The 115,343-nt window shown below is 59.3% G+C and carries 107 protein-coding genes and 1 tRNA gene; 51 read left to right on the top strand and 57 right to left on the bottom strand.

The window, feature by feature from the left end; translation table 11 throughout:
• Positions 1-132: 132 nt before the first annotated feature.
• From K3728_00830 to ptsN, 9 genes are all read left to right on the top strand, one after another.
• The gene (locus K3728_00830; GenBank protein ID UWQ95822.1) at positions 133-1,938 is read left to right on the top strand and encodes an autotransporter assembly complex protein TamA; all 1,806 of its coding nucleotides are present in this window, start codon (positions 133-135) and stop codon (positions 1,936-1,938) included.
• Positions 1,935-5,555, top strand: coding sequence for a translocation/assembly module TamB domain-containing protein (locus K3728_00825; GenBank protein ID UWQ95821.1), 3,621 nt, complete (start codon positions 1,935-1,937; stop codon positions 5,553-5,555). The genes K3728_00830 and K3728_00825 overlap by 4 nt, the downstream gene beginning before the upstream one ends.
• Positions 5,556-5,597: 42 nt before the next feature.
• Positions 5,598-5,684: transfer RNA gene (locus K3728_00820), tRNA-Leu, on the top strand.
• 422 nt (positions 5,685-6,106) lie between these two features.
• Positions 6,107-6,718, top strand: coding sequence for a ribonuclease D (locus K3728_00815; protein UWQ95820.1), 612 nt, complete (start codon positions 6,107-6,109; stop codon positions 6,716-6,718).
• 35 nt (positions 6,719-6,753) lie between these two features.
• Positions 6,754-7,350: an LPS export ABC transporter periplasmic protein LptC gene (gene lptC, locus K3728_00810; GenBank protein UWQ95819.1), complete on the top strand. Its 597-nt coding sequence runs from the start codon at positions 6,754-6,756 to the stop codon at positions 7,348-7,350.
• 10 nt (positions 7,351-7,360) lie between these two features.
• Complete coding sequence (locus K3728_00805; GenBank protein UWQ95818.1) at positions 7,361-7,843, top strand: lipopolysaccharide transport periplasmic protein LptA; 483 nt, start codon at positions 7,361-7,363, stop codon at positions 7,841-7,843.
• Positions 7,843-8,592, top strand: a complete 750-nt coding sequence (lptB, locus tag K3728_00800; GenBank protein UWQ95817.1) for an LPS export ABC transporter ATP-binding protein — start codon at positions 7,843-7,845, stop codon at positions 8,590-8,592. Before K3728_00805 ends, lptB begins: the two co-directional genes overlap by 1 nt.
• A gap of 188 nt (positions 8,593-8,780) precedes the next feature.
• Positions 8,781-9,356 carry a ribosome-associated translation inhibitor RaiA gene (gene raiA, locus K3728_00795; protein ID UWQ97400.1) on the top strand — a complete coding sequence of 192 codons (576 nt, stop codon included), beginning with the start codon at positions 8,781-8,783 and terminating at the stop codon, positions 9,354-9,356.
• Positions 9,357-9,431: 75 nt separating this feature from the next.
• Positions 9,432-9,896 (top strand): PTS IIA-like nitrogen regulatory protein PtsN, encoded by a 465-nt coding sequence (ptsN, locus tag K3728_00790; protein ID UWQ95816.1) that lies wholly within the window; start codon positions 9,432-9,434, stop codon positions 9,894-9,896.
• On the opposite strand, the gene K3728_00785 is transcribed toward ptsN, so the two are convergent.
• The 8 genes from K3728_00785 to cysQ all read right to left on the bottom strand — a co-directional run bounded on the left by K3728_00785 (position 9,893) and on the right by cysQ (position 19,137).
• On the bottom strand, positions 9,893-11,332 hold the full coding sequence (locus K3728_00785; GenBank protein ID UWQ95815.1) for a sulfotransferase family 2 domain-containing protein: 1,440 nt from the start codon (positions 11,330-11,332) through the stop codon (positions 9,893-9,895). The genes ptsN and K3728_00785 overlap by 4 nt on opposite strands.
• A gap of 3 nt (positions 11,333-11,335) precedes the next feature.
• Positions 11,336-13,036 carry a beta-1,6-N-acetylglucosaminyltransferase gene (locus K3728_00780; GenBank protein UWQ95814.1) on the bottom strand — a complete coding sequence of 567 codons (1,701 nt, stop codon included), beginning with the start codon at positions 13,034-13,036 and terminating at the stop codon, positions 11,336-11,338.
• Positions 13,033-14,043 carry a glycosyltransferase family 2 protein gene (locus tag K3728_00775; protein ID UWQ95813.1) on the bottom strand — a complete coding sequence of 337 codons (1,011 nt, stop codon included), beginning with the start codon at positions 14,041-14,043 and terminating at the stop codon, positions 13,033-13,035. The genes K3728_00780 and K3728_00775 overlap by 4 nt, the downstream gene beginning before the upstream one ends.
• 23 nt (positions 14,044-14,066) lie before the next feature.
• Complete coding sequence (locus K3728_00770) at positions 14,067-15,293, bottom strand: glycosyltransferase (GenBank protein ID UWQ95812.1); 1,227 nt, start codon at positions 15,291-15,293, stop codon at positions 14,067-14,069.
• 13 nt (positions 15,294-15,306) lie between these two features.
• Entirely contained in the window at positions 15,307-16,200 is an 894-nt protein-coding gene (galU, locus tag K3728_00765) for a UTP--glucose-1-phosphate uridylyltransferase GalU (protein UWQ95811.1), read from the bottom strand.
• A gap of 95 nt (positions 16,201-16,295) precedes the next feature.
• Positions 16,296-17,522, bottom strand: coding sequence for a glycosyltransferase (locus K3728_00760; protein UWQ95810.1), 1,227 nt, complete (start codon positions 17,520-17,522; stop codon positions 16,296-16,298).
• Positions 17,519-18,343: a 3-deoxy-manno-octulosonate cytidylyltransferase gene (locus K3728_00755; GenBank protein UWQ95809.1), complete on the bottom strand. Its 825-nt coding sequence runs from the start codon at positions 18,341-18,343 to the stop codon at positions 17,519-17,521. Before K3728_00755 ends, K3728_00760 begins: the two co-directional genes overlap by 4 nt.
• Positions 18,340-19,137, bottom strand: coding sequence for a 3'(2'),5'-bisphosphate nucleotidase CysQ (cysQ, locus tag K3728_00750; protein UWQ95808.1), 798 nt, complete (start codon positions 19,135-19,137; stop codon positions 18,340-18,342). Before cysQ ends, K3728_00755 begins: the two co-directional genes overlap by 4 nt.
• 135 nt (positions 19,138-19,272) lie before the next feature.
• Between cysQ and K3728_00745 the strand changes: the two genes are divergently transcribed.
• Complete coding sequence (locus K3728_00745) at positions 19,273-20,094, top strand: ABC transporter permease (GenBank protein ID UWQ95807.1); 822 nt, start codon at positions 19,273-19,275, stop codon at positions 20,092-20,094.
• A 7-nt stretch (positions 20,095-20,101) separates the two neighbouring features.
• On the opposite strand, the gene K3728_00740 is transcribed toward K3728_00745, so the two are convergent.
• Positions 20,102-20,722: an alpha-ketoglutarate-dependent dioxygenase AlkB gene (locus K3728_00740; protein ID UWQ95806.1), complete on the bottom strand. Its 621-nt coding sequence runs from the start codon at positions 20,720-20,722 to the stop codon at positions 20,102-20,104.
• Positions 20,723-20,877: 155 nt separating this feature from the next.
• On the opposite strand from K3728_00740, the gene dnaK reads away from it, so the two are divergent.
• Together dnaK and dnaJ are read left to right on the top strand one after the other, a co-directional pair.
• On the top strand, positions 20,878-22,797 hold the full coding sequence (dnaK, locus tag K3728_00735; GenBank protein ID UWQ95805.1) for a molecular chaperone DnaK: 1,920 nt from the start codon (positions 20,878-20,880) through the stop codon (positions 22,795-22,797).
• 69 nt (positions 22,798-22,866) lie between these two features.
• Positions 22,867-24,021, top strand: coding sequence for a molecular chaperone DnaJ (dnaJ, locus tag K3728_00730; protein ID UWQ95804.1), 1,155 nt, complete (start codon positions 22,867-22,869; stop codon positions 24,019-24,021).
• Between the two features lie 99 nt (positions 24,022-24,120).
• On the opposite strand, the gene K3728_00725 is transcribed toward dnaJ, so the two are convergent.
• Entirely contained in the window at positions 24,121-26,385 is a 2,265-nt protein-coding gene (locus tag K3728_00725; protein ID UWQ95803.1) for an NADP-dependent malic enzyme, read from the bottom strand.
• A gap of 111 nt (positions 26,386-26,496) precedes the next feature.
• On the opposite strand from K3728_00725, the gene mutS reads away from it, so the two are divergent.
• Positions 26,497-29,133, top strand: a complete 2,637-nt coding sequence (mutS, locus tag K3728_00720) for a DNA mismatch repair protein MutS (GenBank protein UWQ95802.1) — start codon at positions 26,497-26,499, stop codon at positions 29,131-29,133.
• Positions 29,134-29,136: 3 nt separating this feature from the next.
• Here the strand turns inward: mutS and K3728_00715 are convergent, their stop codons facing one another.
• Together K3728_00715 and hrcA are read right to left on the bottom strand one after the other, a co-directional pair.
• A complete protein-coding gene (locus K3728_00715) occupies positions 29,137-29,703 on the bottom strand; it encodes a nucleotide exchange factor GrpE (GenBank protein ID UWQ95801.1) in 567 nt (188 codons plus the stop codon).
• Positions 29,704-29,726: 23 nt separating this feature from the next.
• On the bottom strand, positions 29,727-30,791 hold the full coding sequence (hrcA, locus tag K3728_00710) for a heat-inducible transcriptional repressor HrcA (protein ID UWQ95800.1): 1,065 nt from the start codon (positions 30,789-30,791) through the stop codon (positions 29,727-29,729).
• Between the two features lie 100 nt (positions 30,792-30,891).
• Between hrcA and rph the strand changes: the two genes are divergently transcribed.
• From rph to hemW, 3 genes are read left to right on the top strand one after another with little or no spacing between them, the layout of a single operon-like run.
• Positions 30,892-31,605, top strand: coding sequence for a ribonuclease PH (gene rph, locus K3728_00705; GenBank protein UWQ95799.1), 714 nt, complete (start codon positions 30,892-30,894; stop codon positions 31,603-31,605).
• Complete coding sequence (rdgB, locus tag K3728_00700; GenBank protein UWQ97399.1) at positions 31,602-32,216, top strand: RdgB/HAM1 family non-canonical purine NTP pyrophosphatase; 615 nt, start codon at positions 31,602-31,604, stop codon at positions 32,214-32,216. The genes rph and rdgB overlap by 4 nt, the downstream gene beginning before the upstream one ends.
• The gene (hemW, locus tag K3728_00695) at positions 32,203-33,363 is read left to right on the top strand and encodes a radical SAM family heme chaperone HemW (GenBank protein UWQ95798.1); all 1,161 of its coding nucleotides are present in this window, start codon (positions 32,203-32,205) and stop codon (positions 33,361-33,363) included. The genes rdgB and hemW overlap by 14 nt, the downstream gene beginning before the upstream one ends.
• Positions 33,364-33,366: 3 nt before the next feature.
• Here hemW and K3728_00690 read toward each other — a convergent pair whose 3' ends face one another.
• The 6 genes from K3728_00690 to rho are packed head-to-tail and all read right to left on the bottom strand — an operon-like array spanning position 33,367 to position 40,118.
• Positions 33,367-34,269, bottom strand: a complete 903-nt coding sequence (locus tag K3728_00690) for a ParB/RepB/Spo0J family partition protein (GenBank protein UWQ97398.1) — start codon at positions 34,267-34,269, stop codon at positions 33,367-33,369.
• Positions 34,269-35,048, bottom strand: a complete 780-nt coding sequence (locus K3728_00685; GenBank protein ID UWQ95797.1) for an AAA family ATPase — start codon at positions 35,046-35,048, stop codon at positions 34,269-34,271. The genes K3728_00690 and K3728_00685 overlap by 1 nt, the downstream gene beginning before the upstream one ends.
• The gene (gene rsmG, locus K3728_00680; protein UWQ95796.1) at positions 35,039-35,683 is read right to left on the bottom strand and encodes a 16S rRNA (guanine(527)-N(7))-methyltransferase RsmG; all 645 of its coding nucleotides are present in this window, start codon (positions 35,681-35,683) and stop codon (positions 35,039-35,041) included. The genes K3728_00685 and rsmG overlap by 10 nt, the downstream gene beginning before the upstream one ends.
• On the bottom strand, positions 35,680-37,554 hold the full coding sequence (gene mnmG / locus K3728_00675; protein ID UWQ95795.1) for a tRNA uridine-5-carboxymethylaminomethyl(34) synthesis enzyme MnmG: 1,875 nt from the start codon (positions 37,552-37,554) through the stop codon (positions 35,680-35,682). The genes rsmG and mnmG overlap by 4 nt, the downstream gene beginning before the upstream one ends.
• Before the next feature lie 2 nt (positions 37,555-37,556).
• Positions 37,557-38,837 (bottom strand): tRNA uridine-5-carboxymethylaminomethyl(34) synthesis GTPase MnmE, encoded by a 1,281-nt coding sequence (gene mnmE, locus K3728_00670; GenBank protein ID UWQ95794.1) that lies wholly within the window; start codon positions 38,835-38,837, stop codon positions 37,557-37,559.
• A 9-nt stretch (positions 38,838-38,846) separates the two neighbouring features.
• Positions 38,847-40,118, bottom strand: coding sequence for a transcription termination factor Rho (rho, locus tag K3728_00665; protein ID UWQ95793.1), 1,272 nt, complete (start codon positions 40,116-40,118; stop codon positions 38,847-38,849).
• A 538-nt stretch (positions 40,119-40,656) separates the two neighbouring features.
• Here rho and K3728_00660 point away from each other — a divergent pair.
• Genes K3728_00660 through dnaQ form a run of 4 tightly spaced genes read left to right on the top strand, consistent with a single transcriptional unit; the run spans position 40,657 to position 43,369 of the window.
• Entirely contained in the window at positions 40,657-41,253 is a 597-nt protein-coding gene (locus K3728_00660) for a Maf family protein (GenBank protein ID UWQ95792.1), read from the top strand.
• Positions 41,250-42,086, top strand: coding sequence for a shikimate dehydrogenase (locus tag K3728_00655; protein ID UWQ95791.1), 837 nt, complete (start codon positions 41,250-41,252; stop codon positions 42,084-42,086). Before K3728_00660 ends, K3728_00655 begins: the two co-directional genes overlap by 4 nt.
• Positions 42,083-42,667 (top strand): dephospho-CoA kinase, encoded by a 585-nt coding sequence (coaE, locus tag K3728_00650; GenBank protein UWQ95790.1) that lies wholly within the window; start codon positions 42,083-42,085, stop codon positions 42,665-42,667. Before K3728_00655 ends, coaE begins: the two co-directional genes overlap by 4 nt.
• A gap of 3 nt (positions 42,668-42,670) precedes the next feature.
• Positions 42,671-43,369: a DNA polymerase III subunit epsilon gene (gene dnaQ, locus K3728_00645; protein ID UWQ95789.1), complete on the top strand. Its 699-nt coding sequence runs from the start codon at positions 42,671-42,673 to the stop codon at positions 43,367-43,369.
• 13 nt (positions 43,370-43,382) lie between these two features.
• Here the strand turns inward: dnaQ and secB are convergent, their stop codons facing one another.
• A complete protein-coding gene (gene secB, locus K3728_00640) occupies positions 43,383-43,898 on the bottom strand; it encodes a protein-export chaperone SecB (protein ID UWQ95788.1) in 516 nt (171 codons plus the stop codon).
• 55 nt (positions 43,899-43,953) lie between these two features.
• On the bottom strand, positions 43,954-44,418 hold the full coding sequence (locus K3728_00635; protein ID UWQ95787.1) for an FxsA family protein: 465 nt from the start codon (positions 44,416-44,418) through the stop codon (positions 43,954-43,956).
• Between the two features lie 154 nt (positions 44,419-44,572).
• On the opposite strand from K3728_00635, the gene K3728_00630 reads away from it, so the two are divergent.
• Genes K3728_00630 through K3728_00620 form a run of 3 tightly spaced genes read left to right on the top strand, consistent with a single transcriptional unit; the run spans position 44,573 to position 46,858 of the window.
• A complete protein-coding gene (locus tag K3728_00630) occupies positions 44,573-45,223 on the top strand; it encodes a Tim44/TimA family putative adaptor protein (GenBank protein UWQ95786.1) in 651 nt (216 codons plus the stop codon).
• A 3-nt stretch (positions 45,224-45,226) separates the two neighbouring features.
• Positions 45,227-46,243: an MltA domain-containing protein gene (locus K3728_00625; GenBank protein UWQ95785.1), complete on the top strand. Its 1,017-nt coding sequence runs from the start codon at positions 45,227-45,229 to the stop codon at positions 46,241-46,243.
• Between the two features lie 3 nt (positions 46,244-46,246).
• Entirely contained in the window at positions 46,247-46,858 is a 612-nt protein-coding gene (locus tag K3728_00620) for a Smr/MutS family protein (protein UWQ95784.1), read from the top strand.
• Here K3728_00620 and K3728_00615 read toward each other — a convergent pair.
• The 5 genes from K3728_00615 to idi all read right to left on the bottom strand — a co-directional run bounded on the left by K3728_00615 (position 46,855) and on the right by idi (position 51,560).
• Complete coding sequence (locus tag K3728_00615) at positions 46,855-47,976, bottom strand: alpha/beta fold hydrolase (protein UWQ95783.1); 1,122 nt, start codon at positions 47,974-47,976, stop codon at positions 46,855-46,857. The two genes, K3728_00620 and K3728_00615, sit on opposite strands and share 4 nt — an antisense overlap.
• A gap of 22 nt (positions 47,977-47,998) precedes the next feature.
• Positions 47,999-49,315, bottom strand: a complete 1,317-nt coding sequence (hslU, locus tag K3728_00610; GenBank protein UWQ95782.1) for an ATP-dependent protease ATPase subunit HslU — start codon at positions 49,313-49,315, stop codon at positions 47,999-48,001.
• Positions 49,312-50,388 carry a hypothetical protein gene (locus K3728_00605; GenBank protein UWQ95781.1) on the bottom strand — a complete coding sequence of 359 codons (1,077 nt, stop codon included), beginning with the start codon at positions 50,386-50,388 and terminating at the stop codon, positions 49,312-49,314. The genes hslU and K3728_00605 overlap by 4 nt, the downstream gene beginning before the upstream one ends.
• The gene (gene hslV, locus K3728_00600; protein UWQ95780.1) at positions 50,385-50,942 is read right to left on the bottom strand and encodes an ATP-dependent protease subunit HslV; all 558 of its coding nucleotides are present in this window, start codon (positions 50,940-50,942) and stop codon (positions 50,385-50,387) included. The genes K3728_00605 and hslV overlap by 4 nt, the downstream gene beginning before the upstream one ends.
• Before the next feature lie 96 nt (positions 50,943-51,038).
• Positions 51,039-51,560 (bottom strand): isopentenyl-diphosphate Delta-isomerase, encoded by a 522-nt coding sequence (idi, locus tag K3728_00595; GenBank protein UWQ95779.1) that lies wholly within the window; start codon positions 51,558-51,560, stop codon positions 51,039-51,041.
• A 259-nt stretch (positions 51,561-51,819) separates the two neighbouring features.
• Here idi and K3728_00590 point away from each other — a divergent pair, with 259 nt between their 5' ends.
• On the top strand, positions 51,820-52,263 hold the full coding sequence (locus K3728_00590) for a cytochrome C (protein UWQ95778.1): 444 nt from the start codon (positions 51,820-51,822) through the stop codon (positions 52,261-52,263).
• Between the two features lie 72 nt (positions 52,264-52,335).
• Here the strand turns inward: K3728_00590 and K3728_00585 are convergent, their stop codons facing one another.
• Positions 52,336-53,205 carry a DMT family transporter gene (locus K3728_00585; protein ID UWQ95777.1) on the bottom strand — a complete coding sequence of 290 codons (870 nt, stop codon included), beginning with the start codon at positions 53,203-53,205 and terminating at the stop codon, positions 52,336-52,338.
• Positions 53,202-53,858 carry a tRNA (5-methylaminomethyl-2-thiouridine)(34)-methyltransferase MnmD gene (gene mnmD / locus K3728_00580; protein ID UWQ95776.1) on the bottom strand — a complete coding sequence of 219 codons (657 nt, stop codon included), beginning with the start codon at positions 53,856-53,858 and terminating at the stop codon, positions 53,202-53,204. Before mnmD ends, K3728_00585 begins: the two co-directional genes overlap by 4 nt.
• Positions 53,859-53,912: 54 nt before the next feature.
• Here mnmD and K3728_00575 point away from each other — a divergent pair, with 54 nt between their 5' ends.
• Both K3728_00575 and K3728_00570 read left to right on the top strand, forming a co-directional pair.
• The gene (locus K3728_00575) at positions 53,913-54,944 is read left to right on the top strand and encodes an FAD-binding oxidoreductase (GenBank protein UWQ95775.1); all 1,032 of its coding nucleotides are present in this window, start codon (positions 53,913-53,915) and stop codon (positions 54,942-54,944) included.
• A 51-nt stretch (positions 54,945-54,995) separates the two neighbouring features.
• Positions 54,996-56,612, top strand: a complete 1,617-nt coding sequence (locus tag K3728_00570) for a thiamine pyrophosphate-binding protein (protein UWQ95774.1) — start codon at positions 54,996-54,998, stop codon at positions 56,610-56,612.
• A 9-nt stretch (positions 56,613-56,621) separates the two neighbouring features.
• Here K3728_00570 and K3728_00565 read toward each other — a convergent pair whose 3' ends face one another.
• Complete coding sequence (locus K3728_00565) at positions 56,622-57,965, bottom strand: mechanosensitive ion channel (protein ID UWQ95773.1); 1,344 nt, start codon at positions 57,963-57,965, stop codon at positions 56,622-56,624.
• Between the two features lie 243 nt (positions 57,966-58,208).
• On the opposite strand from K3728_00565, the gene leuC reads away from it, so the two are divergent.
• Positions 58,209-59,615, top strand: a complete 1,407-nt coding sequence (gene leuC / locus K3728_00560) for a 3-isopropylmalate dehydratase large subunit (GenBank protein ID UWQ95772.1) — start codon at positions 58,209-58,211, stop codon at positions 59,613-59,615.
• A 50-nt stretch (positions 59,616-59,665) separates the two neighbouring features.
• Here leuC and K3728_00555 read toward each other — a convergent pair whose 3' ends face one another.
• The 5 genes from K3728_00555 to K3728_00535 all read right to left on the bottom strand — a co-directional run bounded on the left by K3728_00555 (position 59,666) and on the right by K3728_00535 (position 64,986).
• Positions 59,666-61,342, bottom strand: a complete 1,677-nt coding sequence (locus K3728_00555; protein ID UWQ95771.1) for an iron ABC transporter permease — start codon at positions 61,340-61,342, stop codon at positions 59,666-59,668.
• An 87-nt stretch (positions 61,343-61,429) separates the two neighbouring features.
• Positions 61,430-62,407, bottom strand: a complete 978-nt coding sequence (locus K3728_00550) for a DMT family transporter (protein ID UWQ95770.1) — start codon at positions 62,405-62,407, stop codon at positions 61,430-61,432.
• Between the two features lie 108 nt (positions 62,408-62,515).
• Entirely contained in the window at positions 62,516-62,875 is a 360-nt protein-coding gene (locus K3728_00545) for a hypothetical protein (GenBank protein UWQ95769.1), read from the bottom strand.
• 65 nt (positions 62,876-62,940) lie between these two features.
• Positions 62,941-64,041 carry a 3-isopropylmalate dehydrogenase gene (gene leuB, locus K3728_00540; protein UWQ95768.1) on the bottom strand — a complete coding sequence of 367 codons (1,101 nt, stop codon included), beginning with the start codon at positions 64,039-64,041 and terminating at the stop codon, positions 62,941-62,943.
• Positions 64,042-64,098: 57 nt separating this feature from the next.
• Positions 64,099-64,986, bottom strand: a complete 888-nt coding sequence (locus K3728_00535; GenBank protein UWQ95767.1) for a LysR family transcriptional regulator — start codon at positions 64,984-64,986, stop codon at positions 64,099-64,101.
• 91 nt (positions 64,987-65,077) lie between these two features.
• Between K3728_00535 and K3728_00530 the strand changes: the two genes are divergently transcribed.
• Positions 65,078-65,944 carry an epimerase gene (locus K3728_00530; protein ID UWQ95766.1) on the top strand — a complete coding sequence of 289 codons (867 nt, stop codon included), beginning with the start codon at positions 65,078-65,080 and terminating at the stop codon, positions 65,942-65,944.
• Here K3728_00530 and K3728_00525 read toward each other — a convergent pair.
• The 3 genes from K3728_00525 to K3728_00515 all read right to left on the bottom strand — a co-directional run bounded on the left by K3728_00525 (position 65,938) and on the right by K3728_00515 (position 69,498).
• On the bottom strand, positions 65,938-67,020 hold the full coding sequence (locus K3728_00525) for an endonuclease/exonuclease/phosphatase family protein (GenBank protein ID UWQ95765.1): 1,083 nt from the start codon (positions 67,018-67,020) through the stop codon (positions 65,938-65,940). The genes K3728_00530 and K3728_00525 overlap by 7 nt on opposite strands.
• Before the next feature lie 966 nt (positions 67,021-67,986).
• Positions 67,987-68,592: a 3-isopropylmalate dehydratase small subunit gene (gene leuD / locus K3728_00520; GenBank protein UWQ95764.1), complete on the bottom strand. Its 606-nt coding sequence runs from the start codon at positions 68,590-68,592 to the stop codon at positions 67,987-67,989.
• A gap of 99 nt (positions 68,593-68,691) precedes the next feature.
• Entirely contained in the window at positions 68,692-69,498 is an 807-nt protein-coding gene (locus K3728_00515; GenBank protein UWQ95763.1) for a DUF4198 domain-containing protein, read from the bottom strand.
• A 17-nt stretch (positions 69,499-69,515) separates the two neighbouring features.
• Here K3728_00515 and K3728_00510 point away from each other — a divergent pair, with 17 nt between their 5' ends.
• Together K3728_00510 and K3728_00505 are read left to right on the top strand one after the other, a co-directional pair.
• Positions 69,516-70,643, top strand: coding sequence for a HupE/UreJ family protein (locus K3728_00510; protein ID UWQ95762.1), 1,128 nt, complete (start codon positions 69,516-69,518; stop codon positions 70,641-70,643).
• A complete protein-coding gene (locus K3728_00505) occupies positions 70,640-71,863 on the top strand; it encodes an MFS transporter (protein UWQ95761.1) in 1,224 nt (407 codons plus the stop codon). Before K3728_00510 ends, K3728_00505 begins: the two co-directional genes overlap by 4 nt.
• A 41-nt stretch (positions 71,864-71,904) precedes the next feature.
• Here K3728_00505 and K3728_00500 read toward each other — a convergent pair whose 3' ends face one another.
• Entirely contained in the window at positions 71,905-72,924 is a 1,020-nt protein-coding gene (locus K3728_00500; GenBank protein UWQ95760.1) for an extracellular solute-binding protein, read from the bottom strand.
• 165 nt (positions 72,925-73,089) lie between these two features.
• Here K3728_00500 and K3728_00495 point away from each other — a divergent pair, with 165 nt between their 5' ends.
• Positions 73,090-74,265 carry an MFS transporter gene (locus tag K3728_00495; protein ID UWQ95759.1) on the top strand — a complete coding sequence of 392 codons (1,176 nt, stop codon included), beginning with the start codon at positions 73,090-73,092 and terminating at the stop codon, positions 74,263-74,265.
• Between the two features lie 24 nt (positions 74,266-74,289).
• Here K3728_00495 and K3728_00490 read toward each other — a convergent pair whose 3' ends face one another.
• Positions 74,290-75,606, bottom strand: a complete 1,317-nt coding sequence (locus K3728_00490; protein ID UWQ95758.1) for a DEAD/DEAH box helicase — start codon at positions 75,604-75,606, stop codon at positions 74,290-74,292.
• Between the two features lie 364 nt (positions 75,607-75,970).
• Here K3728_00490 and K3728_00485 point away from each other — a divergent pair, with 364 nt between their 5' ends.
• Both K3728_00485 and K3728_00480 read left to right on the top strand, forming a co-directional pair.
• Positions 75,971-76,993 (top strand): aspartate-semialdehyde dehydrogenase, encoded by a 1,023-nt coding sequence (locus K3728_00485; protein UWQ95757.1) that lies wholly within the window; start codon positions 75,971-75,973, stop codon positions 76,991-76,993.
• Positions 76,994-77,239: 246 nt separating this feature from the next.
• Complete coding sequence (locus tag K3728_00480; GenBank protein ID UWQ95756.1) at positions 77,240-78,913, top strand: DUF4139 domain-containing protein; 1,674 nt, start codon at positions 77,240-77,242, stop codon at positions 78,911-78,913.
• On the opposite strand, the gene K3728_00475 is transcribed toward K3728_00480, so the two are convergent.
• From K3728_00475 to K3728_00465, 3 genes are all read right to left on the bottom strand, one after another.
• Positions 78,914-79,441: a hypothetical protein gene (locus K3728_00475; GenBank protein UWQ95755.1), complete on the bottom strand. Its 528-nt coding sequence runs from the start codon at positions 79,439-79,441 to the stop codon at positions 78,914-78,916.
• A gap of 45 nt (positions 79,442-79,486) precedes the next feature.
• Entirely contained in the window at positions 79,487-80,017 is a 531-nt protein-coding gene (locus tag K3728_00470; protein ID UWQ95754.1) for an SRPBCC family protein, read from the bottom strand.
• A 131-nt stretch (positions 80,018-80,148) separates the two neighbouring features.
• Entirely contained in the window at positions 80,149-80,799 is a 651-nt protein-coding gene (locus K3728_00465) for a carbonic anhydrase (protein UWQ95753.1), read from the bottom strand.
• Positions 80,800-80,969: 170 nt separating this feature from the next.
• Here K3728_00465 and K3728_00460 point away from each other — a divergent pair, with 170 nt between their 5' ends.
• From K3728_00460 to K3728_00450, 3 genes are all read left to right on the top strand, one after another.
• Positions 80,970-81,374, top strand: a complete 405-nt coding sequence (locus K3728_00460; protein ID UWQ95752.1) for a hypothetical protein — start codon at positions 80,970-80,972, stop codon at positions 81,372-81,374.
• Positions 81,375-81,437: 63 nt separating this feature from the next.
• Positions 81,438-82,811, top strand: coding sequence for a leucyl aminopeptidase family protein (locus tag K3728_00455; protein UWQ95751.1), 1,374 nt, complete (start codon positions 81,438-81,440; stop codon positions 82,809-82,811).
• Positions 82,808-83,644, top strand: a complete 837-nt coding sequence (locus tag K3728_00450) for a C40 family peptidase (GenBank protein ID UWQ95750.1) — start codon at positions 82,808-82,810, stop codon at positions 83,642-83,644. Before K3728_00455 ends, K3728_00450 begins: the two co-directional genes overlap by 4 nt.
• Before the next feature lie 81 nt (positions 83,645-83,725).
• Here the strand turns inward: K3728_00450 and K3728_00445 are convergent, their stop codons facing one another.
• From K3728_00445 to K3728_00435, 3 genes are all read right to left on the bottom strand, one after another.
• A complete protein-coding gene (locus K3728_00445) occupies positions 83,726-84,067 on the bottom strand; it encodes a DUF2794 domain-containing protein (protein ID UWQ95749.1) in 342 nt (113 codons plus the stop codon).
• A 90-nt stretch (positions 84,068-84,157) separates the two neighbouring features.
• Positions 84,158-84,559: a GFA family protein gene (locus K3728_00440; GenBank protein UWQ95748.1), complete on the bottom strand. Its 402-nt coding sequence runs from the start codon at positions 84,557-84,559 to the stop codon at positions 84,158-84,160.
• A 121-nt stretch (positions 84,560-84,680) separates the two neighbouring features.
• Positions 84,681-85,547, bottom strand: a complete 867-nt coding sequence (locus tag K3728_00435; GenBank protein UWQ95747.1) for a branched-chain amino acid aminotransferase — start codon at positions 85,545-85,547, stop codon at positions 84,681-84,683.
• 169 nt (positions 85,548-85,716) lie between these two features.
• Here K3728_00435 and K3728_00430 point away from each other — a divergent pair, with 169 nt between their 5' ends.
• The 6 genes from K3728_00430 (at position 85,717) to dxs (ending at position 91,016) form a co-directional block, all read left to right on the top strand.
• Positions 85,717-86,226: a MarR family transcriptional regulator gene (locus tag K3728_00430; GenBank protein ID UWQ95746.1), complete on the top strand. Its 510-nt coding sequence runs from the start codon at positions 85,717-85,719 to the stop codon at positions 86,224-86,226.
• A complete protein-coding gene (locus K3728_00425; protein UWQ95745.1) occupies positions 86,223-86,933 on the top strand; it encodes a response regulator in 711 nt (236 codons plus the stop codon). Before K3728_00430 ends, K3728_00425 begins: the two co-directional genes overlap by 4 nt.
• 120 nt (positions 86,934-87,053) lie before the next feature.
• On the top strand, positions 87,054-87,977 hold the full coding sequence (locus tag K3728_00420; protein UWQ95744.1) for a histone deacetylase family protein: 924 nt from the start codon (positions 87,054-87,056) through the stop codon (positions 87,975-87,977).
• Entirely contained in the window at positions 87,967-88,209 is a 243-nt protein-coding gene (locus tag K3728_00415) for an exodeoxyribonuclease VII small subunit (GenBank protein UWQ95743.1), read from the top strand. Before K3728_00420 ends, K3728_00415 begins: the two co-directional genes overlap by 11 nt.
• 63 nt (positions 88,210-88,272) lie before the next feature.
• Entirely contained in the window at positions 88,273-89,079 is an 807-nt protein-coding gene (locus K3728_00410) for a polyprenyl synthetase family protein (GenBank protein ID UWQ97397.1), read from the top strand.
• A 17-nt stretch (positions 89,080-89,096) separates the two neighbouring features.
• Entirely contained in the window at positions 89,097-91,016 is a 1,920-nt protein-coding gene (dxs, locus tag K3728_00405; GenBank protein UWQ95742.1) for a 1-deoxy-D-xylulose-5-phosphate synthase, read from the top strand.
• 30 nt (positions 91,017-91,046) lie between these two features.
• Here dxs and K3728_00400 read toward each other — a convergent pair whose 3' ends face one another.
• The 7 genes from K3728_00400 to K3728_00370 form a co-directional block, all read right to left on the bottom strand.
• A complete protein-coding gene (locus K3728_00400; GenBank protein ID UWQ95741.1) occupies positions 91,047-91,835 on the bottom strand; it encodes an ion transporter in 789 nt (262 codons plus the stop codon).
• A gap of 17 nt (positions 91,836-91,852) precedes the next feature.
• Positions 91,853-93,079, bottom strand: a complete 1,227-nt coding sequence (locus K3728_00395) for a methyltransferase (GenBank protein UWQ95740.1) — start codon at positions 93,077-93,079, stop codon at positions 91,853-91,855.
• A 140-nt stretch (positions 93,080-93,219) separates the two neighbouring features.
• The gene (locus tag K3728_00390; GenBank protein UWQ97396.1) at positions 93,220-95,046 is read right to left on the bottom strand and encodes an ABC transporter ATP-binding protein/permease; all 1,827 of its coding nucleotides are present in this window, start codon (positions 95,044-95,046) and stop codon (positions 93,220-93,222) included.
• Positions 95,047-95,072: 26 nt separating this feature from the next.
• The gene (locus K3728_00385; protein UWQ95739.1) at positions 95,073-96,929 is read right to left on the bottom strand and encodes an ABC transporter ATP-binding protein/permease; all 1,857 of its coding nucleotides are present in this window, start codon (positions 96,927-96,929) and stop codon (positions 95,073-95,075) included.
• Positions 96,930-97,010: 81 nt separating this feature from the next.
• Positions 97,011-98,144, bottom strand: coding sequence for a CCA tRNA nucleotidyltransferase (locus K3728_00380; protein UWQ95738.1), 1,134 nt, complete (start codon positions 98,142-98,144; stop codon positions 97,011-97,013).
• Positions 98,144-98,743 carry a CoA pyrophosphatase gene (locus K3728_00375; protein ID UWQ95737.1) on the bottom strand — a complete coding sequence of 200 codons (600 nt, stop codon included), beginning with the start codon at positions 98,741-98,743 and terminating at the stop codon, positions 98,144-98,146. Before K3728_00375 ends, K3728_00380 begins: the two co-directional genes overlap by 1 nt.
• The gene (locus tag K3728_00370) at positions 98,727-99,728 is read right to left on the bottom strand and encodes an Hsp33 family molecular chaperone HslO (protein UWQ95736.1); all 1,002 of its coding nucleotides are present in this window, start codon (positions 99,726-99,728) and stop codon (positions 98,727-98,729) included. The genes K3728_00375 and K3728_00370 overlap by 17 nt, the downstream gene beginning before the upstream one ends.
• A 172-nt stretch (positions 99,729-99,900) precedes the next feature.
• On the opposite strand from K3728_00370, the gene K3728_00365 reads away from it, so the two are divergent.
• Positions 99,901-101,151 carry a glycosyltransferase family 4 protein gene (locus K3728_00365; GenBank protein ID UWQ95735.1) on the top strand — a complete coding sequence of 417 codons (1,251 nt, stop codon included), beginning with the start codon at positions 99,901-99,903 and terminating at the stop codon, positions 101,149-101,151.
• A 61-nt stretch (positions 101,152-101,212) separates the two neighbouring features.
• Here the strand turns inward: K3728_00365 and K3728_00360 are convergent, their stop codons facing one another.
• The gene (locus K3728_00360) at positions 101,213-102,334 is read right to left on the bottom strand and encodes a polysaccharide export protein (protein UWQ95734.1); all 1,122 of its coding nucleotides are present in this window, start codon (positions 102,332-102,334) and stop codon (positions 101,213-101,215) included.
• Between the two features lie 218 nt (positions 102,335-102,552).
• On the opposite strand from K3728_00360, the gene galE reads away from it, so the two are divergent.
• Together galE and K3728_00350 are read left to right on the top strand one after the other, a co-directional pair.
• On the top strand, positions 102,553-103,578 hold the full coding sequence (galE, locus tag K3728_00355) for a UDP-glucose 4-epimerase GalE (GenBank protein UWQ95733.1): 1,026 nt from the start codon (positions 102,553-102,555) through the stop codon (positions 103,576-103,578).
• Positions 103,575-104,573 carry a GDP-mannose 4,6-dehydratase gene (locus K3728_00350; protein UWQ95732.1) on the top strand — a complete coding sequence of 333 codons (999 nt, stop codon included), beginning with the start codon at positions 103,575-103,577 and terminating at the stop codon, positions 104,571-104,573. The genes galE and K3728_00350 overlap by 4 nt, the downstream gene beginning before the upstream one ends.
• Here the strand turns inward: K3728_00350 and K3728_00345 are convergent.
• A complete protein-coding gene (locus K3728_00345) occupies positions 104,570-105,508 on the bottom strand; it encodes a hypothetical protein (GenBank protein UWQ95731.1) in 939 nt (312 codons plus the stop codon). The two genes, K3728_00350 and K3728_00345, sit on opposite strands and share 4 nt — an antisense overlap.
• Positions 105,509-105,663: 155 nt before the next feature.
• On the opposite strand from K3728_00345, the gene K3728_00340 reads away from it, so the two are divergent.
• The 3 genes from K3728_00340 to K3728_00330 all read left to right on the top strand — a co-directional run bounded on the left by K3728_00340 (position 105,664) and on the right by K3728_00330 (position 108,471).
• A complete protein-coding gene (locus tag K3728_00340) occupies positions 105,664-106,638 on the top strand; it encodes an SDR family oxidoreductase (GenBank protein UWQ95730.1) in 975 nt (324 codons plus the stop codon).
• Between the two features lie 30 nt (positions 106,639-106,668).
• The gene (locus tag K3728_00335; protein ID UWQ95729.1) at positions 106,669-107,973 is read left to right on the top strand and encodes a UDP-glucose/GDP-mannose dehydrogenase family protein; all 1,305 of its coding nucleotides are present in this window, start codon (positions 106,669-106,671) and stop codon (positions 107,971-107,973) included.
• A gap of 195 nt (positions 107,974-108,168) precedes the next feature.
• The gene (locus K3728_00330) at positions 108,169-108,471 is read left to right on the top strand and encodes a hypothetical protein (GenBank protein ID UWQ95728.1); all 303 of its coding nucleotides are present in this window, start codon (positions 108,169-108,171) and stop codon (positions 108,469-108,471) included.
• Between the two features lie 67 nt (positions 108,472-108,538).
• Here the strand turns inward: K3728_00330 and K3728_00325 are convergent, their stop codons facing one another.
• Positions 108,539-109,504 carry a KpsF/GutQ family sugar-phosphate isomerase gene (locus tag K3728_00325; GenBank protein ID UWQ95727.1) on the bottom strand — a complete coding sequence of 322 codons (966 nt, stop codon included), beginning with the start codon at positions 109,502-109,504 and terminating at the stop codon, positions 108,539-108,541.
• Between the two features lie 80 nt (positions 109,505-109,584).
• Between K3728_00325 and K3728_00320 the strand changes: the two genes are divergently transcribed.
• A complete protein-coding gene (locus K3728_00320; protein UWQ95726.1) occupies positions 109,585-110,028 on the top strand; it encodes an NUDIX hydrolase in 444 nt (147 codons plus the stop codon).
• Here K3728_00320 and K3728_00315 read toward each other — a convergent pair.
• Positions 110,025-111,314, bottom strand: a complete 1,290-nt coding sequence (locus K3728_00315) for a fused response regulator/phosphatase (protein UWQ95725.1) — start codon at positions 111,312-111,314, stop codon at positions 110,025-110,027. The two genes, K3728_00320 and K3728_00315, sit on opposite strands and share 4 nt — an antisense overlap.
• A gap of 150 nt (positions 111,315-111,464) precedes the next feature.
• Between K3728_00315 and K3728_00310 the strand changes: the two genes are divergently transcribed.
• Entirely contained in the window at positions 111,465-111,791 is a 327-nt protein-coding gene (locus K3728_00310; GenBank protein UWQ95724.1) for an Hpt domain-containing protein, read from the top strand.
• 7 nt (positions 111,792-111,798) lie between these two features.
• On the opposite strand, the gene ilvA is transcribed toward K3728_00310, so the two are convergent.
• Complete coding sequence (ilvA, locus tag K3728_00305; protein ID UWQ95723.1) at positions 111,799-113,046, bottom strand: threonine ammonia-lyase IlvA; 1,248 nt, start codon at positions 113,044-113,046, stop codon at positions 111,799-111,801.
• 51 nt (positions 113,047-113,097) lie between these two features.
• Positions 113,098-113,913 carry a hypothetical protein gene (locus tag K3728_00300; protein UWQ95722.1) on the bottom strand — a complete coding sequence of 272 codons (816 nt, stop codon included), beginning with the start codon at positions 113,911-113,913 and terminating at the stop codon, positions 113,098-113,100.
• A gap of 80 nt (positions 113,914-113,993) precedes the next feature.
• On the opposite strand from K3728_00300, the gene K3728_00295 reads away from it, so the two are divergent.
• The gene (locus tag K3728_00295) at positions 113,994-115,214 is read left to right on the top strand and encodes an argininosuccinate synthase (protein UWQ95721.1); all 1,221 of its coding nucleotides are present in this window, start codon (positions 113,994-113,996) and stop codon (positions 115,212-115,214) included.
• The last annotated feature ends 129 nt before the right edge of the window (positions 115,215-115,343 follow it).

Genomic DNA, 115,343 nt, shown 5'->3' with positions numbered 1-115,343 from the left:
GCGTCTCAGAAGTGGTGATACGTGGCTGCCCGATATGCGGCAAGGCGCAAAAGGTCTCAACTTTCCGCCGACGGAGGTGGAACTATTGCTTAACGGCTGGCGTTATCTTGAGAAGGATCGTACGAGAATCTTATGGGCAGCCGAATTTCCACCGCGTTTCTATGTGCAGCTTTCGCGTTATCTGGCGCGGCGCAAGCGCAGGATATTCAGCTAAATGCCCCCGGATTGGACGAGGATTTGCAGGATCGTCTGCGGGCCTCATCACTGTTGCTTCAAGAAACGGAAGAGCCCCGCACCGCCCAAGACCTGATCGCTGCCGCTCGGGCAGATTACGGGCGCATCGTGGCTGCGCTTTATGATGTGGGTTACTTCACCCCGGTCGTGCGCATTGATGCCGATGGCCGGGAAGTGGCACGCATTTCGCCGTTTGGCGCACCAAGGTCGATCAACCAGATCACCATCCGCGTTGACCCCGGCCCGGCGTTTCAGCTTGGCACAGCCGAAATTGGCCCTCTTGCCCGCGATACTGAACTACCTGACGAATTCCGCCCCGGCGGCGCTGCTTCAACCGGATTGCTGCAAGATACGGCGACCGCTGCTATCGGCGGTTGGCGCGCGGTTGGCTATGCCACGGCCGAGGTTGCAGGTCAGCAAATCACCGCCCGCAGCGCCGAGGCGATCTTGGATGTCCGCGTGCGCATCGCGCCCGGTCAGGTCGTGCAATTCGGCACGCTGCAACCCCAAGGCCAGGACCGGATGCGCGACGAACGTATCCTTGCTATCGCGGGCCTGCCCGAGGGTGAAACATTCTCTCCAGAAACACTCGAACGCGTGGAAGAACGCTTGCAGGACACTGGCGTCTTTTCGGCCATTGCTTTGCAGGAGGGTGAGGTCGGACCCGATGGCGTGATGAACATCGAGGCAACGCTGGTGGAAAATGAGCCGCGCCGTTTCGGTTTCGGAGCCGAGATTTCCACCGATGATGGTGCCTCGTTGAGTGCCTACTGGTTGCACCGCAACCTATTTGGCGGCGCGGAACGGCTGCGGATTGAAGGGGAGGTCAGCGGCATCGGCTCGGAAGGGCTGGAGTTTGAGGATATCGAAGAGGTAGAGGGCATCGACGCCTCCGTCGGGCTCCGTTTCTCGCGGCCCGCGACGTTCACACCCGATACCACCGCCTATTTCGGGATTGGGGCCGAATATCTGGACGAACCCGCCTACTCTCTCACCACGGTGGGCACGGAATTTGGGGTTGAGCATAACTTCAACCGCCGCCTGACAGGGTCGCTTGGTCTTGGTCTGGACTACTACGATATCGAAGATCAGTTCGGCGAGCGCCAAATCACCGTCCTGTCCGCCCCTGTGGGCCTGACCTGGGACCGCCGCGATGATCCGCTGGACGCGCGGGAGCTGTTCTATATTGACGGCACAGCCACCCCCTTCATCACGGATCAAGGCAGCGGCGGCGCGCGAGTTTATCTGGATGGGCGTGCCTACGTGGGCTTTGGTGAAGACAACGCCAGCCGTCTGGCTCTACGCGGGCAGTTAGGCAGTGTTTTTGGCGGTGACATCACCGACATTCCGCCCAACTTCCTGTTCTTCTCCGGCGGCGCGGGCACCGTACGCGGGCAAGAGTTTCAGTCCCTGGGGGCCACGCAGAACGGCCTAGATGCAGGCGGGCGCAGCTTTGCCGGCCTATCCACCGAGTTCCGCCAGGACATCGGCGACACGGATTTCGGTATCGTGGCTTTCGCGGATGCGGGTTTTATCGGCGCGGATGCGATGGGCGGGAACGGCGACTGGCACGCGGGCGCAGGTATCGGGGCGCGGTATGACACGCCCTTCGGCCCGATCCGCGTGGATCTGGCAACGCCGGTGCGCGGCGACGGCGTGGGCGAAGACCTGTTCATCTACATCGGCATCGGGCACGCGTTTTGATCCGGTTCCTACTGATCCTTTGCCTTGCGCTTTTCCCCGCGGTTGCGACTGCACAAGATGACGATGGCACAACTTTGTCTCGGTTTCTGGAAGACCAATTGTCCAACGGTGACGACCGGCAAGTGACAATCACCGGCTTTCGAGGCGCGTTGTCGTCTGAGGCCACGTTGGAGCGGATGACGATTTCTGACGCTGATGGCGTATGGCTGATCTTGGAGGACGCCGTTCTCGATTGGAACCGCTCCGCGCTTTTGTCCGGGGCATTGCAGGTGGAGGCCTTGACCGCCGCGAGGCTGGAGGTTGTCCGCCCGCCACTACCCGCCGAAGGGCTTGGCCTTGAGGATTCCGAAGCACAGCCCTTTTCCTTGCCTGAACTGCCTGTTCGGGTCGAAATTGGCACGATTGCGATCGAAGAAGTCGTCCTTGGCGCGCCCGTTATCGGATTGCCTGCCACCCTTTCCGTGGAAGGCAACGTCTTGCTCGCCGATGGCGCGGGCGAGGCGCAGATAACCCTTGATCGCCTTGATGGGGCCGAGGGGCAATTTGCCCTTGATGCAAGCTATGACAACGCCACCCGCGTGCTGGATCTGTCGCTGTTGTTGGAAGAAGCCGAAGGCGGCCTCGCGGCCGAGCTTTTGGGGCTTCCGGGCCGCCCGGACATTCGGTTGGCGATCGAGGGGAGCGGCCCCGTTGATGAATTCACTGCCCAGATTGAGCTGGCCACAGACGGGGAAGACCGGATCACCGGGCAGGTGATTTCGTCGGTTGGGGAAGGTGGTGACCAGTTAATTGTGGCCGATATTGGCGGAGATATCTCTCCGCTATTGCTGCCTGACTACCGCGAGTTCTTTGGCGATGATGTGCAGCTTCAGGCACAGGTGCGGCAGACTGCGACGGGCGAAACCTCGCTTGAGGCGCTGCGCCTTACCTCGGCCGCGCTGACGCTCCAAGGCGATGTGACCCTGGATGCCCGTGGCTTGCCGATGGATGTATCATTGCTCGGGCAAATCACACCGCCCGAGGGCGACACGGTCCGCCTGCCTGTTGGCGGCGTTGACGCCGAAATCGCCCGCGCCGGGCTCGCTATAATCTACGATCGCGCAGAAGGGGATAGCTACCGGCTACGTCTGGACCTTGATGCTTTGTCAGTGGACGATTTGGCCGTCGAAGACACCGCGCTGGACCTTCAAGGCACCGTCGGAATTTCCGCCACCGGGCTTGATGCAGCCACTTCGATGATTAGTGGCACGATGGCGGGCCTAAGCCACAGTGACCCCGCCCTTGCGCAGGCCTTGGGCAGCCGTGTTGATCTGGACGGGCAGATGTCTTGGGTCAACGGCGCGCCGATGATCCTTTCGGGCCTAAACATCCGGTCCGGTGACGTGACCCTAACGGGCAGCGCATCGGCGCGAACGGGGGAAGAGCGTCTTGATCTGGTGCTTGATTTGTCGGCAATGGCCAGCGATCTGACCCGCTTTGCCGCGCTGTCCGGGCAACCCTTGGAAGGCGCCGTTGATCTGGGCCTGTCGGGCACTGCCGAAGCCCTGTCTGGCGCGTTTGATCTGGCGATCAGTGGCACCGGGCGGGACTTGATACTGGCCGATGCCCTGCCCTCGCAGATCTTTGCTGGCGAAACGCTGTTGTCGGCCCAAGTGACACGGGACGAAACCGGGCTGTCGCTGAACGACCTTAGTCTCGAAAATGCAGAATTGAGCCTAACCGGGGCGGCTGACCTCAGCTCGGGCGATACGTCGGCCACCACCCGATTCCAGCTTCAGGATGTGGGCCTGTTTACCGCCCTCATGTCTGGGCCTGTCACGATTACCGCCGATGTGGCCCGAAGCGGCACATTGCCCTTTGATGTAACGGCCACGCTGACCGGACCGAACGCGATCCGGGCCGATGTCGCCGGAACCTTCAACGCCGATACCACCGATTTCGCCCTTGATCTTGATGCCTCCGCCGAAGGGTTGAACCTTGGTGACGCTGTCCCGCCGCAGCTGTTCGCCGGACGCACGACGCTGACAGCCACCGCCGTACGCGACGATGGGGTCCTGATCCTTTCTGATCTGTCGCTTTCCAACCCGGAGCTTTCCCTAAGCGGGGGCGCAAGCATCGGGCCGGACACCAGCCGCGCCGACATTGACGCGCGCCTGACAAACGTTGGCCTATTCACCGATGCCCTCTCTGGTCCGGTGAGCGGCACCGGGACGATCACCCGCAATGGCACGGACCCTTGGCAATTGAGCACGAACCTGAGCGGCCCCGGCGGCATGAACGCCGCGGTGAACGGGCGCGTCGGCCTGCCCGATGGCAGCGTTGATTTGACCGCGGCTGGTCAAGCACCGCTGGCGTTGGCGAACCGCTATATCGCCCCCCGCTCGATCCGGGGCACGTTGGGGTTCAACCTGTCTATTGAAGGACAACCGGGTCTTGGGGCGGTGTCGGGCTCGCTCAACATCAGCGGCGCGCGGGTTTCTGCCCCGACCTTCGCCGTCGCGATCGAGGATGTTGGCGTCTCGGGCCAGCTTTCCGGCGGGCGACTTTCGATCAACGGAAATGGCACGCTTTCCACCGGTGGGCAACTGAATGCGCAAGGGTCGATCAACTTGGCGAGTGCGGGGCTGGACGGCCAAATCTCCATCGGCCTGCGGGACGCCCGAATCGTCGATGCGACTCTTTATGAGGCGCGGATCACCAGCGCCAACCTTAGCGTTTCCGGCCCCCTCGCGCGTGGGCCACAGGTCAGCGGCACCGTCAACCTCGGCGAATCCGAGATTCGGGTGCCGGAGGCGAGCTTCTATGGCAGCGCCGCCATCCCCGAAATCACCTTCACCGGAGAGACTGCTGATCAACGCCTGACCCGGCGGTTTGCGGGGATGCTCGGCACGGCCGCCGGTAGCGCCAGTGGAAGCGTCACCACGGGGCTTGACCTGACGATCAACGCACCGGGGCGCATCTTCTTGCGCGGGCGCGGGATAGATGCGGAATTTGGCGGCTCTTTGCGGTTGTTTGGCACCACTGCCAACATGATCCCGACCGGACAATTTAACCTGATCCGTGGACGGCTATCCGTTCTGGGGACACGGCTGGACTTCACCGAAGGATCCGCGACGCTACAAGGCAGTTTTGACCCTTTCCTGCGCCTTGCCGCCACGTCGCGCGCCAGCGGCTACGAGATCACCATCAGCGTGATTGGCGCCGCCTCCAGCCCGGAAATTACCTTCTCCTCCAGCCCGTCCCTGCCCGAAGATGAGGTGCTTGCGCAGCTTCTTTTCGGGCGCTCTGTCTCGGGCCTGTCTCCGTTGCAGCTTCTGCAATTGGCCGACGCCGCCACGTCGCTGGCGGGCGGCTCCACCAACTCTGGCTTTATCGCGGGCCTGAGAGAGGGGCTTGGCCTCGACGATCTGGATCTGAGCACCGATGATGAGGGCAACGCAGCCGTGACCGCAGGGCGCTATCTATCCGACAACATTTACACCGACGTGACCATCAACGCCGAGGGCGATGCTGATCTGTCCCTGAACATTGATCTGACCCCAAACATTACTGCCCGTGGCTCTGTCGGATCGGGGGGAAACAGCTCGATTGGCATCTTCTTCGAGCAGGACTATTGACGCCCTCGCAAAGCGCCTATATCAGCCGCTCTCACGACACCTGCCCAGGTGGCGGAATTGGTAGACGCGCTAGCTTCAGGTGCTAGTATTGGCAACGATGTGGAGGTTCGAGTCCTCTCCTGGGCACCATTTCTCTCTCGCCGACAAGTTCGCGCTGACAGAGGTCGATACACTCCCTCTCCGCTATCAGAATAACTGGATGATTTGCTAATGCGTGTCGCGGGGTGTGGGGCGGAATGCTGTCGTTTGCCGGGCCAAGGCCGATGATCGGTCAGAGGTCCGCGGTGCCCGCAAGACAACCTTGTTCATGTGGCCTGTGTCGACCAAGTGAATCGAGGATCATCACACTGCATACCAGACGCTGCTCCGAGCACGTTCACCGCGCCCTTGGGGCATTTTTTACTGGTAGTTTTGCCTGCTGATGTATAGCTCGGCATGTAGTTTAGAGGCATTTCCACGGCGCTCAGTCTTTCATGTTCTGCCGATCCATGGCCTCCCTAAACGCGCGGGGCTGCCCCCGCTGACCTGAAATTTCAATCGCGGGGCATCCGATGACCAACACTCTCTACCAGAACGACCTTCCCGATGGCCTGCAACTAGGCCCCATCGTCGCCATTGATTGCGAAACGATGGGCCTGCATCCGCACCGCGACCGCCTTTGCGTGATCCAATTGTCCGACGGCGACGGCAACGCGCATCTGGTGCAGGTCGCCAAAGGTCAGACCGAAGCACCCAACCTTTGCGCCCTTCTGGAAGACCCGAACACCCTGAAGCTGTTCCACTTTGGTCGCTTCGACATCGCCGCGATGTATCACGCTTTCGGTGCCCTGACGGCGCCGGTCTACTGCACCAAGATCGCCTCCAAGCTGGTACGGACCTATACGGACCGTCACGGGCTGAAGAATCTGTTGCAGGAGCTTTTGTCGATCGACATCTCGAAGCAGCAGCAATCGTCGGACTGGGGCGCGGATGCGCTGACCGACGCGCAAGTGGCCTATGCCGCCTCGGACGTGTTGTACCTGCACGGCGTGAAAGAGAAGCTGGACGTGATGCTGGCCCGCGAAGGCCGGACCGAGATGGCGCAGGCGTGTTTTGACTTTCTGCCGATGCGCGCCAAACTAGATTTGGCAGGCTGGCCCGAAATGGACATTTTCAGCCACTAAAGCGCTTTGTAGAACCGCTCGAAGGATGTGATCCCGTGGCACGCGATAACCTTTATTCCAAAACTGTGGTCTGGGTGAAAATCACCCTGCCCCTGATCGCGCTTGCCCTCTTATCCTCGATCTTTCTTCTGTCCGGCACACCCGACCCCGACGCCGCCCTCGCCTACACCGAGGTCGACGTGAACCAGATTGAGCGCGAGCAACGTGTAAGCGAGCCGCGCTTTGCTGGCGTTATGGGCGACGGCCAAGAGATCGTGTTAACCGCGCAAGCCGTCACCACGGGCGTTGAGGCCACCGATAGAATTCGCGCCGAAACCATTGACGGGCGTATGGATTTAAGCGCGACCGACTACATGACGATCCAAGCCGCGTTCGGAGAGTTCGACATGGCCGCGCAGATGGCCACATTCACCGACGATGTCGTGCTGCAATCATCCCTAGGCTACCGCATTCAAAGCGAAACCATGGTGATGGCGCTGGATGTCATCAACATGCGGTCCCCTACCCCCGTGCACGCCACCGGCCCCGGCATAGATGTGACCGCCGACACCATGGAAGTCACAGGTCCGCAAGGGGAAACAATCCTCCGTTTCAACGGCGCCGTCCGAGTGCTATATGAACCCCAAAGTTAAAGGGTCGCCCATGCACCGTATTTTTGCCCTGTTGGGCCTGTTTCTTCTTTTTGCAACGCCAGCTTCGGCGCAGGTGAACATCGGATTTGGCGGCGTCAGCTACGACGAACGCCAACCAGTGGAGGTCACAGCCGACGGCTTGACCGTGGATCAAACCACGGGCGAGGCCGTTTTCACCGGCAATGTGATCGTTGTCCAAGGGGATCTACGCATGGCCGCCGGGGCGGTTCGCATCCTGTACGGCACCTCCGGCACGCAAGATGTCAGCGAAGTCATCGCCACCGGCGGCGTTCTCGTGACCCGAGGAACGGACGCGGCCGAAGGCGCGCAAGCAAGGTTCGAGGTCGCTTCGGCCCTGTTGACCCTGTCAGGCAGCGTATTGGTGACCCAAGGCCAAACCGCCATCGCGGGCGATAGCATGGTCGTCAACATGCGCACCGGCAACGGGTCCGTTGATGGGCGGGTGCGGACCGTGCTTGGCGGCACTGAGTAATGGCTTTGAACGTCACAGAAGGCTCTGCCGGGCTGCGCGTTGAGCGGTTGCGTAAAAGCTACCGCAAGCGCCCGGTGATCCGCGACGTGACGCTGGAATTGAACCGGGGCGAAGTTGTCGCCCTGCTTGGCCCCAATGGCTCGGGCAAAACCACCAGCTTTTATTGCATCGCCGGGCTTATCACGCCCGATGGCGGACGGGTCACGATTGATGGCCAAGACGTCACCCTGTTTCCCATGTATCGCCGTGCCCGCGCCGGGGTAGGCTATCTGCCGCAAGAAATGTCGATTTTTCGCGGCTTGTCAGTAGAAGACAACATCATGGCAATCCTGGAAGTGGTGGAGCCTAAGCGCAAGAAGCGGCGTGATCGGCTGGAAGAACTGCTGTCAGAATTCTCCATCGAGCACCTGCGCCGTGCGCCCGCGCTGTCGCTGTCTGGTGGCGAACGTCGGCGGGCTGAAATTGCACGATGCCTTGCCTCTAACCCGCGATATGTTCTTTTGGATGAACCTTTTGCCGGTGTGGACCCGATTGCGGTGGGCGATATCCGCGCGTTGGTGGCCGAACTCAAGACCCGTGGCATTGGTGTGCTTATCACTGACCACAACGTACAAGAGACTCTGGCCATCGTGGACCGGGCTTATATCTTGCACGACGGCGTTATCATCATGTCCGGCACCGCCGACGAGGTGGTCCGCGATGAGAACGTGCGCCGGGTCTATCTGGGCCAGTCGTTTAAAATCACCTGAACCAATTCCATTGACACAGGCCCCCGATTCCTCGTCTGATACGAGGGATGGTTGCGATCGCTTCATCTCTTAGTGCCCGGCACGGAAAGCCGAAGTTTCGACTTCCCCAGCGCACTCTCAATGACATTCAAAATCATCATGTTAACAAGCACGACACAGCGTCGTGTGACCACAAAACCGGAGGTTACATGCGGTATCAGATCAGCGGAAAACAGATCGAAATTGGCCAAGCTCTGCAAACCCACGTGCAGGATAATCTTGGCAGCATTGCCCAAAAATACGCCGAGCGGCCAACGGACGCGACGGTCATCTTCTCTAAATCCGGGCCGGAATATGCTTGTGAAACCACCGTCCATCTGTCGACCGGTCTGACCGCCTCTGCCAAAGCTCATGCCCATGAGATCTACGCCGCGTTTGAAGCGACCGCCGACAAACTTGAGAAGCAACTAAGGCGATACAAGAGGCGCCTAAAAGATCACCACAAAGACCGGACGACCCCCATTGATGTCTATGGCGGTGCCTCGTATATCCTCGCCTCACCGGAGACCGAGGATGAGACGGCCGAGCCTGATACGCTCCAGCCGATCATCGTGGCCGAGATGGAGACCAAGATTCCATCCCTGTCCGTCGGCGAAGCGGTGATGCAAATGGAAATCGCGGGAGCGCCAGTTCTGGTGTTTCGCGAACAGGGGCATGGCCGGGTGAACGTGGTCTACCGCCGTGAAGACGGCAACATAGGCTGGGTTGATCCAGAGACGAGTTAACTAATCTGGCTCAGGGGCAGGCATCTGCCCCGAGCCGACACTTGGCGGCCATAGTCGCCCGTGGGGAGATACGGAATGGACCTTTCATCGTTGCTGACGCCCGAGGCTGTCAGAGTTGTTGGCGATGTCAGCAGCAAGAAGCGCTTGATCCAGTCGGTCTCTGAAATCGCGGAAACGCTGGTTGATGTGCCCACCCATCGAATCTTTGAAGCCCTGCAAGAACGCGAAAACCTTGGGCCGACCGGTGTGGGCCAAGGCATCGCCCTGCCCCATGCCCGCCTGGCTGAGCTGGATCACGTTGTGGGTGCCTTCGTGCGCCTGGAGCGACCCATCGACTTTGACGCTGCCGATCGTCAGCCGGTGGATCTGGTGTTTGTGCTTCTGGCGCCGCTGGAATCCGGTGTGGATCACCTCAAAGCTCTGGCTTTGGTCGCACGCACCCTGCGCAACCCTACCCTTTGCGCGAAATTGCGGGCCAACAACGACCCGCTCGCGCTATTCGCCCTTCTGACTGAAGGCGAGGCGACACAGGCGGCTTAACCGGGCCGCTTGTTCCACCTTGGAAACCCAAATCCGATGTAGTCGCGCCGATACGTGTCAATTAGCGCCTGCTCGATCTTGCCGTCGTACACAGACTTGAGCGTATGGGCCCCAGGCATCGCTTCGCCAACAACCTCTGGCACATCTTCCACACCGACCTGCCGGGCCAAAGCGGGCAATGCGTCCTTCATCTGTTCTTCATGGATCACCGCTTGCGGCACCATGACCGAGGATATGCCCTGCAAAATAGCCGTTTGCGTCGCCCACGCCTGATCCACGCGCACGCTGGTCTGGCCCGCCAAATTACCCTTCAGAAACCCGATGAACCCTTGGAACGCAGCTTTCTGTTCCGCCTCGGACCAATCGGGACCGGGGGCTTTGTTCGGCATCGGCACCTTGTAGCGCTGCCGTAGTGTCTTGCGCGGATCGGCATAGGCGGGGCGATCGTCGGGCAGAATGAACCGGTTGAACACGCAGTAGGCCCGCGCGACCGGATGGCGCAACACGGTGAAACTGCGGAACCCGGGGTTATCCTTCATCCATTGGCGCAGCTGCTTCTGGCTCATTTTGCGGATCAGGGCATCTTTGCCCACACCGCCAAGCTCTCCCATCCAGTTTAGCACCGAATTTTCCGGCGCGCCTTTGATCGGGCAGAACAGCAAACCAAGGGTGGGGTGAGCCACAAAGTTGGGCACCTGCGCGGCGCGCTCCGGCTCTAACTCAGGGGAACGATCAAGCCCGAAGCGGTCCAGATCGCTTAAGGCGCTGACCATTTCATCGTAGTTTTCCACCTTATCGCGCAGGGGCGCGGGGTTTTGCTTTTTCAACTTCTTAGAGGTCGCATCGACGCGTTCTTCCGAGCCCAGAAACGCCGCCAAACCGTTCAGCATTTCGGGGTCGTTGATATCCTCGTAGCGGACTTGAAACGCCACTTGCCCGGTCTTCTGCAACCCCTGACGCAGACGCTCTTGGAAGGGTAGAAGCGCGTCTAACAGCTCTCCGAATTCGGGCGTGTCGAAGCGGATCTTCGCGGTCTTCGCATGCTTCATGTCGGTCAAACGCCACTGCCCCGTGGCGCTGGCAATCTTGCGGCTGACGTAGCTGTCCAACGGATTTCGTGTGAGGATCACCTTGGCAATGCGCGGGTCGGGCAGCACCCGTTCCACCACGCGGTCATCGTGGTCATGAAACAGTCGGAAGCCGGGCAGCCCTTCGCCGTTTTCGATAATCGCCTCTAACAAGCCCAACGGGTCTTGTTCGCGCCTATCCATGTCGTAGCCATACATCTCGAACGTGTTGTGATGGCCAAGGAAGGTGGGATTATAAACCTCCCCCAAACAATTGATGTCGGGGAAATTATTCAGGCTATCTTCGAGATAGTTCGAACCTGTCCGCATCTCGGCAAACAAAACGAAAGCATCAAAACGGCGGGTCATACTTTATCTCACCAAATAGGGGCGATTGTCGGCGCCAGACGGCGGAGGCGCCACGCCTTCTTGCGGGAAGTCACCGACGGCAAAGGGGTTCATTCCTTGGTTCTTTAGGTTTTGCAGGAACTTGGGCAAACCATCGAGGTTTGTCATCCGGGGCGCTTCCGTCAGGCGCGATGCCTGCGCGCCCTCCATCGCATCAAGGATACGTTGCAGATTTTCCATCGGCTCTTCCAGAAACTCGGCCAAGGACCAGATCCGAATTTCCGCCCGTGAACGCACATGGCGCAGGGTGTTCACGAACTCTACCTCTCGGCGCTGCAATCGCGCAGCTTCGGTACGGATATCGCCGAAATTCCGGTTCGCGGTGAACAAACGCACAGCCCAACCGCCGGTAATCACGCTGATCTGCGCATTGCTATCGGACGCCATGAACGCGCCGGGACGTTGGTTATCTTGTGGGCCGTACATGAACACTTGTCGTTCGCCACGGGTGTTCCAAATCAGGTTCGTCAGGAACCGTTCAGGATTGTAGTCGCGCAATTCCGGCGCGGCGGACAGGCAGCCGGCATAAGTGTCAGCATCGCCCGCAAAACGCACCCGCTTGGGATCAAAGATGTTGCCATGAACGCTGGACCCCAAGCGGCGCGACAGCCACGGCTCAAAATCCAAAAACAGGTCATTGAAGCCCTGTAACACCGAATAAGGCGCAGCCGTCTTGCCGTTTTCCCAATCGTTGTTGGGGTAGCGGGACTGCATATAGAGACCTGGCCGCCCCCGTGTCCGACGCTCCAGCGCCTTGGCGAAAACCCGGTCAATCTTGCCCGGCGTCGGCTCCGCCCGGCGCACATTCGCCCCTTCTTCCCCCAAGAACGTCCCATAAAGTCGATCCGCCCGAGGCCAAATCTTACGCGCCACAAAGCAATCTGACCGCCGCAACAGATGCAGGTGATCGTCGTAGAACACATGGGGTTTGCCCTGAAAATCGAACTTCGACAGCGTCAAAGACCGGCTTTCGATGTTGCGGGAGTAGTTGCGCACAAGGGTTTGGTAATAGCTTTCGTCGGGAATCCAGACGCGCTTGAAGAACCGGTCGAACTCCACCCGTTTCGGGTCTTGCAGGATGGCCGACAGCGTTTGCCGAGACAGGCACCACCATTGACTACCCAGATGCGGCAACAGCCCATCCGGCATTTTTCGCCGAAACCCGATGTTGCGCTGGAACTCTACATAGCGATCAAACAGGAAACGGTGCCGCTTCCACGAGAATGGGAACCGCAGTTGGAAGCGTTCGCTGTTCAGCCCATCCACGGTCCAATCCACATCGCGAATCGTGACGCTTTCGATGAAGTCCGTCATCGGACGCGCGGCCAGATAGGCCCGCAATTCATCCACCGGGCGCAGAGGCAAGCACGAACCTGAGGCTAGGTAGACGTGTCGGACGCCTGGAAATTCCTCCAGCATCACCTCGGCCCCGGTCTGGCTGGCCTGCACAAGGCTCCAAGTGCCCCACTCACACTTATGGCGCTTGCTGAACCGCACGTTTTCAAGGTCCGAAAGCTCTCGCTTCAGCCATGTGTTCTTGCTGCTGGCGACTCGTTTATCGAGGTGGATCACGACGGGGCAATCGCGTTCCGCCCAATGACGCGCAACCTCTGCCGCGCGGTCCAGCGCGGTGTGGCACATCATCACAAAGCCCAAAGTGCTCATGCCCAATTGCCTTTCGACATCAGGCCAAGGATCTCTAACTGGCGCCAGTTGATGTATTTCTCGGACCATTTGGACCAGAAATCAGGGTTCTCCTTCAGCCCTTCCGCATAGGCTTTGTATTCTGCGGAGGCGGCGTAATGCTCGCTGCGGGAGAGTTCTTCTTTTGCCTTAGCGCCGAATGTATCCAGAAACTTTGCGTGTAGCAGCACGCCTGAAGCTTTCTCTCCGCCCCATTCGTCGTAGACGTGGTTCAACCCGCGTGGCAGCAGCATGTGCGTGGACGAGGCATAGGTGTAGTGTTTCTGCCAATGGACCAGCGGCGTCTTGTTCAACGCAGGCGCACGTTCAGGGTTATCACTGAAGAACGCCCGCGCCCTGGGACCGCCCTGAATCCAAAGGTTGCCATATTCCCAGTTCCGCGTAACCGAGTAGTTTCCCGCATCGAACCAACAGGCAATCTCGAACGGATTTTGCCCCTCTCGGTAAGGCTGCGCGTCGATGGAGCCTTTGGGGTACATATCCAGCAACATCGCCCCGAATGACTTGATTGAAGAGGCATCCAACCAATCCGTCAGTGCCGGAATGGGGCGGGTATCGCTGAACGGATAGACAAGGAATTCATCGGGATCGACGGTCAAACACCAATGTTTGTGCCCGTACAACCGCAGCAAGCGGTTGATCCAATCCATCCCGAACCGCGACCGCTTATAGCTTTCGTCGGTCCACCAAACGGAGCAATCAGGTTGTTCGGCCAGATATTCCCGTGTGCCGTCGACGCTGTCATTGTCCACGAAAAAGAAATGATTAACGCCTCGGTCCCGATAATAATTCAGGAAGTACTTCAGGCGCACCTGCTCATTGCGCAGGGTGCAGAACAGCAGGATATCCTTGTCCTTAACCGTATCCGTGCGGTCGACAACACTTTCCAGCCCGCGGGATTTACGCCACGCGCGCACAAGGAAACGTTTGCGTTCAAGGCGCAAACCGTACCGCTTGATCGCTTTCATGGGCGGCCTTTCCTGCTCGGCGTTTAGGTGGCTTCTGCCACCGAATTAAAGTGCTCTGCCCAAGTGGCTACCTTCAAGGAGGTTAACTCTGGCCTTGGAGCATTATCGTATAAGTGTTGTTTAATCGTTTCCGCCCAAGGATACGCCTCGTAACTGTCCACGTAAACGGCACAATCACCAAGAGTTTCCCAGAAAACCGGGAGGTTAGAGCATATGGGCACCGCCCCCGCCATTGCGGCTTCCAGCGGCGGGTAGCCATAGCCTTCCGTGATGGAGGGGAACAGAAGCGCCGTGGCCCTTGCCAGCTGGTCCTGAACGGCCGTGTCGTCCAGCAAGCCGTGGGGGCCATTCAATGTGATTTTGATGCCGTAAAGCGGGTGGCTCACCAGCCGTTCCATCAACGCATCCACCTTCCATCCCGTGGCCCCGATGATATGCAAGCGCGGCACCTTTTCCGCCGGAAGTTCTGCCGCCAATAGGTCCCACACATCCAACATAAGCGCGTGGTTCTTCCGTGCTTCGATCGTGCCGAGCATCACGAACAGATCGGGCTCCCGCTCCAGATCGTTTGGCGCGTCCCAAGGGTCAATACCAAGGGGCGCGGTAATCCGGTGGGGTGGCATCGCTTGCCCGGCCCAATAGTCATCCAGACTGTCCGAGGTCGCCTGAGAATTCGCAATCACATGGGTGGCGAAGGTCCGAACCCTCTCAACCCGGCCCGCGAAATTCTGCGGCTGGCTATCGGCCACATAGGCGGGATGGGTCAGGGGGATCAGGTCGTGGATCATCACCATCACCCTTGCACCCTCAACCGCGCGGAATGCGGACAACGTGGCAAGGGACAGGTTGGAATGGCCAACATTGATGTAGCTCAGGTCATTATTCGGACCCCTCGCGATCATCGCGGGCAGGCCTTTGGCGGTGCACCTATCTATGGCGACTTCGCGCAGGGCCGCTTCTGCCCGGTGACGGGGGCGGTTGCCGCGAAACGTCATCTTTGACAGCAAATCAGCCGTGCCAAGCGGGCGGGTGCCCTCCACCATTTCAAGCAAGCGTCTACCGCCAACGTGATCCAGCCGCAGATACCCCCGCGTCGTGCGGCACAGATAGCTTTCGCACCCGGCAGCGACTGCTTCACGTAAATATGCATGTTCGACCCGGTCGATACCCGTCAACGCCCCGCGCCCGACACGCGTCAACAGACGCGTCACGTCTAACCAAAGGCAAGGGATGTCGGCAAACACGCGCATCCCGAACGCCGCCTTATTGCGCGGCGCTACGGATCGACATCATGTCCGCCAGATAATCCTGGAACTCGTCCTTCAGATCATCGCGGGCCAGACCAAAGGCCACAGTGGCTTGCAAGAAGCCAGCCTTAGAACCGCAATCAAACCGCTGTCCCTTGAACCGGTAGCCGTACACGTTGTCCGCGCTGGATATCTCTTGAGCGATGGCGTCCGTCAGCTGAATTTCACCGCCAGCACCGGATTTGATCTTGTTGAGGTGGCCCATCACGTCGGGCGACAGGATGTAGCGCCCGATCACGGCGAGGTTTGACGGAGCATCGCCCGGCGCGGGTTTCTCTACCATGCCTTTGACCGACACGACCGAGCCCATGTCTTCCTTCACATCCAACACCCCGTAGGCCGAGGTCTTGTCGTCCGGCACTTCCATCGCCGCAACCATGTTGCCGCCGAGTTCCGCGTGGGCTTCCACCATTTGCTGAAGACAGGGTGTTTCTGCAGCGATCACGTCATCAGGCAGGATTACGGCAAAGGGCTCATTCCCCAATAGGCGACGGGCGCACCATACAGCATGACCCAGACCCAACGCCTTATGCTGGCGCATGTAAGCAATCGCGCCACTGTCCATGTTGGTGTTTTTCAGCATCTCCAACATCTCGGTCTTACCCTTCTTGCGAAGCGTATTCTCAAGCTCGGGCGAATGGTCGAAATAATCTTCCAGCGCGGATTTCCCACGGCTTGTCACAAAGATGAACTCTTTGATGCCAGCGGCGCGGGCTTCATCAATCGCGTATTGAATGAGGGGTCGGTCCACCAACGTCATGATCTCTTTCGGGATCGACTTTGTGGCCGGAAGGAAACGGGTTCCAAGTCCAGCGACCGGAAAGATCGCCTTGGTTACTTTCTTTTTCATACCTAGCCTCTTGTGTGCAGCACCCCGTTGCTCGGGCATTCTGCCGCCTTGTTATGAAGGGTATACTAACGAAATCATAGGGCACGGGGAAACCATCAATCCATATCCCCCAAGCCTACCACACCCCGCGTGGCAGAAATGCGACGGGCCTCGGCGCTGACGCGGGCCTTAAAAGTGGTAAGCTGAAATCTTGGGCCGTTTCTGTCCGAGGGGCCATAAAGCCCGCCCGTTTGCTCCCACCAACCCCCGTCGGTGAAGCACACCCGGTGCTTTCGGGGCGTCGGCTCAAAAGCAAACAGGCTGACTGGTTGGCCTTTTTCTACAAGTGATTTGGCCTCTGCCCGCAGACGCGGCAGCTGGAAACTACGGCCCGAAAGAAGGCGCGGCGGTGGCGGATCGGCGCGTTGAAACGGGTCGAAATCGGATGCGGGCAACCCCACCAGAGGCACCGCACTTTTCCTTTCCTGCCCCTGGGTGATCCCGTCGCGCAGACTGTCCAGCAAAGTGCGCATTTTTTCAGCATCCAGCTTTCGCGCCTTCACCATCCGCAAAAGACGCGTGCTTTGGACCGCTTCCAATGCATGGAGCGCCTCGGCCTGACCTTCGGGCGCATGTTTGCGCAGGTACACCGCACTTGAGGCCCCGATATCGAACAGGCTCAAAGGGACCCGCGCTTTGGTGCGGCGGCTGCTGGCCTCAAACCCATGATGAACCACGGCGTCCTGTATCCATGCGGTGGGCAGGCCCGCTTGACCCACACGAAACGCCATATCGGTGTCATCAAGGTAGAAATGCATCGCCTCGTCAAAGCCGCCCACTTGCGCCAATGCATCACGCCGGAAAGCCATGTTGGTACCTTGTAGCTTCCGGTAAAAACCGTCTCTGAACGGCGTGTTAGGCTTTGTCGGAACATCTTCTGCGGTGCCGTTCACCGCCAGTGGCCCCCATTGCAACGAAATCCCGTTGCGCCCCAGAACCGGACCGGTGATAGCAGCTAGGTCAGCCCCCTCAAAGGCCCGGACAACGGCCTGCGACCACGTCGGCTCAGGCACGGCATCGTCGTCGATGAAAGCGATGATATCTCCGGCCGCCGCCGCGATTCCGGCGTTGCGTGCGGCCGAGATGTTGGGTGCCCGTTGCGGCAACAACTTCAACGCGCCGGCCACCGGCAACGACCGCACCGCCGCCTGTCCCTGCGGATCCGCCACCACGATCACTTCGCACCCGGCTTTCCCCTGTTGCGACAAGCCCAACAGACACCGCCTCAGCGCATCTGGCCGCCCAGCGCTGACAACAACAACGCTGACCCGCCCGCCGCTCAAGCCGCGCCCATCTCGCGGAGCATCGCTTCGATCCGGGGGATATCTTCGGGGTTGTTCAACTCCCAAAACTTCGCGCCCCTTGCTTCCACTTCCACGCACAAAACCGGGTGGCCCGCCTCTAGGAAGCGGAGCTGTTCCAGACCTTCCAATGTCTCTAACGGGCCGATAGGCCAATGTGGATACGCGCGCAGAGCCCAAGGGCGGTAGGCGTAGACGCCCACATGATGGAACACCGGCGTCGGTGCCTCTGCGGCGTAAGTCTCGGATGTGAACGGCACAACTTCCTTCGAGAAATAGAGCCCCCGCATCTTGCTATCGGCCACCGCCGTTGTACCGCCCACCCGGCCCGCTGCGCGGTCCGCTTTCAGGGCGGCAAGGGTTTCCCCGTCACAACGCAGGATCGGCGTGGCGATGGCGGCTTGCGCATCATTGCGCAACCCCTCCACCAGCTTTTCCAAGAACCACGGCGGCGTCAAAGGCGCGTCCCCTTGCAGGTTTACGATCATCTCGACATCACCCAGGATCTCTAGCGCCTCGGCACAGCGCTCCGTCCCGTTTCGCGCGTCGGAAGAGGTCATCAAGACCTCTGCCCCAAACGCCCGCGCCGCGTCAGCGATGCGGTCATCGTCGGTCGCCACATAGACACTATCGAGCCCCGAAACGCCCTGTGCTGCCCGCCAAGACCGTTCAATCAACGACACGGATTCGCCCGTCGCGCCCGTCAACATCGCAAGCGGTTTACCCGGATACCGGGTAGAGGCGTAGCGCGCCGGAATTACGCAAGCGACCTTTTCTTCGCGCGTCTTCGACACGACACTCATGGCTGTTTCAATTCCACGCCCGGCGCATAGGCGATGAAGAAACCGTTGGCGAAACCGTCTTTGCCGTAATCAAACGGGGCGTGATCCTCGAACCGGACCATCTTCCCGCCCGCGCCGCGCAACACGGCATCGCCCGCGGCGGTGTCCCACTCCATCGTGCGGCCAAGGCGGGGGTAGATATCGGCCTCGCCAGTAGCCACGAGGCAGAACTTCAGGGAAGAACCTGCGCTTTTCATATCGGCGTGGGTGTATTTGTTGATGTAATCATCCGTTGCCTGATCGCGGTGCGACTTGCTGGCCACGACGCGCAGGGCGTCATTGTCGGGCTTGGATACCGACATCGGGTCGAGCCTACCCGGTGCTGTAGGGTCGAACGGGCCAGCTTCCTCAACACTCACCCCATCGGCGGTGGTGTAGAACAAGCGGCCCTTCGCGGGGGCATAGACGATACCGCGAATGGGCGTGCCGCTTTCGACCAACGCGATGTTCACGGTGAAATCGCCGCGTCGCTTGATGAACTCTTTCGTGCCATCCAGCGGGTCCACGATCAGGAACTGATCGGCGCTTAGCCCGTGGCTGTCGGCCTGTTCTTCGGTAACCAGCGTCACGTCTGGGAAAGCCGCCCGAAGATGCCGCGAGATGATTGCATCCGCCGCCTCATCAGCTTCGGTCACGGGGCTATCGTCGGATTTGACCTTCACGTCAAAGTCATCTGCGCCATATACTTCCATGATCGCATCGCCTGCTTCCAGGGCAGCGGCGCGCATGACGGCAACAAGTTTTTCGTGATCCATACGTTCACCCACGGTTGAATTGAAAATTAACTCCTATGGCGTTATCGTCTGAGCGTGTGGGAACGGCAAGCAAAGCCTTAAGGCGTAGCGCGAACAACAAGCCGGACCATGCAGCGGCAGGCAAGGATACTCGACATGTTTGAAACCCGAACATCGCAGTCCACGTGGGCGCTGGTCTTCAATTTTCTGGAGGTCACCTTTTACGCATCTGTCCGCAAGGTTCGTAAAAACCATGGCAATGCCCTGCTGTCGATTGTGCTGTCGATCCTTCAAAGCGTGATGTTTATCGCTGCCTTCTACCTCATGTTCAATTTCCTCGGCGGCCGTTCAGCCGCCATCAGAGGGAATTTCATGATCTATCTGGTCAGTGGCATCTTTCTTTACCTGACCCACATTCAAACGGTGCGCGCGGTGATGGGTGCCGAAGGGCCAACTAGCGCAATGATGCAGCACGGTCCTATGAACACCTTGGTGTCAATCTGTTCCGAGGCGCTTGCCGTCCTTTACACCCAAACGATTGCGATGATGTGTATCCTTCTATTGATTCACACCGTGATCGAGCCGGTGGAGATTCATAATTGGCCCGGTGCGTTAAGAATGTTTCTGTTGGCTTGGGGCGTTGGCGTCGTTCTTGGCATTATCCTTATGGCATGGAAGCCTTGGATGCCGGACTTCGTTCAAGTCCTATCGATGGTCTACATTCGTGCGAATATGATCTTCTCGGGCAAAATGATCGTCGCCAATGTAATGCCTGAAATGATGCTTCCGGCATTCCGCTGGAACCCTCTGTTCCACATCATTGATCAGACCCGAGGGTTCGTCTTCGTGAACTACTTCCCCCACAACACGAATGTCGCCTATCCCTTTTACTTCTGCCTTGGGGCGCTGCTGTTCGGGATGATGTTCGAAAGCTACACTCGCAAACATGCCTCGGCCAGCTGGGACGCGCGGCGCTAGAGACGCGTCACTCCACCACCCGCATCGTCAGATTGATCCGCCCGCCATGGGGCAACAGGGTGGAAGAGCCCGCGCGTATCCTGTCGATGCCATGATAATTTAGCCGAGCGTCCCCGCCCAGAACGGCAACATCCCCAGATTTAAGCCAAATTGATTGCGTTTTTCCGCCGCGCTCGGACCCGCCCACGCGGAACAGCGCCTCGTCGCCGAGGGATACCGACACAACGGGCATGTCGAAATCGGCCTCGTCCCGGTCCTGATGCAATCCCATCTTCGCGTCGGCATCATAGAAATTGACCAAGCAGCTCTGTGGGTCGCAGGACACGCCCGACACAGCACGCCAAATATCCAACGCAATCTGCGGTATAGGAGGCCATTCCTGCCCGTTAGGGTGCTGGCGGGCGTAGCGATATCCGTCGCGACCGCTGGTCCAACCCAACGCCCCGGCCGACGTCATACGCACTGACATCGCCTTACCGCCTTTGGTTTCCGGCCTAAACAGCGGTGCAGCCCGCACGACCCGTCGCACCTGTTCCACCAACTCCGCCTGATCTGCGGCGTTTAAGTGTTCCTGATGCACAACAATTCCACCGACTTCGACGCTCAATGCAGATTCCTCGGATTCCATAAGCTGCTGACGCTTGCAGCCCTAAATTACGCTTCTTATATACCCTCCGAACTCCGGTGAGCATTTTACTTGCTCGCTACAGTCAATTGTTTGGCGGCGCGGGGGCCGCAGCTTAGGCCCCGCTCCCGTCTGTTCGCTTTAGAAAGGGACAACACATGGCTAAAGTCATTGGTATCGACCTCGGTACAACCAACTCCTGCGTTGCTATCATGGATGGCTCGCAACCCCGCGTTATCGAAAACGCTGAAGGTGCCCGTACAACGCCTTCGATCGTCGCCTTCACAGACGACGAACGCCTCGCTGGCCAATCCGCCAAGCGTCAGGCTGTAACCAACCCAGAAAACACGATCTTCGGCGTGAAGCGCTTGATCGGCCGTCGGATCAACGACGAGCATCTGGAAAAAGATAAAAAGAACCTGCCGTTCAAAATTGTCGATGGCGGCAACGGTGACGCATGGGTTGAAGCCAAGGGTGACAAGTACTCTCCCTCGCAGATCTCGGCGTTCATCCTGCAAAAGATGAAAGAGACAGCCGAAAGCTATCTCGGCGAGGACGTGGACCAAGCGGTTATCACCGTGCCTGCGTATTTCAACGACGCTCAGCGCCAAGCCACCAAAGACGCCGGCAAGATCGCTGGTCTGGAAGTGCTGCGGATCATCAACGAGCCAACAGCCGCCGCGCTGGCCTATGGCCTCGACAAGAAAGAGACGCGCACCATCGCTGTCTATGACCTTGGCGGCGGTACCTTCGACGTGACCATTCTGGAAATCGACGACGGCCTGTTTGAAGTTAAATCCACCAACGGTGATACGTTCCTGGGTGGTGAAGACTTTGACATGCGCATCGTGAACTACCTCGCGGAGCAGTTCAAAAAAGAGAACCAGGTTGATCTGACGCAAGACAAGATGGCGCTTCAGCGCCTGAAAGAGGCGGCGGAGAAAGCCAAGATCGAGCTTTCCAGCGCGTCGCAAACTGAAATCAACCAGCCGTTCATCTCCATGGGTGCCAACGGCCAGCCTCTGCACATGGTCATGAAACTGACCCGTGCGAAGCTGGAAAGCCTGGTTAGCGACCTGATCAAAGCCTCCATCAAGCCTTGTGCGGCGGCCTTGAAAGATGCGGGCCTGTCCAAGACCGAGATCGACGAAATCGTTCTGGTTGGCGGTATGACCCGTATGCCTAAGGTTATTGAGGAAGTGACGAACTTCTTCGGGAAAGAGCCCCACAAAGGCGTTAACCCCGATGAGGTTGTGGCCCTTGGTGCCGCCATTCAGGCCGGTGTTCTGCAAGGCGACGTGAAAGACGTTGTTCTGCTGGACGTGACGCCCCTGTCGATGGGTATCGAAACCCTCGGCGGTGTGTTTACACGCCTGATCGACCGCAACACCACGATCCCCACGAAGAAGTCGCAAATCTTCTCGACCGCGGACGACAACCAAAGCGCCGTGACCCTTCGCGTCTTCCAGGGTGAACGTGAGATGGCCGCCGACAACAAGATCCTCGGCCAGTTCAACCTTGAAGGCATCCCACCCGCCCCACGCGGCGTGCCTCAGATCGAAGTGACGTTTGATATCGACGCCAACGGCATCGTATCGGTCGGCGCCAAGGACAAAGGCACAGGGAAAGAGCAGCAGATCACGATCCAAGCGTCCGGCGGCCTGTCTGACGAAGACATCGAGAACATGGTGCGCGAAGCGGAAGAAAACGCCGAGGCCGATAAGGACCGTAAGGACCTTGTTGAAACGCGCAACCAGGCTGAAAGCCTTGTGCATTCCACCGAGAAATCGCTGGAAGAGCATGGCGAGAAGGTCGATCCGTCTACCGTTGAGGCCATTGAACTGGCCCTTGGCGCCCTGAAGGAAACGCTGGAAACCGATGATACCGCCAAGATCAAAGGCGGCATTCAGAACGTGACCGAGGCGGCAATGCGTCTGGGTGAAGCGATCTACAAAGCCGAAGCTGAAAAGGCCGAAGCTGCTGAAGATGGCGCCCCTGAAGAGGAAGAGCGCGGCGTTGACGAAGACATCGTTGATGCCGATTTCGAAGACCTCGACGACGACCGCAAGCGCGACTAAGCGCGATTGAACCCATGCAGCCGGGCGGCTTAACCCCGCCCGGCTCGTGTGTTTCCGAAAGGGAAAATCATGGCAAAACGCGATTATTACGAGGTGCTCGGCGTCTCCAAAGGCGCGAGTGCCGATGAGATCAAGAAGGGCTATCGCAAGAAGGCGAAAGAACTTCACCCCGACCGTAACTCTGACAATCCAGAAGCTGAATCGCAGTTCAAAGAAGCGAATGAAGCCTATGATGTTCTGAAGGATGCCGACAAAAAGGCGGCCTACGATCGCTTTGGCCACTCTGCCTTTGATGGTGGCATGGCGGGCGGTCCGCGGGGCGGTGGCCAAGGGCAAGGCGACTTCGCCTCGGCCTTCTCGGATGTGTTTGAAGATCTCTTCGGTGATTTCATGGGGGGTCAGCGGGGCCGTCCGGGCGGCGCGCGCAATCAGGCGACGCGGGGCTCTGACCTGCGCTATAACCTCTCGATCTCTTTGGAGGATGCCTTCAACGGCCTCGCCAAAACGATCACTGTGCCGTCCTCGGTGCCGTGCGAATCCTGTGATGGCACCGGGTCCGAGGCAGGTGCAGAGCCTACCGGATGCCCCACTTGTTCCGGCATGGGTAAGGTCCGCGCACAACAAGGCTTCTTCACCGTTGAACGCACCTGTCCCACCTGTTCCGGTCTGGGTCAGATCATCAAGAACCCCTGCCGCACCTGTGGTGGCGCGGGCCGTCAGGAAAAAGACCGCGCCCTTAGCGTGAACATTCCTGCGGGCGTAGAAACCGGCACACGTATTCGTCTGTCCGGCGAAGGCGAAGCGGGTCTGCGCGGCGGTCCAACCGGTGATCTGTATATCTTCATCGAAGTGCAGGAACACGCGTTGTTCCAACGCGATGGCCTAGACCTGTTTTGCCGCGTCCCGGTCTCCATGGCCTCTGCCGCATTGGGCGGAGAGATCGAGGTGCCAAGCATCGACGGCGGCCGGTCCCGTGTACGCGTGCCCGAAGGCTCGCAATCGGGTCGCCAAATGCGCCTGCGTGGCAAGGGTATGCCCGCCCTGCGCGGCCCCGGCGTGGGTGAGATGTATATCGAGCTGATGGTCGAAACCCCCGTGAACCTGACCGGCGATCAACGGGAATTGTTGAAGCAGTTTGAAGAAAGCTGCAAAAAGACCAACAACCCCAACGCCACAGGCTTCTTCGACAAGGTGAAAAAGTTCTGGGACACGATCAAAGAATGATCGCCCAGGTATTGCGCCTTTTCTAACCACTCATCAAAGGCCCTCGGATTGCTCCGGGGGCCTTTTCTTCGCAGCGGTCGTTTTGGGGAAGCGTGTGCGTCAGGTTCGTCCAATCTCACACGCCGCCATGACGGCCATGTTCAGAATATCATTCGCAGTGCTGACCGTAGAGGCGATTTGAACCGGACGATCAAGGCCCGTAAGGATCGGCCCAATCACCGTTGCGCCCGCCATTTCCTGCATCAGCTTTACGCTGATCGACGCCGAGTGCCGCGCCGGAACCACCAGCACATTTGCCGGGCCGCTCAGGCGCTGAAACGGGTATTGCGCCATAACCGCAGGGTTAAGGGCAACGTCTACGGTCATCTCCCCCTCGTATTCAAAATCGACGCCTTTTTCGTCCAGAACCGCTGGCGCTCGGTGCATTTTTTCGGCCCGCTCAGACACCGGATATCCGAAGGTAGAGAAGCTGACGAAAGCAACCCTCGGCTCTAGCCCCAGCCCCCTTGCCACCTGAGCGCCCCGCTCGGCGATCAGGGCCATATCGGTATCCGATGGCCATTCATGCACCAACGTATCGCCGATCAGAACGATCTTGCCCTTGTGCAGCAAAGCCGTGACACCAACGGCACCATCTTCGGCCTTGGCGTCAAAGACTTTGCCCACCATCTCAAGCACTTGCGCGGATTTTCGGGTAGCCCCTGTCAGCATGCCGTCGCCGTGCCCGTGGGCCAGCATGAGCGAAGCAAAGACGTGCCTGTCACGGGCCGCCAGGCGGTGAATGTCCGTGTGATCAAAGCCTTTGCGCTGAAGCCGCTTGTAGAGAAAATCCTTGTAGGTTTCCAAATGGCGCGTGTTGGCAGCGTTGACGATTTCCAGCTCTCTCGCCGCATCGCCAAGACCAACACTTTCCAACTTTTCCTTCACATCGCTGTCTCGGCCCACAACCAGCGCACGGCCCAGCCCTTGGCGTTGATAGGCTACCGCCGCGCGTAACACTCGGGGGTCGTCACCCTCGGCAAAGATCATCCGGGCCTGAGCGTTGCGCGCCCGCGCATAGACACCCTGAAGGATCGAAGACGTCGGATCCATCCGCGCCTGCAAATCCTTGGCATATCCGTCCAGATCAATGATCGGCCGCCGAGCAGCGCCGGTATCCATGCCCGCCTGCGCAACAGCTGGCGGGATGGTGTAGATCAGCCTGGGGTCAAACGGCGTGGGAATGATGTAGTCGCGCCCGAAGCTGAGCTTGCGCCCATAGGCCATCGCCACTTCGTCCGGCACATCTTCCCGAGCCAATTCGGCCAAAGCGTTGGCGCAGGCGATTTTCATCTCGTCGTTGATCGCGCGGGCATGGACATCAAGTGCACCCCGGAACAGATAGGGGAAACCAAGGACGTTATTCACTTGGTTCGGGTAGTCCGAGCGCCCAGTGGCCACAATCGCATCGGCGCGTACCGCATGGGCTTCTTCCGGTGTGATCTCCGGGTCCGGGTTCGCCATCGCAAAGATCACCGGGTTGTCGTTCATCGCCTTAACCATTTCGGGCGTCACAGCGCCCTTGGCCGAGACCCCAAGAAACACATCAGCGCCTTCCATTGCTTCTTCCAGCGTACGCAGCTTGGTGGTCACGGCATGGGCCGACTTCCATTGGTTCATACCATCGGTGCGGCCCTGATAAATGACACCTTTCGTGTCGCACACGATGCAATTTTCGTGCCGCGCACCCATGCTTTTCAACAGCTCAATGCAGGCGATCCCAGCCGCCCCTGCGCCATTCAGAACGATACGGCAATCCTCGATCTTCTTGCCGCTAATATGCAGCGCGTTAATCAATCCGGCGGCGCAGATCACCGCGGTTCCGTGCTGGTCGTCGTGGAACACGGGGATGTCCATCAGCTCTTTCAGCTGCTGTTCAATCATGAAGCATTCGGGCGCTTTGATATCCTCTAGGTTAATTCCGCCAAAGGACGGCCCCATCAGCTTCACAGCATTCACAAATTCATCGACGTTCTCGGTGTCCAGTTCGATATCAATGGAATTCACGTCCGCGAAGCGTTTGAAAAGAACCGCTTTCCCTTCCATCACTGGTTTTGAGGCCAGCGCCCCAAGGTTGCCCAAACCCAGCACCGCCGTCCCGTTGGAGATCACCGCCACCATGTTGCCTTTGGTGGTGTAATCGTAAGCCGTTTCAGGGTTCTCGGCGATCACCTCACAAGGGACGGCAACGCCCGGTGAATAGGCCAAAGACAGGTCGCGCTGCGTCGCCATCGCAGTGGAGGCGTTGATATCAATCTTCCCGGGGCGCGGCTCCAGATGGTAGGCGAGCGCCTCTTCGCGGGTGACTTTTTGTTTGTCGGCCATTGGTTTCTCCCTGATCCAGATGACTTAACCGTGCCGCGTCCGATTGGGCAACCGATTGCGCTTCAAACTGCCCCTCGGATTCGTATAGATTTGCCCGTGGGGAGTGCTGATATGAACGCGCAAGTGACGCCGATGATGGCGCAGTATCTGGAGATTAAGGCACAGCATCCCGATGCGTTGCTGTTCTACCGGATGGGCGATTTCTACGAGATGTTTTTTGACGACGCCGTCGCCGCCGCCGAGGCGTTGGACATCGCGTTGACCAAGCGTGGTAAACATAACGGCGACGATATCGCCATGTGTGGTGTCCCCGCGCATTCTTCTGAAAGCTACCTGCTGACGTTGATCCGCAAGGGGTTTCGTGTCGGCATTTGTGAGCAGATGGAAGACCCCGCCACCGCCAAGAAACGTGGCGGCTCCAAGGCTGTTGTCCGGCGTGAGGTGGTGCGTCTTGTCACCCCCGGCACCCTGACGGAAGACACGCTGCTAGACGCGCGGCGACACAATTATCTGGCCGCCTATGCCGATGTGCGTGGCGAAGGGGCGCTGGCATGGTGTGACATTTCAACCGGTGATTTCCGGGTAATGCGCTGCCCCGCCGTGCGCCTTGGCCCCGAGTTGGCGCGACTTTCCCCGAGAGAGGTCTTGGTCTCGGACGGGTTGGACATTGCGCGGCAAGATTCGATCGTGGAACTGGGCGCGGCAGTTACGCCTTTGTCGCCCGGCTCTTTCGACAGCGCCTCTGCCGAGAAGCGCCTGATTGATCTGTTTAACGTGACCACGCTAGAAGGTTTCGGCAGCTTCGCGCGGGCTGAGGTTTCGGCCATGGGCGCGTTGATTGACTATCTGGAACTGACGCAAAAGGGCGCCCTGCCCCTGCTGCGTGCGCCGCGCCAACAATCGGCGGATCGATTGCTGCAACTGGATACCGCCACGCGCCGCAATCTAGAGCTGACACACGCCTTAGCAGGCGGGCGGGCGAACTCGCTTCTGTCTGTCATGGATCGCACCCAAACCGCGGGTGGCGCACGGCTGCTGGAGCGCCGGCTAACCGGCCCCTCCACCGATTTGAATGTGATCCGCGCACGCCATGGGGCGGTGGCATTTTTCGTCACTGACACGCTGGTTCGGGATGATCTGGAGGCGGAGTTGCGCCGTATTCCCGACCTCGATCGCGCTCTATCTCGGCTGGCGCTAGACCGGGGTGGCCCTCGCGATTTGTCGGCCATCCGCGACGGGCTTTTGGGGGCAGAGCACCTCTGCGCCAAGATTAGCACCGTGGACCTTCCCCCTTTGCTGGCCGAGGCCGCTACGAAATTAAAGGGGCACGATAGTCTCTGCGCCTTGCTCGATGCTGCCCTTGTGACTGAGCCACCCGTGCAACTGCGCGACGGCGGACTTATCGCTACCGGCTACCACGCCGAATTGGACGAGGCCCGCACCCTACGGGATGAGGGGCGTAGCGTAATTGCCACGATGCAGGCCGAATACAGTAAGGCAACGGGCGTGAGCGCCCTGAAAATCAAGCACAACAACGTGCTGGGGTACTTCATTGAGACGACGGCAACCCATGCCGAAAAGATGCTCAACCCGCCGCTGTCTGAACGCTTCATTCACCGTCAGACGACCGCCAATCAGGTACGCTTCACGACGGTTGAATTGTCTGAGTTGGAGACGAAAATCCTCAACGCCGGCAATCGCGCGTTAGAGATTGAAAAGACCCTGTTCCAATCCCTGCGCAAAGCGGTCCTAGAGGTTCAAGATCAGATCGGGGAAGCCGCCCGTGGTTTGGCCGAATTGGACCTTGCCGCCGCCCTTGCCCGCCGTGCCCGTGAAGGCGACTGGACCCAGCCCGAAATGACCGAGGACCGCGCCTTCGTGATTGAAGGCGCCCGGCATCCAGTGGTGGAAGCCGCTTTGGCCAAAGACGGTACACCGTTCGTGGCAAACGATTGCGACCTTAGCGCCGATAATGGCGCGGCGATCACCCTGCTGACCGGGCCGAACATGGCCGGTAAATCAACCTACCTACGGCAGAACGCCCTTCTAGCGATTATGGCCCAGATCGGCAGCTTCGTGCCTGCCCGCCACGCAAAAATCGGGCTGGTGAGCCAAGTCTTCAGCCGCGTCGGCGCGTCCGATGATCTGGCGCGGGGACGTTCGACCTTTATGGTCGAAATGGTGGAAACCGCCACGATCCTGAACCAAGCCGACGACCGCGCCTTGGTGATCCTGGACGAAATCGGGCGCGGTACCGCCACCTATGACGGCCTGTCGATCGCATGGGCCACGCTGGAGCATTTGCACGAAACCAATGGCTGCCGCGCACTGTTCGCGACCCATTACCACGAGATGACATCACTGGCCGCGAAGTTGGACGGGCTGACCAACGCGACGATGGCCGTGAAGGAATGGGAGGGTGAGGTGATCTTCCTCCACGAAGTAAAAGAAGGCGCGGCAGATCGGTCCTATGGGGTGCAGGTCGCCAAATTGGCAGGCTTGCCCGATACCGTAATCGCACGGGCGCAGATCGTGCTGGACGCGCTGGAAAAAGGAGAACGGGAGGGAGGCGAACGCAAGGCCGTCATCGACGATTTGCCCCTGTTCGCCATGACGCCCGCCCCGGCGCCCAAACCTTCGACCCCAAGCGAGGTCGAAGAAAAACTACGCGCCGTGCATCCCGATGAGATGACGGCGCGTGAAGCATTGAATTTGCTCTATGAGCTGAAGGCCCACATAAGCGATTAGGCCTTAGCTAGCAGGCGTGGAAGACACACCAACCTGCGCCGGACGCAGAAGACGGTCGTGCAGCAAAAAGCCCTCGGCCATCACTTGGATAATGTCGCCCGCTTTGGTGCCGGGAACGGGGGCCTCAAACATCGCCTCGTGTTCCTGGGCATTAAAACGATCACCAACTTCAGGGACCACAGGCACGATACCGTGTTTGCCGAAAATGCTGATCAGCTCGCGCATTGTCAGCTCGACACCCTCAACCAAACCACTGGCGGCTTCGCGGGTCGCGTCATCGGCGGCATCCAACGCACGACGCATGTTGTCGTAGACCGGCAGCAGATCGCGCGACAGCTTCGAGCCGCCATATTGCTCGGCCTCACGACGGTCGCGGTCGGCACGCTTGCGCATGTTTTCGGCCTCGGCCATCGCCCGCAACATGCGGTCACGCAGTTCGTCACGCTCGGCCTCTAGCCCCGCGATCACTTCATCCACGCCAGATGTGTCCTCGGTCGCCAAAGAAACCTCTGCGGGTTCGTGGTCGTCCGCGTGCTCATCTTCAAAGAATTCGTCTTCTCTCTCGCCCATATTACCCTCTTGGTACTGGCCTCTCAGGACCGGTCGGAAATCAGCCGTCCAACCAGCTGCGCTGTGTAATCTACAATCGGAACGATGCGCCCGTAGTTCAACCGGGTGGGTCCAATGACCCCAACGGCTCCGACGATCTTTCGATCCGAGTTCATATAGGGAGAGACCACCAGAGAGGAACCCGAAAGTGAGAACAACTTGTTCTCTGAGCCAATGAAAATGCGCACACCGTCGCCGTCCTCGGTCAATTCAAGGAATTCGGTGATGTCACGTTTGCGTTCAAGGTCATCAAAGAGCAGCCTGATGCGGTCTAAATCCTCGGATTCCTGAGTGTCAGACAGCAGATTCGAGCGGCCCCGCACGATCAGCCGAGCGGAATTGTCGCCCGTGCCGTCCCATACCGCGAGGCCCGAATCGATCAAGCCGGACGCCAGATCATCAATTTCGCGGCGGCGGGTTTCGATATCGGCCTCTAACTGGGTGCGGATGGAACTGACGGTTTGCCCCTCAATCCGGGCATTGAGGAAATTAGCGGCCTCTCGCATGGCGCTTTGGGTCATGCCAGCGGGCGGGGTGAAAATACGGTTCTCCACATGACCATCCGAAAACACCAACACGACCAGAGATTGCGTGGCGGACAGGGTCACGAACTCGATATGTTGAATGGGCGCTTCACGTTTCGGCGTCAGCACAAGGCTGGCCCCATGGGTGGCAGATGACAGGGCAGAACCGACCCTATCCAGCAAACCAGAGACATCCGTGGCGTTGGCACCCAAGGTATCGTCCAGCGCTTGCTTATCGTCTTTCGACAGGTCGCCGACCTCAAGGAAACCATCCACGAACATGCGCAGTCCCTGCTGCGTCGGCAAGCGTCCCGCCGACGTATGGGGGCTATCGAGCAGGCCCATGTATTCAAGATCCTGCATCGTATTGCGGATCGTGGCGGCGGAAACTTTCTCGGTCAACGTCCGGGTCAACGTCCGTGACCCCACCGGGGCGCCGGTTTCCAAATACCCTTCCACCACGCGGCGAAACACCTCGCGCGAGCGATCGTTAAGGTCTTCAAGCATTTTGCCTTGGTCCGTCATAAAGCGATACCGTCACGTTGTTGGCAGGTTCTGGGCCTTCGGGGTTGCGAAATGACACTGCGCCGGACTATCCCGATGGCAACAGTATCAGGAGATATTTATGCGTCCTTCCGGCCGAAACCTAGATGAAATGCGCGACATTTCCATCGAGACCGACGTAACCCGCCACGCGGAAGGGTCTTGCATGATCCGTTGCGGCGATACGCACGTGTTGTGCACCGCCACCCTAGAGGCCCGCGTGCCGCCGTTCCTGAAAAACTCCGGCCTTGGTTGGGTTACGGCGGAATACGGCATGTTGCCCCGTGCCACGCACACCCGGATGCGGCGCGAGTCCGCGGCTGGCAAGCAATCTGGCCGGACCCAAGAAATCCAGCGTCTGATCGGGCGGTCTTTGCGTGCGGGGATAGATCGTTCTGCCTTGGGCGAGCGTCAGATTACCGTGGATTGCGACGTGATCCAAGCCGATGGCGGCACGCGTTGCGCCTCTATCACCGGTGGTTGGGTTGCGCTGCGGTTGGCGGTGAACAAGCTGCTGAAGTCCGGCGAACTTGTGACCGACCCGATCATCGACCACATCGCGGCGGTTTCCTGCGGCATCTACGCGGGTCAGCCAGTGCTGGACCTTGATTACCCAGAGGATTCCGAGGCCGGGACCGACGGCAACTTCATCATGACCGGTGCAGGCCAAGTGGTTGAATTGCAGGCCAGCGCAGAAGGCGCGACGTTCTCGCGTGATGAATTCAACGCGCTTTATGGCTTGGCTGAAAAAGGCATTGCGGAGTTGGTGAAAGCTCAGGCGGCGGCGACCTCCTGATGCGGCGGTTTTCCGGTGATCGGCTGCTGATCGCGACCCACAATCAAGGCAAACTTGATGAGATGCGGCATCTGTTGGAGCCTTTTGGCATCCAAGTGACAGGTGCCGCCGATCACGATCTGCCTGAACCGGAGGAAACCGAGACAACCTTCGTAGGCAACGCCCGGATCAAGGCCCATGCAGCCGCGAAGGCCACTGGCCTGCCCGCACTCAGTGACGATAGCGGGATTGAAATCGACGCCTTGGGTGGTGCCCCCGGTGTCTACACCGCCGATTGGGCGGAAACCCCAAACGGGCGCGATTTCGTCATGGCGATGGATCGGACCCGTCGGGAGTTGGAGGCGGTTGACGCCCCTGCCCCCCATACCGCCCGGTTCTGCTGCACGCTGGTCTTGGCATGGCCCGACGGTCATGACGAAGTGTTCCCCGGCGTGATGGAAGGCCAGGTCGTTTGGCCCATGCGCGGGAAAGAAGGCCATGGATATGATCCGATCTTCCAGCCAGAAGGCTATGACATCACCTTCGGTGAGATGAACCGCTGGGAGAAGAACAAGATCAGCCACCGCGCCAAGGCCGTTGCGCAACTGGTGAAGATCTTTGGAAACGCCTGATTGGCAGCAGGGGGGCTTTGGGCTCTATATCCACTGGCCGTTTTGCGAGGCGAAGTGTCCCTATTGCGACTTTAACAGCCATGTTTCCGCGAGGATTGACCAAGGTGCCTGGCTGCGCGCCTACCTGGGCGAGATTGAACGTGTGGCGGCTGAATTGCCGGAGCGGACGCTGGGGAGTGTTTTCTTTGGAGGCGGCACGCCCTCGCTGATGGAACCGAGCAGCGTTGCCGCAATTATCGACACTATTCGGCGGGTTTGGCCCATTTCTAATGACCTCGAAGTGACTCTGGAAGCGAACCCTTCTTCCGTCGAAGCCGGACGTTTCGCTGGGTATCGCGATGCGGGCGTGAACCGGGTTTCGATGGGTGTTCAGGCGCTGAATGACGCCGATCTGCGGCGTTTAGGGCGTCTCCATTCCGTGAAAGAGGCCTATGCTGCAATTGACGTGGCGAGGAATGCGTTCGAGAGGGTCAGTTTCGACCTGATTTACGCCCGCCAGGAACAAAGCCTTGAAGATTGGCGGGCTGAGCTGTCGCAGGCCTTGGACTTCGCGGCCGATCATCTGTCGCTCTACCAGCTTACGATTGAACCCGGCACCGCATTTGGGGCGCGGCATGCAAAGGGTGGGTTAAGGGGGCTTCCGAGCGAAGATTTGAGCGCGGATATGTATGAGCTGACGCAGGATTTATGCGGCGCAGCGGGGCTTCCTGCCTATGAGATCTCTAACCACGCGGCTGATTTTGGCCAATCTCGGCACAATCTGGTCTACTGGCGCGCCGGAGATTATGCCGGCGTGGGCCCTGGAGCGCACGGTCGGATCACCTTGGGGGATCACCGATTTGCCACGGAAACGCACCTTCAACCTCAAAAGTGGTTGGACGCTGTGTCTGCCGCAGGAACCGGAGAGAGCTTGCGTGCTGAAGTGAGCAAGCGAGAGCAGGCAGAAGAGTATTTGATGATGTCTCTGCGGTTGGCGGAGGGGTCTGACCTGGCTCGATTTTCGGCGCTGAATGGCGAACCGATCGCGCGGGAGAAGATCGGAGAATTGATCGATCTCGGCCTTGTCGAAGAAAGCGGGACAAGGCTTATTGCCACCTTGTCCGGGCGGCCTGTTCTGAACGGTGTCTTGAGGGCGCTTCTGGCGTAGCGTCTAGTTCGTATTCAACAGACGCAGTAGATCATCAAGCTGCTGTAAGTCTTTGTATTTAATAGATAATTTTCCGCCGCCCGCATCTGTATCATGGTCAATCACGACACCCATGCCGAGAATTCTGGAAAGGTCGCTTTCTAGAATTCGGGTATCGGCGTCCTTCGTCTTTGTACGGGACTTAGGCTTGGATGCTGAGCCCTTAGGTGGGGCCTTGGCGGCTTTCTCAACATCCCGAACGGACAGGCCTTCTTTAGCCGCGCGGCGGGCCAGAGCCAGAGGGTCATCGGCTGTAATTAGAGCGCGGGCATGCCCGGCTGACAATTGACCGTCTTGCAACATAGTTTGAATTTCATCGGGCAGTTGAAGTAAGCGCATCGTGTTGGCCAGATGGCTGCGGCTTTTGCCCATCGCAGTCGCCAATTGCTCCTGCGTGTGGCCGAATTTCTCCATCAACTGACGGTAACCTTGCGCTTCTTCGACGGCATTCAGGTCCGCACGCTGAATATTCTCGATAATTGCGACTTCGAGGACTTCTGTGTCGTCGAGCTCACGCACAATTGCCGGGAGATTATGCACTTGCGCGATCTGAGAGGCGCGCCAGCGACGTTCCCCAGCGACGATTTGAAAGCGAGATGGGTCAGAAGGATCAGGTCGTAGGATCAGGGGCTGGATAATGCCCTTTTCGCGAATTGACGCGGCGAGTTCCTCTAGCGCTGATTGCGAAAACTTCCGGCGCGGCTGATCTGGATTAGGGCTAATCTGCTCCACCGGAATCAGGCGTTCACCACGATGTGGGCCACCGGGTTGATCGCCGGAGGGTGCCGCAGAGGCGCTGGGTTCGATATCTGCCATTAGGGCGGAAAGACCCCGACCAAGACCGCGTTTGTCTGAACCTCGGGCCATCATGCCGTCTCCGTTCTTGGGGTGCCGCGCTCGACCAGCTCGCTCGCGAGATCAATGTAGGCCAACGCACCTTTGGATGTTGGGTCGTAAGCAATGACCGGCAACGCGAAGGATGGCGCCTCGCTGAGACGCACGTTGCGCGGGATCATCGTTTTGAAAACAAGATCGCCCAAATTGGACCGGGCGTCATCTTCGACCTGGCGACTCAGGCGGTTTCGAGCATCGTGCATTGTCAGGACGATGCCATCAATCCTTAGGGACGGATTCGCGGTTTCGCGGACCTCTCGGACCGTCAACATGAGTTGCGAAAGCCCTTCCAGCGCAAAGAACTCCGCTTGAAGCGGCACGAGGATGGAGTGCGAAGCAACTAGCGCATTCAAGGTCAGAAGGCTCAGGGACGGCGGACAATCAATGAGGACGAAATCGTACTTGGCATTGGATTGGCTGAGGGCGTCTTTCAGAAGAAATACCCGGTTGTCGCGTTGCCCAAGTTCTACATCAGTAGAACTGAGGTCTGTCGTTGCAGGGGCAATCGAAAGATTTTCGATTTCTGTCTGTTGTGCTACATCCTCCAACGCGGCGCCGTCGATCAGGATGTCATAGGTCGTGCGTGTGCGTTTGGAAGCGTCGATCCCCAATCCAGTCGAGGCATTCCCTTGCGGGTCGAGGTCGATAATCAGGACCGAAAGCCCTGCTTGGGCAAGTGCCGCGGCTAGATTGATGGCTGTGGTCGTTTTGCCCACCCCACCCTTCTGATTCGTGATCGAAATTACCCGCATACTGCTTCTTTTCTTGAACTTTGGGGCGCAAACCTAAGGACCACAGCGTCTGGATCTGTTTTGCTTGCAACAGCTTCTACCTTGGATTGCCAATCTTGTGGGACCAATTCAAGCTCAGACTTGTAAGAACTTCCTTTAGGGAAAAGAAGGCACGTCGACGGCGTGATATGCGGCAAAGCGTGTTCGATAAGAGCGGCCAAGTTACTTAGGGCTCGGGCGGAGATGACATCAGCCGATTGTTTGGGAATGTCTGCAATCCGGCGGGTAAGAATGTTCACCCTCACGTCCATTTTTCGGGCGGCCTCACGCATGAAGCCACATTTGCGGATATCGCTCTCCACAAGAGTTACTTTTAGGTCCGGCCGTGCGTCCTTCGCCATTGCCGCCACGACCAAGCCCGGGAAGCCGCCACCCGATCCTAGGTCCAACCAATTGACCGCGTTCTCAGGCGCAAGTTCAAAAATCTGCGCGGAATCAACGAAGTGCCGCTCCCAAGCGGTCTGCAATGTAGACGGCGCGACGAGGTTGATTGTTTTTTGCCATTGAAGCAAGAGACCGTGGAATATGCTCAACCGCTCCATTGTTTCACGTGAAACAATGCTCGCGATGTATCGCTGTGCTTCATCATCAGTCATGCTGAAAGCCGGCCAATTTGATGTAGCTTGGTTAGAATTAGAGCCAACGCAGCCGGAGTCATCCCGTCAATTCGCCCTGCCTGCGCCAAGGATTTGGGCCGAACCCGCATCAGTTTCGTCCGTAGCTCATTGGAGAGGCCCACGACGGTGCTGTAGGGGAAATCTACTGGAATTGCTTTATCTTCATCTCGCTTAAGTGACTCCGCATCCCTATTCTGCCGGTCGATATAGACTGCATAGGTTGCCTCGATCTCTAGCTGCGAAGAAATATCCGAGCCCATCGCAGAGAGCTCGGGATGCATTTTGCACAAGTCTTCCATAGAGACTTTCGGATAAGCCAAGAGCTCCATTCCATTGCGCCGCCTACCATCTTGATTGACGTTAATGCCCGCAGAAACAGCCTGCATTGGGGTAATTTGCATCGACAAGAGAGACGACTTCGCCTTGGAGAGAGCCTCCATCTTCGTGACGAAGCGAGTTGTCCGATCTTCCGTTAGTATACCGAGAGCATCCGCCATAGGCGTGAGCCGTTGGTCCGCATTATCAGCACGAAGTGAAAGTCTGTATTCCGCGCGGGACGTGAACATCCGATAGGGCTCGGACACACCGCGCGTCACAAGATCGTCGATCAAAACGCCGATGTAGGATTCGCGGCGACTAAAGTGGACCGACGGACGATCCGTCGCCCGAAACGCCGCATTCAATCCCGCAACAAGCCCCTGTGCCGCTGCTTCTTCATATCCCGTTGTCCCATTGATCTGGCCAGCGAGGAAAAGGCCAGGATGATCCTGAAGCTCCAACTGGTCATTCAAACAGGTCGGATCGATGTAATCATACTCGATCGCGTAGCCCGGTTGAAGCACCTCGGCGCTTTCTAACCCCTTGATAGAATGCACATAATCCAATTGAACATCAACTGGAAGAGACGTCGAAATACCGTTTGGATAGATGACATCGGTTGTCAAACCTTCCGGCTCGAGAAAAATCTGATGCGATGATTTATCAGCAAAACGGACGATTTTATCTTCAATCGACGGGCAATAGCGTGGGCCGACTCCCTCAATGTGACCGCCATACATAGCGGACCGTTCCAGATTCTTTTCAATTATCTCGTGGGTGCGTTCGTTGGTATGGGTGATGCCACATGCAACTTGCTGCGCCTGGACGCGGGTCGTCAGAAAGGAAAAGAACGCAGGGTCATCATCGGCGGGCTGAGTCTCCAACTCGCTCCAATCAATCGACTTAGCCGACAAACGGGGTGGTGTACCGGTTTTCAATCGTCCAAGCGGTAGGGCCATTCCGGCAAGACGCTCGGCTAGTTTGATTGCTGGGTTTGCACCGAAACGACCACCGGATTGCGTTTGGTCACCGATATGAATGACCCCTCGCAGAAAAGTGCCCGTCGTTAGAACAACCGAACTGGCCAACAATTCCTGACCGTTCGTCATAATCACACCGGCAATGCGACCGTTCCGCTCAATAAGATCGGAAACTTCGCCTTCAATTACTTCAAGAAGCTCAACACCGCTCATGTGAGCTTGAATCGCGGTCTTGTATAGCTCTCGGTCGGATTGCGTCCGTGGTCCCTGAACAGCAGCCCCCTTCTTCCGGTTCAACAGCCGGTACTGAATCCCCGAAGCATCAGCTGCACGACCCATAACGCCACCAAGAGCGTCAATCTCTCGGACCAAGTGCCCCTTGCCAAGTCCCCCAATTGCCGGGTTGCACGACATCACCCCAAGATCATCCCGGCGCAGGGTAATCAACGCTGTACGCGCACCTGCCCGACAGGCTGCATCCGCCGCCTCCACACCAGCATGGCCACCGCCAACAACAACAACATCAAATTCCGGATGTTTCACGTGAAACACTCCTATTTCCCGATACAAAACCGAGAGAAAATTTCACCCAAGAGGTTCTCTACATCCACCCGCCCGATCACTGAGTCAAGCGATCGCAACGCTTCTCGTGTATGTTCAGCGGCAAGTTCCAGCTCACCCGTCACATCCAAGACCTCTCGCGCTGCCGCCAGAGCATCACGCCCACGCGCGATCCCCCCCCGTTGTCGTTCTGTTATGACCGACCGCACAGTGCTCATCCGATCTGAAAGAACACGTTCTACATCGTCAATTAATCCCACGATCCCCTCACCCGTCACGCCAGAAATCCCAACACCGTTGTTCAGGTCACTTTTCGCCACGTATCGAAAATCAATCAATTCCTCTAGGGCATCGACGGGTTCCCAATCATCCGTCTCCAAGAGAATCCGCAGGTCAGCTTCCCTTGCCCGTGCGATAGCCCGCTCGACGCCGATCCGTTCAACCGTATCGCCCGTTTCACGCAATCCGGCGGTGTCCAAGAAGGTCACAGGCAGACCATTGATATCCAACCGCGCTTCAAGAACATCCCGAGTCGTCCCAGCCACATCGGACGTAATCGCAACATCGCGTCCTGCTAACGCATTCAAAAGAGTAGACTTTCCCGCGTTCGGCGCACCAAGAATAGCCACCTCAAAACCATCCCTTAGACGCTCTGCCACGACCGTACCCGCGATTTCAGCGCTAAAATCGTCCATAAGATCGTTCAGAAGGACCATGACCTCTGGCACTACGTCCACCGGAACATCTTCGTCCACGAAATCGATCGACACCTCCAGCAACGCGGCAATGCGGATCAACGTGTTCCGCCATGCTTCGGTTTTTTCTGACAATCCGCCTTGAAAACTCGCCTGCGCCACTTTGCGTTGTGCTTCGGTCTCGGCGTCGATCAATCGCCCAAGACCTTCAACCTGGGTCAGGTCCAGCGTATCATTCAAAAGCGCACGTTGGGTAAATTCCCCGGCTTCGGCCAGCCGCGCCATTCCAGTTTCCTGAATAGCGGCCTCTACAGCGCGCACGACCGCAACACTCCCGTGCAGCTGCAACTCAATAATATCTTCACCGGTAAAACTGGCAGGGCCTTTGAAGGCGAGAACAAGCCCCTGATCCAGAACCTCACCTGCCCCAGACAGGACGTTTCTCAACACGAAACGTCCCGCTTCTGGCAAGTCTCCCACCAATTTTCGCGCCACATCAAACGCGTCAGGACCCGAGATCCTGATTACCGCAACACCCGCTTTCCCCCGGGCCGTTGCCAGAGCGAAAATCGTCTGCATGCCGGTTCCTTAGGTGTTCATCGAGTCAAAGAACTCTGAGTTGGTCTTCGTCTGTTTCAACTTGGAAATCAGGAACTCAATCGCATCCGTCGTCCCCATTGGGTTCAAAATACGCCGCAGAACAAAGGTCTTCTGCAAGTCACCCTTATCGACCAACAGGTCTTCCTTCCGCGTCCCGGATTTAAGGATATCCATCGCCGGATACACGCGCTTGTCTGCAATCTTGCGATCCAGAACGATTTCGCTGTTACCGGTGCCTTTGAATTCCTCGAAGATAACCTCATCCATCCGGCTGCCAGTATCGATCAGTGCGGTCGCGATGATCGTCAACGACCCACCCTCTTCAATATTCCGCGCCGCACCGAAGAAACGCTTTGGCCGTTGCAGAGCGTTGGCATCCACACCACCTGTCAGAACCTTACCGGAAGACGGCACAACCGTGTTGAACGCGCGACCCAGTCGCGTGATCGAATCGAGCAAGATCACAACGTCCCGCTTGTGCTCTACCAAGCGCTTTGCCTTCTCAATCACCATCTCAGACACGGCAACGTGGCGCGTCGCAGGCTCATCAAAGGTCGAGGAAATCACCTCCCCCTTCACCGAACGTTGCATGTCCGTCACCTCTTCCGGCCGCTCGTCGATCAGCAAGACGATCAAATAGCATTCGGGGTGATTGGTCTCGATCGAATGGGCGATATTCTGCAACAAAACCGTCTTACCGGTCCGCGGCGGGGCCACGATCAAGCTCCGCTGGCCCTTACCGATCGGAGACACCAAATCAATGATCCGCGCAGAGCGATCTTTGATCGTCGGGTCTTCGATCTCCATATTCATCCGCTCGTCCGGATAAAGCGGCGTCAGGTTATCAAACGCAACCTTGTGCTTCGCCTTCTCAGGCTCTTCAAAGTTGATCTGTGTAACGTTGACCAAGCAGAAATAGCGCTCGTTCTCTTTCGGCGCAGACATAACACCTTCAACGGTATCACCGGTACGCAACGAGTGCTGGCGGATCATGTCCGGTGACACATAGATATCATCAGGACCAGCCAGGTAGTTCGCCTCGGGGCTCCGCAAGAAACCAAAACCGTCCTGCAAAACTTCCAACACACCGTCGCCGGAAATCTCCCAACCTTCTTCCGCGCGTTCGCGGAGGATCTCAAACATCATATCCCCCTTCCGCATGGTAGAGGCGTTCTCGATCTCAAGCTCTTCTGCCATGGGCAAAAGATCTTTAGCGGCTTTCGCTTTCAGGTCAGCAAGACGAAGCGTTTCAACTGTCATGGAAATTTCCAACGTGCATGTGCCTTGGCGCTAACGCCTAAGCACTCGTGTCTTCTATGTAAGATGCCGTAGCCCCGGACGGGGTACGAGATTGGAGATAGGTCCATCTCTCAGCTCTGTCAACTCAGCCTCTTTCGGCCTCCTAACTATAATAAAGAAAGAAAATGAAGTTTTCTTGTAGTTGGTAGTAGGACCGTTAGCATCTCGAAGAACTCACTTCTGCGCAGGTTATCCACAAAGATAGCTGTCCTGAACTGATCTTGGACAAGTTGGGTGTGAATAACCCGTATACAGGTTTAATCGTTATAGATTAGTATGTTACGAGTTTTCCTCAAAATAAAAAGGGTGGAAATTCCTGTGGATAGATGTGAATAAGCCGCTCACGTCAGAATTATCCAAGAACAGATACTCCCCGGGTAAAACCCTTTGGCCTTTTCTTCAGAACTCGGGCAGTTTGGGGGCAGTCTGAAAAACCCGCTCGCTTACGAACACACCCTCCCATCTTGATCCCAAAGAATTCCAAAGAATTATCCACAACATGTCGCGCCTTATTCTCGCCTCCGCCTCCAGTTCCCGGCAGTCCATGCTCCAGAATGCGGGCATTTCCTTCGAATCAGTGCCGGTACGCATCGACGAAGACGCCATTCGCCAATCCCTTGAGGCAGAAGATGCCTCCCCCCGTGATATTGCTGATGCCTTGGCGGAGTTCAAAGCCCGGAAGGGGGCAGAGAAGAAGCCAGACGACATAGTATTAGGATCAGACCAAATCCTTGCACTAAAAGGGAAAATTTATTCCAAACCCGCGGATAAGGCTGAGGCAGCTGAACATCTTCGCACCCTCTCTGGACAAACCCATCACCTATATTCAGCCGCTGTCATCTATGAAGGGGCCAAACCTATCTGGCGCACTGTAGGCTCTGCGCGCCTGTCCATGCACGACCTTTCTGACGCCGATATTGACCGATACCTCGACAAAGCCTGGCCCGAGGTTTCGGGCTGCGTCGGCGCCTATCAGGCCGAGGCTTTGGGCGGCCAACTCTTTTCGCGAATTGACGGAGATTGGTTTTCCGTCCTCGGCCTCCCCCTGCTACAGTTGATTTCTTACCTTCGGACGCGTGGGATGCTTACGTCATGACAAAAGAAATGATCCCCCTCGCCGGCGTGATCGGTGACCCAATCGCTCACTCCCTGTCGCCGCGCCTGCACGGCCACTGGCTGAAGCGCTATGATCTGCGCGGGCACTACATTCCCTTGCATGTGAACCATGTCGATCTACCAGACGTCCTGCGGACCCTGCCCCGGATGGGGTTTGTCGGTGTAAATGTCACCCTGCCCCATAAAGAGTTGGTGCTTTCTCTCGCAGATAGCGTGACGGACCGCGCTGCCCTGATCGGGGCAGCAAACACGCTGACCTTCACGGCAAACGGGCAAATTCAGGCCGACAATACAGATGGCATGGGGTTCCTTTCGAACATCCGCCAGACCTTGCCGAATTGGTCCGCTGCTAACGGGCCGGCGCTGGTATTGGGCTCAGGTGGTGCGGCGAAGGCCATTGTGTCGGCGCTGGTCTCGGACGGCGCACCTGTCGTCCATGTAGCCAACCGTACCCGCGCCCGGGCGGACGCGTTGAAAGATCAGTTCGGGGCCCGCGTGTCCCCTCAGGATTGGACAAGCATCCCCGACCTCATCGGCGATGCCGCCTTGATCGTGAATACAACGTCACTGGGAATGTCAGGCCAAGCGCCGCTGACCCTCGATCTGTCACGTCTCTCCCCGGCCACGGTAGTGAACGATATCGTCTACACCCCGCTAGAGACTGATCTGTTGAAAGAGGCCGCCGCCCGAGGCTGCACAACCGTCGATGGGCTTGGCATGCTCCTCCATCAGGCGGTGCCGGGGTTTGAGCGCTGGTTCAGCTACACGCCAATGGTTGATGATGACCTTCGTCAGGCTGTTTTGCAGGGATGAGCATTGTTCTCGGCTTAACTGGTTCAATCGGGATGGGCAAAAGCACCACCGCCAAGATGTTCCGTGATCTTGGCGTTCCGGTCTGGGATGCCGATGCGACCGTTCATAAGCTCTATGGCGTGGGTGGCGCGGCGGTAGAGCCCATCGCGGCGCTACTGCCCCATGCCATCGTAGACGGTGCCGTTGATCGTGGCGTTCTTCGCGCTGAGATTGCCAAAGATTCGACCCTATTGCAGCGGATAGAGACGATTGTTCACCCCCTGGTAGGAGACGATCGTGCAGCTTTTCGGGCGCAACATGCCGATGCTCCGCTGATCGTGTTCGATATCCCGCTTCTGTTTGAAACCGGGGGAGATGCGCAATGCGATGCCACGTTGGTTGTCACCACCAGCCCGCATGAACAGCGCCGCCGGGTGCTGGCCCGTGGCACGAGTGAGGAAACCCTGAACGACCTTCTGTCCCGGCAAATGCCTGATACGCAAAAGCGGGACCGAGCGACCTATGTGATCCACACGGATACGCTGGACGGAACCCGCGAAGACGTGGCACATCTGGTTTCGCAACTGACCCAAGGCACATGATTGATGCGTGAGATCGTCCTCGATACGGAAACCACTGGCCTTAACCCCTACGATGACCCCCGTCACCGAATTGTCGAGATTGGGGCCGTGGAGGTGTTCAACCAGGTCGCGACCGGAAAAACCTATCACCAGTATATCCAGCCCGAACGCGACATGCCGAAAGAGGCGTTTGAAGTGCACGGCATTGGCGAAGATTTCCTGGCCGACAAGCCTGTTTTCGCGGCAATCGCGCAGGATTTTCTGGATTTCGTGGGCGATTCCCAGATGGTCATTCACAACGCTGAATTCGATATGCGTTTCCTGAATGCCGAGCTTGAGTGGGCGGGGAAACCAACGCTGCCCAATAGCCAAGCTCTTGATACGCTGAAAATCGCCCGCAAGAAATTCCCCGGCTCGCCCGCGTCTTTGGATGCGCTGTGCCGTCGGTTCGGCATTGATAACTCCGCCCGTGAAAAGCACGGCGCGTTGCTTGACTCCGAGATTCTAGCCGATGTGTATCTGGAACTGACAGGCGGCAAACAGCCGGATTTTGCCCTGTCGCAGACCAAATCCAACAACGCTAAGCAGGAGGAGGATGCCAATTGGCGTCCGAGACCACGCCCAAACGCCCTGCCTTCACGTCTGACGGATGAAGAAAAGGCCGCTCACGCGGCCTTTGTCGAAGCTTTGGGAAAAGACACGATCTGGTCGCGCCTTTCCTGATCTCAGCTAAAGCTTACGCTGTGCCTTGGGGCTGCTGCGCTTGACGCGCGGCAAGCTGCTGGCGGTAAAGCGCCACGAAATCAATCTGATCAAGGTTCAGTGGTGGATAACCACCGTCACGCGACACGTCCGAGATGATGCGGCGCACGAAGGGGAACAGCATCCGAGGGCATTCGATCATCAGGAACGGGTGCAATTGCTGCTCGGCAATGTTTTCAATCAGGAAAACGCCGCCATACTCAAGCTCGATCAGGAAAATCGCCTTGGGCTCATCTTCCTTGGTCTTGCTCTCGACCTTCAGCTTCATGATGACGTCGTACTGGTTTTCCGTCGTCCGCTTGCGGGCGTCCAGCGCCACCTGCACCTGAATGTCAGGCTGGCCTTGGGCTACAACGCCGTTTTGCACAGCTGCATTTTCAAACGACAGATCGCGGATGAATTGGCCCAGGATTTGCATCTTGGGAAGTTGCGCGGCAGGCTCAGCTGCTGCGCCTGCGGTTGCGTCGCCGTTAGCAGAGGCGTCGGACATAGGGTCTCTCCTTAATTCGAGGTCGGAGGTGCTTTAGCAGGCCCGTCGCCCGGCCTCAATCCCTGCGCCAGCCCGAGGGGCCAGAGGGGTGCTCGGGATCATCAGCAGTAAAGGTGCCTTCGATGATCGTTTCATCCTGTGGTTGCCAGCCCCGATCCGTATGCACAGTTTGCACATTCACCCGTTCCTTGATCCGTTTCAGCACGAAGCGACGGAACGCGGGCACCAGAAGTGCGAAACCAAGGGCGTCGGTGAAGAAACCCGGCGTCAGCAAGAGCGCGCCGGAAAACAGGATCATCGCGCCATGTGCCAAAGGCTCGGTCGGGTCGCGGAGGTCGTTGAAGCTGTTCTGCAACTGCGCAAGGGCCTGCGCCCCCTGGCTCTTAACCAATGCCGTCCCGGCGATGGCCGTCAGCAGCACAATTGCCAGGGTCGGCCAAAGGCCAAGCCAGCCACCGACTTGGATGAACAGACCAATCTCGATCAGCGGAACCGCGATGAATACAAAAAACAGCCACATTATCTTAACGCCTTTTCAGCCTTCACGCGGCCCTTTCACCGCAAACCGTGTAAACCGCACCCATGCACCTCGGCGCAATGGACTTGATCCCACCCCTGCCCTACATATGTGGCTGAAGATCAATATTTTAACCCACACACCCAATCGAGGTGACATGAACTCCTCCCTTTTGTCCTTGTTGGTGCTGGCTGGCATCGCAGTTTTTCTGATTTTGCGCCTACGTTCTGTGTTGGGCTCTCGGGATGGGTTTGAAAAACCGCCCGCCCCCGCTGGCACCCGTGTCCGGCGAGAGTTTGAGGTCATCGAAGGTGGCCCCGACGAAGACATTACCGATCACGTCGAAGATGGCACCGATAGCGCCAAGGCACTGGCGGCGATGAAGATGGCAGAGCCCGGCTTCCGCGTAGGTGAATTCCTCGGCGGCGCACGGCAGGCCTATGAGATGATCTTGATGGCCTTTGAAAGCGGCGACGTGGAAGGGCTGCGCCCGTTCCTTGCCCCCGATGTGCTGGAAACGTTTGAACAAGTCATCAACCAGCGCAACGAACAAGGCCTGAAGATCGAGGCAGAGTTCATCGGCGTGCGCGAAATCACCCTGCAAGGTGCCACCTTTGACCGGGCTACCAGTGTTGGCGAAATCACCGTGCGTTTCGTGAGTGAGCTGACAAGCGTTGTGCGCAACGCCGAGGGTGAGATCATCGAAGGCGACAGCACGGCGATCAAGCGCCAGCGCGATGTGTGGACATTCGCCCGCTCTATGGGGTCTGATGATCCGAACTGGGCCTTGGTGGCCACCGACGGATGACCGATGAGACGGCTCGCAAGTGTCATTGCCTTTCTGATGATGGCGAGCATCGCCGTGGCGGATGAGCCTGTGCAGCTTCTTGATTTTGACGACCTGAATGGATGGGCCACGGACGATCACGCCGCGGCCCTTTCGGTTTTCCGAAACACCTGTATGGATCTTGAGGGCTCGGATTGGGCGGCGCTGTGCAATGTGGCGGAAACCGCCCCTGATGCCCGCACCTTCTTCGAGCTGTTCTTTCGCCCCGTTTTGATTGGTGGCGAAAGCCCGGCGCTATTCACGGGTTATTACGAGCCGGAACTCAGCGGTTCACGTACCCGCACCAGCCGTTACCGCTTCCCGGTCTACCGGATGCCGCCCGAGGTCACGGGCCAATGGCTATCGCGTGAGCAGATCGAGGATACCCGCGTGTTGGAAGGCCGAGGGCTGGAGATCGCCTGGGTGGATGACCCGGTGGAGCTGTTCTTTCTGCAAATCCAAGGCTCTGGCAGGATAAGCCTTGCGGGCGGCGGAGCCATTCGGGTGGGTTACGGCGGACGCAATGGCCATGAATACCGCTCCATCGGACGGGAACTCGTGCGGCGCGGCGTGTACCAGCCCCATCAGGTCAGCGCACAGGTGATCCAATCATGGGTACGGCGCAACCCGTCACAGGGGCGCGATCTGTTGCACCATAACCCCAGCTACGTTTTCTTCCGAGAGGTCGACATCACCGACCCGAACCTCGGCCCCCTTGGGGCGATGAACCGCAACATTACGCCCCATCGCTCTATCGCGGTGGACCCGGATTTCACCCCTCTCGGCGCCCCTGTCTGGATCGAGAAAGAGGGCAACGACCCGATCAACCGCCTGATGATTGCCCAAGATACCGGTGGCGCCATCCAAGGCGCGCAGCGTGCGGATATCTTTTTTGGATATGGCGATGAGGCCGGAGAAGCCGCTGGCGTGATCCGCGACCCAGGCCGCATGATGGTGCTTTTGCCGATCGAGCGGGCGCATCAGTTGATCCCGGACGCTTAAGCAATGGTGCGGCGCAGCAAGAGAGGCATGTCGGAGGACGACAAAGCCCTATGGGACCGGGTCGCAGCCACGGCAACGCCGATGGACCGCAGCGGCGCGCCAAAGATCACCGAAGACGCACCCGTTAAGAAACCCGCGCCGATCCGGCCACAGCCAAGCACCACCGCCGAGCGACTGCCCGCGTTCCGCGTGGGTGAGAAGTCTTCGTTCAGCAAAGGCACGGTCAATCACGTCCCGAGCCTTTCGGCGCAACTGGCCCATGCCCCCGTCCGCATGGATCACGGCACCCATAAACGCATGACGCGCGGCAAGCTAAAGCCCGAGGGCCGCATCGACCTTCATGGTATGACCTTGGCCGAGGCGCACCCCGCCTTGATCAGTTTCATCTTCCATTCTCACGAGATGAACCGGCGTTTGGTTCTGGTGATTACAGGTAAAGGCAAAGACCGTGACAGCGGCGGGCCGATCCCGATCCGACGCGGGATATTGAAGCATCAGATACCCAATTGGCTGACCTCTCCGCCTCTTGGTGCGATGATCCTTGATATCCGAGAGGCCCATCAACGCCACGGCGGCGGTGGAGCTTATTACGTCTACCTCAAACGGCGGCGCTAGTTCTGGTTCACGGGCGTAAGTAACACCTGCGTCGCGTTCTGGATCGTCAGGATTGTGCCGGGCAATAGGCCGGTTTGCTGGGTCGTGTCCTGCTCAAACGCGCTGTTAAGCTGGGCCACCTCTCGCAAGATCTGCACCACGGCGGGCGAGGTAGCCCCGGCAAAATGGTTCAACGGATCACGCACACCGCCCGCGAAGGCGCTCACGTCGATCAAGGTCACTTCAAAATCCGCAAGGTCTTCAGGGTTCGACAGGTTGCCAACCCGTTCTCTCAGCCCGGTAATTCGGGCCGAGACCGTTAGCGCTCTGTCCCGTTGAGAGGTGAAGATAACAAAGGGCTGTGGCAAGGTGCCAATTCGCGCCGCTTGCCCCCGAAACACGTCCACGTCGATATCGGGAGAGAACAAGATCACGCCGTTGATCCGGTTCAACACGGTGTCTTGGCCGCCGATGCGAAGTTGGCGAAGAACCTCCATCACCACACCGGACCCAAGCGAATGGGCGGTCAGGACGATATCCAGACCCGCGGCGACGATCTCACGAAGTAGCGCCTCCAGCCCATCGCGGGCAAACAGAGCCGAATCCCGGTCATAGGCATAGCCCAAGGGATGTCCGGCGCTGGGCCACGAGTAATGAACGGGAATGCCGGGAATAGCGAAATCGTGGTGGATTTGCGCAGTCCGATAAAGGCCAGTTCCGACGGTGCTGTTGAAGCCGTGGATGAACACCATAACCTCGCGGGACCCGGACCTTTGCGCCTCGGCCTGAAGGGCGGCGCGAAAGGCCTCGGGCGATCGCAAGTGGTTGCCGGCGCTGGCAACAAATTCGGTTTGCAGATCAGGCCCCCGGCGTCGCGGGCGGCCGGGCTCCACGGCCCCGACTTCCCTATCGGGCGGAACGGAAATGTTGAATTGCGTGAACGACAGCAGCTCCTGCCTGTCAGACTGGAACGCGCCATCGCGGAAGACGCGATTGGTGGCCGCAAAGACCGTCTCATTCGTACCAACCGAGGCCGCTTCCGGCACGATCATGATATCGGGCACCGCCCCGCATCCCACCAAAGGCAGGGCAGCAACACCGCACATCAAGGCGCGACGGGTGATCGGGGCGTTCTCCATAGGCCCTGATACCAGCAAGCGCTTACAAAACGTAGCGACTTAAATCGGTGCTGCGCGTTAATTCGCCGAGGTTCTCTTCCACAAAGGCGGCATCTACCTTTACCACGTCGCCGGAACGGTCGGGGGCGGTGAAGCTCAGCTCCTCAAACACCCGCTCCAGCACTGTATAAAGCCTGCGCGCGCCGATATTTTCGATGCTCTCGTTCACTTCGGCCGCGATATGCGCCAGCGCTTTGATCCCGTCTTCGGTGAATTCTACCGTGACTTCTTCGGTTGCCATAAGGGCCGTATATTGGCGCGTCAGGGCGTTGTCGGTTTCCGTCAGGATGCGCACGAAATCATCTTCGGTAAGCGCCCGCAGGTTCACGCGGATCGGCAAGCGGCCCTGTAATTCCGGTAACAAGTCGGACGGCTTTGCAATGTGGAACGCGCCCGAGGCGATGAACAGGATGTGGTCGGTCTTCACTGGACCATGCTTGGTGGAAACGCTTGTGCCTTCGATCAACGGCAGTAGATCGCGCTGCACCCCTTCACGGGACACATCGGCACCGCGGGCATCGGATCGGGCGCAAACCTTGTCGATCTCGTCGATAAACACGATCCCGCTTTGCTCCACCGCCCGCAGAGCCTCTTTCGTGACGGTTTCCGCATCCAGCAGTTTGTCGGCCTCTTCCTCGATCAGCATATCATAGCTGGCGGCCACGGTCAGACGCCGCTTTACGGTGCGCCCGCCCATGCCTTTGAACAGATCGCCCAGGTTCATCATGCCGGGGCCCATGCCCCCCATGCCGCCCGGCTGACCGGGGATTTCAAAGCCACCAAGAGGGTTAGAGGTATCGGCAACCTCAAGCTCAATCACCGTATCGTCCAACTCCCCCGCGCGGAGCTTTTTGCGGAACATCTCGCGGGTTTGATCGCGGGCGCTTTCCCCCGCCAAAGCCTCGATCACGCGGTTTTCGGCGGCATCGTGCGCCTTGGCCTTCACCTCTTCGCGCATGTGCTCGCGGACCATCACTTGCGCGGATTCCACCAGATCGCGGATGATTTGTTCAACATCGCGGCCCACGTAGCCCACTTCGGTGAACTTGGTAGCTTCAACCTTGATGAACGGCGCTTTTGCCAGTTTGGCCAAGCGGCGGCTGATCTCGGTTTTGCCGACGCCTGTGGGTCCGATCATCAGGATGTTCTTTGGGTAGACCTCATCACGCAGGTCATCGCCCAACTGTTTGCGCCGCCAACGGTTACGCAGGGCCACGGCGGTGGCGCGTTTGGCGTCGTTCTGGCCGATGATGAAACGGTCAAGTTCTGACACGATTTCGCGGGGGGTTAGGTCACTCATGATTGAGCCTCCTTTGCTGCCCAAGGGGGCAGACGGGTTTTACCGGGGAAGTTGGGAAGGCCGCGCATGATCGCGCCACGGATACGTTCCCATTGGGCGCCAAGCACTACCATGCCGACCCCAAGAAGCAGGATCACCAGGAAAGCGCCTTCACCTTCAACAACTGAAATGGAGAGCGCCACGACGTAGCCAACGCCCGACACAAGGAAAGAACGGCGGTCAATCACCACGGCAAACAGCGCCATGAAGGCGATGAAGACCAGCAGCATCAGCTTTGCGCCCGCATCCGGGTTTTGGAACAGGCTCAGCGCCACGGTGTTTACGATCGCGGGTGCGGCGATGACGTGCAGCCAAAAGCCCGAGGCGGCCCGCCGCGTCACGCGGTGCGGGTCGCTCATGTCAAAGGCGAGCGCAATGGCAAGGCCCGCGAGGCCAAGAAGGATCGTGATGATCGCAAAAGGGCCATCGGCGGACAGAAGAAACAGGTCATCAATCCCGTCCGGCACCGTGCCGCCAATAGTGACAAGCCCGAAAGTCAGCACCACAACGGACACAGCGATCAGCGCAACGGTGAACGGCACGCGGTAAAGCAGATAGTAGAAAGCCAGCAGCACACCAGAAAGGCCCGCAGCCACCGTCCAACTGGCTTGAAATGTCATGTCCATCATCGCTGCAAAGGACAGGCCGAACTGCACGGCGGAAAGCCCAAACATCACAGCCAGCGCGATAGAGGGGGCCACCATGCGCCGGGTGAGGGTGAAGTAGCGTGCCAGCAGGACCAGCACACCCATCGCCGCGAACGAAAACACCATCCCCAAGACGTAGCCGCTGGTGGTGGTGAAGATCGACAGACCCGTCACGCCCGTCCAGCCCGCGAACAGGATCGAGAGGCCGACGACGATGAAGATCTCGTTGAAGCCTTTAAACAGCTCAAACGGTTCATCAAGGCCGCTCCGCCGCGCCCGCACGCCCTCACGCTCTTCCGCCAGCGCCAGCAGAGAAGCCGCCTGAGCCTCGGACATCAGGCCCGCACCAACAGCGGCGCGGAGGTCATCGCGGGTCACATCGCTCATGCAGAGATCGTTTCTACGGTCAGGTTACCGTTGGTGTAGACGCAGATGTCGGATGCAATCGCCATGGCATCGCGGGCAATCGCTTCGGCGTCTTTGTCGCTGTCGAGCATTCCGCGCGCAGCGGCCAAGGCGTAGTTGCCGCCCGATCCAATCGCAGCAATGCCGTGCTCTGGTTCCAGCACATCGCCCGCGCCGGTGATGATGTACAGCTCGGACCCATCGGTGACGATCAGCATCGCTTCCAGTTTTTGCAGGTACTTATCGGTGCGCCAATCCTTGGCCAGTTCAACGCTGGCCCGCTGCAATTGACCGGGCGTCGCCTCTAGCTTGGCTTCAAGACGCTCCAACAGGGTGAAGGCATCGGCGGTGGAGCCCGCAAACCCGCAAACGACATCGTATCCGCCCGGCGACAAACGCCGCACCTTGCGGGCGCTGCCCTTGATGACCGTCGGCCCAAGGCTGACTTGTCCGTCACCCGCTACAACCACTTTGCCGCCCTTGCGCACGCCAATGATCGTTGTGCCGTGCCAGCCGGGGAATTCATCTTTCGCCATAGGGGCCTCCATCCGTTCAGGCCCTATATGGACAGCGCGATGGCCTCTCGCAACCTATGGGCTAGGTGGGGTTGGCAATTCGGTGGTATTGCCGGGTTAAGTCCGGTCGAAAATCAGGTCCGCATAATCATCCAGGTAAATGCGCAGCCACGGCGTATAGAGTTCCGGCGCGGCGGCGACTTCGGCCTTCAACGTGGCAAGGGGCCGCCAAGCGACATCCATGACCTCATCGGGGTTCATGACTGGTTCTTGACCCAACGTCACTTCGCCCACAAAGATATCCACAACTTCATGCTCAATCAGGCCGCCGCCCACGTCCGCCCGGTATTCCACGGTATCCCGAAACGTTAAGGAAATGCCTTTAATCCCCAGCTCTTCATCCAGCCGCCGAACGGCGCAATCCATGCCGCTTTCGTCCCACTGGGGGTGCGTACAACAGGTATTCGCCCAAAGCCCGGGCGTGTGGTATTTCCCCATCGCCCGCCGTTGCAGTAGCACGTCCCCATCCCTCAGCAGAAACACCGAAACCGCCTTGTGCCGGAGCCCGCGCTGATGCGCCTCCAGTTTTTCCACAGGTTGCAAGGTTCCGTCGATCCAGGTGGGAATGTGAATTTTCATTGGCGTATCGGCTGTTTCAGGGCCCCCAAACGGGGCCGGGTTCTTGTTGCAGCGCCACATGCGCTATTGCGCGTAAATTGACCAGTGGTGCGGGTTTATTTCCGGTCATTTGTGAAAGCGCCCGCGTCGTTTTATCAAAGTTCAAGACCAGGCAGGTATTGGCGAACAGTGGCCCCATGTCGTTATGCCTCACCAAAAGGTGTGAACATTCGTCAAGCAACCTAGTTATACATTCATCAGCTTTAGTAGGAGACGATCAATGAAGCCACTTTCTATCCTAGCCGCCACAGCGACACTCCTTACGACCCCTGTTTTTGCCGATGGCCACGCCACCGGTGACGCCGCCGCCGGAGAGCGTACTTTCCGCCAGTGCATTTCCTGCCACGTTGTTGTGGATGCCGAAGGGGAAACACTCGCCGGGCGTAATGCGCGTACCGGTCCAAACCTTTACGGCATTCATGGTCGGACTATCGGCTCGGTCGAAGACTTCCGCTATTCCGCAGGTCTTGAAGCCCTGATGGACGCAGAAATGACGTGGGACGAAGAATCCTTCGTTGCCTACGTCCAAGACCCAACTGGCTGGATTCGCGAAGCAGCTGGCGACGACAGCCTGCGCGGCGCGATGAGCTTCCGGGTCCGCTCGGAAGAAGACGCGCTGAACCTTTATGCCTACCTTGTATCGCTCGGTAGTTCGGAGGAGTAATTCTTCCCCTGAGATGTACGTGAACAGGGCGGCTCCAGTTCGGGGGCCGCCCTTTTCGTTGCCCATGTGCCGTTAGCCTTCAGCAACCTTCTTTTCGCGCCATAGGGTGAACAACCCGGCGCAAATCACGATGCCCGCCCCGATCATGACGTTGTTCGCCAAGGTTTCGTGAAACACGAACAATCCGATGGCAGAGGCGAAGACCAATTGCAGATAGGCAAAGGGCTGCACCTCGGAGGCTTCGGCAACTTCATAGGTTTTGATCAACAGGAAATGCCCCGTCGCCCCCGTGACGCATAGCGTGGCCATCCAGATCCAGTCGGTCGAAATCATCGGTTCCCAAAACCAGACGCCGATGCAGGTCGAAACGATCGCGCCCATGGTGCCGGTCCAGAAAAAGCTGGTGGCCGCGCGATCTTTGGCGGCGACGTAGCGGGTCAGCAAATTGTAGAGCGCAAACATGAATGCCGCCGTCAAAGGCACCAGCGCGTAGATCGAAAATACGCCGTAGCCCGGTTGCAGAATAACCAAAACGCCCACAAAGCCGATGCCGATTGCCGTCCATCTGCGCCACCCGACTCTTTCGCCCAGAATGGGGCCGGAAAGGGCCGCCACAAGAAGCGGGTAACAAGCAAACATGGCATGAGATTCCACAAGGCCAAGCAAGACAAAACCGCCCACCATCACACAGATCTCGGTTGCTAGAAGGATACCCCGAAACGCTTGTATGAAGGGTTGAGAGGTTTGGGCCGCTGCCCGCACGCCGCCCGCCATGCGCGACGCGATGGTGATGACGAAAGCGGCGAAGAACCAATAGCGGATCATCACGACCATGAAGACGTTGTACTCAGTCGCCAAATGGCGGCTGATCCCGTCTTGAACGGCGAAGACGAAAGTGGTGGCAATCATCAGGTAGATGCCAAGTTTAGGGTTGCTGCTCATCCCAGTTTCCCCCGTGTCATGTGACGTTTCCTGCCAAAACCTGTGACCCGTTCGACGGTGAAGCCAGCCTCTGCCAAAGTTCGGCGAATGCGTCCAGCGGCCGTATATGTGGCAAAGGTGCCGCCCAGAGCGGTGTGTGCGGCGACAGAATGCAGTAGATCATCCTCCCACAGCTCGGGATTTTGCGCCGGAGCGAAGCCATCCAGAAACCATGCATCGGCTCTAAGGGGCAGGGTAGGCAATGTTTCGCGGGCGTCGCCGATGATGACGGATAGCTCAAAATCATCGCCGGTAATCTGCGGCTCAAACGGGTCTTCCAGCAAGATATCCACCGGAAGATCCGGGAAAGGGACAAGGGCGCGGGCGCGATCTTGGGGACTGATAGGAAATGCCTCAAACGAGGTGAAATGCAGCTTGCCCGAAGTGCCCGACTCCCGAAATGCTTGAAGCGTCGCCAGAAAGTTCAGGCCGGTGCCAAACCCAAGTTCTGCCACGTGAAAGCCATCCCGAAACCGCGCGGGCAGGTCGTTGCCACCAAGGTAGACAAACCGGGTTTCCGCCAGGCCGTCGTTAAGGGAATAAAAGGGGTCGGCGAACCGTGTCGAGACCGGAACATTGTCTCGCCATTCGATGTTGTGCTGGTCCTCGATCATGGCGCGTCCTATCCATTCTGCGGCGGACCATCTGCCAAGCCTGACGGAGTTGCAATGACCGAAATCACAGTCAGAGGGGCCGGCATTACCGGGCTGATGTGCGCATGGATGTTGGTGCAACGGGGCGCAAAGGTTCAGGTGGTCGATCCTAATGGCGTGGCGGCGGGCGCGTCCGGTGGCATCGTGGGCGCTTTGGCCCCCCATGTGCCGGAGAACTGGAACCCGAAGAAAGCGATGCAATTCAACGCTTTGGATGGGGCCGAGGCGTTGTGGAAGCGCATCGCAGAAGTCGGCGGCAAGAACCCCGGCTATGGGCGCACGGGGCGGATACAACCGCTTGCCGATGACGCTGCCGTTGCCTTGGCCCGTAAGCGGGAAGGGACGGCTACGGCGCTTTGGGGGGGTCGTTACACGTGGCAGGTCATTCCAGCGCGCGAGGTTTCCGTTGGCATTGAAACGCCCACGGGCCTTGTGATCCACGATACTCTCACCGCGCGAATCCACCCTCGCCAAGCCTGCGCCGCGCTGGCCGCCGCTTTGGCTGTTTCGGGGGTTGAGGTCGTGCCCGAAGCCCCCAAACGCGGGATCGAGGTTTGGGCCACCGGAGCCGCCGACCTGTCCGAGATATCGAAGGCGCACGGCAAGCTGGTCGGCGCGCCGATCAAAGGGCAGGCGGCTTTGCTGAAGGCTGATCTGCGCAATGCCCCGCAGGTGTTTGTGGATGGGTTGCATGTGGTCCCCCATGGTGACGGTACGGTGGCCATCGGCTCCACCACCGAGCGGGAGTTTGACGCAGCCGATACCACCGATATGCAGCTAAATCCCCTTATTAGTGCCGCACAGGCCGCTGTTCCGGTCCTGGCCGATGCACCGGTTATTGCCCGCTGGGCAGGCGTGCGGCCTCGGGCCAAAAGCCGTGCACCGATGGTGGGGCCGCACCCGACGCGGGACGGCGCGTATATCGCAAATGGCGGCTTCAAGATCGGCCTCGCCATGGCCCCGGTGATGGCCGAAATGCTCACATCGCTGATCCTTGATGGCCACGACACGATCCCGCCAGAGTTCCACCCAGACGCAAGCTGTTGACCTTCCCAATGTGTGGGGCAAAGGTCGCCCAAACGGGTGGAAAGGCGCGACATGACACAGGTTCACGGCGGTAAAATTCTGGCTGATCGGTTGGCGATGCACGGGGTAGGGCGCGTGTTCTCGGTTCCGGGCGAAAGCTTTTTGGCGGCGCTTGATGGTCTCCATGACCTCGACATACCCAACATCGTTTGCCGGCAGGAAGGCGGCGCGGCGATGATGGCGGAAGCCCACGGCAAGATGACAGGCCAGCCCGGCGTGCTGTTCGTGACCCGTGGTCCCGGCGCGACAAATGCCAGCGCGGGCCTGCATATCGCCATGCATGACGCCACGCCGATGGTGTGTTTCGTGGGGCAAATCCCGCTGAAACATCGGGACCGCGGCGTCTTTCAAGAGGTTGATTACAGGGCGTTTTTTGGACCACTGGTAAAATGGTCCGCAGAAGTAGAGCGTACCGATCGTCTGGCCGAATACATCGACCGTGCTTTTGCCATCGCCCAATCAGGCCGCCCCGGCCCTGTCGTCCTGGCCCTGCCCGAAGATATCCTTTCAGCGCTGGCCGATGTGCCCAAGCAACGCCCCGGCGCGCGCGCACCTGCGAGTGTTCACCCCGATGATATCGCTCCGATGGTCGAGGCGTTCGCCCTCGCCAAACGTCCGTTGATCCTTTGTGGCGGCTCTCATTGGAGCGAGACGGACAAGCAAACTGCGCAGTCTCTGGCCGAGCGGACGGGTGCACCCATCGCCGTGACGTTCCGGAGGCAAGATTACATCGACAACGACCATCCGAATTACGCGGGCGATCTTGGCGTTGGCGCAAACCCGGCGTTGGGGAAACGCCTGACGGAGGCCGATTGCATCCTGCTTCTGGGGGCGGAACTGAACGACATCACCACGGCGGATTTCACCTTGCTGAACCCAGCCAATCCGCCGGTGATTTTGCAGGTCTCCCCCTCGGCCGAGGCGGCAAGCAAAACCTACCCGGCAAGCTTCGCGATCACCGGCACCCCTATATCAATGCTATATCAATTCTTGTCGGCCACGTCAGAATGCGGTGACCGGGGTGCGGCGGCAGCGCGGGCCGAATACGAGGCTTGGCAACAGCCCCAAGCCACCCCCGGCGACGTCCAGATGGAGCAGATCATCGGCTGGCTACGCGACAACGCCAGCGCCGATACGATCATCACAAACGGCGCGGGCAACTATGCGGCGTTCCTGCATCGCTACCACCGCTTCCGGCAGTACGGCACGCAGCTTGCGCCGACCTCAGGCTCGATGGGGTATGGTCTGCCTGCTGCGATCTCGGCCAAGTTGCAGAACCCTGATCAGCCGGTGATTTGCCTTGCGGGTGACGGTTGCCTGCAAATGACGATTAATGAGCTTTCGACCGCGCAACAGCATGGGGCCGATATCATCGTGATTGTCGCCAATAACGGGCGCTATGGCACGATCCGAATGCATCAGGAGAAACACTATCCCGGGCGCGTGTCGGGGACTGATCTGTTCAACCCAGATTACGCCGCGCTTGCCGGGGCCTATGGCGGCACCGGACACACGATCACGGAAAACGCGCAGTTCGCCGACGCATATGCCGAGGCCCTCAAGGGCGGGTTGCATATCATCGAGCTGAAGCTGGACCCCAAAATGTTGGCGACCACGAAGAACCTATAGAAAAAGGCTCTAATCGGCGGGATTGTCCAACATTTTTACTTCGCGCTGCGGGAACGGAATCGAAATCTCGTTCTCGCGGAACGTATCCCAAAGCGCCAGATAGACGTTCCCGCGAATGTTGGTCAGACCGCCCGTGGGGTCCTGAATCCAGAATCGCAGGATGTAGTCCACACTGGAATCGCCGAAACCCACCACGTGGCACACGGGCGCTCGGTCGGGCAGCACGCGAGGCACGCTTTTTGCCGCGTCGATCGCCAGTTTGCGCACCAGATGGGGATCATCGGCGTAAGCGGTGCCGAAATAGATATCGAGGCGCACAAAATCGTTGGAGTGGGACCAGTTCACCACTTGGCTGGTGATAAGGTCCTCGTTGGGGATCAGGTATTCCTTCCCATCGCGCGTTACGACGCTGACGTATCGCGCCCCAAGGGAGTTAATCCAGCCGAAGGTCTCGCCCAGGGAAATTACGTCGCCGGGCTTGATCGACTTATCGAGCAGAATAATGACCCCGGACACGAGGTTAGAGACGACTTTCTGCAAGCCAAAACCAAGACCCACACCAATCGCACCGGACAGAACGGCAAGCCCGGTCAGATCAATCCCCGTTAACCGCAGACCGGCATAAACGGCGATGCCATAGAAGGTGAGTTGCAGAAACTTGACCGCAAGAACCCGCATGGAGGGCGACATTTCATCGTTCTTCTCGATCCGCGAGCTGGCAGTGCCGGTCAGGAAGCGAGCGATGATGATGAGAGCGGCGACGACAAGAACGCCCTGGACCACGGTGAACAGGGAAATCCGGGCATTGCCGATGTCAAAACCCACGGAATCAAGGATCGCAATGGCCTCGTCCCGGACGTTAAGGATTTCAATCGTGACGTAGATCCAGGCGCCGTAGCGCACGATGGTCCGAAAGAAGGCGGATCGGATCAGCCGGGTGACAAAAACCACGAAAAGCCAAGCCGTCGAAAGTTCCGCTGCGATGGTCAGCAGGAAGGACCGGGACGGCCAGGTCACCTCGCGCATAATCAAGACGACGAGCCAGATCAGCATGACGAAAAAGATGATGAACAGGCGGCGATTTATGATCGCAAGGATGCGCATTCGCCATGTGGGCCAGCCTTCCCGCGATGCCATCCAGTTACGGATCGGCCCGCCAAAGATGCGCCGCATCAACCAAGCGCCGGCCAGAAGCACCAGAAAGATGCCAACCTGATAGGCATTCCAAGGGCGAAGGAGAGAGGAAAGAAACGTCTCGAATTGGCCGATTAGACCCGAAATCTCACCCATTGCGGCATTCAACGCCTGCGCTTCGACGTCGATAATTTCCGGCGGAAGTTCCTCAGGGTCCATTCTGGTCCTCGTTTGTGTTCTTATAGCCTACGCTTGCAGGGCGGCTTCGGGCAAGCGCCACCCTTGGCAAGCAGCGCGCACCCGTGTAATTCCTGCCCCATGAGAAGCTTTTTCGATATCGGCGACCGCGCCCGTCTGCCTTGGCGCTTTTTCGGCGCGCAGACGCTTTGCCTTGGTGGGCTATGAGCTAGCGCGCCTGAAGATATCGACCAGACCCACACCTTTTTCCGACAGGATCCAGCCATGACCGGCAAGACACTCTACGACAAAATCTGGGACGCGCACCTCGCCCATGAGGCAGAGGACGGCACCTGCCTTCTCTATATCGACCGCCACTTGGTCCACGAAGTGACCAGCCCACAGGCGTTTGAAGGCTTGCGCATGGCGGGCCGCGGCGTTCACGCGCCCGACAAGACCATCGCCGTGCCGGATCATAACGTCCCCACGACGCCGGGCCGTAACGACCCCAAGAACATGACCGAGGATAGCGCCATTCAGGTCGCTGCCCTCGACAAGAACGCCAAGGATTTCGGCATTCACTACTACCCCGTGTCCGACGTCCGCCAAGGAATCGTGCATATCGTCGGGCCCGAGCAGGGTTGGACGTTGCCCGGCATGACAGTGGTCTGCGGCGATAGCCACACCGCCACCCACGGCGCGTTCGGCGCGCTGGCTCACGGCATCGGCACGTCTGAAGTGGAGCATGTTCTGGCGACGCAAACGCTGATCCAGAAGAAATCCAAGAACATGAAGGTGGAGATCACCGGCAAACTCGCCCCCGGTGTGACTGCCAAGGACATCACCCTGACCGTAATTGGCCGCACAGGCACGGCGGGCGGCACCGGCTATGTCATCGAGTATTGCGGCGAAGCGATCCGCGATCTGTCCATGGAAGGGCGGATGACCGTCTGCAACATGGCGATCGAGGGCGGCGCCCGCGCCGGTATCATCGCCCCGGACGAGAAGACGTTTGAATACTGCATGGGCCGCCCCCACGCCCCCAAGGGCGCCCAGTGGGAAGCCGCGTTGGCGTGGTGGAAAACGCTCTACTCTGACGACGACGCCCAGTGGGATGAGATCATCACGATCCGAGGCGAAGATATCGCGCCGGTTGTGACCTGGGGCACCTCGCCCGAGGACGTGCTGCCGATCACCGCAAATGTGCCTGCTGCCGACAGCTTTGAAGGCGGCAAGGTCAACGCGGCGCAACGCTCGCTTGACTACATGGGTCTGACAGCGGGCACACCGCTGGATCAGATCGAGATCGACACGGTCTTCATCGGGTCCTGCACCAACGGCCGCATCGAAGATCTGCGCGCCGCCGCCGAGATCCTGAAGGGCAAGAAGGTCAAAGACGGGCTGCGGGCGATGATCGTTCCCGGATCAGGCCTTGTCCGGGCACAGGCGGAAGAGGAAGGCCTGGCCGACATCTTCAAGGACGCCGGGTTTGAATGGCGCCTTGCCGGCTGCTCCATGTGCCTTGCGATGAACCCCGATCAGCTTTCCCCCGGAGAGCGCTGCGCGGCCACATCCAACCGCAACTTCGAAGGCCGCCAAGGCCGGGGCGGGCGCACACACTTGATGTCGCCTGCAATGGCTGCCGCCGCAGCGATCACGGGCCGCCTGACGGATGTCCGCGAGTTGATGTGAGCGCGACCAAACCCTTGCAAGGGTTTGTACAGAGCCTTGCAAGGCTCTGGTTACGCCTCCGTCGGCTCGGGCACGAACCGGCGGGCGGTGTGTTCGCGTCCCAGGCTTAGGCATAGGATCACGACCGGAAGCAGACCAACGCCAGCAATCACAAGGGAGGGGCCAGCGGCCTCTCCCAACCGTTCATCGGCAGCGAGGCGGTGGGCCTGCACGGCCAGCGTGTCAAAGTTGAACGGTCGCATGATAAGCGTCGCGGGAAGCTCTTTCATCACATCGACAAAGACGATCAGAAGCCCGGTCAGGATCGACGGGCGCAAGATCGGCAAATGCACACCCGCCAACATCCGTCGCGGGGTGCGGCCAAGGGTACGGGCGACCGCATCGACGTTGGGGTTAATCGTGCTCAAGCCCGCGTCGTAGGCACTAAGCGCTGCGGCCATGAAGCGGACGCCATAGGCGGCAATCAACAACCAGATCGAGCCGGTGATAAGCAGCCCGGTGTCTATGCCGAACCGGGCCTCCATAAAGGCATCAAGGGCGTTATCGAAGGCAGCGAAGGGCACGATCAGCCCCACGGCAATCACCCCGCCCGGCACCGCATAGCCAAGGCCCGCCACGCGGATCGCGGCCTTGGCGGCACGGGTTGGATGCAGTCGGGCGTTGAAGCCAAGGATGACGGCGGCACCGACGGTGAACAAAGCGGCGATCGAGGCAAGGATCAGTGAGTTACGAAGAAACCGCAGGTAGCGGTCTGTCAGCATGTTGTCGAAGTGTTCCCACCCCAGTGACAGCAGCAAACCCACCGGCAGCAAGAACCCCAGAACCACGGGCAGCCCGCAAAAAGCCACCGCGCCTGCGCTTTTCCACCCCGAAAGCTCCACCGCTTGCATCGCCTCAAACCGACGCCCCGCCCCGTGTTGGCGTTGATCGCGCCGCTGCCGCCTCTCCAACGCGGCAATAACAAGCGCCACGATTAGCAGGCAAAGGGCCAGTTGCGCCGCGCCGCCTCGGTCGAAGAAGGAGTACCACGCTTGGTAAATGCCCGTCGCAAAGGTCTGCACGCCGAAGTAGGACACGGTGCCGAAATCGGCCAAAGTCTCCATCAGCGCGAGCAATACGCCGCCGGCGATGGCCGGTCGCGCGATGGGCAGGGACACGCGGATAAACGCGCCCCAAGGTCCGGCCCCAAGGGTTCGCGCGGCGATATAGGCGGTGGCGCTTTGTTGCAGGAACGCGGCGCGGCTCAGCAGGTAGACGTAGGGGTAGAGCACCAGAACCAACATCAGCGCCGCGCCGCCAAGGGACCGGATTTCCGGGAACCAATAATCGCGCGGCCCCCAGCCGGTGAAGTCCCGCAAGCTCGATTGCACCCAACCGGGGTGGTCGAGAAAATCGGTGTAGGCATAGGCGAGCACATAAGCCGGGAAGGCCAAGGGCAGGGCAAGGGCGATTTCCAACACCCGCCGACCCGGAAAACGGGTCGCTGTCACCAACCAAGCGGCGCCTGTACCGATGACCGCCGTGCCCAGGCCCACCAGCAGAATCAACAACGCGGTGGTACCCGCATAGCGTGGCAGGACCGACGTAGAGAGGCGAGAAAAGGTCTCTACCCCGCCCGTCAGAGCCGCAATTCCCACGGCCACCATCGGCAAAAGGCACATCGCAGCGGCGAGCCAAGCAAGACTACCAAGCCGTAGCGGTGAGGGGATGCGAAAGTTTCGAGCCATGATCCTTTGTGTAATTGTCAGGATTGACCCGAATTGCAAGCGGTACGGCCCCAATGGGGCAGCTGCGAGGAGCGGAGCGAGGAGGGGCTATTTATCCCGACGGGGCCAAGGGCCTCGCCTCTCAGACGACAGGAACGGCGCAATGCGCAGGGCGCTGGGTGTTCCCACGCGGGTGCGGGTCCGCAGGACCGGCGTGGTGGCAGAGGTTCCGCCACGCTCTTCGCGCACCACAATGTAGATACCTGATGCAATGATGATGGCCGAGCCGATCAGTGTCGGCCTGTCCAACGTTTCATCAAACAGAAGGAAGCCGTAGATCGCGGCCCAGATGATCTGGCTGTATTGCATCGGCGCGACTATTACCGCGGGCGCAGCGCGGTAGGCGAAGATCAGGCAGGCGCTGGCTACAAGAGCGAATGCGGCAATCACGGCAACAGCGGCAAGATCTTGGCCGGGCATCGGATCGTAGAAAAAGGGCAGGGCTGCCCCCATCAGCACAAAGTTGGCCACCATTGGGTAAAGCAGCATCACGACCGAGCGTTCCTCTCGTCCGATCTTGCGCACAATCAACGACGCCACCGCGCCGCCGACCGCCGCCAACAGGGCCCCGATATGCCCGAGAGAGAACTCTGTCTGGCCCGGTTGCAGTACCACCAGAACGCCCACCAACCCGACGGCCACAGCAATGCCGCGGCGCAGGCCGACCTTCTCGCCAAGCATGGGGATCGCCAGAAGCGTAATCAGCAAAGGAGAGGCAAAGATGATCGCGTAGACCTGCGCCAAAGGCAGCACGGTGAAGGCGTAAAACGCGCTGATCCCCACCACGACCGAGGCCGCCGTGCGCAGGGCGACCCACCACGGATGATTGGGGCGCAAGTTCGCCTCGGTCTGGTCGCGCAGCAGAATGAAGGTGGCGATGGGAAAGCCGAACAGAACCGAGAAGAACACGATCTGGATCGGAGAATAGCTTCCACCCAGATACTTCACGATGACATCGTGGGTTGAGAAGATCCCGAAGGCCAGCAACCCAAGCAGGGCGCCGCGAAGGTTGGAGGAGGGTGTCACTTGAATGTTCCGAACAGAAGGTAAAGGTCTGGTAGCGATATCAGCGTTGCGGCAGTGATCAAACCACCGCAGCGCATGGCTGTCATGCGTGATTTATCCGGTCGCGAGTTACGAGCAAAGATCCGTCTGCCATGTGACGGTATTCACGCCGCGCCAGCAGAGGTAGCTCTGCTGCATGTAGCTCAGCGTCCAAACGTCGTCCTGCGGGAGGAGGACATATTGCGTCCGCTGGCCATTCACCGAATCGTCGGCAAAGCCCGTTTCCGACACAAGGATCGTAATTTGCCCGGAGTAATGGGAACTGACATCCACAGAGAACGCGGGCGGCCGCTCTTCCCCCTCATAAGGATAACCGGCCAAGGCTTCATGGGCGATTTGCAGGGGGTCCTCGAAGGTATCACCAACCGTATAGCCATCGGCATGGACTGCGGTGGTCAGAAGGCAAAGGGCAGAGGCGAGGCGGAACATGGCAATCTCCTTGGCTTTTAATACCCATGAGATTGCCATGTCTTTGGTCCTCTGGCGAGGGGCCCTTAGCTCGCTAGCTTTGCGACAATCGCGTCGCCCATGTCCGATGTCGAAATCGGGGTGCCGCCATCGGGGCCCATCAGGTCTGCGGTGCGGGCGCCGTCGGCCAGAACGCCTTCGACAGCGCTTTCCAGCAAGGTCGCCTCATCGCCCAGATCAAAGCTGTAACGCAGCGCCATGGCGAAGCTGAGGATACAGGCGATCGGGTTTGCTTTGCCTTGGCCGGTGATGTCAGGGGCCGAGCCGTGGACGGGCTCATACATCGCCTTTGGACGACCATTGGCCATCGGCGCCCCGAGAGAGGCCGACGGCAGCATCCCCAGCGATCCGGTCAGCATCGCCGCACAATCGGACAGGATATCGCCGAACAGGTTGTCGGTCAGGATCACGTCAAACTGCTTGGGCGCACGCACCAGCTGCATCGCGCCGTTGTCGGCGTACATGTGCGACAGCTCGACCTCTGGGTATTCAGCGGCGTGGATTTCGTTCACCACATCGCGCCATAGGATACCGCTTTCCATCACGTTGGCCTTCTCCATGGAGCAGACCTTGTTGTTGCGACGGCGCGCCAGTTCAAACGCGGACCGCGCGGCACGGGCGATCTCGCCTTCGGTATAGCGTTGGGTGTTGATGCCGACACGCTCATTGCCTTCAGTATGGATACCGCGAGGCTCGCCGAAATAAACGCCCGAGGTCAGCTCGCGCAGGATCATGATATCTAGGCCCGAGACGATATCGCGCTTGAGGCTGGAGAAATCGGCCAAGGCGTCAAAGCACTGGGCCGGGCGCAGGTTGGCGTAAAGATCCATTTCCTTGCGCAGACGCAGAAGGCCACGTTCGGGCTTCACGCTGAAATCAAGGTCGTCATAGGCCGGGCCCCCAACGGCCCCCAGCAGAACGGCATCAACGCTTTGCGCCTTCTCCATGGTGGCATCTGTCAGCGGCACACCGTGGGCGTCATAGGCGGCACCACCGACCAGATCTTCGGACACATCAAAGGTAATGCCACGGGCGGAGCCGAACCAATCAATGACCTTACGCACCTCGGCCATGACTTCGGGGCCGATCCCGTCGCCGGGAAGGATAAGTAATGAGCGGTCGGTCATGGGTCTATTCCTCGTCTGAAACTGTTGCCTTTGCGGTATCGCGCGCCTGCGGGGCCGTCAAGAAAGCAGCGGAGAGATTGCATCGTCCAAAGCTGCCCAAACAGCCGCTACACGGGGTTGATGGCGCAAAGTAGGGTGCGCCGTCAGCCAGACGGGAAGGGAGGGCAGGGTTAGTTCGGGCAAGACGGCGCGAATGCCGGGGGTGCGTTCTGCCACCAGCTTTTGCCCCGCGCCAATGCCACAGCCGGACGCGACGAAGTTCCAATAGGCCACCTGATCATCGGTGCAGGTGGTGAAGAAATCGCGCGTCACCTCCATCCCCATCTGGCGCATCCCGCGCAGGATCAGATCGCTGCGATCGTAACCAACCATCTGATGATGGCGCAGGTCAGCGGGGGCTTCCGGCAAACCGTGGCGGGCGATGTAGCGGTCCGAGGCATAGAGCCCAAGGGGCAGATCACCCAGATGCTTGGCCACCATGTCCAGCTGCGTCGGGCGATACATGCGCAGGGCGATGTCGGCCTCGTGAAACAACAGGTTTTCAGAGGTGTCCGTGGCTACGACATCCAGGGCAATGTTGGGGTGATCCTCGCGTATCTGGGCAAGGATATCGGGCAGGATATGGGCGGTGACAAAGACCGAAGCGGTGATCCGCACGCGGCCACTTGTGTCGGGCGATTGCCCTGCCGCCAACACGCTGACGGCCTTCGCCGCCTCGTCCATTTGCCGGGCGGATGGCAGGAGTGTTTCGCAAAACGGCGTTGGCGTCAGGCCACGGGCGTGGCGGGTGAACAGCGGTTGCCCCAAGGCCTGCTCGGCGGCTTTGATCTGACGCCCCAAGGTGGGCTGTGTCAGCGCAAGCTGATCCGCCGCGCCCGAAAGCGACCCGGCCTCTGCCACGGCAAGAACGGCCCGCAGAAGGCTCCAATCCAAAGATGTGTCCATGCGTTTGTGCATATCAGATGTCAGAATTTTCGCAATATGAATGCGAATGTGCATAGGAAAAGAAAGGGGCCAGCAAAGAAGGAGACCTCACATGCCCCGCACCGCCCTTATTCTTGGATCAAATGGCCGGTTTGGCCGCCACATGGCCACTGCGCTTTCCCGTCATGGCTGGATAGTGCACCGTTTTGACCGGACCACAGATACTTTGCCGAAGGCCGCCCGCGGGGCCAATCTTATCGTGAACGGTTGGAACATGCCCTATGCGAAATGGGCAGAAGAAATTCCCCGGCAAGCGCATCAGATCATTGATGCGGCCAAGGCCACAGGCGCGGCGGTTCTGATCCCCGGCAACATCTACGTTTACGGAGAGGACCTGCCAGAAAACCTGACCCCGGCCACGCCCCATAAATCCACTCATCACTTAGGCAAAATCCGTCGCGAAATGGAGCAAGCCTACCGCGACGCGGGCGTTAAGACGATCATCCTGCGGGCGGGCGATTACCTTGATACCGAAGCCTCAGGCAATTGGTTTGACCTGATTATTGCGGCGAAGATCGCGAAGGGGAAGTTCAGCTATCCCGGTCCCTTGGACCGTGCCCACGCATGGGCCTACCTGCCCGATGTGGCCGAGGCTGGTGCCCAGATCGTCGAAAGGCTGGACAGCTTGCCCGCGTTCTCGGACATTCCGTTTGATGGCTTTACGTTGTCAGGGGCAGAGATGGCCGAGGCGATTACCCGCGCCACCGGGGCTCCGGTGTCGCCAAAACAGATGAGCTGGCTACCGTTCTACATCGCACAGCCGTTCTGGAAAGAGGCCAAGCACCTGCGAGAGATGCGCTATCTCTGGAACCGAGCCCATCGTTTAGATGGGACTGCCTTGGCCAAAGCGGCCCCCGATTTCACGCCGACCCCCTTGGATGATGCCTTGCGTCAGGCAACCAAGCCGCTGCTTCAATAATCCACATCAACCCAGACGATCCGGTGGTCCGAGGCTTCTTGCACAGCCTCGACCAGTGGCCCGTCTGTGGGCCAAAGCACGCCCGCGTCGAGGACGGTCAGGGTGCGGGATGGCAGCAGGTAATCAACCCGAAGATCGCCGGGTGACGGCTCGTCCCAATCTGCGGTTGGCAGGTCGGGCAGCGGGTCTTGCAAGGCGGGATGCGCCAGCAAGTCCTGTAGGGGCGCGCGCAGCCCCTCGCCGCCCGAAGGATCGACGTTGAGGGTGCCCATATAGGCGAAGTGGGCGGGGGCGGAGGTGTCCAGATACTGGTGCCAAAACCGCGTTTCATCGGCGTTGCGCAGGCCGTTGCGATCTTCTGGACCATCAAAAACGGGGGTTGTTGCGTGAGACATAAGGACGTGGAACGGGCCGTTGGGGGCCTGAACCTCTACCTCCCAAGCGCCGACAGAATGTAGGCGAAGCAAGGGAAGGGCGGCAGCGAGATTAACCTCGGCGGCACTGTTGCCGGGCACATCGGCCCACAGCACGTCCGAAAAATCCTGCACCTGCCCCAAGGGATAACGGGACAGCAACCCCATGCCACCCTGGCCGCTGAACCGCCCGTATCCATGGGCATCTTGGGGGCCATCGGTGCGCCCGTCACCGTCCAGATCAAGCCCCGTCAGCAGCCCGGAATTGGGGCGGAGGGTAAGGAAATGCGGATAGCCAAGCGCCTCGGCCAGCGCGGTAAGGGCAAGGTGATTTCCGTCATAGTCGATGTCTTGCAGGGCGAGGATATCGGGGTTGATCGTCGCGATGACGTCAATCGTTGCCGCAATCTGATCGTCTTGGCGTAGGATATCGCGCAGGATTAGGCCGGGGCCGCGTCCGGAAAGATCACTGTGAAAACTCGCAAGTCGAAGCGGTTCAGCCTGTGCCGCTCCGGTGCTTAAGCAGCCGAGGAGGACATAACAGAGCCCGACGCGTTGGTTTCGACGCCAGCTACCAAACGGGCCCGCCGCGAGCGGATCATCCGTGCCACGCGAAGCATTGCTTGGCCCCGCATGATCAGGCTGAGGGGGAGGAACATCCATATCGTAATCGCCCATACCATTGTTTGCGGCGACCGGAGGATGGACACCTGCAACTGACTGGCCGCCATGACGGCCACCACTGGGATTACAAATGGCGCGAAAATTCCAAAGATAATGTTAACGCGGCCGTCACGGCTTAATCTTTTCACAACATCTCCGCCCGCGGTGGGGTCGAATGTGGGCAGATTTACCCAAACGTTGAAGCTCGACCCTCGGTTCGGCCAATTTCCAAGCCGCAGCAGGGTCGCGAACATGAATAGCGAAATCAACGTCAGGAGAATGGACAATCCAGCCATCGCTTGGATCTGCGCGGCTACAGTCGGGTCGACATCGGCAGGCAGGTTGCTAACGATAACGCGCAGAGGGCTGTAGGGGAAATCGAGCGCTTGCCCAACGACGTAGCCAAGGGCGGTCACGACCATGGAAAGCGTGGAATCGTCGTGGGTGCTGCCACTGATAACGCACAAGCCAAAAAGCATCAGAAAAAGCGCGACTATACGGATACGGTTTATCGGCGGCGCGTCGCGGAACTCGATCAAGCTGGGGAATTTCGCACCGTATTCAAACAGGATGATCGCCGCGAAAGCCAAGGCCACCAAGGTCGACATCTGGGCGCCTTCAGCGCTCGTCCCTGGCAACAGCAGGGACGGCGTCAAAACGACGATAACGATCATTATCGCCCGCACAAGCGCGCCGACCAATCTGGTGAACACTGCATCTACCTCAAACATGGTGTCGGTTCATGCCAACACACTTATTCTGCCTTCTGACCCATTTCGTGGCACGATTGGTCCAATTTCATGTGAATTTGTTCCATCGCACCCAGCATGAGCACTATTTTGACACAATTGTGCCCAATTTGGTCCGATGCCGCAATGCAAAACGGCGCCCTTTCGCGTGAAGGACGCCGTTTAAGAGGCTGAGATGTCACAGTTTTGCATCACAGCGATTCTAGATTGGATGGGTTTAGACCCAAGGACGCGCCTGCGCTGCCTCGGCCTCAAACGCTTTGATGGAGGGGGCTTTCTCCATCGTCAAACCGATGTCATCGAGGCCGTTCATCAAGCAATGCTTGCGGAATGCGTCAACTTCGAAGCTGATCGAGCCGCCATCGGGACCGGTGATTGTCTGGCTTTCCAGATCAACAGAAACCACAGCGTTAGCACCCCGATCGGCGTCGTCCATCAGCATATCGACCTGCTCTTGCGGCAGAACGATCGGCAAAATGCCGTTCTTGAAGCAATTGTTGTAAAAAATATCGGCGAACGACGGCGCGATCACACAGCGGATGCCGAAATCCAGCAACGCCCAAGGCGCGTGTTCGCGGGACGAGCCGCAGCCAAAGTTGTCGCCCGCCACAAGGATTTGGGCTTCACGGTAGGCGGGTTTGTTCAGCACGAAATCAGGGATTTCCTTGCCCTCGTCGTCAAAGCGCATCTCGTCAAACAGGTTCACCCCAAGGCCCGAACGCTTGATCGTTTTCAGGAATTGCTTGGGAATAATCATGTCGGTATCGACATTGATCAGCGGCATAGGTGCTGCGATGCCAGTCAGTTTGGTGAACTTGTCCATGGGCGCTCTCCTTCGTTCAAAGGACGGATTAGCGCCTTGCCCCGGGTAGGGCAAGGCGTAGGGCGGGAGTTGGCCCGCCGTTAAAGGGCCTGCTGTGGCTTAAGGTGCGGTAGAGAACGTCATATTCGCCCAATGGGTCACCCAAATGGCATCGCCTTCCTCGGCGGGTTCGACCGCTTCCAGAAACACCGCATCGGCCATGTAGCTCATGCCCGGTTCAACCGGCAGAAGTACCACGCCATCGGCATCGGTGCGATGATAGGTAATCGTCACCTCGCCCTCGGCATCTTCGGCAAACAGTTCGACCTGATAATCCGCCTGCAATGCGTCATCGTACCAAAGCTGCATCGGCATCCCGGCAGAGATATCGTCGGTATAGGGATTGGCCAATGCCACCAGTTCCGTGCGCATTCCCACACGGCTATCTGCGCCCGCACCTTCGCCGATGGCGACCAGGGATTTGGCGTAGCGGATGTAATCCTCAGTCACGTTTTCCTGGCTAAGGCCGCGCGTGGCGTGCATCGCGGTGACATCGCCCAAGTCCTTGTGGATCGCGAAGTTCAGGAACCGTTCCCACGTGGACCACGTAAGCTGGTTGGCTGTTGTCTGGTGCACGATAACAGCAAGGCCATCGGACAGATCGCCCATCTGTAATGCGGGAATATCCCCGAAGCGGCCTTCGGGCTGTAGCGCTTGGCCCCCGTTCAACACCTCGAAACGGTCAAAATTTCGGGGCAGAAAGCTCATCGCGGCACCTGAAAACTCTTGCCCGACCCGAAGATCTGCCAACAGCGTCTCCCCAATTTCGACCGTGAAATCCTGCGGGTCGATCCAAAATTCGTGAGCGATGCCCTTGCCGGGGACGGCCAGAGCCGCAATTGTTGCGAACAGATACACGGGTTTCATTAAGAGGGTCCTTTAATATGATTGGTTTAACCATGGTGCGGCGCATCGCGCTGTCAATGGCGCTTGTCTTCACGGTTCTGCCAGCTTGGGCGCATGAGATACGCCCAACCATCGCAGATATCGAAGTGGGCGAGACAGAAGTCACCATGTCCCTACGCGCGACGCTAGAGGCGTTGATCGCCGGCATCGACGTCAGCGCGGTGGAAGACACCGACGCCGCCCCAGAGGCCGCAATCTACGACCGGTTGCGGGAAATGGGCCCGGCAGAACTTGAAGCAGAGCTGCGCGAGGCATGGGACCGTATCGCGCTTGGTTTCATCATTGAGGTGGATGGAGAACGGCTGGAGCCGCAGATCATCGCCGTGCAAATCCCCGAAGTAGGCGACCCAGAGCTTCCTCGTGACTCTTTGCTGACCGTGGGCGCGACTTTGCCCGAAGGCGATGCAGGGGTGCAGGTCGGTTTGTCGCCGCAGTTTGGCACGTTCGTTCCGCGCCAAGTGGGCGGCGGGGACGATGCTTACGAGGGCTTCCTTGATGGCGGAGAGCTAACGCCAGAACTGCCCCGCGCAGAAATCCTGACGGAAGGCGCGATGGAGGTCTTTGTGCGTTACGTTGTGTCCGGTTTCGATCACATCATCCCCAAGGGCCTCGATCACATCCTGTTCGTGCTTGGACTGTTCTTTTTTGCCACTCAGATGCGCCCCCTGTTGTTGCAGGTCACGGCCTTCACGGTGGCCCATACGATCACGTTGGCTTTGGCGGCCACCGGCGTCGTCTCTATCCCCGGTAGCGTGGTGGAGCCGCTGATCGCCGCTTCCATTGTCTATGTCGCGGTGGAAAACATCCTTGGGATCGGCAACACCAAATGGCGCACGATTTTTGTCTTCGGCTTCGGCCTTTTACACGGCTTGGGCTTCGCCAGCGTTCTGGGTGATTTCGGCATCGCCTCGGGTCGGTTCATCGAGGCGCTCATTGGCTTCAACATCGGCGTGGAACTGGGCCAATTGGCCGTCATCGCCATCGCCTTCGCTTTGGTCGGCTGGTTCATGAAAAAGGACTGGTATCGCACCGTTATCGTGATCCCGGCGTCCTTGGTAATCGCCGCGATCGGCGCATGGTGGGTGGTTGAACGGACCCTTCTTTGAGCTTCGTCCGAGAGAACGCCCGGTGGCTTGCCACCGGGCTGCTTCTCAGTTTCGGATCATCGTTTGGGCAGACCTATTTCATCTCGATCTTTGCGGGTGAAATACGGCTGGCCTACGGGCTGACGGATGGGCAGTGGGGTGGCATCTACACGATTGCCACAGTGTCTTCGGCCTGCTTGCTGATCCTGTTCGGCGGGCGTGCTGACACCGTGCCGCTGTCGCGTCTGGCGTTGATTGTGACCAGCTTCTTGGCGCTCGCCTGCGTTTTGATGGCCCTCGGCTCTTCGGTTTGGGTGCTGCTAATCTCGGTCTTTCTGCTGCGTTTTTGCGGCCAGGGTATGATGACCCATATGAAGGCCACCGCCATGGCGCGGTGGTTTGTGGCGACACGGGGCCGCGCCATGGGGCTGACGAACCTTGGCTATCCTCTGGGCGAGGCAACGCTTCCGATTGTCACCATCCTGATTATCGCGGGCATCGGTTGGCGGGCCACCTGGGGCGTCGCGGCGGCGGTCATTGCGCTGGCCTTGATCCCCGCGCTAATATGGCTTCTGGCCCAAGATCGTGCCCCCGCCGGATCAAACGGAGGCCAAGGCGCGCCGGGAATTTTCGGCAAGCATTGGACCCGCGGCGAGGTGCTGCGCCATCCACTGTTCTACGCCCTCGTGCCCCTGCTTCTGACGCCGGGTTTCATCGGCACCGTCGTTTTCTTCCACGCCGTTCACGTGGCCGAGGTCAAGGGCTGGACCCTGACCGCCATGGCCCCGAGCTACGCGGTCTATGCGGCGGCCAGCGTCACGATGGGGCTTGTGGCAGGGTGGGCCTCGGACAGGTTCGGACCGGCGCGGTTAATGCCGATTGCCTTGGTGCCCATGGGCCTTGGCATGTTCCTGATCGGCCCTTCGGAAACGCCGTTTGGCTGGGTCGTGGCCTTGGCTCTGGTAGGGGTGACCCAAGGGACGGTGGCGGCGTTGTCGGGCACGTTATTGCCCACCTTGTTCGGCACCAATCACCTTGGTTCTGTCCGCTCCATCGCGACTGCGGTCATGGTGTTTTCCACCGCCATTGGGCCGGGGATCACCGGTTGGTTCATTGACCAAGGCGTCACCTATCCGGAACAGGGTGTAACCCAAGGCGTTTGGTGCCTTGCGCTATCGGTGGTGTTGGTGCCGGTGATGCTTTGGACTGAGCGGTTACAAACGCAAAAGGCGCCCGGTTAGGGGCGCCTTTCGGTTGTGCATTCAATGAGGGCAGAAAGGGATTATTCCCAGCCCGCCTCGTTGAAGATCTGCTGAGCAAGGGGCAGGTTACCCGCCACTGCTGCAAGGCTCACGTCGTCGGCTTCAAACTCGCCCAATTCCTGTGCCGAGGCCGCAATCGCCACGCCTTCCACAACGGGGTATTCGTCGTTGCCGGCGCTGAAGTATTCCTGCGCTTGGTCAGAGGCGAGGTATTCCATAAACGCAATTGCTGCATCCAGATGCGGCGCATTCGCCGCCACACCGCCGCCGGACAGGTTCACGTGGGCGCCGTTGCCACCTTGGTCAGGGAAAACCCAACCGATGTTTTCACGGTCTTCCGCGCTCAGGCCTTCCACATCACGGCGGATGGAACGCGCCATGTAATAGGTGTTTGAGACTGAGATGCCGCACTCGCCGGAAACCAAGCCGCGCAGCTGGTCGGTATCGCCGCCCTGTGGGTCGCGCGCCATGTTGGCCACAACGCCCTCGGCCCAATCGCGGGCTGCTTCTTCGCCGTGGTTCTCGATGAGAGAGGCCAGAAGCGTCTGGTTGTAGGTGTTGGTAGAAGACCGGATGCAGATCAGGCCTTCATAGGCAGGATCGGCGAGATCAAGGTAGTTAAGGGGCGGGTTTTCGACACGCTCGGTATCGTAGAAGATGATCCGGGCCCGCTGCGAGAAGCCAAACCACATGTTGTCGTCGTCGCGCAGGTTAGCGGGAATACGCTCGGCCAGCACATCGCTTTCAATCGCCTGAAGTACGCCCATGTCGGCGGCCCGTTGCAAGCGCGATGTATCAACCGTCAGGAACACATCAGCAGGAGAGTTCGCACCCTCAGCCGACATCCGCGCGATCAGCTCGTCGGCGTTGCCTTCGATGCGGTTGATGGTGATGCCGGTCAGTTCAGTGAAGTCGGAATAAAGGCGTTCGTCGGTCTCGTAGTGGCGCGAGGAATAGAGGTTCAACTCTTGCGCCTGAGCGGCCAAAGCCGTGGACATGAAGATCGTGGTGCCCAAAAGGGCGGTCAGTGTGCGAGTCATTAGAGGCTCCCTAGTTAATCTGACTAAAACAGTCAGAGGCTTTGAACCGAAGACAACCTGCCCCGTCAAGGTTTATCCGACCAAAACAATCGGAAACGCGCCCCCTTGCGGCTGCGAGGAGGGAGCGTAAGGTCCCGACGAGTGGTGCAAGGGAGGAAGCTAACCATGCGCGCAGGCTTGTCTTTTTTGATCGTCGCCTACTGCCTCAGCCAATTTTTCCGCGCTTTTCTGGCGGTCTTGGCCCCGGTGCTTCGGGGCGAACTTGGCATGACGACCGAGAATCTCGCGACGGCCTCGGGCCTTTGGTTCGCGACGTTTGCCGTGATGCAGCTGCCTGTCGGGTGGGCGCTGGATACCCTTGGGCCGCGCAGAACTGCCGCCAGCCTTTTCCTGCTTGGGGCGGCGGGCGGTTGCGTTGTGTTTGCCTTGGCGCAGGGTCCGGGCGGGATCATTCTGGCAATGGGTCTGATCGGCATCGGCTGCTCACCCGTGTTGATGGCGACCTACTACATTTTCGCCCGCACCTTCTCTGCCGCGATGTTCGGCACCTTGGCGGGCGTCACGGTTGGGGTCAGCTCCCTCGGGAACCTGTTATCTGCCGCGCCGCTGGCTTGGGTGGTCGAGGCCCTTGGCTGGCGCGAAACCCTGTGGATCGCGGCGGCATTCACCGGCGCTATCGCCCTTGGTGTGCTGGCCTTCGTACGCGACCCGGCCAAACCTGAAGGAGAGGCGAAGGGTAGCTTCCTGCAACTTCTGCGCATTCGTGCCCTTTGGCCGGTCTATGTGGGGATGCTGGTGTGCTATGCGCCCACGGCGGGTATCCGAGGGCTATGGATCAGCCCCTATGTCAGCGATGTTTTCGGGGCCACGCTGCAACAGATCGGGGTCGCCACATTGGCGATGGGTCTGGCGATGGTGGCGGGCAATTTCCTGTACGGTTTCGCAGATCGGCTCTTTGCCAGTCGCAAGTTGACGATCTTGGCGGGGAACGCGGCCGTTGCCTTGCTATGCCTTTCGTTCTTCGTGCTTCCGCCCGCAAGCTTTGCTATTTCCGTGATGCTTTTCGTGGCCATCGGCACCTTTGGCGCGTCTTATCCAGCAGTCATGGCCCATGGGCGCGAGTTTCTGCCCCATCACCTGACAGGGCGTGGCGTAAGTTTGATGAACCTGTTCGGAATTGGGGGCGCGGGCGTTATTCAGTTCGCCTCAGGCCCGATCCACGGCGGGTTAAGCACCACCATGGGCGCAAACGCAGCCTATGGTGCGTTGTTTGCGATTTTTGCGGCGGCGATCCTTGTGGGGCTCGCCGCCTACGCGTTTTCTAAAGAACGGCCTGATTAGACCGCTTTACTGCGGCGCGACCGTTTAGGCCGCTTTACTGCGGCGGGGACGCCGAGGTTTGCGGGCTTGGCCATTACCACCACCGCCACCATTGCCGCCGCCGCTTTTGCCCTGAGGCTTGCGACCGCCGCCGCCCCCGCCCCCGGGACGACCACCACCGCCGCCGCCACGACGACGCCCACCACGCTGAGGTTTCTCAACCTTCACCGCTTCGGGCCGTGTGCCAGAGGCTACTGGGATCGTGATCTTCATCAGTTTCTCAATCTGCACCAACAGATCGACTTCTTCGGCAGAACAGAACGCAATCGCTTCACCCTCACGACCGGCACGGGCGGTCCGGCCAATGCGGTGGACATAGTTATCAGGCGTGTCGGGCAACTCATAGTTAATCACATAGGCGACGCCGGGGATGTCGATGCCGCGTGCGGCCACATCGGTCGCCACAAGGATCTTGATCTGACCGTCGCGGAACGCCTTGATCGCGCGGTCGCGCTGACCTTGGCTTTTGTTGCCGTGGATGGAGGCGGCGTTGTAGCCGTCGGCCACAAGGCCCTTCATCAGCTTTTCACAGCCATGCTTGGTGCGACCGAAGACCAGTACCAGCGCATCGGGGTCTTGGTTTAGAACCTCACGCAGCTTTGCAGGTTTCGCGGGTTTGGGCATGAAGTGCACCGACTGCGTGACCTTGTCCGCCGCCTTGCCGGGAGGCGAGACCTGAACCCGTTTGGGGTTGTTCAGGTAAGCGCCGGCAAGCTCTTCCATCTGCTTGGGCATGGTGGCCGAAAACAGCATGGTCTGGCGCGGCGTACCCAAGGCAGGCGCGATTTTGCGCAGGGCATGGATGAACCCCATGTCGAGCATCTGATCCGCTTCATCCAGCACAAGGTGCTTCACGGTCGAAAGATCAATCGCGCGACGGTCCATCAGGTCCATCAGGCGGCCGGGTGTGGCGACAAGAATATCGGTGCCGCGCGACAGAACGCTGATCTGGCGGCCAATGCTTTGCCCCCCCACAACGGTCGTGATCTTCACCGGTGTGCTGTTGGAGAACACGCGCAGGTTGTCGGCGATCTGGTTCACCAGCTCTCGCGTCGGGGCAAGGATCAGGGCGCGGGCCGTTTTAGGCTCGGGCTTGCCGTGCAGAGACAGAAGATGCTCCATCAACGGAAGGCCAAAGGCCAGCGTCTTGCCGGTGCCGGTTTGGGCAAGGCCCATGATGTCGTGACCATCCAGGGCGATTGGGATGGCCTGGTTTTGGATTGGCGTAGGCTCTTTAAAGCCAGCTTCTTTCAGTGTCTTCGCAAGGATCGGCTTCAAGCCGAGCATATCAAAATCGAACAAATCGTATCCTTCGTAACGCGCACCGAAAGGCACGCGCGGAATGCACCACAGAACTGTGGCGCGGCTAGGGTGCGACCGGGCGGCTCATCCGCCGATCGTCAGAGCCCTGCGTGATGGGGGTCTTGGAAAAGTATATCGGTGCTGTGGGCCCGTTTCCCGCGAAGGGCGTAGGCGACTGCTCACGCGGCAGTGCAGCATCCGTAGGGAGCAGATGGGGCAGATAGCCCGTTAAGTCAAGCTTTGTGAACATCGGGCCAAATCACGGGCAATGATGCAACCGTTCAGTAAACTTCACTCCAAGCACCCTTCCCTTGAGTTTAGGCATCCATTATGTGCCGCAACATCCAACCAAAGGATTAAGGCAATGGGTTATAAAGTCGTCGTTGTGGGCGCCACCGGAAACGTGGGCCGCGAAATGCTGAACATTCTGGACGAGCGCCAGTTTCCGATTGATGCGATCGAGGCGCTGGCCTCTCGTAAATCTATCGGGACGGAATGCTCTTTTGGCGACAAGACCCTGAAGACAAAAGACCTCGACACGTTCGACTTCACCGGCTGGGACATTGCGCTTTTTGCCGTGGGTTCGGAAGCCACGAAGAAATACGCGCCCATCGCCGCCAAGTCGGGCTGTATCGTGATCGATAACTCGTCGCTCTATCGCTACGATCCTGACGTGCCGCTGGTGGTGCCAGAAGTGAATCCCGAGGCGGTTCATGATTATGCCAAGAAGAACATCATCGCGAACCCCAACTGCTCTACCGCGCAGATGGTTGTGGCTCTGAAGCCCCTGCATGACCGCGCCAAGATCAAGCGCGTTGTGGTTAGCACGTACCAGTCTGTCTCCGGCTCTGGCAAAGAGGCGATTGATGAGCTGTGGAAGCAAACCAAAGGCATCTACGTGCCCGGCCAAGAGGTCGCCCCTGAGGTTTACCCCAAGCAGATCGCCTTCAACGTGATCCCGCACATTGATGTCTTCATGGACAGCGGCGATACGAAAGAAGAATGGAAGATGGTGGCCGAGACGAAGAAAATCGTCGATCCCGCCATCAAAGTCACGGCCACCTGTGTGCGAGTCCCGGTTTTCGTTGGCCATTCCGAGTCGATTAACATCGAGTTTGAAGAGTTCCTCGACGAAGATGAGGCCCGCGATATCCTGCGCGAAGCCCCCGGCATCATGGTTGTCGATAAGCGCGAAGACGGCGGCTATGTCACGCCGATCGAATGTGTCGGTGATTTCGCCACGTTCGTTAGCCGTATCCGTCAGGACGTGACGATCGAAAACGGCCTGAACCTGTGGTGTGTATCCGACAATCTGCGCAAAGGTGCGGCCCTGAACGCGGTGCAGATTGCCGAAACTCTGGGCAACCGGGTGCTGAAAAAAGGCTAACGCCTTCAGCCGTTTAGACTGACATCGACAAAATTTTTGACGCAGGCCCAAGGAAACCCCTTCGGCCTGCGTCTTACTTTGTAGAACTGGCCGGGATCGGTCGGGTTTTCCGCCCTTGGCAGGGGCGGCGTTCCTGAGTGAGATTGGCTGTGACTCATCCTGCAAGGGCGTCCCCTACGTCCACCCATCTCGTTATTAAAGGACTGACTTCCAGTCCGAGCGCTTCGCTACATGAGGACCATTTTGATGAAACGTATTCTTCTGACGACCGCGCTTTGCGCGGCTCTCCCATTCGCGGCCCATGCCGATGATATCGTGATCCGTGCCGATCTGGCCGAGGCGACAGTCTTCGGCTCGGGCGCAGAGGTGTCGCGGGCTGGCACGGCAGTGATCCCTGCCGGACGCCATCGGCTACTGATCGCGGTGCCTGATCTGGATGCCATTTCGCTGCCGCAGATTGCTGGCACCGATGGCGTGCGTTTTGGGCCGCCAACGCCGCTTTATAACCACCCAATCGCAGAAGGGGCGCTGGATACCGCCGCCCAAGCCACTGCCCGTGAGGCCGTTGAAGCGGCGGAAGACGCCATGGCCGAGGCGCAAGACGCGCTAACCCAAGCCGATGCCGAGCTACGCGCGATTGAAACGCAACAGGGCTACATCGCCGCCATCCTGCGTGGTGGGGAAAGCGGCGTTGCGATGCCCGACGACCCCGCGCAGGTGGCATTGTTCCTGTCCACCTTAGGCGCTGAAACGGCGCGGTTGGCCGCCGAGGCGCTTGACGCCCAAGTCGCACGCCGAGATTTGGTGGAGGCGCTCACCGACGCGCAGCGCGCCTATTCCGACGCCGCCCGCGCCCTGCAAGTGCTGTCCCCATTCGGCCAGCAGATCAACGCGATCTCGGTAGATGTCGTCGCCGCAGAGGACACCGATATTGACGTTGTGTTGGAATACTTCACCCCCAACGCGGGTTGGCGGCCAAGCTATGAGCTGGACCTCGATACAGAGGACAGCACCTTGGCGATTGATCGTTTCGTGACCTTGCAAACCTACGGGCCCGCCCGTTGGCAGGACGTGGACGTGGTATTCTCCACCGCGACACCGGACAGGGCGCGGGAACCCTCTGCGCTGGTCTCTCGTCCAGCGCGGTTACAGGAACCTGTCATTGTGCAAAGCGGGGCCCTCAGCCGCTCGATGGAAATCGCAGATTCGATCCCCATGCCTGCGCCTATGGTGACAGGCTTTTCCGCTGGCGCCCCTGCCGTGGTGGTCGAAGAGGTTGCCGTATCAGCCGCATTTGAAGGGTTGTCGGTGTCCTACCCCTACCCCGAGCCGATCAGCGTATCAGCTACGGGCGAGGTTCTGTTGGCGTTCGATACCGTCGATCTGGTCGTCGAGCAGGAAAACCGCGCAGTGCCGCGATGGGACGAAACGGCCTTCCGTATTGCGATGGTCGAAAATGACAGCGGCGCCCCGATTCTGCCCGGCGAGGCCCGGTTCTATCGCGACGGTGCGTTGATGGGCGAAGGTGCCTTGCCGCTGATCCCCGCAGGGGCCGATGCCGAGATAGCTTTCGGGGCGCTCGATCATCTGCAACTGACGTGGATTGATCGGTCATTGGCCGAAGGGGACCGAGGGTTGTTCGTGACCTCCTCCACCCAAGCGCGTCAGATCGCGTTCGGTGTAGAAAACACGGGGACCGAGGCGGAAAGCGTGCGCATCCTCTATGCCACACCGTTTGCCGAGCAAGAGGATTTGGAGCTCGACCTCACCCTTAGCCCGCGTCCGTCCGAGGAAGATATCGACGATCAACGCGGCGTCCACGCTTGGGATCTGACATTGGCCCCCGGCGCGGAGCAGTTGATTGAGATGGAAGTGGAGTTCACTTTCCCCGAGGGTCAGATTTTGGATTGGCGGCCCTGATTATTCATCCTCAAACAAAATGAGGTCATCGTCATCGGTGCCCGCAAAATCACCCGAGTCTGGAAACAGGCTTGGGTGATTTTGTGTCTTGGGAACGGCGCGTTTTAGAACTCTCTGCGCTACATGGGTGTGGGAATGGCCCGGAAAAGGCGCATCGAAGCGGCGGATCAGATCGGCATAGGACCACCCGAGGGAGGACGCCTTACAGATCCGTGTCGCAGTGGCCGTGGAATAAAGCGCCAAGCCGCCGCCCCTCTCGCGGAAAGTGTAGCCATGGGATGCAAGCCTGCCCTGCAAGTCGGCCCATCCCTTGGCCTGCGAAAGATCAGCTGCGAGGAGCGCCCGGAGGGGCGCGAGGAGGTCAGACGGCTCCTCCGCCCGAAAGGGCGTCCTCGCCGCCTCAAAACGTAGGCTTTTCGAAATCAGACGAGCAGCGTGATCAGCAGGTGACACGCCCGCCGCCCGTGCGCCTTGGCGCAGGGCGTGCAGCATTTCCGGTGGTAGATCAATCACAAGGGGCGCGGTCATATCCATGACCCAAGTCTTGCCGATTCTAGTTGATGGAAGGTTAACCTAGCCTTCGACCGTTGCTTGCAGTCGTTCTAACCCGCGCTCGTAATCGGCACCGACCCATTGGTCCATCATCAGGCCAAACCAGCGCCCTACTGGGCCGCTGCCCATATCGGCGGTCAGGCCCCATACAACGCGGGTTCCATCGCCTTCTGGCGTTAGCCGCCACCAGGCTTCCGCCGTGCCCATGTCCCCGAAATCAAGCGCGGTACGCACGCTTTCATTCTCCACGACCTCAAGGATTTCTTGCCGCCCGTTGCCGACGTTGGGATGGTCGGATTCCCAAACCATCACATTGCCGACACCCGCCTCGGGCCCCGAATAGGTGACCACCATTTCCGGGTCGAGGTCGCCCCATGGGGACCATTCCGAGAAGGCTTGCAGAGAATTCACATGAGGGAACACAGCTTCGGGGGCGGCGTCTACAATCACGTCCCGTTCAACAGAGACGTAGCGGGGCAAGAACATGCCCACGATGGCTGCAACGGCCACAAGGGCCACCAATCCAATCAGGATGTTACGGATCAAGCGCATGGTGTCCTCCGATTATCGCCCATTTGCAGTCGCACTAAAGTCTACCACGGATCAGGCGAATCGTTCGGAAAAACTTGGTTATTGGCCCCCCGAACACAGCACCTGCGCCGGAAGCCAAGGTAATCTTCCGCTTAGGCTGGCTTAAAATGGCCAACGCTCCCATCAACGGTTTCGAGCTCCATATCAGCAATATCGGCCCATAGGCCGTGCAGGGTGATGGTGCCCGCATCCACGGCGTCCTGCACGAATGGATAGGTAAGCAGGTTCTGAAGACTTACGTGGATGCCCTCTTTCTCCAACGCGGTTTGGCGGTGTTCGGGATCTTCGATATCGGCCACTGCATCGAAGCCGGGGCGTAGAACGTCCAACCAACGGCCGATCAGGCTTTCTTGTTTATCAAACTCGGGCGCGTTGCCTTCGCACATGGAAATACATCCAGCTACACCACCGCAATTGGAGTGGCCCATCACGAGGATATGCTTCACCTTCAGGTGCTTAACAGCAAACTCAACCGCAGCGCCGGTGCCGTGATGGTTGCCATCGGGCGTGAAGGGCGGCACCAGATTGGCGATGTTGCGGTGGACGAATAGTTCTCCGGTGCGCTGCCCGAAGATGGAGTTGATCGCCACGCGGCTGTCGCAGCAGGCAATGACCATCGCGCGCGGGCTTTGGCCTTCTTCGGCCAATTTTCGGAACCAATCCTTGTGCTCTGGAAAGGTGTTAATCTTCCAGTCCTTGTAACGCTCCAACAAATATTCGGGCAGGGAGTGTACGCGATGCATTGATCTACCTTCTGGCTAGTGTGGCTTCCTTTCATAACCTGCATTCGCCGCGAATTGGAGATGCTTTTGCCTGTTGAGTAAATCTCTTCTTCAGCACAAGCGCGCATACCTTTCCCCAATATCCCAATGATGGGCGTCCTGTGGTGGGGGCGAACGAAGTGGAGTGAGAAATGCTGCTGACAGCCAGGGCCGAACTGTGCCCGACGATCGCAACAATTGCGCCCGAAGAACCGGCGCGATTTAATCCTGAATGCCTTGAAGAACTTTGCCTGAAAATCGGAGAGGTCCGTGCCGAGGCGGAAGTCGCCCTTGCGCTGCATCGCATCTCGGAAGCGCTGCCGACGCTATATGCCACGTGCCGCCGCAGCGGGCGGGAGTTCGTGGTCGCGTTAGAGCATCTTTGCAAAGACGCGGAATTGATCGGGATGGCAACGCTGGCGCGCGTGGCGCAAGATGTGTTGGAGACCTTCATCGCCGGGAACGAGGTCGCTTTGGCCGCAACCATGGCGCGGCTGGACCGTGTTGGGGAACGCTCGATCCACGCGGTCTGGGATTTGGAGGATCTTTCCGGCTGATCTGGCCTTGCAGAGCAGGCTCTGACCTATAGGCTAGAGGCACTCAACAACGGTGCGCTCCCTATGACGATGATGTTTGCTCAGGCCAGCTCGGTGGCCCTTCCTATTCTGCTGACGAGCCCAGAAGCTTGCGAAGTTACCTTGGCTGGATTGCCCGAAGCGCAGGCGCAATGGGCCGCGTTTCATAGTTTTACAGGCGCTTTGGGGCAGAGCTTGGTTCTGCCCGGCGACGGGTTGGCGGGCGTCCTGATTGGGACGGGAACTGCCGCTGATCGGGCCCGTAAACGCTTTGCCGTTGGTGCAGCGATTGCCGCCTTGCCAGAAGCGACCTACGCCTTGAGTGGACTGCCCGATGGACAGGGCGAAGAAATCGCCCTTGGCTATCTGTTGTCCCTCTACCGTTTTGACCGTTATCGCAGCCAGCCGCGCCCGAAGTCTCGGCTTGTTGCGCCCGACGGGATTGACGCCGATCGCCTCTTGATGATCGCGCAGTCCGAGGCCCTGACCCGTGACCTGATCAACACACCAGCGGAAGATATGGGCCCCGATGCCTTGGAAGCGGCCGTCCGCGCGCTAGGGGTAGAATTTGGGGCCGATGTGCGAACCGTTGAAGGGGCGCAGCTGCTAGAGCAGAACTTCCCATTGATCCACACCGTTGGCCGCGCCGCGTCGATATCGCCGCGGCTGATCGAGATGACTTGGGGCGGGACTGGCCCCACCCTGACCTTGGTAGGCAAGGGGGTTTGCTTTGATACCGGCGGGTTGAACCTGAAACCCGGCGCGTCGATGGGGATCATGAAGAAAGATATGGGCGGTTCGGCCAACGTCTTGGGTCTCGCCCGGATGATTATGGCGAGCGGCATGGGCGTGCGTCTGCGCGTGTTGATCCCTGCGGTGGAGAACAACGTGGCAGGCAATTCCTTCCGCCCCGGTGATATATTTACCGCCCGCAACGGGCTGACGGTTGAGATTAACAATACCGACGCCGAGGGGCGCTTGGTTTTGGCGGATGCACTGGCCTATGCGTCCGAAACGCCGCCGGATCTGTTGATCTGTATGGCGACCCTAACGGGTGCGGCGCGTGTGGCTGTTGGCCCCGATATCGCGCCGTTCTTCACCGATGATGACCCACTGGCCTTGGCGCTTTCAGCGTCCAGCGCGGCTGTCGCGGACCCGTGCTGGCGTCTGCCATTTCACGACGCGTATGAGCCGATGATCGAACCGGGTATTGCGGACCTCGACAATGCGCCGGCGGGGGGCATGGCGGGGGCGATCACGGCAGCTCTGTTCCTGCGACGCTTCGCGCCCGTGCCTCGGTTTGCACATTTTGACATCTACGGTTGGCAACGCACCAACGCCCCCGCCCGTCCGAAAGGTGGTGTCGGCCAAGGCATTCGCGCGTTGTTCAATGCCCTGCCCGAGGTTCTGTCCCAATGAGCGATCCCCGTACGACCCCCTACAATGGCCGCGTTGCCCATACCTCTTTGAACGGAACGGTCGAGGCCGAGCGTTACTCGGAAGGGCGTTGGATGATGGTGCAGCAGCCCATTGCCAATCTGACTGACAAACCCCGCGGTGCACGCGCCTCACAGCTGGTGTTTGGGGAGCGTTTTCTAGTGCTCGACACCGAAGATGGTTTCGCCTTCGGCCAGTCCGAGCGGGACGGCTACGTCGGCTACATCTTGCAAGGGGCCCTGACGGGAGCGGAACCCGCGACCCATTGGGTGATCTCCCCCGCGACGCATTTGTATCCGAAAGCAGATTTGAAGGTTTCGCCGGATGTGTGCCTTTATTTCGGAAGTCAGGTGAAAGTGACCGGGGAAAGCGGCGACTATAAGCGTATACACACCGGGCATTTCATGCCCTCGCAACATCTTATGCCGATTAAGGCCCGGTTTTCGGACCCGGTGGGGATTGCGGATCTGTTTCTGGGAACGCCCTATCTTTGGGGGGGGACCAGCCGATGGGGGATTGATTGTAGCGGCTTGGTGCAGGCCTGTTTAATTGCCTGCGGTGTCGATTGCCCCAGAGACAGTGACCAACAAGAGGCGGCACTGGGGGAGGATATCCCCAGCGATGAGGCGTTGAAGCGCGGCGATCTGATTTTCTGGAAGGGCCATGTGGGCATGATGGCGAGCGACCGCATGTTGTTGCACGCAAACGCTCACCATATGTCCACCGCCTATGAACCGTTGAAGGACGCCGCCGCGCGGATTGAGGCCAATGAGTACGGCCCGATTACATCGCGTAAGCGCTTATCGCTGGGGTAGGGTGTTTGCGGCAAGCCGACCCTCCGGGGGGAGGTGTATTTGCCAAGATGAAGGAGGGAGCGCGATTGCGGTGGTGTGGATTTAATCCACGACCCGGATCATTTTGCGCTCCAGGACCCGAAGGACGGTCTTTAGGTCGTGGCCACGCTTCAGGATGCGGCCGTCCATGCCGATGACAGCATATTGCCCCTGTTTCTCGCGCAGTTTTGGGCGTTTCTCGATCCGGTAGATCGGGTTTTCAGCCGAGCGCTTGAAGATGGAGAAGACGGCAACGTCTTGCAGGTGGCTGATCCCGTAATCACGCCATTCGCCTGCGGCGACCATGCGCCCGTAGAGGCCGAGGATGGGGCCGAGTTCGGTGCGGTGAAAGGCCACTTGGTTGTGGGTTACGGTGCCGCCGGTGGGCTGGAACTGGATTGCCATGTAGAGATGGTGGGGTTTGGTGCTGCTGCGGTCAAGCGGTGGCACGTGAAAAACCTGCGTGGCCTAGCGGAAAGGCTGCATCCGCCCACCTCACTCAGGTAACCCGTCGATGCAGGGTATCATGTGCAACGCATCGTCCCACCTAGCCCGTGAGCCGGTGCAGATATGCGCCTCGGGCCTCAGGGCGACTTCTGTATCGAGGGCGCCGGCGGGAACTGACAGAAGGCCCTCCTGCGCCACAGGCATGCCCGAACCGCAGCTGGTGCAAAAAGCCCTGACGTGGCGCGTTTCCGGCAGTTGGAAGACCGCAACAAGATCTGCGCCCGCCAGCCATTCGAGCTGTGCCGAGGTGGAGAAGAGGTTCGCTGAATGGGCCGAGCCGCTGTCCTTCCGGCACCGCGTGCAATGGCACAGGAAGAAATGCTCGAACGCGCCGTCGATACGAAAGCGCACCGCGCCGCAAAGGCATGTGCCATTCGCCCTGTCGCCCATTGTTTGCCTCCTGCGCTGGATTATTATTGTGTGGACAGATTGATCCGACCGGGCGGTGGTCTTCAAACGAAAAAGCCCCACACGGCTGGGTGCGGGGCTTTCGATGTCTTGGGGTGGCAGTTTACGCCCGCACGAGCTTCTCGTAGCTCTCTGCGATGTCACGGGTCAGAGCGCCGACTTCGAAGTTGTAGTCTGCGATGCTGCCCACGGGCGTCACCTCGGCTGCGGTGCCGGTTAGCCAGCACTGCTCGAAGCTTTCCAGTTCTTCCGGCATGATGTGGCGTTCGTGCACCTTGATCTGCTTCTCTTGCAGCATCCCGATGACCGTCTGGCGGGTGATGCCGTTCAGGAACACGTCCGCCGTTGGGGTATGCACCTCTCCGTCTTTGACGAAGAAGATATTCGCCCCCGTCGCTTCGGCCACGTAGTTGCGGTAGTCCATGAACAGCGCGTCGGAGCAGCCTTTGGCTTCGGCCGCGTGCTTGGAGGTCGTGCAGATCATATAGAGGCCCGCGGCCTTGGCGTGGACCGGGATCGTCTCGGGTGAGGGACGCTTCCACTTGCTAATATCAAGCTTCGCACCCTTCATCTTCGCGTCGCCGTAGTAGCTGCCCCATTCCCATGCGGCGATGGCAAAGCGGACAGGGTTGCGCGCCGAGCTGACGCCCATGTCTTCACCCGCACCGCGCCATGCGACGGCACGGATGTAGGCGTCGGTCAGGTTGTTGGCCTTCATGACCTCGTATTTCGCCGCTTCAATTTCATCCACCGTGAAGGGGATTTCAAAATCGAGGCAAGAGGCGGAATAGCGCAACCGTTCGGAATGCTTGCGGCTTTCGAAGATCTTGCCGTTATAGGCGCGCTCGCCCTCAAACACGGAGGAGGCGTAATGCAAGGCGTGGCTCATCAAGTGGACATTGGCAGAGCGCCAGTCGACGAGCTTGCCGTCCATCCAGATCACGCCGTCCCTGTCGTCATATGCTGCCATTGGTCTCGTCCTTCAATGTTGCCCAAATCCTAGGCGGTGTTTTCAAAAGTTGCGTGGTATGGGTCCGTTTCGGTCATAAAGTTACGCAATTCGTCAGTTTGGCTAGCAATTGATTCTTGGAAAGTCAACAAGGCTGACTTAAACTGGGAAAAACAAGAAAGGGGGGGTCATGTCAGATCGAGGCGCAGCCATGGGGCGGGGGGATAGTTTGCTATTCCTCACCGACGAACAATTGCGCCGTGGCAGTGAAGCGATGTTTTTTGCATATCGGGGGTTTACCGCCGACCCTGACATGATCCTGGCCGAGCGTGGCTATGGCCGCGCTCACCACCGGGCGATCCATTTCATTAACAGAACGCCGGGAACGACGGTGAACAACCTGCTGTCGATCCTTGGGGTGACGAAGCAATCCCTGAACCGGGTTCTACGTGCCTTGATTGAGGATGGTTTGGTTGAGGCCCGCGTGGGCACCCGCGATAAGCGAGAGCGGCACTTGTTCCTGACATCAGAGGGCGAAACGCTGGAACGCGCCTTGAGTGAAGCGCAGCGTAATCGGTTAAGGGCGGCTTTTCGCAACGCCGGCCCCGATGCCGTGTCAGGTTTTCGCGCTGTCTTGGAAGAGATGATGGACCCGGACATGCGCCGCCACTACCTTGAGGGTGTGGAACAGAACCAATGACAGATATCGGCGCCCATCTTCTGATCGTCGATGACGACGAGCGTATTCGCACGCTTCTTCAGAAGTTCCTGATGCGTAACGGATTTATGGCTACAGGCGCGCGCAACGCCGCTCAAGCAAGGGTGCTTTTGGCGGGGTTGAGCTTTGACATGATCGTGCTGGACGTGATGATGCCCGGAGAAGATGGATTAAGCTTGTGTCGTGATATTCGCACGACGGCGGCCACACCGATCCTTCTGCTTACCGCCAACGGAGAGTCTGGCGACCGGATCGAAGGGTTGGAGGCAGGGGCCGACGACTACCTTGCCAAGCCGTTCGAGCCGAAAGAGCTGTTGCTCCGCATCAATGCAATCCTGAGGCGGATGCCCGCCCCGGTGGAAGATGCGACGGTGCCGCAAGTCCTCCACCTTGGGCCGGTGCGATATGATATTGAACGTGGAGAGTTGTGGCAGGGTAAAGATCCCGTCCGACTTACTGCGACCGAGGCAGCGCTGATGCGCATTTTCGCCCATCAGCCCACCGAGGCCCTGTCGCGCGGAGAGCTTGTGAGCCTGCTGAACCGGGACAAGGTCGGCGGAGAACCAGTGCAGGAACGCGCTGTCGATGTGCAGATCACGCGACTGCGCCGCAAGATTGAAATGAACCCAAAGCAGCCTCGCTACCTGCAAACCGTGCGCGGCGCGGGTTACATGCTTTCGCCCGATTGACCGGGCTTGGGCGGTGGGAAATCACCGCGCTCAAGTAGCCCGACGGGCGGTAGCGCATAAAATCCGCGCTCAAGTAGCCCGAAGGGCGGTAGCGCATTAAAACAGGACTCCCGTGAACCGATGCTGATTATCAACAACCCCAGCGGCCTTCAGCACGAGATGCCCGATGGCCATCCAGAGCGTATCGCCCGGTTAGAGACTGTTTTCGCCGTTTTGGCCGAGGTAGAGGCCGACAGGGTAGAGGCTCCCTTGGCCACGGAAGACGACATCGCCCTGTGTCACCCACAAAGCTACATTGACGCCCTGCGCAACGCGATGCCCGAGGCCGGGATGGTTCAGATCGACGCCGATACCAGTGCGTCGCCGGGCACGTGGGAAGCCGCGATGCGCGGCGTTGGTGGCTGTCTTCTGGCCGTAGATCGTGTCCTGTCCGGTGCCCATAAGCGCGCCTTTGTGGCCACGCGCCCACCCGGTCACCATGCCGAAAAGACCCGTGCCATGGGGTTCTGCCTGTTCGGCAATATCGCCATCGCCGCCCGTCACGCGCTGGAACGCCATGGGTTGTCCCGTGTGGCTGTGGTTGATTTTGACGTTCACCACGGCAACGGCACCCAAGATATCCTTTGGGGTGAACCTCGGGCGCTGTTCATTTCCTCTCATCAGATACCGCTCTATCCCGGTTCGGGTGCGGTCCATGAACGGGGCGCCTCTGACAATGTGATGAACCTGCCGTTGCCCCCCGGATCAGATGGGCAAGCGATGCGGTCACGCTATGAGAGTCATGTTTTCCCGCGCCTGCGTGAGTTCGCCCCCGAGTTGATCCTGATCTCTGCGGGGTTTGATGCCCATACCCGTGATCCCCTCGCCAATCTGAATTGGGAGGATGAGGATTTTGCCTGGGTCACGCGGGAACTGGTGACGCTTGCCGAAGAGCTTTGCGAAGGCCGCATCGTCTCGACTTTGGAGGGCGGGTATGATCTTCAGGGGCTCGGCGACGGCGTGCTTGCCCATGTGACAGAGTTGGAGGACCACGATGACCGATAAACCCATCGAGGAAATGAGCTTCGAAGACGCGATCCGCGAGCTAGAGCAGGTCGTGACCCAACTGGATCGGGGCGACGTGGCGCTGGAAGATTCCATCAAGCTTTATGAACGTGGTGCAGCCCTGAAGGCCCGCTGCGAAGCGAAGCTGAAAGAGGCCGAAGAAAAGGTCGCGCAGATCACATTGGACGCCAACGGCCAGCCCAAAGGTGCGACCCCGGTTGAGGGTCTGTAAGGCGTGTTCGAGACGGCCCTGAGCGATGCGCAAACGCGCATTGGCGACTTCCTGACTGCGCAAATGGCGCAATTTGGCGATGACGATATCGCCCGCGGCATGCGCTATGCCGTAGGTGGCGGTAAGCGCCTTCGTGGGTTTCTGGTGTTGGAAAGCGCGGCGCTTTTTGACGTGCCGCAGGAGCGTGCCCTATATGCGGCGGCGGCGGTGGAATGCTTGCACGCCTATAGCCTCGTCCACGATGATCTGCCCTGCATGGACGACGACGACCTGCGCCGGGGCCAACCCACGGTTCACAAGAAATGGAACGAGGCGACAGCCGTATTGGCCGGCGATGCGCTGCAAACCTTCGCGTTCGAGTTAATAAGCGGCGAGGACGCCGGCACGGCGGAGGAGCGGGTGGCCTTGTGCGCAAGCCTCGCGAAAGCGAGCGGCGCGCAGGGGATGGTTTTGGGCCAAGCCCAAGATATTGCAGCGGAAACTGCCGGACGCCCTCTGACGCTAGAAGAAATCACCGATCTGCAAGCCAACAAGACGGGCCGTCTGATCGAATGGCCCGCCCTTGCGGGCGCGGTGCTTGGCCACGCTGATCCCGCGCCGTTGCGGGCTTATGCCCGTGCCATTGGCCTCGCGTTTCAGATTGCCGATGACATTCTGGATGTCGAAGGCGATGCGGCGCTTGCGGGGAAGGCTCTGCGCAAGGACGCTGATGCAGGAAAGGCGACGTTCGTGTCTCTCCTCGGGCTTTCCGGGGCCAAGGCCCGCTCCCAAGCCCTCCTCGCAGAGGCTACTGCGGCGCTTCAGCCCTATGGCGATAAGGCGCAGACGCTTCGCGATTTGGCGCACTATATAGTGACACGTGACAAGTAATTACAAAGGCTAGCCCAATGAGCGAGCGCCCGACGACACCATTGCTGGATAAGGTGAACTCTCCCCATGACCTCAAGGGGTTGGGCGATGCTGATCTGAAGCGGCTGGCCGATGAATTGCGGGCCGAGATGATTTGGACCGTCAGTCAAACCGGCGGCCATTTCGGGGCGGGTTTGGGCGTCGTGGAAATGACTGTCGCGCTGCACGCGATCTTTGATACGCCCCGTGACAAGCTGATTTGGGACGTGTCGCACCAATGCTACCCCCACAAGATCCTGACGGGGCGGCGCGAGCAAATGCTGACCATCCGCCAGAAAGACGGCTTGTCGGGTTTCACCAAACGCTCAGAATCTGCTTACGATCCTTTTGGCGCGGCGCATTCTTCGACCTCGATTTCTGCGGCCCTCGGTTTCGCCGTCGCCCGTGATTTGGGCGGGGATAGCGATACCGGCCATGGCGATGCGATTGCCGTGATTGGCGATGGGGCCATGTCTGGCGGCATGGCGTTTGAGGCGATGAACAACGCGGGCCATCTGGGCAAGCGCCTTATCGTGATCCTTAACGACAACGAGATGTCCATCGCCCCACCAACAGGCGCAATGTCTTCCTATTTATCAAGGCTTTACGCAGGTGCTCCGTTTCAGGAATTCAAGGCCGCCGCGAAGGGTGCCGTGTCCCTTTTACCCGAACCTTTCCAAGAGGGTGCCCGCCGCGCGAAGGAGCTTCTGAAATCCGCTACTGTCGGTGGCACCTTGTTTGAGGAGTTGGGCTTTTCCTACGTCGGGCCGATTGATGGCCATGATATGGAGAGCCTCCTGTCCGTCCTGCGGACCGTAAAATCTCGCGCCGATGGGCCGATTCTGATCCATGCGATCACCAAAAAGGGCAAGGGATACTCAGAGCATCGCGCCGATCGGGGCCACGCCACAGCCAAGTTCAACATCGCCACTGGAGAGCAGGTCAAAGCCCCCTCTAACGCGCCGAGCTACACCAAAGTGTTCGCGCAATCCCTGATTGCCGAGGCCGAAGACGACCCCAAAATCGTCGCTGTTACCGCCGCAATGCCCGATGGGACGGGCCTTGATCTTTTCGCCGAGCGGTTCCCAAGCCGTTGTTTTGACGTGGGAATTGCCGAGCAACATGGGGTGACTTTTGCCGCAGGCATGGCAGCGGGCGGGCTGAAGCCTTTCGCCGCGATCTATTCCACCTTCCTGCAACGGGGCTATGACCAGATCGTCCATGACGTGGCCATTCAACGCCTGCCCGTGCGCTTCGCAATTGACCGGGCGGGACTTGTGGGGGCCGATGGCTGCACCCATGCGGGCAGCTACGACATCAGTTACATGACCAACCTTCCCGGCATGGTCGTGATGGCCGCCGCCGATGAGGCCGAGTTGCGCCATATGGTACGCACGGCCTTGGAAATTGACGACCGCCCCAGCGCCTTCCGCTTTCCCCGTGGGGAAGGTGTTGGCGTTGAATTGCCGGAACGCGGCACGGCCTTTGAGATTGGAAAAGGTCGCATGATTTCAGAGGGTTCGCGGGTTGCGATCCTCAACTTCGGCACCCGACTGAAAGAGGTGCAAGAGGCCGCTGAAACCCTATCGGCGCGCGGCATCACCCCCACCATCGCCGACGCTCGTTTTGCTAAACCGCTGGATGAAGAGCTGATCCTGCAACTCGCCCGCCACCATGAGGCGTTGATTACCGTCGAAGAAGGCGCTGTGGGTGGTTTCGGCTCTCACGTCGCGCAATTGCTGGCAGAAAAAGGCGTGTTCGACACCGGGATCAAGTATCGCTCCATGGTGTTGCCCGACATCTTCATCGACCAGGCCAGCCCTCGCGACATGTACGCCGTAGCCGGGATGAACGCCGAGGATATCGTGGCGAAAGTCCTCACCACTTTGGGGGTGGAAGTGCTGAGCCAGCGGGCCTAATTCGCGCCCCATGGGTATATCAATGGTATATCAATCGGAATCTGACCGCGCCCGATCCAACTTCTCTTCGATCGCCAAAAGACGCTCCATCACTTCATCGCGATAGGCATCCGTCGCGGCGTTGCTTTCCTCGGCGTGGGCATCTTGCATCGAGTTCACGACAAGGCCCACGATCAGGTTCACCACGGCAAAGGTCGTCACCATGATGAACGGGACGAAGAACAGCCAGGCGTAGGGGAAGACCTCCATCACCGGGCGGACGACGCCCATGGACCAGCTTTCCAGCGTCATGATTTGGAACAGCGTGTAAAGCGACAGGCCGATGGTGCCGAACCATTCGGGGAACGGGTCGGCAAATAGCTTCGTCGCCATTACCGCACCGATGTAGAAGATGATCGACATCAGCAGAAACACCGATCCCATGCCGGGCAGTGCCGTGAGCAACCCCTCCACCACGCGGCGCAGTGAGGGAACTGCCGATATTACCCGCAGCACCCGAAGGATGCGCAACGCCCGCAGCACGGACAGGCCTTGGGTTGCGGGGAACAGCGCGATGCCGACGATGATGAAATCGAACAGGTTCCAGCCGTTACGGAAGAAGCGGAAGCCGTGGGCAATCAGTTTCAGAGCGATTTCGATGATGAAGACGCTCAGGCAGAGCGTGTCGAGAAGCTCGATCAGCGGGCCGTAAGCCGCCATGATGGGCGCGGATGTTTCCAGCCCCAGAATGATCGCGTTGAAGATAATAACGCTGACGATGAAATTGCCGACAGAAGGCCGCGCAAGCCAAGTTGCAAGGCGGGTACGAAAGTCGGACATGGGGGCGCTCCTTTGAATCAACCGCTCATATGGGCAAGGGAGAACCGCGCTGCAAGTTCCACGTGGGGCGACCAGCGGAATTGGTCCACCGGTTGCACCCAATCCAGCTTGTAGCCCGCTTCCGTAAGGATCGCCGCATCCCGTGCAAAGGTGACGGGGTTGCAAGAAACCGCAGCGATAACCGGGGTTTGCGCCTTGGCGAGTTCGATGGTCTGCGCCTCGGCCCCGGCGCGGGGCGGATCGATCACGATGGCGTCGAACTTTGCCAGCTCGTCCGGCAGAAGTGGGCGGCGAAACAGGTCGCGTTGTTCCCAGGTGATCGGTTTCAGGCCCGTGGCAAACCGAGTGGCGTGGTCGAGCGCGTCTAGCAGGTCGGGCGCTGCCTCGACCGCATGAACCGGCGTGGATTGGGCAAGGGGCAGGGCGAAGGTGCCGATGCCGCAGAACAGATCTGCGACGTTTTTGGCCCCCTGCACGGCCTCGGCCACGGCAGCTTGCAACGCGGCTTCGCCATCTTGCGTGGCTTGCAGAAACGCGCCGGGCGGCGGCACAGCGCGGGCTGAGCCGAGCGTCAGGCGCGGCGGGGTTTCCGTGAACACGGGCTCATCCCCCCAGGTCAACCGCGAGAAGCGGCCGCCTGCAACTTGGGGCAAGGCCGCGCGGAGCGGTCCGTCGAGGGGCTTTGCCCCGGTCACCAGAAGGTCGATCCCGGTTTCCGTCATTGTCACCGACAGGCCCAAAGTGGCCGAACGCGACGCGCCGGTTTTCACGATTTCCTCAAGCGCGGGGATCGTATCTAGCAGCGCAGGATCGAGTAGTAGGCAGTCTCTAATAGGCACGATAGTGCCTGATTTTCGGGCGTGGAACCCGATCATTGCGCCCTTCTTGGTGCGCGTCCCCGCAAGGGTTGCGCGGCGACGGGACCGGGGCGCCGATGTCACGATGGGGCGCAGGGGAACGAGTAGATCATGGGCTTGCAAAGCCTTTGTGATCACATCTTCTTTCCAAGCCGCCACGAAAGGGTCAGCGGCATGCATCAGGCTGCACCCGCCGCAGGATTTGTAGTGCGGACAGGGGGCTTTCACCCGGTCCGACGACGGCGTGACAATGGCGGGTGCGGTCATCCGATCGCCCTCCACCTCGCCCGAGACCACTTCGCCGGGCAGGGTGAGGGGCACGAAAACCGGGCCGTCCGCGATGCCGTCGCCGTGGTGGCCGAGGCGTTTGATTGTCAGTTCAACCATGGGCCACCGCCAATCCACGCGATGGGCGGGCAAGCAGAGGCAAACGATCGAAGTGCGGGCGGCCGTCAATGACGGTGAAATGGCTGGCATAGGTCATGGGGGAGCTTTGCGACAAAGCACGCGGCGGGACAAGTCCCGCGCTAGGCCGGAGCCGCGTCGTCCAGCCCGATAAACCCGCCCGATTGCCGATTCCAATACCGCGCATACAGCCCATCCCGTGCCAAAAGCGCGTCGTGGGTGCCGTCTTCGACGATCCTGCCGTTATCCAGCACGATGATCCGATCCATCGCCGAGAGGGTAGACAGGCGGTGGGCGATGGCGATGACGGTTTTGCCCTCCATCACGCTGTGGAGCGTGTCTTGAATGGCGGCTTCAACCTCGGAATCGAGCGCGCTTGTGGCCTCGTCCAGCACAAGAACCGGGGCGTCTTTCAGGAAGGCGCGGGCAAGGGCCACACGCTGGCGTTGTCCGCCCGATAGCTTCACGCCGCGTTCGCCCAAAAACGCCTCGTACCCCGTGTTGTCACGGTGGTCGCGCAGGTCTTGGATGAAGTCGTGGGCCTCGGCCCGTTTGGCGGCCTCGATCACTTCGGCCTCGGTGGCATCGGGGCGTCCGTAAAGGATGTTGTCCCGCGCCGTGCGATTAAACATCGCCGTGTCCTGGGTGACCATCGCGATCTGTTGGCGCAGACTATCTTGGGTGACGCGGCTTACATCCCTACCATCAAGTAAGACACGACCCTGCTCGGCATCATAGAGCCGCATCAGCAGCGCCACGAGGGTCGATTTACCGGCCCCGGAAGCCCCAACAACGCCGAGCTTTTCGCCGGGGGCAATCGTCAGATCGATGGCATCAATCCCACCGGTCCGTTGCCCATAGGCGAAGGACACGCCGTCAAACTCGATCGCGCCGGATAGCCGGGGCAGAACGGGGGCATCCGGTGCATCGGTCAGCCCATGGGACGGGGTAAGGGTGCGCATCCCGTCCTCTAGCTCACCCACATTGGCGTAGATCCCCATCAAGGTGAAAGACACCCACCCCGTCATCTGGGAAATGCGCATGGAAATCGCCCCAATGGCGGCAATATCGCCGGGGGTGGCTTGGCCACTTTGCCAAAGCCAGACACCGCTGAGCACGAGAACCACAGGCAGCAGTCCGGCGGTGGTCATCAGGGCGAAACGGAAACCGGTAGAGAGGGTCCCAAACCGCAGCGCGGCGGCGCGATAATTGCCCATCGCCTCGGTCGCGGCGGCGTCTTCGTGGTCGGTGTGGCCAAACAATTTGACGGTCTTGATATTGGTGATCGTATCAACAACCTGCCCCGTCACATTCGCCCGCGTGGCGGCCCGCGCCTTGGCTCGCACCCGTATGCGCGGCAAATACCAACGGATCATTACGGCATAAATCCCACACCATGCCAGCAGCAAGACAGCGATGCGCCAGTCAATCGCCACCAGCAAAACCACCGTGCCCATCAGCGTAATGATGGCGTAAGCGGCGGCGTTAATCACTTCGGTCACGATGTTCACAAGCGCGGTGGCGGCTTGCATTTGCTTTTGCGCGATGCGGCCCGCGAAGTCGTTATCGAAGAAGGTGATGTCGTGGCCCAGGGTCCAGCGATGCAGCCGAGATTGCACCAGTGGCGCGATGTTGGGCGGCAGGACAATCCCCGTGAACGCAGCGGAAGAGCCGAAGAACAGCGGCCGGATCATCAGGTAGAACAGGATGTAGCCCGCGATCAGCAGCCCGTGGGTGCCAAGGTAATCGGCTGTTGGTCCAGTGGTCGTGTCGATCAACGCGCCAAGATACCAAGCGGCGGCGACCTCCATCAAGCCGGCAAAGCCCGAAAACAGCGCTGCGACGAACATGATCGGCCATGCGCCCGAGAGGCACCATTTGATGAAAGGCCAAAGGGTTTGGGGCGGCGGGCCATCGGCTTTCGCAAAGGGAGGCACAAGGCTGGAAATCCAGTCTACAAAGCGCGTTAGGGTCTTCACTTGGCGGTATCCTCTGTATCCATGTCGGCCCCGATGAAGCCACCTGATTGCCGTGCCCAGAAGCTGGCATATAGGCCGCCTTGGGCCAAAAGCGCGTCATGCGGGCCGTCTTCCACCACGCGGCCGTCATCCAACACCACGATCCGGTCCATCTGCGCGATGGTGGACAGGCGGTGGGCGATGGCGATGACAGTCTTGCCCTGCATCACCCCGTAAAGCGTTTCTTGAATCTGCGCTTCAACCTCGGAATCGAGCGCGCTCGTCGCCTCATCCAGCACCAAGATCGGGGCGTTCTTCAGGATCACACGGGCCAACGTGACCCGCTGCCTCTGCCCGCCCGATAGCTTCACGCCTCTTTCCCCCACATGCGCGTCATAACCTTTGCGGCCCTGTGGGTCTTCCAGATCAAGGATGAACTCATGGGCCTCGGCCCGTTTGGCGGCTTGGATCATTGCCGCGTCCGATGCATCGGGCGATCCGTAAAGGATGTTATCGCGGACTGATCGGTGCAGCAGGGAGCTGTCTTGTTGCACCATACCAATCACCCCGCGAAGGCTGTCTTGCTGAACGAGCGCGATATCTTGACCGTCTATCAGAATACGACCCTGTTCTGCATCGTAGAACCGCAACAAGAGCTTCACGAGTGAGGATTTTCCGGCCCCCGACCGCCCCACAAGCCCCACCTTTTCCCCCGGCTTGATCGTCAGCGAGATACCATCCAGCCCGCCCGCTGCGCGGCCATAATGGTGGCTGATCCCATCCAGCATGATTTCGCCCTGCACCAATTGCAGGGGTTTGGCGTCGGGCGCATCGACCAGCTCAATCGGCACGGTAATCGTCTCCATCCCTTCCGCGACAACGCCGAGGGCGCGGAAGAACGTGGACACGGCCCACATGATCCAGCCAGTCATGGCCGACAACCGAAGCGCCAAAGCCGTCGCGGCCGCGACCACCCCGACAGAGGCAGCACCTTGGGACCACAGCAGAATACCCCACCCCACGACCGCCACGATGAGGAAGCCATTCAACGTGACCAGCATCACGTCCATGGTGGTGAAAATCCGCATCTCCTTGGCGAAGGTCTGGCGGGTGAATTCGATGGCTTCTTTCGCGTAGGCCAGTTCCGAGTCGTTGTGGGCGAAAAGTTTCACCGAATGGATGTTGGTATAGCTGTCCACGACCCGCCCCGTGGTCATGGACCGAGCATCGGATGCGGCTTTGGATGCGGGCCCGACGCGCTTCATCGTCCAGCGTAAAAGCAGCGCGTAGAGGGTGAACCAGATCACCAATGGCAGGGCCAGACGGGGATCTGATCCCATCAGCAAAATCGCGGCCCCCACCAGATAAGCGAGAGAGAAGGTGATCGCGTCAAATACCTGAAAGATCGCGTCCCCCGCGCTACCCGGCGTTTGCATGATCCGGTTGGCGATGCGGCCCGCAAAGTCGTTTTCGAAGAAGCCAACGGATTGGCGTAGCACCTGTTTATGGGCGCGCCACCGGACCAACGCGCCGAACTGCGGCAAGATCGCATTGTTCAACAAGGCCACGTCGATGCCCTGCAAAACGGGCCGGATCGTCAGGATAAACACGGCCGCCAGCGTCAGTTCCAGCCCGTAGTCGGACAGAACCGTGGCGGGGTCGCCTTCGGTCATCAGGTCCACCACTCGGCCCATGTACCAGATCAGGCCGATCTCGATCGCGGCAACGACGACAGACATGAATGCGGTCAGCGCAAAGAGCCCCTTGAAGGGCTGTGAATAGTCCCAAAGGAAGGGCCAAAGACGGCGAGGCGGCTGATCCTGTTTGGCGTGGGCTACGTAGGGATCGACCAGATTTTCAAATATCTTGAACATGATAATTCCCGGTCAGGACAGAGGTATAACGCCCTGTCGGGGAAATGGCCATGCATGGGAGGGGCTTGGCAGAGGTGCCCTTCAGGGACAGAGCAGTTCTGCTTTGGTCAGGGTGAAGTCGCTACCAATCCAACGCGCTTCCAACGCCTTCAGGTGATCGCCTAGGGCCTTGCCCTGCAACGTAGGCAGGTCTGCGGCCTTCACCGGGAAGACGGCTTTCGCGCCTTGTTCGGCCAGCCGAAGGGCCTCTGCGCTGGGGGGCTGTTCCGCGATCAAGCCCCGTAGCAGCAAGATATCACGGGCGGCCTTCGTGCCATGGTGGTACCCCAACGCGCCGGGAGGGGTAAGTGTGCCCATCTCATCGCGGAACAGGACCAGTTGCTTGGCCTCTGCCTTGGATAGGCGAAGGTTATCCGGGTCGCCGCCCAATGCCGCCAAGCGTCGGATCGCATCGGGCGCAACGTCGCCTTCCAGCCCCGTCAAAAGGGTCAGAGAAGGCGCATGGGCCCCCGGCAGAACTGCGGCGAGGACGCCGGACTGATCCATCGCCGCGACAGCGGGCGCGGGATCAGGCGCGCGGAGGAGCGTTTTGACCTCGGCCCCGATCCGTTCGCGCGACAGTTTGGCGATTCCGTCCACCCCTTGCGCACAGGCGGCTAGCCCGTCGGCGTCGATGCCGCCCGCGGGATCGGCATACCAAGCGTGGAAGCGGAAGAACCGCAGGATGCGCAGGTGATCTTCGGCAATGCGGGCGCTGGCCTCGCCAATGAAGCGCAAACGCCGCGCGGCCAAGTCAGCCAAGCCTGCGCCATTGGGGTCTAGAACATTGCCATCCAGCGTCGCGTAAAGCGCGTTCATGGTGAAATCGCGTCGCGCGGCATCCTCGGCCAACTCACCGGTGAACGCGACAGAGGCATGGCGTCCGTCAGTCTCTACATCGCGGCGTAGGGTCGTTATTTCAAAGGGTGTGCCATCGGCCAGCACGGTCACTGTGCCGTGGTCGATACCTGTGGGGATGGTCTTTAGCCCGGCCCCCTGGGCCAGCTCGATCACCTGTTCAGGCAGCAGTTCCGTGCAAATGTCGATATCCGCCACGGGCAGGCCCAACAATCCGTTGCGCACACATCCGCCCACAAACCAGGCGCCATGACCTTGCAGCGCCTCAAATACCGCGACCGTGCCCGCATCGGTCAACCAAGGCGCCTGCAACCGCATTACGCCACCCGATCCGCTAGGCCCTTTAGCATCCGGGCCGTTGCGCCCCAGATGTAATAGGGGCCGTAGGGCACCACAAAGAACTCGCGCCGCATGCCGCGCCACCTGCGGCCTTCTACGACGTAGTTAGCGGGGTCCATCAGGAACGACAGCGGGACGCGGAACACCTCGGCCACTTCGCCGGGTTCGGGCTTGGGGGTGAAGTCAGCCTCGATCCGAGCCAAAAAGGGTGTCACGTTGTAGGAGGTTACCGTTTCATGGGGCGGCAATTCCGCAAGGATGGTGACGTTTTCCGGTGCCAGCCCAATTTCCTCATGGGCCTCGCGCAGGGCAGCTTGGGCGGGCGTTTCGCCGCCATCAACCTTACCACCGGGAAAGGCGATCTGGCCGGGGTGATGTTTGAGAGTAGAGGCGCGTTTGGTCAGCACCACCTCATCGCCCAACACGCCGATCAGCACGGCAGCAGGGCGCAAGACACGGTCGGCGGGCAAGGTCACGCCGGGGTTCAGATCATAATCCGACGATCCCGAACCAAAGGGCCGCGCCAGAGGTGTCTCCAGCGCGGCGGTTATTGTGTCTAGATCAAACAGGCGACCCATCGGGGGCCCTTTCGGCCTCGAACCCTAAGGAGAGGGGATCAAAGTCATAGTGGTTGCCGCAGAACTGGCAATCCGCCGTGACCCGGCCTTCCTCGGTCGTCATATGGGCGATGTCCTTGGCCGAATAGATCGACAACGACTGCCGCACGCGATCCTCGGAACAGGTGCAGCCAAAGCCCACGGGCAACGCGTCGAAGACACGAGGTTGTTCCTCGTGGAAGAGACGCACGAGCAGGTCCGTCGGCGACACATGGGGCCCGATCAGCTCCATCTCGTCTGCGGTATCCATCAGGATGTTGGCGCGGGACCAATCCTCGGCCTTTTCGTCGGACACCAGATCGTTAGCAGTCAGCGTGCCTTCATCACTTGTGGGCGGCTCGGCCGCTTCCAGCGAGGATTCCGGCATCACCTGAATCATCATGCCCCCGGCACGCCAGCCCTCGGCCTGACCGGGTTCCTGCGCCTTGCCATAGGACAGCTTGAACGCCGTCGGAAGCTGCTCGGACTGTGCGAAATAAGTCTCTGCACAGGCAGTCAGAGACCCTCCGCCGATTGGTGTGATGCCTTGATAGGGTGTCATATCCGGGCCTTGGTCGATCAGGATCGCAAAGTACCCAGAACCGATCTGCGGGAAGGCAGGGGCTGTCAGGTCCACACGGTCCTCATCATAAGAGGCATAGGCGCGGATGCGCGCGGGCTCTCCCTCGGCTTCGGGGGCAAGGAAGTCGGTCGCAATCAAGCGGATTGGCCCGTCGGAGCGCACTTGCAACGACAGCTTCCAGCGCAGCTTCATGGTCTGCCCAATCAGCGCCGTCAGCAGGGCCATTTCGGCCACCATCGCCTCGATCGGGGCGGGATAATCGTGCTGAGACAAGATCTGGTTCAGCGTCGTGTCCAACCGCGCCACACGGCCACGAATGTCCGAGCGATCCAGTTGGAACGGCAATACCGTGTCGTCCCACGCGAGTTTTGTGGTCATAGTCATGGGGGGTCCCCCCTTTTTTGCGAATTTTTCAAAGTCTGGTCCCATATAGGGAGTGCTGTCGCAACACCAAACCCCCCTGTTGCCGCAGTTCTGCCTTGCGTCCGCCGCATGGGATTGGGACATCAGGGTTAATCAGGGGCAAATCCCGTAAAGACACAGGCGTAACGTAACGATGAAAATCCTTTTTGTGCATCAGAACTTTCCCGGCCAATACCGAGAGCTGTTCACTTGGTTAAGAGAGCAGGGCGAGCATGAGCTGGTGTTCCTGACTCAACGCAAGGATGTACCGGGGATGGAGGGGGCGCGGGTCGTCACCTACAAGACCCACCACAAGCCCGCCAAAGACGCCTACGCCCTGACCCAATATTGGGAAGAATGCACCGGCAACGGGTTTGGTTGTGCTCAGGCCGCCGCAAAGCTGCGGGCAGAGGGATTCACCCCCGATATCATCCTCGGCCATGTCGGTTGGGGAGAATTGACCTTCCTGAAAGAGATTTGGCCAAACGCGCCGATCATCGGCTATTTTGAGTATTATTTCCTCGCCAAGGGCGGCAGCGTCGGGTTTGACCCCGAATTTCCCGCCAGTCCCCATGCGCCTTTCACTATGCATGCCCGCAACGCGGTGAACTTTGCCAATATCCAGACCGTGGATCAGGGCCATTCCCCCACCGGCTGGCAACGCGATACGTTCCCCGACAGCTTCAAGGAAAAGATCTACGTCAAGCACGACGGCATCCGCACCGACAAGCTGACGCCCGACGCAAAGGCTGAAGTTGCCCTGGGGCGCCTTGGGCGGTCTGTTACCAAAGACGACGAGATTTTCACCTATATGGCCCGAAATATGGAGCCGACACGCGGCTTCCATAGCTTCATGCGCGCGCTGCCCCATATCCTTGATGCGCGCCCTAATGCACGGGCGCTGATCATTGGCGGATCGGATGTGTCTTACGGCAAGAAATCAGGCTCTGAAGGCGGGTACAGAGCCGAAATGGAAAGGGAAGTTGGCGACGCCGTTGATTGGTCTCGCGTCCATTTTCTGGGGCGGGTGCCCTACGAGGACTACCAAAAGATCATCCAAGTCAGCCGCTGCCACATCTACCTGACGGTGCCGTTTGTGCTGTCGTGGTCGTGCCTAGAGGCGATGTCGATGGGGGCGACGATTGTGGCGTCCGATGTGGCCCCGGTGCGCGAGGCGATTGAGCATGGCAAGACCGGCCTGCTGGCGGATTTCTTCGACCCCAAGGATATCGCCCGCAAGGTTGTGGATGTGTTGGAACGCCCCGGCACCTACGCTCACCTTGGCCCTGCGGCACGGGCGCATGTGGTTAAGAACTACGATTTCCAGAAGGTGTGTCTGCCGGAACATCTGCGCCAGATGAACGCTCTGGTGCCCAAGGCCAAGCGGATGGCCATCCCGGGCTGAAGCCCGGTCTACTGGGGGCAGCACAATCGTAGACCGGGCTTCAGCCCGGGACCCACGGTGCCTAATCTGCGATGTTGCTGGCCGCACCCACCAGCCCAAAGGCCGAGCCGATCAGGCCAAAAATCGTCTGAACACCTGTCACGGGGCTTTCCGTCACCAGCACCAGATCGCCGGGAAAGATGCGGAAGTTGCGGGCCGAAAACAGCCCATCGGCGTTGGTCATATCCAGCGCGAACACAACGCGGGCCTGATCCGGCCCCCGCGCGTCGGCCCGCACGGCCGAGGAGGGATATTCCCGTAGCACCAGGATACCGCCAGGGTCACCACGGCGGCTTTCCACCCCGCCGATCAGCGCCATAGCATCCAGCGCGGTCACGCGATCTTGTGGGAAGGCGTGTTGGTTCTGTTCCCCCGCCGCCCCCAGAGACAGGAAATAGCGGCGGTCTTCCTCGACGATCACCCGGTCGCCGCCCCGCAAGAGCGTATCCAACCCCGGTTCTGCAAACAGCCGGTCAATCGAGGTACCATAGATGGAGCCAGCCCGGATTAGCCGAATCTGGGGGTTCTCCAGCCCCGCGCTGACCCCGCCCGCATCAGCAATGGCGTTGAGTACGGTGTAATTCCGGTCCGGCATCGGCAACCGCCCCGGCGCGCCTACACCGCCTACCAGATCGACAGAATTTGTGCGCCCCTCGACCAATTCCAACTGCACCTGCGCGGAAGGGGCGACCACGTCGATTTCCTCCTGCAACCGTTGCCGCGCAAGTTGCGTGGTCATTCCAGACACCTGCACGTTGCCCACGTAGGGCACAAAAATGGTGCCATCGGGGGCCACCGTCAGGGCATCAATCACGGTAGAGGCGTTGTTTTCCGTCAGCAGACTGTCATCGGCGCTGTCCCAAACGGTCAGCTCTAACCTGTCGCCCGTGGCGATCACCTGCGTCCGCGCCCCGCCCGAGGTGGGTATCCAGTTCAGGTGACGCTCCCCCGTGGCGGGCCATTGGGCAAGCGTGGGAAGGAAGGCGCGGGTCACGGGGTAGACCGAGAAATCTGCAACCTCTCCACTGGCCACTTCAACGACTTCACGTTCCACCGGAGCGCTACGGGGCAGGGCATCGCAAGCTGCCAAGGCAAGCATCATCGCGGCAAACACCACGGCATTTCGAAGTGGCAAACGGGCCATTTGTGCCAAAGATCCCCCCAGATCAGGTGACAAACCTATATCCGTGAGAGGTTTACAGCGTGCTTGCGTTGCGTCAACGCGCCCGACGCTCTTTCACCAAGGGGCGGTGCAAATTTACCCTACGGCAGCTTTCTGCACATGGGCTTTGACCTCAGGGGCCGTTCCGTGGCAATCGGGGGGCCAACGGAAGACGGCAAGTCGAGCAAGGCACACCGCAGATGGCAGAGCATATTCTTTTGACGGGCGGGGCCGGTTATATCGGGTCACATACCTACGTGGCTTTGATTGAGGCTGGCTATGACGTCACCATCCTGGACAATTTCCAGAACGCCAGCCGATCGGTCGTGGATCGGCTGGAGAAGCTGACCGGCAAACCTGTAAGCGTGGCCGAAGCCGACGTGCGCGATGCGACGACCCTTGGCAGCCTGTTTTCCGAACATCAGTTCGATGCGGTCGTTCATTTTGCGGCTCTAAAGGCGGTGTCAGAGTCGGTTGAACGCCCGCTCGACTACTTTGATGTGAACATCAGCGGGCTGATTAACCTGCTGCGGGTCATGGATGCGGCGGGGTGTCGGAAGATCGTGTTCTCCTCCTCGGCCACGGTCTACGGCGTGCCAGATGAAACACCGACGCCAGAAACCGCCGAGTTCCGGGCGATGAACCCCTACGGCCAGACCAAGATTTCCGGCGAGCAGATCCTCAACCAACTGGCGGCCGCCGATGAGCGTTGGCACATCGGCATCCTGCGGTACTTCAATCCCGCCGGCGCTCACGAAAGCCACCTGATCGGGGAAGATCCGCGCGACATTCCCAACAATCTGATGCCCTATATCGCCAAGGTCGCCGCCGGAGAGTTGGATGAATTGCAGGTTTACGGCGACGATTATGACACCCCAGACGGCACCGGGGTGCGCGACTATATCCACGTAGAAGACCTTGCCCGCGGCCATGTCCTGTCGCTTGGGGCGCTTTTGGGGGATGACCAAAGCCACTTGGTGAACCTTGGCACCGGCGTGGGCAATTCCGTGATGGAAGTCGTGGCCGCCTACAAGCGCGCCTCCAACCGCGATATCGCCAACCGCATTGTGGAACGGCGTGCCGGGGATGTGCCGATCTACGTGGCCAAAGCCGACAAGGCCGAGGAAATCCTGGGTTTCCGCACGGAAAAGACCTTGGACGACATGTGCGCCTCTAGCTGGGGTTGGATCGTCGGGCCACATTCATCGGAGGAGCCCGAGCAATGAGAACGGCGCTTGTCACCGGCTCTGCCGGGTTCATCGGCTACCATCTGTGCGCCCGCCTATTGGCGGATGGCTGGCGGGTGATCGGCATCGACGCGATGACCGATTACTACGAGGTCGCCCTGAAGGAGTCGCGCCTTGCGATGCTGATGGAACACGACACATTCGTCCCCGTGCAGGAGAGGATCGAGACGCCCGGCGTGTTGCACGACCTGTTTGAAACCCACCGCCCCGATGCGGTCATCCACCTCGCGGCGCAAGCTGGTGTGCGCTATTCGATCGAGAACCCGGAAAGCTATGTGGAAGCCAACCTGATCGGCACCTTCCGGCTGTTGGAAGCCATGCGCGCCTTCCCGCCCGCCCATTCGCTTCTGGCCAGCACGTCGTCCGCCTATGGTGCCAACACGGAAATGCCCTACGCCGAGACGATGCAGGCCGATCACCAAATGTCGTTCTATGCAGCCACGAAGAAGTCGAACGAGGTGATGGCCCATTCCTACGCCCACCTCTACAATCTGCCGATAACGATGTTTCGCTTTTTCACCGTCTACGGCCCTTGGGGTCGCCCGGACATGGCGCTGTTCAAGTTCACCAAAGCGATCCTCAACGACGAGCCGATCGATGTCTACAACCACGGCGATATGAAGCGCGACTTCACCTATGTGACGGACCTCGTGGACGGTATCATGCGTCTGATCGAGGCCGTGCCGGGGACCGACGGCGTGGAGGGCGATAGCCTGTCCCCCGTCGCGCCGCACCGGATCGTGAACATCGGCAATTCCAATTCCGTGCAATTGCTCGATTATATCGAGGCAATTGAGGCGGCCTCGGGTCGCACCGCCAAAAAGAACATGATGCCCATGCAACCGGGCGATGTGCCTGCTACTTGGGCCGATGCCAGCCTGTTGCAGCATCTGACCCAATACAAGCCGAAGACCCAGGTGCCGGAAGGCGTCGCCAATTTCGTCGCGTGGTATCGCGATTATTACAATGTCTAGCCGAATTTTTTATTGAAGGCTCGTTCAAACAGCCAATATTCAAGATTCCAGCGAAAACCACGATTGAAGTGGTGGACATGCAGTTTGCTCCACGGTTTGGTACCGCCGTAGAAGTGCAGAATTTTAGGGTCTTTGCGGGCTAGCGCATGTTGAGCACGTTCAGCTTCGGTGTACGGCGCACGAGCAGTGGTCCCAATCGCCGACCACGCGTTCCATGTTTGATCGAGTTCTTTCACACGACCTGCGAAGAGAAGGTTGATCAAATCCTGGTCAAACGTCGGATACTGACGCGCGCGTTCATAGTCTAAAAGCAATTCGTGGAGTTTCGCATCCCGACGAATAGCGTCGCAGTCGAAGATCATCACGCCGCTATTGTAGTAAACTTCCAAATTCAAGCCGAAACCTTGGAATTGTTTAAGCGCCTGCTTTGACCGTGTAGAGATAGCCCTTTGCCTTGCTGTTGTGGCATTTTCAATCTCGCTCGCCCGACGATAGTCACGGAAGAGAATTATGTCGCGGGCTGCGGCAACAAGATTTCCCTCTAAGTCGTAATCGTTTGCAATCGACATGTCATGGCGCACCAATATGTCGCCGTCTAAATAAAGTACCCGACCTTCCATCAAATGCGCAATTAGCATCCGCCCGAACGCAGCTGGTGGAAATCGGTGCTGATGATCAATTGCAACCTTCTTCAGAAATTTGGGAAACACATACTCAAGGCGGGCATTGGGGAATTCCTTCATCGCCTTATCAAGACGGGGGAATTTCCCTTTTGCGTCTTCGGTGCAGAACAACACCATACGGACCGGTCCAGTCGCATGCTTCAAAAGGGAATAGGCGGCAATCTCAACCCGAGGTGCGTACCCACCGTCGGTAGCCAGAACAACCTGCAATTCACCAGCGCGTGGCGGTCCAATCGGTGTATCCTCCAGCATTTGCGTTCCTCACCCCTTGCGTGTTGGCTTCTTTTCAGTCGCCCCAATGCGCGTCAACACCCATAGAAATTTGGAAGGGACGAGGCATTCGCGCGTTGTGAAAAAGTCAATCATGCCGTAATCGCTGCTTACCACCGAAGAATAGGATGACCACCATGGCGCGCTTGTATGATAGCAGGAAACGTATCCTTGTGACCGGCGGAGCGGGGTTTATTGGATCCCACCTTTGTGACCGTTTGCTTGCGCAAGGACATGACGTGATCTGTGCGGACAACATGTTTACGGGAACGAAGCGCAATATCTCACATTTGGCGGGTAATCCGATGTTTGAGTTTCTGCGCCACGACGTCACTTTTCCGCTGTTTGTTGAGGTGGACGAGATCTACAATCTTGCTTGCCCGGCCTCGCCAGTCCACTATCAGTATGATCCGGTGCAAACGACCAAAACTTCCGTGCATGGAGCGATTAACATGCTTGGGTTGGCCAAACGATTGGGCTGCAAGATTTTGCAGGCTTCTACCAGTGAGGTCTATGGCGACCCAAAGGTGCACCCTCAGACCGAAGATTACTGGGGTAGCGTCAATCCCATCGGTCCCCGGTCATGCTACGATGAAGGCAAGCGTTGTGCCGAGACGTTGTTTTTTGACTATCACCGTCAGCATGATCTAGACATTCGGGTCGCGCGTATTTTCAACACATATGGCCCTCGGATGCACCATGCTGACGGGCGCGTTGTTTCCAATTTTATCGTACAAGCGCTGACCGAATCCGACATCACCTTGTTCGGCGATGGAGAGCAAACCCGCGCATTCTGTTTTGTGGACGAGCTGGTTCAAGGACTGATGGCCCTGATGGCCTATGAGGGCGAACAACCTGGCCCCGTAAACTTGGGAAATCCCGCTGAATTCACGATGGCACAGTTAGCTAACGCAGTTATTGAATTGACAGGATCTAAATCTGACATCACCTATCAGCCTTTGCCGCAAGATGATCCAAAGCAACGTCGCCCCGATATATCCCGGGCGCAGACGCTGCTAGATTGGACACCCACGATCCAGCTAGAGGACGGCTTGCAAAAAACCATCTCTTACTTCGAAAATCTTCTCCCCACTCTGGCCTCACACCGCTAGAGTACGGCTGACGGCAATAAAGGTTTCCCCATGCGTATTACGATGATTGGCACGGGCTATGTTGGCCTCGTATCAGGTGTGTGTTTCTCGGACTTCGGGCATGACGTGATTTGTGTCGACAAGGACCCCTCGAAGATCGAGATGCTGAACGCGGGGCAGGTTCCGATCTACGAGCCGGGCCTTGATGCGCTGATGGCCAAGAACGTGGAGGCGGGGCGTCTGTCCTTCACCACGGATCTGAAAAGCGCTGTGGATGGCGCCGATGCGGTGTTTATCGCTGTCGGTACGCCGACGCGCCGGGGCGATGGCCACGCGGATCTGACCTATGTGATGGCTGCGGCCGAAGAAGTCGCCCATGCGATGACAGGCTATGGCGTGATCGTCACCAAATCCACCGTGCCCGTCGGCACCAACCGCAAGGTCAAACAGGTCGTCCACAAAGCGCGCCCTGATCTGGAATTTGACGTGGCTTCCAACCCTGAATTCCTGCGTGAAGGGGCCGCGATTGACGACTTCATGCGCCCTGACCGTGTCGTCGTAGGTGTTCAGACGCCCCGCGCCTCGGAAGTGATGGACGAAATCTATCGACCCTTGTTCCTGCGTGATTTCCCGGTTGTCACCACGGACCTCGAATCCGCCGAGATGATCAAATACGCCGCCAATGCTTTCCTTGCGACGAAGATTACCTTCATCAACGAGATCGCCGCCCTTTGCGAAAAGGTCGGCGCGGATGTGAAAGAGGTCTCCAAGGGCATCGGCATGGATGGCCGGATCGGCAATAAGTTCCTGCACGCGGGCCCCGGTTATGGCGGCTCGTGCTTCCCGAAAGACACCAGCGCTTTGGCCCGTATCGGCCAGGATCACGCCGTACCGCAGAGCATTGTGGAAACCGTGATCCGGGTGAATGACGACATCAAGCACCGCATGATCGAGAAGCTGCGCGATCTGTGCGACGGCTCGTTCAACGGCAAGGTGATCTCGGTGCTTGGGGTGACGTTCAAACCTAACACCGACGACATGCGTGATGCGCCATCACTGACGATTGTGCCTGCTTTGGTCGGCGGCGGGGCGAAAGTGCGTGTCGTTGACCCCCAAGGTTTCCGCGAGGGAGAGGCGCTTTTGCCCGGCGTGAACTGGGTCGATGATCCATATAAATCCGTACAAAACGCCGACCTCGTGGTGGTTCTGACCGAATGGAACGAGTTCCGTGCCTTGGACCTGAGCCGTGTCGCCAAGAAGATGGCGACACCCCGGATGGCGGACCTGCGCAACGTCTACAGCCCTCGTGACGCCAAACGCGCCGGGTTCGAGGCATACGAGGGCGTCGGGCGGTAAAATCCGCCGTCCGATGCGGCCGTTTCCAAGGCGTCGGAGAAAGAAATTTGGCTGCCCGGATTCGGGCGCAAGACCCAAGTGAATAAAGGAAAATCTGCGCTTCGGCCGGCGACAGATTTGAATTTATTACATTTTTTTTGCAACCATTTCCTTCGGTGGCCCGTTGCTTAACCAATGCAACCGAAAGGAAACGACATGAAACGCTTTGCAACAATCGCCGCCGCTACCGCTATGCTGGCCGCCCCCGCTTTCGCCCAAACCACGACCGAAGTCGCGGACGAAATCTTCAACGCAAGCGAAGATATGCCAATCGAGCAATCTGACTCCACACCCCTGTCGGGTGAAGTTGATTGCATGGATCCGACGGCTGAAGTGGTCAACGAAAGCACCGACTCTGAAAACGATATGATCGGCTGCACCACCGGTGCTTCCGGTGAGCCAGAATTCGGCGAAGAGATCTTTGAAGATCTTGAAGAAGCCGACGACGACAACAACTAATCGGCCTAGCCTTTAGTAGCCGAAAGCCCCCGTAGCCATCGCTGCGGGGGCTTTTTGCATCCGCGAGCTATGCCAGCCCCGCGCGTAGCAGGTCGTGCAGGTGGATGATCCCAATTGGGTGCCCGTCCGCGTCCAACACAAAAAGCGCGGTAATCTTGTTGGTGGCCATCATGCCCATCGCCTCTGCCGCCAAAAGGTCCGGCGCGATTGTGCGCGGCTGGTTGGTGGCCACTTCGCCTGCTGTCCGCTCGGTCAGATGGGCGATGTTTCGGCGCAAATCGCCATCGGAAATGACGCCCACAAGGCGGCCATCAGTGACCACACCCGCGATGCCGAAGCTTTTCTCGCTCATCACCACAAGGGTTTCAGCCATCGGCGTGTTTGCATCCACCAAGGGCAATGCCTCGGGGCCGTGCATCAGTTGCGCGGCGGTGGACAGCTGTGCGCCCAGTTTGCCACCGGGGTGGAAGGTGCGGAACTGTTCAGGCTGGAATTCGCGTCGCTCCATCACCGCGACGGCAAGGGCATCGCCCAAGGCCAGCGCCAGGGTGGTCGAGGTCGTGGGCGCCATCCCCAGCGAACAGGCTTCCTCTGCCGCCGGAAGGGTCAGGCGGAAATCAGCGGCGCGCATCAGGGTGCTATCGGGCTTCTTGGAGATGCCGATCATCGGAATCGAGAAGCGGGCGACGTGGGCGATGATGTCGCTCAACTCCGACGTTTCGCCGGAGTTTGAGATCAAGATCACCAGATCCCCCGGCATCACCATGCCCAGGTCGCCGTGGCTGGCCTCGGCGGCGTGAACAAAGGCCGACGGTGTTCCGGTAGAGGCGAATGTGGCGCTAATCTTGCGGCTAATGTGGCCGGATTTGCCGATACCGCACAGGATCACACGGCCCGTTGTGGCCAATATCGCCTCGGCGGCGGGGGCGAAATCGGCGGGCAAGTCATCGGCGAGGGTCGCTACGGCACGCGCTTCGGTCCGTAAGACGCGGGCGCCTGTGTCGCGCAGGGATTGTGCTTGGTTCTGGGTCATAGGGCCGTTTAGCGGAGCATCGCGCCCTTGGCGAGAGGATTGGCTTTTCGCGCCCGCCGCGCCGTGGCACAAAGTAGACCATGAACAGACGTTTCGGACACTGGCCTGACCCGGCCCATACCTACCGCCCGCGCCCGGGTATCTATGCGATTATCGACGCCGGAGATGGTCTTTTGGCCAGCTTTCAGGATGCGCCAACGCCTGAATTGCAATTGCCCGGTGGCGGTATTGATCCCGGAGAGCAGCCCCTTGCCGCGCTGCACCGAGAGGTAATGGAGGAAACCGGCTACCGCATCCACTCCCCCCGGCGATTGGGGATGTTCCATCGCTATACCTACATGCCTGATTACGACCGCTACGCCCATAAGCAATGCCACATCTATGTGGCGCAGTTGGGCCGGCGGTGGTCTGCCCCGACCGAGCCGCATCATACGGCGGTGTTCCTTCCGTGGGATGTCGCGTTAGAGAAACTGGCCGTATCAGGAGACCGTCACTTTCTAAGGCAGTATCTGGCGGGCGCTTAACCCCGACCGGAGAAGGTGAACAGCAAGGCCGACAGGTCATCGGGGAATTCGTCAGTGCCCGCAAAGGTGACAAGCCCGTCGCGCAGGGCAGCCAGAAACGGCAGACCTTCATGCCGCTTATGGCGTTTCATCAGGGTAATCAGCCCCTCATCGTCCAACAGCGCATCAGCGGAATCGGGGCATTCAGTTAGGCCATCCGAATACAGAAGAAGCCTGTCGCCGGGGTCCATCTGCACGTCAAACGCGGTGAACGGCATATCCGGCAACAAGCCGACGGGCGGGCCGCCATCACCGACCATATCCACCTTTCCATTTGCACGCAGAACCATCGGGTTGGGGTGTCCGGCTTGAACCATGCGCAGGTGGCCTGTCGTCAGATCGGCAATGGCAATGCAGATGGTGAAGTAGCGATCAGTCTGCACCTCCTTCAGGAGCAGGTCATTCATGCGGCTGGCTGCAATTTCGGGGGAAAGGGCGGCGAATGCGCCATCCGCGCCGCGCGTCATGGCGATGTTCTGGTCGGGGGAAGCATCCGACAGCATCCCGGCCACACGGGCCGCCAGCATAGCCGAGGCGACACCATGGCCGGATACGTCAATGCTGTAGAGCGCGACGATATCATCGTTAACCGTGAAGTGGCCCACCATATCACCGCCGACATGACCGCTTGCCTCCAGCAATAGCGCCACATCCGCCCCGTTGAACGCGCAATGGGTGTCTTGCAACGAGCCCATCTGAAGCCGCCGGGCTTCATCCAGATCGCGGTCAATTGCCCCGTACAGAAGCTGCAATTCGTCCAACGTGCGTTCCAACAGGCCGTTCTTGCTACGCAGTTCGCGCTGCATGTCTACGATCCGTGCGCCCGCGTTCATCCGTGCCTGAAGTTCGGGCGGCCGGACGGGTTTGTTAAGGAAATCATCCGCCCCCGCCGCCAAGCCTTCCGCCACGGCGCTGCGTTCTTGGTTGGAGGTCAGCAACAGGACATAGGGGTAGGTTTCCGTCACCTCCGCCCGTAGGCATCGGCAGAATTCCGGCCCTGTCATTTCGGGCATCATCCAGTCGCATAGGATCAATGACACGTCCGGGTTGCGCGCCATGGCTAACGCTTCCACCGGGTCGCCGGTTGCGATGGCGACATGGCCCCATTTGCGCAGGAGCGCACTGACCATATTGCGCTGTGCCGGGCTGTCATCCAGCACCAACACCGTTAACGGAGTCGCAGTGACATCCGCGCTAGCAAGCTGCGCTGGAACGCCCCTTTGGGGTTTGGAAATCACTGCGCCCATTGCTCGCCCTCGACCTGATTCACCGGCAGCTTCGAAGATTTTCTTTAACGTCCCATGAATCAGACAATTTGAGAGGCCCGCCCCCTCCGGCCCATCATTTGTTAACGAACTGCGCCTATAGAGGTCGCTTCGACGGTTAGGAGTGTGACGATGACCCATGTGGATTGGACCCGCCTGAATGAGCTGCGTGAAGACATTGGGGAAGAAGAATTCGCTGATGTGGCCCTGCTGTTCGTGGCAGAGCTTCAGGAAACCTTGGGCAACCTTGCGCCGGGCACCGCCAACGCGGCGGATTTCCATTTTCTGCGGGGATCTGCGGCGAACCTTGGGTTCATAAGCTTGGTGAAAGCCTGCACGCTGGCGGAGGCTGCCTGTAACGACGGCGATACCCCCGATCTCGCCGCAGTTCGCGATGCCTTCGCCGCCGCATTGGCCGAGGTTGCGCCGCAAGTGCCAGAGCTGGCGAGCGCCGCTTAACCCGCGCTTAAATCAGGAAATCTGCAAGGATTTGATCGTCGGTAATATCGCGGAACCCAAACCCGCGAGAGGCGACGCGATCTTCCAGCTCGGGGAAACTGCCCGCCCGTTGTGATTCGATACCGATCAGCACGGACCCGAAGTTGCGGGAGTTCTTCTTGAGATATTCAAACCGGGTAATGTTGTCGTCGTCCCCCAACATATCCAGAAAGTCGCGCAACGCGCCGGGGCGTTGCGGCAGGCGGAGGATGAAGTATTTCTTCAGGCCCTGCCATTTCTGCGCCCTCTCTTTCACCTCCGGCAAACGCTCAAAATCGAAGTTGCCGCCAGAGGTGACGCAAACCACTGTCTTGCCCGCGATCTGATCGCGCAGGTCTTCCAACACGTTGATCGACAGTGCGCCGGCCGGTTCCAGCACAATGCCTTCAAGGTTCAGCATTTCTTGAATCGTGACGCAAATCCGGTTCTCTGGCGCGATCAACACGTCGCGCGGGGGCACGCTGCGCAAAACCTCGAAGTTGCGGTCCCCAATGCGGGCCACGGCCGCGCCATCCACGAAGGTATCGGTGATCTCAATCGTCTGCGGCGCGCCGATTTTCAGCGCGGCGGTCAAACTGGGCCCGCCCGCAGGCTCTACCAAGGTTGTGTAGGTCTCGGCCCCTACTGCCCGCAAATACGACAGCATCCCAGACGACAAGCCGCCGCCGCCCACAGGCAGCACCAAATGATCCGGCGCGCGGCCCAATTGGTCGATCATCTCCACCGCGACCGAGGCTTGGCCCTCGATCACATCGGGATCATCAAAGGGCGACAGAAAATGGGCGCCAACTTCATCGCAATAGGCCTTCGCGGCAGATTGGGTTTCGTCGAAAAAGTCGCCTTCCAGCACGATCTCAACCGCGTCTCCGCCAAAGGTCCGGGTCTTCAACACCTTCTGTTCCGGCGTTGTGACGGGCATGTAAATCCGCCCCCGCACCCCGAAATGCGCGCAGACAAACGCCATTCCTTGGGCGTGGTTGCCCGCGCTGGCACATACGAAATCCATCTGATCCGGCTTTTCCGTCCGCACTTTCCGCATGGCGTTGAACGCGCCGCGCAACTTGTAGGACCGGACGGGGGAAAGGTCTTCGCGCTTAAGCCAAATATCCGCACCGAAGCGTTCGCTCAGATAGGCGTTCTTCAACAATGGCGTCGCAGGAAACAAATCCCGCAAGGCGGATGTCGTGGCTTTGGCGGCGGTGGCGAAATCTTTCATGGCAATGGCTTGGCGCGTCTTGCCTCGCGTGTCCAGCGCCAGTTGGCAGAATCAGTTCAACTGACGCCCTTGGATCAGGTTGCCGTAAAGCGTCGTCATCAACGCGAGGTTTATCAGCATCTGCGCCCACCCCACTGCAACGCTCAGCAAGATGCCGATGGTAGAGAAGGTCACCTGCTGCTGCGGCCCGATGGGTGTCATCACCTCCACCGAGGTGCCAAAAGCCGCGACGATCCCCTGGTTCAGGATTGTCGAGACGAGGGCGATCACGATGATCGGCAAAATGATCTGCCCCGACACTGGCGCGGTCGCTTTCCAGCTTTCGCTGATTTTTAACGACTCACCAATCGCTGCCGCAGGCAGGATCAACCCGACACGGGTCGCAACCCAGGACAGGCCAAAGATCAACCCGACGCCCAGTAAAACTGCCACGGTAGGGCTTTGAGATACGGCAACCACGATTCCCACAACGAGTCCCGCGCCAATGCCGGCACCGATCATAATCAGAAAAACCAGCACCGCATTGCCGAAGTAATTGGCGATCTGCGACCCCTTCCAATTGGGGAACATTCCGCGCGGATACTCCTCAAGCAGTACAAAGCGATGCCACGCCACGGCGGCCCAAAGCCAGCACACAAGCCCGGCAATCAACGTCAAAAGTGCGCCGAGCAGGTTCAGGCCCCCGAAATCTGCCAGCCCGGTGACCGGGTCCACATGGAAGGCGCTGCCGTCCAGTAAGCTGGGGTTTGTGGCGAACGCAATCACTAAAGGAACCGCCAAAAGCACCAGTGTAATTCGCGCCGCTTGGGGCAGATTGCCGAAAACCTGCGCGAAGGCGTGGCGAAGTAGCTGATAGCCGTAGTCCATGGGATGCTCCACTTGCTTGCTCCGCCCTTGAAAACCCGGTATCGCCGCCTGCGTCAACTGTGCATCACGGAGTACCTTTCATGTCAGCGCCCAAGAAGGTTGTGCTCGCCTATTCCGGCGGCCTCGATACCTCGATCATTCTGAAATGGTTGCAAACGGAGTATGGCTGTGAGGTCGTCACCTTCACCGCCGATCTGGGCCAGGGCGAAGAGCTAGAGCCCGCCCGCAAAAAAGCCGAGATGATGGGCGCCTCTGACATCTACATCGAGGACCTTCGCGAAGAATTCGTGCGCGATTTCGTTTTCCCGATGTTCCGCGCCAATGCGCTCTATGAAGGGCTGTACCTTCTGGGCACCTCTATTGCGCGCCCCCTGATCTCTAAGCGTCTGGTCGAGATCGCCGCGGAAACCGGCGCCGACGCCGTCAGCCACGGAGCGACCGGAAAAGGCAACGACCAGGTCCGGTTTGAGCTTTGCGCCTATTCCCTGAACCCTGAAATCCAGGTGATCGCCCCTTGGCGGGAATGGGACCTTGGCTCTCGTACCAAGCTGATTGAGTTCGCTGAAAAGCATCAGATCCCGATCGCCAAGGACAAGCGCGGCGAGGCACCTTTCTCGGTCGATGCCAACCTTCTGCACACGTCTTCCGAAGGCAAAATGCTGGAAGATCCCGCTCAAGAGGCCCCCGATCATATCCTCCAGCGGATCACCCGCCCCGAAGATGCGCCTGACACCCCCGAAATGGTGGAAGTCACCTTCGAGAAGGGAGACGCGGTCGCCATCAATGGCGAGGCCATGAGCCCGGCTTCAATCCTGACCGAGCTGAACCGCTTGGGCGGCAAACACGGCATCGGCATCCTCGATCTGGTAGAGAACCGTTTCGTGGGCATGAAGTCCCGTGGCATCTACGAAACTCCGGGCGGCGCGATCCTTCTGGAAGCCCACCGGGGCATCGAGCAAATCACCCTCGACAGCGGCGCTGGCCACCTCAAAGACAGCATCATGCCCCGCTACGCAGAGCTGATCTACAACGGCTTCTGGTTCTCGCCCGAGCGTGAAATGCTGCAAGCCCTGATCGACAAAAGCCAAGAACATGTGACAGGCACCGTGCGCCTGAAACTCTACAAAGGTGCGGCCCGTACCGTGGCCCGCTGGTCTGACCACTCGCTCTATTCCGAGGCCCACGTGACCTTCGAAGAAGACATGGGTGCCTACGATCAGACCGACGCCCAAGGCTTCATTCAGTTGAACGCCTTGCGCCTGAAATTGCTGGCTGCCCGGAACCGCAAGTTCACCAAATAACCCGCGCGGCCCCGGCCCCGTGAACAACAAAAGCCCCCTCCCCGAAAGTGGAGGGGGCTTTAATAAACCCTCAGACACGCACACGCCGTTCCCAACACGCGCGCCGCTCCCTCCTTCATCTTGGCAAAT

It is taken from the genome of Rhodobacteraceae bacterium M385, assembly GCA_025141835.1.
Taxonomy (GTDB): domain Bacteria; phylum Pseudomonadota; class Alphaproteobacteria; order Rhodobacterales; family Rhodobacteraceae; genus Gymnodinialimonas.
Note: the sequence above shows the minus strand (reverse complement) of the source record. Positions and strands in the feature narration are given on the sequence as shown.

Coding starts and splice junctions, on each gene's coding strand:
- K3728_00830 (UWQ95822.1), top strand. CDS start 133: ATGGGCAGCCGAATTTCCACCGCGTTTCTATGTGCAGCTTTCGCGTTA.
- K3728_00815 (UWQ95820.1), top strand. CDS start 6,107: ATGACCAACACTCTCTACCAGAACGACCTTCCCGATGGCCTGCAACTA.
- K3728_00805 (UWQ95818.1), top strand. CDS start 7,361: ATGCACCGTATTTTTGCCCTGTTGGGCCTGTTTCTTCTTTTTGCAACG.
- lptB (UWQ95817.1), top strand. CDS start 7,843: ATGGCTTTGAACGTCACAGAAGGCTCTGCCGGGCTGCGCGTTGAGCGG.
- raiA (UWQ97400.1), top strand. CDS start 8,781: ATGCGGTATCAGATCAGCGGAAAACAGATCGAAATTGGCCAAGCTCTG.
- ptsN (UWQ95816.1), top strand. CDS start 9,432: ATGGACCTTTCATCGTTGCTGACGCCCGAGGCTGTCAGAGTTGTTGGC.
- K3728_00785 (UWQ95815.1), bottom strand. CDS start 11,332: ATGACCCGCCGTTTTGATGCTTTCGTTTTGTTTGCCGAGATGCGGACA.
- K3728_00780 (UWQ95814.1), bottom strand. CDS start 13,036: ATGAGCACTTTGGGCTTTGTGATGATGTGCCACACCGCGCTGGACCGC.
- K3728_00775 (UWQ95813.1), bottom strand. CDS start 14,043: ATGAAAGCGATCAAGCGGTACGGTTTGCGCCTTGAACGCAAACGTTTC.
- K3728_00770 (UWQ95812.1), bottom strand. CDS start 15,293: ATGCGCGTGTTTGCCGACATCCCTTGCCTTTGGTTAGACGTGACGCGT.
- galU (UWQ95811.1), bottom strand. CDS start 16,200: ATGAAAAAGAAAGTAACCAAGGCGATCTTTCCGGTCGCTGGACTTGGA.
- K3728_00755 (UWQ95809.1), bottom strand. CDS start 18,343: ATGAGTGTCGTGTCGAAGACGCGCGAAGAAAAGGTCGCTTGCGTAATT.
- cysQ (UWQ95808.1), bottom strand. CDS start 19,137: ATGGATCACGAAAAACTTGTTGCCGTCATGCGCGCCGCTGCCCTGGAA.
- K3728_00745 (UWQ95807.1), top strand. CDS start 19,273: ATGTTTGAAACCCGAACATCGCAGTCCACGTGGGCGCTGGTCTTCAAT.
- K3728_00740 (UWQ95806.1), bottom strand. CDS start 20,722: ATGGAATCCGAGGAATCTGCATTGAGCGTCGAAGTCGGTGGAATTGTT.
- dnaK (UWQ95805.1), top strand. CDS start 20,878: ATGGCTAAAGTCATTGGTATCGACCTCGGTACAACCAACTCCTGCGTT.
- dnaJ (UWQ95804.1), top strand. CDS start 22,867: ATGGCAAAACGCGATTATTACGAGGTGCTCGGCGTCTCCAAAGGCGCG.
- K3728_00725 (UWQ95803.1), bottom strand. CDS start 26,385: ATGGCCGACAAACAAAAAGTCACCCGCGAAGAGGCGCTCGCCTACCAT.
- mutS (UWQ95802.1), top strand. CDS start 26,497: ATGAACGCGCAAGTGACGCCGATGATGGCGCAGTATCTGGAGATTAAG.
- K3728_00715 (UWQ95801.1), bottom strand. CDS start 29,703: ATGGGCGAGAGAGAAGACGAATTCTTTGAAGATGAGCACGCGGACGAC.
- hrcA (UWQ95800.1), bottom strand. CDS start 30,791: ATGACGGACCAAGGCAAAATGCTTGAAGACCTTAACGATCGCTCGCGC.
- rph (UWQ95799.1), top strand. CDS start 30,892: ATGCGTCCTTCCGGCCGAAACCTAGATGAAATGCGCGACATTTCCATC.
- K3728_00690 (UWQ97398.1), bottom strand. CDS start 34,269: ATGGCCCGAGGTTCAGACAAACGCGGTCTTGGTCGGGGTCTTTCCGCC.
- K3728_00685 (UWQ95797.1), bottom strand. CDS start 35,048: ATGCGGGTAATTTCGATCACGAATCAGAAGGGTGGGGTGGGCAAAACG.
- rsmG (UWQ95796.1), bottom strand. CDS start 35,683: ATGACTGATGATGAAGCACAGCGATACATCGCGAGCATTGTTTCACGT.
- mnmE (UWQ95794.1), bottom strand. CDS start 38,837: ATGCAGACGATTTTCGCTCTGGCAACGGCCCGGGGGAAAGCGGGTGTT.
- rho (UWQ95793.1), bottom strand. CDS start 40,118: ATGACAGTTGAAACGCTTCGTCTTGCTGACCTGAAAGCGAAAGCCGCT.
- K3728_00660 (UWQ95792.1), top strand. CDS start 40,657: ATGTCGCGCCTTATTCTCGCCTCCGCCTCCAGTTCCCGGCAGTCCATG.
- K3728_00655 (UWQ95791.1), top strand. CDS start 41,250: ATGACAAAAGAAATGATCCCCCTCGCCGGCGTGATCGGTGACCCAATC.
- coaE (UWQ95790.1), top strand. CDS start 42,083: ATGAGCATTGTTCTCGGCTTAACTGGTTCAATCGGGATGGGCAAAAGC.
- dnaQ (UWQ95789.1), top strand. CDS start 42,671: ATGCGTGAGATCGTCCTCGATACGGAAACCACTGGCCTTAACCCCTAC.
- secB (UWQ95788.1), bottom strand. CDS start 43,898: ATGTCCGACGCCTCTGCTAACGGCGACGCAACCGCAGGCGCAGCAGCT.
- K3728_00635 (UWQ95787.1), bottom strand. CDS start 44,418: ATGTGGCTGTTTTTTGTATTCATCGCGGTTCCGCTGATCGAGATTGGT.
- K3728_00630 (UWQ95786.1), top strand. CDS start 44,573: ATGAACTCCTCCCTTTTGTCCTTGTTGGTGCTGGCTGGCATCGCAGTT.
- K3728_00625 (UWQ95785.1), top strand. CDS start 45,227: ATGAGACGGCTCGCAAGTGTCATTGCCTTTCTGATGATGGCGAGCATC.
- K3728_00620 (UWQ95784.1), top strand. CDS start 46,247: ATGGTGCGGCGCAGCAAGAGAGGCATGTCGGAGGACGACAAAGCCCTA.
- K3728_00615 (UWQ95783.1), bottom strand. CDS start 47,976: ATGGAGAACGCCCCGATCACCCGTCGCGCCTTGATGTGCGGTGTTGCT.
- hslU (UWQ95782.1), bottom strand. CDS start 49,315: ATGAGTGACCTAACCCCCCGCGAAATCGTGTCAGAACTTGACCGTTTC.
- K3728_00605 (UWQ95781.1), bottom strand. CDS start 50,388: ATGAGCGATGTGACCCGCGATGACCTCCGCGCCGCTGTTGGTGCGGGC.
- hslV (UWQ95780.1), bottom strand. CDS start 50,942: ATGGCGAAAGATGAATTCCCCGGCTGGCACGGCACAACGATCATTGGC.
- idi (UWQ95779.1), bottom strand. CDS start 51,560: ATGAAAATTCACATTCCCACCTGGATCGACGGAACCTTGCAACCTGTG.
- K3728_00590 (UWQ95778.1), top strand. CDS start 51,820: ATGAAGCCACTTTCTATCCTAGCCGCCACAGCGACACTCCTTACGACC.
- K3728_00585 (UWQ95777.1), bottom strand. CDS start 53,205: ATGAGCAGCAACCCTAAACTTGGCATCTACCTGATGATTGCCACCACT.
- mnmD (UWQ95776.1), bottom strand. CDS start 53,858: ATGATCGAGGACCAGCACAACATCGAATGGCGAGACAATGTTCCGGTC.
- K3728_00575 (UWQ95775.1), top strand. CDS start 53,913: ATGACCGAAATCACAGTCAGAGGGGCCGGCATTACCGGGCTGATGTGC.
- K3728_00570 (UWQ95774.1), top strand. CDS start 54,996: ATGACACAGGTTCACGGCGGTAAAATTCTGGCTGATCGGTTGGCGATG.
- K3728_00565 (UWQ95773.1), bottom strand. CDS start 57,965: ATGGACCCTGAGGAACTTCCGCCGGAAATTATCGACGTCGAAGCGCAG.
- leuC (UWQ95772.1), top strand. CDS start 58,209: ATGACCGGCAAGACACTCTACGACAAAATCTGGGACGCGCACCTCGCC.
- K3728_00555 (UWQ95771.1), bottom strand. CDS start 61,342: ATGGCTCGAAACTTTCGCATCCCCTCACCGCTACGGCTTGGTAGTCTT.
- K3728_00545 (UWQ95769.1), bottom strand. CDS start 62,875: ATGTTCCGCCTCGCCTCTGCCCTTTGCCTTCTGACCACCGCAGTCCAT.
- leuB (UWQ95768.1), bottom strand. CDS start 64,041: ATGACCGACCGCTCATTACTTATCCTTCCCGGCGACGGGATCGGCCCC.
- K3728_00535 (UWQ95767.1), bottom strand. CDS start 64,986: ATGGACACATCTTTGGATTGGAGCCTTCTGCGGGCCGTTCTTGCCGTG.
- K3728_00530 (UWQ95766.1), top strand. CDS start 65,078: ATGCCCCGCACCGCCCTTATTCTTGGATCAAATGGCCGGTTTGGCCGC.
- K3728_00525 (UWQ95765.1), bottom strand. CDS start 67,020: ATGGATGTTCCTCCCCCTCAGCCTGATCATGCGGGGCCAAGCAATGCT.
- leuD (UWQ95764.1), bottom strand. CDS start 68,592: ATGGACAAGTTCACCAAACTGACTGGCATCGCAGCACCTATGCCGCTG.
- K3728_00515 (UWQ95763.1), bottom strand. CDS start 69,498: ATGAAACCCGTGTATCTGTTCGCAACAATTGCGGCTCTGGCCGTCCCC.
- K3728_00510 (UWQ95762.1), top strand. CDS start 69,516: ATGATTGGTTTAACCATGGTGCGGCGCATCGCGCTGTCAATGGCGCTT.
- K3728_00500 (UWQ95760.1), bottom strand. CDS start 72,924: ATGACTCGCACACTGACCGCCCTTTTGGGCACCACGATCTTCATGTCC.
- K3728_00495 (UWQ95759.1), top strand. CDS start 73,090: ATGCGCGCAGGCTTGTCTTTTTTGATCGTCGCCTACTGCCTCAGCCAA.
- K3728_00485 (UWQ95757.1), top strand. CDS start 75,971: ATGGGTTATAAAGTCGTCGTTGTGGGCGCCACCGGAAACGTGGGCCGC.
- K3728_00480 (UWQ95756.1), top strand. CDS start 77,240: ATGAAACGTATTCTTCTGACGACCGCGCTTTGCGCGGCTCTCCCATTC.
- K3728_00475 (UWQ95755.1), bottom strand. CDS start 79,441: ATGACCGCGCCCCTTGTGATTGATCTACCACCGGAAATGCTGCACGCC.
- K3728_00470 (UWQ95754.1), bottom strand. CDS start 80,017: ATGCGCTTGATCCGTAACATCCTGATTGGATTGGTGGCCCTTGTGGCC.
- K3728_00465 (UWQ95753.1), bottom strand. CDS start 80,799: ATGCATCGCGTACACTCCCTGCCCGAATATTTGTTGGAGCGTTACAAG.
- K3728_00460 (UWQ95752.1), top strand. CDS start 80,970: ATGCTGCTGACAGCCAGGGCCGAACTGTGCCCGACGATCGCAACAATT.
- K3728_00455 (UWQ95751.1), top strand. CDS start 81,438: ATGACGATGATGTTTGCTCAGGCCAGCTCGGTGGCCCTTCCTATTCTG.
- K3728_00450 (UWQ95750.1), top strand. CDS start 82,808: ATGAGCGATCCCCGTACGACCCCCTACAATGGCCGCGTTGCCCATACC.
- K3728_00445 (UWQ95749.1), bottom strand. CDS start 84,067: ATGGCAATCCAGTTCCAGCCCACCGGCGGCACCGTAACCCACAACCAA.
- K3728_00440 (UWQ95748.1), bottom strand. CDS start 84,559: ATGGGCGACAGGGCGAATGGCACATGCCTTTGCGGCGCGGTGCGCTTT.
- K3728_00435 (UWQ95747.1), bottom strand. CDS start 85,547: ATGGCAGCATATGACGACAGGGACGGCGTGATCTGGATGGACGGCAAG.
- K3728_00430 (UWQ95746.1), top strand. CDS start 85,717: ATGTCAGATCGAGGCGCAGCCATGGGGCGGGGGGATAGTTTGCTATTC.
- K3728_00425 (UWQ95745.1), top strand. CDS start 86,223: ATGACAGATATCGGCGCCCATCTTCTGATCGTCGATGACGACGAGCGT.
- K3728_00420 (UWQ95744.1), top strand. CDS start 87,054: ATGCTGATTATCAACAACCCCAGCGGCCTTCAGCACGAGATGCCCGAT.
- K3728_00415 (UWQ95743.1), top strand. CDS start 87,967: ATGACCGATAAACCCATCGAGGAAATGAGCTTCGAAGACGCGATCCGC.
- K3728_00410 (UWQ97397.1), top strand. CDS start 88,273: ATGGCGCAATTTGGCGATGACGATATCGCCCGCGGCATGCGCTATGCC.
- dxs (UWQ95742.1), top strand. CDS start 89,097: ATGAGCGAGCGCCCGACGACACCATTGCTGGATAAGGTGAACTCTCCC.
- K3728_00400 (UWQ95741.1), bottom strand. CDS start 91,835: ATGTCCGACTTTCGTACCCGCCTTGCAACTTGGCTTGCGCGGCCTTCT.
- K3728_00395 (UWQ95740.1), bottom strand. CDS start 93,079: ATGGTTGAACTGACAATCAAACGCCTCGGCCACCACGGCGACGGCATC.
- K3728_00385 (UWQ95739.1), bottom strand. CDS start 96,929: ATGTTCAAGATATTTGAAAATCTGGTCGATCCCTACGTAGCCCACGCC.
- K3728_00380 (UWQ95738.1), bottom strand. CDS start 98,144: ATGCGGTTGCAGGCGCCTTGGTTGACCGATGCGGGCACGGTCGCGGTA.
- K3728_00375 (UWQ95737.1), bottom strand. CDS start 98,743: ATGGGTCGCCTGTTTGATCTAGACACAATAACCGCCGCGCTGGAGACA.
- K3728_00370 (UWQ95736.1), bottom strand. CDS start 99,728: ATGACTATGACCACAAAACTCGCGTGGGACGACACGGTATTGCCGTTC.
- K3728_00365 (UWQ95735.1), top strand. CDS start 99,901: ATGAAAATCCTTTTTGTGCATCAGAACTTTCCCGGCCAATACCGAGAG.
- K3728_00360 (UWQ95734.1), bottom strand. CDS start 102,334: ATGGCCCGTTTGCCACTTCGAAATGCCGTGGTGTTTGCCGCGATGATG.
- galE (UWQ95733.1), top strand. CDS start 102,553: ATGGCAGAGCATATTCTTTTGACGGGCGGGGCCGGTTATATCGGGTCA.
- K3728_00350 (UWQ95732.1), top strand. CDS start 103,575: ATGAGAACGGCGCTTGTCACCGGCTCTGCCGGGTTCATCGGCTACCAT.
- K3728_00345 (UWQ95731.1), bottom strand. CDS start 105,508: ATGCTGGAGGATACACCGATTGGACCGCCACGCGCTGGTGAATTGCAG.
- K3728_00340 (UWQ95730.1), top strand. CDS start 105,664: ATGGCGCGCTTGTATGATAGCAGGAAACGTATCCTTGTGACCGGCGGA.
- K3728_00335 (UWQ95729.1), top strand. CDS start 106,669: ATGCGTATTACGATGATTGGCACGGGCTATGTTGGCCTCGTATCAGGT.
- K3728_00330 (UWQ95728.1), top strand. CDS start 108,169: ATGAAACGCTTTGCAACAATCGCCGCCGCTACCGCTATGCTGGCCGCC.
- K3728_00325 (UWQ95727.1), bottom strand. CDS start 109,504: ATGACCCAGAACCAAGCACAATCCCTGCGCGACACAGGCGCCCGCGTC.
- K3728_00320 (UWQ95726.1), top strand. CDS start 109,585: ATGAACAGACGTTTCGGACACTGGCCTGACCCGGCCCATACCTACCGC.
- K3728_00315 (UWQ95725.1), bottom strand. CDS start 111,314: ATGGGCGCAGTGATTTCCAAACCCCAAAGGGGCGTTCCAGCGCAGCTT.
- K3728_00310 (UWQ95724.1), top strand. CDS start 111,465: ATGACCCATGTGGATTGGACCCGCCTGAATGAGCTGCGTGAAGACATT.
- ilvA (UWQ95723.1), bottom strand. CDS start 113,046: ATGAAAGATTTCGCCACCGCCGCCAAAGCCACGACATCCGCCTTGCGG.
- K3728_00300 (UWQ95722.1), bottom strand. CDS start 113,913: ATGGACTACGGCTATCAGCTACTTCGCCACGCCTTCGCGCAGGTTTTC.
- K3728_00295 (UWQ95721.1), top strand. CDS start 113,994: ATGTCAGCGCCCAAGAAGGTTGTGCTCGCCTATTCCGGCGGCCTCGAT.